General features: G+C 73.1%; 105 protein-coding genes and 1 pseudogene (1 of these 106 only partly in view). 53 read left to right on the top strand and 53 right to left on the bottom strand.

Annotated features, from left to right (window positions below):
* Positions 1-1,488, bottom strand: partial view of an amidohydrolase gene (locus IE294_RS19125; protein WP_189887639.1) — the 5' portion only. Its footprint begins 99 nt before the window's first position; the window shows 1,488 of its 1,587 coding nt (coding positions 1-1,488); its start codon is at positions 1,486-1,488; its stop codon lies beyond the left edge, outside the window.
* Between the two features lie 17 nt (positions 1,489-1,505).
* Positions 1,506-2,975, bottom strand: a complete 1,470-nt coding sequence (locus tag IE294_RS19120) for an APC family permease (protein ID WP_189887637.1) — start codon at positions 2,973-2,975, stop codon at positions 1,506-1,508.
* A 268-nt stretch (positions 2,976-3,243) separates the two neighbouring features.
* On the opposite strand from IE294_RS19120, the gene IE294_RS19115 reads away from it, so the two are divergent.
* From IE294_RS19115 to IE294_RS19105, 3 genes are all read left to right on the top strand, one after another.
* The gene (locus IE294_RS19115; protein WP_189887635.1) at positions 3,244-3,864 is read left to right on the top strand and encodes a TetR/AcrR family transcriptional regulator; all 621 of its coding nucleotides are present in this window, start codon (positions 3,244-3,246) and stop codon (positions 3,862-3,864) included.
* Between the two features lie 316 nt (positions 3,865-4,180).
* A complete protein-coding gene (locus tag IE294_RS19110; RefSeq protein ID WP_014676820.1) occupies positions 4,181-4,363 on the top strand; it encodes a hypothetical protein in 183 nt (60 codons plus the stop codon).
* 79 nt (positions 4,364-4,442) lie between these two features.
* The gene (locus IE294_RS19105; protein WP_189887633.1) at positions 4,443-5,333 is read left to right on the top strand and encodes an SDR family oxidoreductase; all 891 of its coding nucleotides are present in this window, start codon (positions 4,443-4,445) and stop codon (positions 5,331-5,333) included.
* 24 nt (positions 5,334-5,357) lie between these two features.
* Here IE294_RS19105 and IE294_RS19100 read toward each other — a convergent pair whose 3' ends face one another.
* From IE294_RS19100 to IE294_RS19060, 9 genes are all read right to left on the bottom strand, one after another.
* Entirely contained in the window at positions 5,358-6,407 is a 1,050-nt protein-coding gene (locus tag IE294_RS19100; protein WP_189887631.1) for an aminoglycoside phosphotransferase family protein, read from the bottom strand.
* Between the two features lie 142 nt (positions 6,408-6,549).
* Positions 6,550-7,149, bottom strand: coding sequence for a 2'-5' RNA ligase family protein (locus tag IE294_RS19095; RefSeq protein WP_189887629.1), 600 nt, complete (start codon positions 7,147-7,149; stop codon positions 6,550-6,552).
* Entirely contained in the window at positions 7,146-8,429 is a 1,284-nt protein-coding gene (locus IE294_RS19090) for a SpoIIE family protein phosphatase (RefSeq protein ID WP_373315832.1), read from the bottom strand. The genes IE294_RS19095 and IE294_RS19090 overlap by 4 nt, the downstream gene beginning before the upstream one ends.
* A complete protein-coding gene (locus tag IE294_RS19085; protein ID WP_189887627.1) occupies positions 8,429-9,232 on the bottom strand; it encodes an alpha/beta fold hydrolase in 804 nt (267 codons plus the stop codon). The genes IE294_RS19090 and IE294_RS19085 overlap by 1 nt, the downstream gene beginning before the upstream one ends.
* Before the next feature lie 121 nt (positions 9,233-9,353).
* Positions 9,354-9,632: a hypothetical protein gene (locus IE294_RS19080; RefSeq protein WP_189887865.1), complete on the bottom strand. Its 279-nt coding sequence runs from the start codon at positions 9,630-9,632 to the stop codon at positions 9,354-9,356.
* A 168-nt stretch (positions 9,633-9,800) separates the two neighbouring features.
* A complete protein-coding gene (locus IE294_RS19075) occupies positions 9,801-10,649 on the bottom strand; it encodes a carbohydrate ABC transporter permease (protein WP_189887625.1) in 849 nt (282 codons plus the stop codon).
* A complete protein-coding gene (locus IE294_RS19070) occupies positions 10,646-11,587 on the bottom strand; it encodes a carbohydrate ABC transporter permease (RefSeq protein WP_189887623.1) in 942 nt (313 codons plus the stop codon). Before IE294_RS19070 ends, IE294_RS19075 begins: the two co-directional genes overlap by 4 nt.
* A gap of 47 nt (positions 11,588-11,634) precedes the next feature.
* A complete protein-coding gene (locus IE294_RS19065) occupies positions 11,635-12,936 on the bottom strand; it encodes an extracellular solute-binding protein (RefSeq protein WP_189887621.1) in 1,302 nt (433 codons plus the stop codon).
* A gap of 209 nt (positions 12,937-13,145) precedes the next feature.
* Complete coding sequence (locus IE294_RS19060; protein WP_189887619.1) at positions 13,146-13,919, bottom strand: polysaccharide deacetylase family protein; 774 nt, start codon at positions 13,917-13,919, stop codon at positions 13,146-13,148.
* A gap of 226 nt (positions 13,920-14,145) precedes the next feature.
* Between IE294_RS19060 and pip the strand changes: the two genes are divergently transcribed.
* Positions 14,146-15,138, top strand: a complete 993-nt coding sequence (gene pip, locus IE294_RS19055; protein WP_189887617.1) for a prolyl aminopeptidase — start codon at positions 14,146-14,148, stop codon at positions 15,136-15,138.
* 163 nt (positions 15,139-15,301) lie between these two features.
* Here pip and IE294_RS19050 read toward each other — a convergent pair whose 3' ends face one another.
* Positions 15,302-15,457, bottom strand: a complete 156-nt coding sequence (locus tag IE294_RS19050; RefSeq protein WP_189817976.1) for a DUF6131 family protein — start codon at positions 15,455-15,457, stop codon at positions 15,302-15,304.
* Positions 15,458-15,880: 423 nt separating this feature from the next.
* Here IE294_RS19050 and IE294_RS19045 point away from each other — a divergent pair, with 423 nt between their 5' ends.
* A complete protein-coding gene (locus IE294_RS19045; protein WP_189887615.1) occupies positions 15,881-16,759 on the top strand; it encodes an SGNH/GDSL hydrolase family protein in 879 nt (292 codons plus the stop codon).
* 27 nt (positions 16,760-16,786) lie between these two features.
* Here IE294_RS19045 and IE294_RS19040 read toward each other — a convergent pair whose 3' ends face one another.
* Both IE294_RS19040 and uppS read right to left on the bottom strand, forming a co-directional pair.
* Positions 16,787-18,259: an oxygenase MpaB family protein gene (locus IE294_RS19040; RefSeq protein WP_189887613.1), complete on the bottom strand. Its 1,473-nt coding sequence runs from the start codon at positions 18,257-18,259 to the stop codon at positions 16,787-16,789.
* The gene (gene uppS, locus IE294_RS19035) at positions 18,256-19,002 is read right to left on the bottom strand and encodes a polyprenyl diphosphate synthase (protein ID WP_268252798.1); all 747 of its coding nucleotides are present in this window, start codon (positions 19,000-19,002) and stop codon (positions 18,256-18,258) included. The genes IE294_RS19040 and uppS overlap by 4 nt, the downstream gene beginning before the upstream one ends.
* Positions 19,003-19,326: 324 nt before the next feature.
* Here uppS and IE294_RS19030 point away from each other — a divergent pair, with 324 nt between their 5' ends.
* The 3 genes from IE294_RS19030 to IE294_RS19020 all read left to right on the top strand — a co-directional run bounded on the left by IE294_RS19030 (position 19,327) and on the right by IE294_RS19020 (position 22,594).
* On the top strand, positions 19,327-20,472 hold the full coding sequence (locus IE294_RS19030; RefSeq protein WP_189887861.1) for a serine hydrolase domain-containing protein: 1,146 nt from the start codon (positions 19,327-19,329) through the stop codon (positions 20,470-20,472).
* Positions 20,469-22,028 carry an alpha/beta fold hydrolase gene (locus tag IE294_RS19025; RefSeq protein WP_189887611.1) on the top strand — a complete coding sequence of 520 codons (1,560 nt, stop codon included), beginning with the start codon at positions 20,469-20,471 and terminating at the stop codon, positions 22,026-22,028. The genes IE294_RS19030 and IE294_RS19025 overlap by 4 nt, the downstream gene beginning before the upstream one ends.
* A gap of 83 nt (positions 22,029-22,111) precedes the next feature.
* Positions 22,112-22,594: a carboxymuconolactone decarboxylase family protein gene (locus IE294_RS19020; protein WP_189887609.1), complete on the top strand. Its 483-nt coding sequence runs from the start codon at positions 22,112-22,114 to the stop codon at positions 22,592-22,594.
* A 246-nt stretch (positions 22,595-22,840) separates the two neighbouring features.
* Here IE294_RS19020 and IE294_RS19015 read toward each other — a convergent pair whose 3' ends face one another.
* The 8 genes from IE294_RS19015 to IE294_RS18980 form a co-directional block, all read right to left on the bottom strand.
* Positions 22,841-23,722, bottom strand: a complete 882-nt coding sequence (locus IE294_RS19015) for a DMT family transporter (protein WP_189887607.1) — start codon at positions 23,720-23,722, stop codon at positions 22,841-22,843.
* Positions 23,723-23,919: 197 nt separating this feature from the next.
* Positions 23,920-24,462 (bottom strand): hypothetical protein, encoded by a 543-nt coding sequence (locus tag IE294_RS19010; protein ID WP_189887605.1) that lies wholly within the window; start codon positions 24,460-24,462, stop codon positions 23,920-23,922.
* Positions 24,459-25,214, bottom strand: a complete 756-nt coding sequence (locus IE294_RS19005; RefSeq protein ID WP_189887859.1) for a YqjF family protein — start codon at positions 25,212-25,214, stop codon at positions 24,459-24,461. The genes IE294_RS19010 and IE294_RS19005 overlap by 4 nt, the downstream gene beginning before the upstream one ends.
* A gap of 97 nt (positions 25,215-25,311) precedes the next feature.
* Complete coding sequence (locus IE294_RS19000) at positions 25,312-25,593, bottom strand: hypothetical protein (protein WP_189887603.1); 282 nt, start codon at positions 25,591-25,593, stop codon at positions 25,312-25,314.
* Between the two features lie 60 nt (positions 25,594-25,653).
* Entirely contained in the window at positions 25,654-26,469 is an 816-nt protein-coding gene (locus IE294_RS18995; RefSeq protein WP_189887601.1) for an ABC transporter permease, read from the bottom strand.
* Positions 26,470-26,510: 41 nt separating this feature from the next.
* Positions 26,511-27,404: an ABC transporter permease gene (locus IE294_RS18990; protein WP_059262431.1), complete on the bottom strand. Its 894-nt coding sequence runs from the start codon at positions 27,402-27,404 to the stop codon at positions 26,511-26,513.
* Between the two features lie 3 nt (positions 27,405-27,407).
* On the bottom strand, positions 27,408-28,607 hold the full coding sequence (locus tag IE294_RS18985; RefSeq protein ID WP_189887599.1) for an ABC transporter substrate-binding protein: 1,200 nt from the start codon (positions 28,605-28,607) through the stop codon (positions 27,408-27,410).
* Between the two features lie 28 nt (positions 28,608-28,635).
* A complete protein-coding gene (locus IE294_RS18980; protein ID WP_189887597.1) occupies positions 28,636-29,667 on the bottom strand; it encodes an ABC transporter ATP-binding protein in 1,032 nt (343 codons plus the stop codon).
* Between the two features lie 110 nt (positions 29,668-29,777).
* Between IE294_RS18980 and IE294_RS18975 the strand changes: the two genes are divergently transcribed.
* Positions 29,778-30,518 (top strand): FadR/GntR family transcriptional regulator, encoded by a 741-nt coding sequence (locus IE294_RS18975; RefSeq protein WP_373315831.1) that lies wholly within the window; start codon positions 29,778-29,780, stop codon positions 30,516-30,518.
* A gap of 38 nt (positions 30,519-30,556) precedes the next feature.
* Complete coding sequence (locus IE294_RS18970; RefSeq protein ID WP_189887593.1) at positions 30,557-31,318, top strand: cache domain-containing protein; 762 nt, start codon at positions 30,557-30,559, stop codon at positions 31,316-31,318.
* Positions 31,319-31,397: 79 nt separating this feature from the next.
* Here the strand turns inward: IE294_RS18970 and IE294_RS18965 are convergent, their stop codons facing one another.
* A complete protein-coding gene (locus tag IE294_RS18965) occupies positions 31,398-32,048 on the bottom strand; it encodes an FMN-dependent NADH-azoreductase (protein WP_189887591.1) in 651 nt (216 codons plus the stop codon).
* Positions 32,049-32,178: 130 nt separating this feature from the next.
* Here IE294_RS18965 and IE294_RS18960 point away from each other — a divergent pair, with 130 nt between their 5' ends.
* Positions 32,179-32,571, top strand: a complete 393-nt coding sequence (locus IE294_RS18960) for a winged helix-turn-helix transcriptional regulator (RefSeq protein ID WP_189887589.1) — start codon at positions 32,179-32,181, stop codon at positions 32,569-32,571.
* A 120-nt stretch (positions 32,572-32,691) separates the two neighbouring features.
* A complete protein-coding gene (locus tag IE294_RS18955) occupies positions 32,692-34,089 on the top strand; it encodes a S41 family peptidase (protein ID WP_189887588.1) in 1,398 nt (465 codons plus the stop codon).
* Between the two features lie 49 nt (positions 34,090-34,138).
* On the opposite strand, the gene IE294_RS18950 is transcribed toward IE294_RS18955, so the two are convergent.
* Together IE294_RS18950 and IE294_RS18945 are read right to left on the bottom strand one after the other, a co-directional pair.
* Complete coding sequence (locus IE294_RS18950) at positions 34,139-35,617, bottom strand: glutamate-cysteine ligase family protein (protein WP_189887585.1); 1,479 nt, start codon at positions 35,615-35,617, stop codon at positions 34,139-34,141.
* A gap of 422 nt (positions 35,618-36,039) precedes the next feature.
* Complete coding sequence (locus tag IE294_RS18945) at positions 36,040-36,837, bottom strand: SAM-dependent methyltransferase (RefSeq protein ID WP_189887583.1); 798 nt, start codon at positions 36,835-36,837, stop codon at positions 36,040-36,042.
* A 588-nt stretch (positions 36,838-37,425) separates the two neighbouring features.
* Here IE294_RS18945 and IE294_RS18940 point away from each other — a divergent pair.
* Positions 37,426-38,130: an SDR family oxidoreductase gene (locus IE294_RS18940; protein WP_189887581.1), complete on the top strand. Its 705-nt coding sequence runs from the start codon at positions 37,426-37,428 to the stop codon at positions 38,128-38,130.
* A gap of 212 nt (positions 38,131-38,342) precedes the next feature.
* Entirely contained in the window at positions 38,343-39,812 is a 1,470-nt protein-coding gene (locus IE294_RS18935; protein WP_229917220.1) for a WGR domain-containing protein, read from the top strand.
* Positions 39,813-39,819: 7 nt separating this feature from the next.
* Here IE294_RS18935 and IE294_RS18930 read toward each other — a convergent pair whose 3' ends face one another.
* From IE294_RS18930 to IE294_RS18920, 3 genes are all read right to left on the bottom strand, one after another.
* Positions 39,820-40,596, bottom strand: coding sequence for a Type 1 glutamine amidotransferase-like domain-containing protein (locus tag IE294_RS18930; RefSeq protein WP_189887579.1), 777 nt, complete (start codon positions 40,594-40,596; stop codon positions 39,820-39,822).
* Between the two features lie 156 nt (positions 40,597-40,752).
* The gene (locus tag IE294_RS18925; protein ID WP_189887577.1) at positions 40,753-42,333 is read right to left on the bottom strand and encodes a glycerol-3-phosphate dehydrogenase/oxidase; all 1,581 of its coding nucleotides are present in this window, start codon (positions 42,331-42,333) and stop codon (positions 40,753-40,755) included.
* Positions 42,330-42,941 (bottom strand): TetR/AcrR family transcriptional regulator, encoded by a 612-nt coding sequence (locus tag IE294_RS18920; RefSeq protein WP_189887575.1) that lies wholly within the window; start codon positions 42,939-42,941, stop codon positions 42,330-42,332. The genes IE294_RS18925 and IE294_RS18920 overlap by 4 nt, the downstream gene beginning before the upstream one ends.
* A 116-nt stretch (positions 42,942-43,057) precedes the next feature.
* On the opposite strand from IE294_RS18920, the gene IE294_RS18915 reads away from it, so the two are divergent.
* From IE294_RS18915 to IE294_RS18900, 4 genes are all read left to right on the top strand, one after another.
* The gene (locus tag IE294_RS18915; RefSeq protein ID WP_189887574.1) at positions 43,058-44,650 is read left to right on the top strand and encodes an FAD-binding oxidoreductase; all 1,593 of its coding nucleotides are present in this window, start codon (positions 43,058-43,060) and stop codon (positions 44,648-44,650) included.
* Between the two features lie 39 nt (positions 44,651-44,689).
* Positions 44,690-45,571 (top strand): diacylglycerol kinase family protein, encoded by an 882-nt coding sequence (locus IE294_RS18910; protein ID WP_189887572.1) that lies wholly within the window; start codon positions 44,690-44,692, stop codon positions 45,569-45,571.
* 62 nt (positions 45,572-45,633) lie between these two features.
* The gene (locus IE294_RS18905; protein ID WP_189887569.1) at positions 45,634-46,008 is read left to right on the top strand and encodes an NUDIX hydrolase; all 375 of its coding nucleotides are present in this window, start codon (positions 45,634-45,636) and stop codon (positions 46,006-46,008) included.
* Between the two features lie 185 nt (positions 46,009-46,193).
* A complete protein-coding gene (locus IE294_RS18900) occupies positions 46,194-48,707 on the top strand; it encodes an ATP-dependent Clp protease ATP-binding subunit (RefSeq protein WP_189887567.1) in 2,514 nt (837 codons plus the stop codon).
* 12 nt (positions 48,708-48,719) lie between these two features.
* Here the strand turns inward: IE294_RS18900 and IE294_RS18895 are convergent, their stop codons facing one another.
* Positions 48,720-49,115: an STAS domain-containing protein gene (locus IE294_RS18895; RefSeq protein ID WP_189887565.1), complete on the bottom strand. Its 396-nt coding sequence runs from the start codon at positions 49,113-49,115 to the stop codon at positions 48,720-48,722.
* 202 nt (positions 49,116-49,317) lie between these two features.
* Between IE294_RS18895 and IE294_RS18890 the strand changes: the two genes are divergently transcribed.
* The 4 genes from IE294_RS18890 to IE294_RS18875 all read left to right on the top strand — a co-directional run bounded on the left by IE294_RS18890 (position 49,318) and on the right by IE294_RS18875 (position 53,829).
* Positions 49,318-50,190, top strand: a complete 873-nt coding sequence (locus IE294_RS18890) for a trypsin-like serine protease (RefSeq protein WP_189887563.1) — start codon at positions 49,318-49,320, stop codon at positions 50,188-50,190.
* 224 nt (positions 50,191-50,414) lie between these two features.
* Complete coding sequence (locus tag IE294_RS18885; protein WP_189887561.1) at positions 50,415-51,461, top strand: class I SAM-dependent methyltransferase; 1,047 nt, start codon at positions 50,415-50,417, stop codon at positions 51,459-51,461.
* A 124-nt stretch (positions 51,462-51,585) separates the two neighbouring features.
* Entirely contained in the window at positions 51,586-51,957 is a 372-nt protein-coding gene (locus tag IE294_RS18880; RefSeq protein WP_189887559.1) for an ArsR/SmtB family transcription factor, read from the top strand.
* A gap of 159 nt (positions 51,958-52,116) precedes the next feature.
* Positions 52,117-53,829, top strand: a complete 1,713-nt coding sequence (locus IE294_RS18875; RefSeq protein WP_229917219.1) for an LCP family protein — start codon at positions 52,117-52,119, stop codon at positions 53,827-53,829.
* Positions 53,830-53,863: 34 nt separating this feature from the next.
* Here IE294_RS18875 and IE294_RS18870 read toward each other — a convergent pair whose 3' ends face one another.
* Positions 53,864-54,709, bottom strand: coding sequence for a DUF1206 domain-containing protein (locus tag IE294_RS18870; protein ID WP_229917218.1), 846 nt, complete (start codon positions 54,707-54,709; stop codon positions 53,864-53,866).
* 146 nt (positions 54,710-54,855) lie between these two features.
* Between IE294_RS18870 and IE294_RS18865 the strand changes: the two genes are divergently transcribed.
* Together IE294_RS18865 and IE294_RS18860 are read left to right on the top strand one after the other, a co-directional pair.
* Entirely contained in the window at positions 54,856-55,500 is a 645-nt protein-coding gene (locus IE294_RS18865) for a hypothetical protein (protein ID WP_189887557.1), read from the top strand.
* Between the two features lie 248 nt (positions 55,501-55,748).
* A complete protein-coding gene (locus IE294_RS18860; protein ID WP_189887555.1) occupies positions 55,749-56,366 on the top strand; it encodes a sigma-70 family RNA polymerase sigma factor in 618 nt (205 codons plus the stop codon).
* 80 nt (positions 56,367-56,446) lie between these two features.
* Here the strand turns inward: IE294_RS18860 and IE294_RS18855 are convergent, their stop codons facing one another.
* Entirely contained in the window at positions 56,447-57,718 is a 1,272-nt protein-coding gene (locus IE294_RS18855) for an MFS transporter (protein ID WP_306433457.1), read from the bottom strand.
* A 292-nt stretch (positions 57,719-58,010) separates the two neighbouring features.
* Between IE294_RS18855 and IE294_RS18850 the strand changes: the two genes are divergently transcribed.
* The gene (locus IE294_RS18850) at positions 58,011-58,667 is read left to right on the top strand and encodes a ScbR family autoregulator-binding transcription factor (RefSeq protein WP_189887551.1); all 657 of its coding nucleotides are present in this window, start codon (positions 58,011-58,013) and stop codon (positions 58,665-58,667) included.
* Positions 58,668-58,824: 157 nt separating this feature from the next.
* Here IE294_RS18850 and IE294_RS18845 read toward each other — a convergent pair whose 3' ends face one another.
* On the bottom strand, positions 58,825-59,277 hold the full coding sequence (locus IE294_RS18845; protein ID WP_189887549.1) for an SgcJ/EcaC family oxidoreductase: 453 nt from the start codon (positions 59,275-59,277) through the stop codon (positions 58,825-58,827).
* A gap of 90 nt (positions 59,278-59,367) precedes the next feature.
* Here IE294_RS18845 and IE294_RS18840 point away from each other — a divergent pair, with 90 nt between their 5' ends.
* The 3 genes from IE294_RS18840 (at position 59,368) to IE294_RS18830 (ending at position 63,272) form a co-directional block, all read left to right on the top strand.
* Positions 59,368-59,856 carry a MarR family winged helix-turn-helix transcriptional regulator gene (locus IE294_RS18840; RefSeq protein WP_189887547.1) on the top strand — a complete coding sequence of 163 codons (489 nt, stop codon included), beginning with the start codon at positions 59,368-59,370 and terminating at the stop codon, positions 59,854-59,856.
* 194 nt (positions 59,857-60,050) lie between these two features.
* Positions 60,051-60,917 (top strand): class I SAM-dependent methyltransferase, encoded by an 867-nt coding sequence (locus IE294_RS18835; RefSeq protein ID WP_189887545.1) that lies wholly within the window; start codon positions 60,051-60,053, stop codon positions 60,915-60,917.
* A gap of 174 nt (positions 60,918-61,091) precedes the next feature.
* Positions 61,092-63,272, top strand: coding sequence for an MMPL family transporter (locus tag IE294_RS18830; protein WP_189887543.1), 2,181 nt, complete (start codon positions 61,092-61,094; stop codon positions 63,270-63,272).
* Between the two features lie 177 nt (positions 63,273-63,449).
* On the opposite strand, the gene IE294_RS18825 is transcribed toward IE294_RS18830, so the two are convergent.
* Complete coding sequence (locus IE294_RS18825) at positions 63,450-64,373, bottom strand: SDR family oxidoreductase (protein ID WP_189887541.1); 924 nt, start codon at positions 64,371-64,373, stop codon at positions 63,450-63,452.
* An 84-nt stretch (positions 64,374-64,457) separates the two neighbouring features.
* Here IE294_RS18825 and IE294_RS18820 point away from each other — a divergent pair, with 84 nt between their 5' ends.
* Positions 64,458-65,024, top strand: coding sequence for a TetR/AcrR family transcriptional regulator (locus IE294_RS18820; RefSeq protein WP_189887539.1), 567 nt, complete (start codon positions 64,458-64,460; stop codon positions 65,022-65,024).
* 82 nt (positions 65,025-65,106) lie between these two features.
* Here IE294_RS18820 and IE294_RS18815 read toward each other — a convergent pair whose 3' ends face one another.
* The gene (locus tag IE294_RS18815) at positions 65,107-65,505 is read right to left on the bottom strand and encodes an ACT domain-containing protein (protein WP_189887537.1); all 399 of its coding nucleotides are present in this window, start codon (positions 65,503-65,505) and stop codon (positions 65,107-65,109) included.
* A 195-nt stretch (positions 65,506-65,700) separates the two neighbouring features.
* Here IE294_RS18815 and IE294_RS18810 point away from each other — a divergent pair, with 195 nt between their 5' ends.
* The 6 genes from IE294_RS18810 to IE294_RS18785 all read left to right on the top strand — a co-directional run bounded on the left by IE294_RS18810 (position 65,701) and on the right by IE294_RS18785 (position 69,648).
* The gene (locus IE294_RS18810; protein WP_189887535.1) at positions 65,701-66,423 is read left to right on the top strand and encodes an FAD binding domain-containing protein; all 723 of its coding nucleotides are present in this window, start codon (positions 65,701-65,703) and stop codon (positions 66,421-66,423) included.
* 98 nt (positions 66,424-66,521) lie between these two features.
* On the top strand, positions 66,522-66,983 hold the full coding sequence (locus tag IE294_RS18805) for an AAA family ATPase (RefSeq protein ID WP_189887533.1): 462 nt from the start codon (positions 66,522-66,524) through the stop codon (positions 66,981-66,983).
* Between the two features lie 30 nt (positions 66,984-67,013).
* Entirely contained in the window at positions 67,014-67,883 is an 870-nt protein-coding gene (locus tag IE294_RS18800; protein ID WP_189887531.1) for a 4Fe-4S domain-containing protein, read from the top strand.
* 113 nt (positions 67,884-67,996) lie between these two features.
* Positions 67,997-68,923, top strand: coding sequence for a glyoxalase (locus IE294_RS18795; RefSeq protein WP_189887529.1), 927 nt, complete (start codon positions 67,997-67,999; stop codon positions 68,921-68,923).
* An 11-nt stretch (positions 68,924-68,934) separates the two neighbouring features.
* On the top strand, positions 68,935-69,384 hold the full coding sequence (locus IE294_RS18790; RefSeq protein WP_058084195.1) for a DUF5709 domain-containing protein: 450 nt from the start codon (positions 68,935-68,937) through the stop codon (positions 69,382-69,384).
* A 33-nt stretch (positions 69,385-69,417) separates the two neighbouring features.
* Positions 69,418-69,648: a hypothetical protein gene (locus IE294_RS18785; protein ID WP_189887527.1), complete on the top strand. Its 231-nt coding sequence runs from the start codon at positions 69,418-69,420 to the stop codon at positions 69,646-69,648.
* 61 nt (positions 69,649-69,709) lie between these two features.
* Here the strand turns inward: IE294_RS18785 and IE294_RS18780 are convergent, their stop codons facing one another.
* The 13 genes from IE294_RS18780 to IE294_RS18720 all read right to left on the bottom strand — a co-directional run bounded on the left by IE294_RS18780 (position 69,710) and on the right by IE294_RS18720 (position 86,217).
* Complete coding sequence (locus IE294_RS18780; protein ID WP_189887525.1) at positions 69,710-70,525, bottom strand: carbohydrate ABC transporter permease; 816 nt, start codon at positions 70,523-70,525, stop codon at positions 69,710-69,712.
* Between the two features lie 11 nt (positions 70,526-70,536).
* Complete coding sequence (locus IE294_RS18775; RefSeq protein ID WP_229917217.1) at positions 70,537-71,481, bottom strand: carbohydrate ABC transporter permease; 945 nt, start codon at positions 71,479-71,481, stop codon at positions 70,537-70,539.
* A complete protein-coding gene (locus IE294_RS18770; RefSeq protein ID WP_189887523.1) occupies positions 71,453-72,703 on the bottom strand; it encodes a sugar ABC transporter substrate-binding protein in 1,251 nt (416 codons plus the stop codon). Before IE294_RS18770 ends, IE294_RS18775 begins: the two co-directional genes overlap by 29 nt.
* 132 nt (positions 72,704-72,835) lie before the next feature.
* Complete coding sequence (locus IE294_RS18765) at positions 72,836-73,567, bottom strand: alpha/beta hydrolase (protein ID WP_229917216.1); 732 nt, start codon at positions 73,565-73,567, stop codon at positions 72,836-72,838.
* Between the two features lie 94 nt (positions 73,568-73,661).
* On the bottom strand, positions 73,662-76,409 hold the full coding sequence (locus IE294_RS18760) for an ATP-binding protein (RefSeq protein WP_189887521.1): 2,748 nt from the start codon (positions 76,407-76,409) through the stop codon (positions 73,662-73,664).
* Positions 76,410-76,539: 130 nt separating this feature from the next.
* Positions 76,540-77,601, bottom strand: a complete 1,062-nt coding sequence (locus tag IE294_RS18755; RefSeq protein ID WP_229917215.1) for a helix-turn-helix domain-containing protein — start codon at positions 77,599-77,601, stop codon at positions 76,540-76,542.
* Positions 77,602-77,795: 194 nt separating this feature from the next.
* Positions 77,796-78,647, bottom strand: coding sequence for an NmrA/HSCARG family protein (locus IE294_RS18750; protein WP_189887519.1), 852 nt, complete (start codon positions 78,645-78,647; stop codon positions 77,796-77,798).
* A 90-nt stretch (positions 78,648-78,737) separates the two neighbouring features.
* Complete coding sequence (locus IE294_RS18745; protein WP_189887517.1) at positions 78,738-80,588, bottom strand: ATP-binding cassette domain-containing protein; 1,851 nt, start codon at positions 80,586-80,588, stop codon at positions 78,738-78,740.
* A complete protein-coding gene (locus tag IE294_RS18740; protein ID WP_189887515.1) occupies positions 80,585-82,339 on the bottom strand; it encodes an ABC transporter ATP-binding protein/permease in 1,755 nt (584 codons plus the stop codon). Before IE294_RS18740 ends, IE294_RS18745 begins: the two co-directional genes overlap by 4 nt.
* Positions 82,336-83,592, bottom strand: a complete 1,257-nt coding sequence (locus IE294_RS18735) for a cytochrome d ubiquinol oxidase subunit II (RefSeq protein WP_189887513.1) — start codon at positions 83,590-83,592, stop codon at positions 82,336-82,338. Before IE294_RS18735 ends, IE294_RS18740 begins: the two co-directional genes overlap by 4 nt.
* Positions 83,585-84,952: a cytochrome ubiquinol oxidase subunit I gene (locus IE294_RS18730; protein WP_189887511.1), complete on the bottom strand. Its 1,368-nt coding sequence runs from the start codon at positions 84,950-84,952 to the stop codon at positions 83,585-83,587. The genes IE294_RS18735 and IE294_RS18730 overlap by 8 nt, the downstream gene beginning before the upstream one ends.
* Positions 84,953-85,072: 120 nt before the next feature.
* On the bottom strand, positions 85,073-85,648 hold the full coding sequence (locus tag IE294_RS18725; protein WP_058083357.1) for a Dps family protein: 576 nt from the start codon (positions 85,646-85,648) through the stop codon (positions 85,073-85,075).
* Positions 85,649-85,773: 125 nt separating this feature from the next.
* On the bottom strand, positions 85,774-86,217 hold the full coding sequence (locus IE294_RS18720) for an SsgA family sporulation/cell division regulator (RefSeq protein WP_229917214.1): 444 nt from the start codon (positions 86,215-86,217) through the stop codon (positions 85,774-85,776).
* 266 nt (positions 86,218-86,483) lie between these two features.
* On the opposite strand from IE294_RS18720, the gene IE294_RS18715 reads away from it, so the two are divergent.
* The 8 genes from IE294_RS18715 to IE294_RS18680 all read left to right on the top strand — a co-directional run bounded on the left by IE294_RS18715 (position 86,484) and on the right by IE294_RS18680 (position 95,916).
* The gene (locus IE294_RS18715; RefSeq protein WP_189887509.1) at positions 86,484-87,473 is read left to right on the top strand and encodes a pirin family protein; all 990 of its coding nucleotides are present in this window, start codon (positions 86,484-86,486) and stop codon (positions 87,471-87,473) included.
* A gap of 20 nt (positions 87,474-87,493) precedes the next feature.
* Complete coding sequence (locus IE294_RS18710; protein WP_189887507.1) at positions 87,494-87,832, top strand: GNAT family N-acetyltransferase; 339 nt, start codon at positions 87,494-87,496, stop codon at positions 87,830-87,832.
* Between the two features lie 264 nt (positions 87,833-88,096).
* A complete protein-coding gene (locus IE294_RS18705; protein WP_189887505.1) occupies positions 88,097-90,373 on the top strand; it encodes a xanthine dehydrogenase family protein molybdopterin-binding subunit in 2,277 nt (758 codons plus the stop codon).
* Positions 90,370-91,302 carry an FAD binding domain-containing protein gene (locus IE294_RS18700; RefSeq protein WP_189887503.1) on the top strand — a complete coding sequence of 311 codons (933 nt, stop codon included), beginning with the start codon at positions 90,370-90,372 and terminating at the stop codon, positions 91,300-91,302. Before IE294_RS18705 ends, IE294_RS18700 begins: the two co-directional genes overlap by 4 nt.
* On the top strand, positions 91,299-91,781 hold the full coding sequence (locus tag IE294_RS18695) for a (2Fe-2S)-binding protein (RefSeq protein ID WP_189887501.1): 483 nt from the start codon (positions 91,299-91,301) through the stop codon (positions 91,779-91,781). The genes IE294_RS18700 and IE294_RS18695 overlap by 4 nt, the downstream gene beginning before the upstream one ends.
* A gap of 66 nt (positions 91,782-91,847) precedes the next feature.
* Positions 91,848-92,837, top strand: a complete 990-nt coding sequence (locus IE294_RS18690) for an amidohydrolase family protein (RefSeq protein ID WP_189887499.1) — start codon at positions 91,848-91,850, stop codon at positions 92,835-92,837.
* A gap of 20 nt (positions 92,838-92,857) precedes the next feature.
* Entirely contained in the window at positions 92,858-94,096 is a 1,239-nt protein-coding gene (locus tag IE294_RS18685; RefSeq protein ID WP_189887497.1) for an XdhC family protein, read from the top strand.
* Positions 94,097-94,173: 77 nt separating this feature from the next.
* Positions 94,174-95,916 carry a pyruvate dehydrogenase gene (locus tag IE294_RS18680; protein ID WP_189887495.1) on the top strand — a complete coding sequence of 581 codons (1,743 nt, stop codon included), beginning with the start codon at positions 94,174-94,176 and terminating at the stop codon, positions 95,914-95,916.
* A gap of 10 nt (positions 95,917-95,926) precedes the next feature.
* Here IE294_RS18680 and IE294_RS18675 read toward each other — a convergent pair whose 3' ends face one another.
* The gene (locus IE294_RS18675; RefSeq protein ID WP_189887493.1) at positions 95,927-97,579 is read right to left on the bottom strand and encodes an MFS transporter; all 1,653 of its coding nucleotides are present in this window, start codon (positions 97,577-97,579) and stop codon (positions 95,927-95,929) included.
* A 201-nt stretch (positions 97,580-97,780) separates the two neighbouring features.
* Between IE294_RS18675 and IE294_RS18670 the strand changes: the two genes are divergently transcribed.
* The gene (locus tag IE294_RS18670; protein WP_189887491.1) at positions 97,781-98,746 is read left to right on the top strand and encodes an AraC family transcriptional regulator; all 966 of its coding nucleotides are present in this window, start codon (positions 97,781-97,783) and stop codon (positions 98,744-98,746) included.
* Positions 98,747-98,774: 28 nt separating this feature from the next.
* Here IE294_RS18670 and IE294_RS18665 read toward each other — a convergent pair whose 3' ends face one another.
* From IE294_RS18665 to IE294_RS18650, 4 genes are all read right to left on the bottom strand, one after another.
* Complete coding sequence (locus IE294_RS18665; RefSeq protein ID WP_189887489.1) at positions 98,775-99,512, bottom strand: YoaK family protein; 738 nt, start codon at positions 99,510-99,512, stop codon at positions 98,775-98,777.
* A complete protein-coding gene (locus IE294_RS18660) occupies positions 99,493-100,017 on the bottom strand; it encodes a DoxX family protein (protein ID WP_189887487.1) in 525 nt (174 codons plus the stop codon). Before IE294_RS18660 ends, IE294_RS18665 begins: the two co-directional genes overlap by 20 nt.
* 53 nt (positions 100,018-100,070) lie before the next feature.
* Complete coding sequence (locus IE294_RS18655; RefSeq protein ID WP_189887485.1) at positions 100,071-100,733, bottom strand: hydrolase; 663 nt, start codon at positions 100,731-100,733, stop codon at positions 100,071-100,073.
* A 104-nt stretch (positions 100,734-100,837) separates the two neighbouring features.
* Positions 100,838-102,706 carry an amidohydrolase gene (locus tag IE294_RS18650; protein ID WP_229917229.1) on the bottom strand — a complete coding sequence of 623 codons (1,869 nt, stop codon included), beginning with the start codon at positions 102,704-102,706 and terminating at the stop codon, positions 100,838-100,840.
* A 432-nt stretch (positions 102,707-103,138) separates the two neighbouring features.
* Here IE294_RS18650 and IE294_RS18645 point away from each other — a divergent pair, with 432 nt between their 5' ends.
* From IE294_RS18645 to IE294_RS18610, 8 genes and pseudogenes are all read left to right on the top strand, one after another.
* Positions 103,139-104,110 (top strand): alpha/beta hydrolase, encoded by a 972-nt coding sequence (locus tag IE294_RS18645; protein ID WP_189887481.1) that lies wholly within the window; start codon positions 103,139-103,141, stop codon positions 104,108-104,110.
* Positions 104,111-104,130: 20 nt separating this feature from the next.
* Positions 104,131-104,847 carry an alpha/beta fold hydrolase gene (locus IE294_RS18640; protein WP_189887479.1) on the top strand — a complete coding sequence of 239 codons (717 nt, stop codon included), beginning with the start codon at positions 104,131-104,133 and terminating at the stop codon, positions 104,845-104,847.
* Between the two features lie 74 nt (positions 104,848-104,921).
* Positions 104,922-105,224: pseudogene (locus IE294_RS18635) on the top strand (4-hydroxy-2-oxovalerate aldolase family protein); the annotation flags it as partial.
* Positions 105,225-105,487: 263 nt separating this feature from the next.
* Entirely contained in the window at positions 105,488-106,426 is a 939-nt protein-coding gene (locus tag IE294_RS18630) for a chlorinating enzyme (protein ID WP_189887477.1), read from the top strand.
* Between the two features lie 14 nt (positions 106,427-106,440).
* Positions 106,441-108,084, top strand: coding sequence for an amino acid adenylation domain-containing protein (locus IE294_RS18625; RefSeq protein WP_189887475.1), 1,644 nt, complete (start codon positions 106,441-106,443; stop codon positions 108,082-108,084).
* Between the two features lie 31 nt (positions 108,085-108,115).
* Positions 108,116-108,391, top strand: a complete 276-nt coding sequence (locus IE294_RS18620) for a phosphopantetheine-binding protein (RefSeq protein ID WP_189818048.1) — start codon at positions 108,116-108,118, stop codon at positions 108,389-108,391.
* A gap of 4 nt (positions 108,392-108,395) precedes the next feature.
* On the top strand, positions 108,396-109,169 hold the full coding sequence (locus tag IE294_RS18615; RefSeq protein WP_189887473.1) for a thioesterase II family protein: 774 nt from the start codon (positions 108,396-108,398) through the stop codon (positions 109,167-109,169).
* Positions 109,166-110,356 carry an acyl-CoA dehydrogenase family protein gene (locus tag IE294_RS18610; protein ID WP_189887471.1) on the top strand — a complete coding sequence of 397 codons (1,191 nt, stop codon included), beginning with the start codon at positions 109,166-109,168 and terminating at the stop codon, positions 110,354-110,356. Before IE294_RS18615 ends, IE294_RS18610 begins: the two co-directional genes overlap by 4 nt.
* A gap of 24 nt (positions 110,357-110,380) precedes the next feature.
* Here the strand turns inward: IE294_RS18610 and IE294_RS18605 are convergent, their stop codons facing one another.
* Positions 110,381-111,559 carry an aromatic ring-hydroxylating oxygenase subunit alpha gene (locus tag IE294_RS18605; protein ID WP_189887469.1) on the bottom strand — a complete coding sequence of 393 codons (1,179 nt, stop codon included), beginning with the start codon at positions 111,557-111,559 and terminating at the stop codon, positions 110,381-110,383.
* A gap of 288 nt (positions 111,560-111,847) precedes the next feature.
* Here IE294_RS18605 and IE294_RS18600 point away from each other — a divergent pair, with 288 nt between their 5' ends.
* Complete coding sequence (locus IE294_RS18600; RefSeq protein ID WP_189887467.1) at positions 111,848-113,356, top strand: peptide ligase PGM1-related protein; 1,509 nt, start codon at positions 111,848-111,850, stop codon at positions 113,354-113,356.
* The last annotated feature ends 59 nt before the right edge of the window (positions 113,357-113,415 follow it).

Here is a 113,415-nt window from a genome sequence, read left to right as displayed (position 1 = left end):
GGGGTCCACGGACAGCGCGGTGAGGTCGGCGCGGCGGCCGGGCGCGATCCGGCCCGCGACATCGGCCTCGCCGACGGCGGTGGCCGCATGGCTGGTGCAGCCCTCCAGTGCCTGCACCGCCGTGAGGCCCGGCCGGTGCGCGGCCATGCCCTTGGGCCGGCGGGCCGTCGCCAGTACGGCCCGCACGTCGTAGTGCGCGATGGGCCAGTCCGAGCCGAGGGCCACCGTGGCCCCGGCCTCCCGCAGGTCCCGCAGCCGCCAGGCACGGGCCGCCCGGTCACCGCCCAGCCGGCGCGACCACTCGTCGGTGGCGTCGTCACGGGTGTAGCCGGTGTGCGGCGGTTGCAGGGAGGCCGCGACCCCCAACTCGGCGAACCTGGGCAGGAGTTCGTCGGGTGCCGTTTCGATGTGCTCGATCCGGTGCGCGCCGTGCCCGCTCGGGCCCAGCGAGGCCACGGTGTCCAGGACGTGCCGGACGGCGGCGTCCCCGATGGCGTGCGTGGCCGTGCGGACACCGGCCGCGTGCAGGGTGCGCACCGCCTCGGCGTACGCGTGCGGGTCCGGCCAGAACGCGTCGGTGCCCTGGCCGTGGCAGTCCGGGTGCTCCAGCCAGGCGGTGCCGCCCTCCACGGTGCCGTCCATGAAGAACTTCACCCCGCCGACCACCCAGTGCCGGCCGCCCCTGCCCTGCGCCTCGACCAGCTCCCGCAGGGCATCGGCGTCCGCGCCCGGCATGCACCAGGGCGCGAACCGCAGCCGCACCGGCAGCACCGTCTCCCGCGCCACCGCCGCCACCAGGTCCAGGTCGCCGCCGTCCATCACATGTGCGCCGGTCAGCCCGGTCGCGGCCATGGCGGACAGCAACTCCACCAGCCGGGCCCGCCGTTCGGCGTACGAGGGCCGGGGGACGACGTCCGCCACCAGGTCCATCGCCGCGTGCTCCACCAGATGCCCGGTGGGCCGGCCGGACGCGTCGCACACCACCTGGGCCCGCTGGTCGAAGGCGCGCGGACCGGTCACCCCGGCGGCGGCCAGCGCCGCCTCGTCGGCGAGGGCGGAGTGGCCGTCGTACAGGCGCAGGAAGGCGGGGGCGCCGTCCAGGACGTCCGCCACCAGTTCGTGGTGGACCGGGCGGCCCTCGAAGGCGTTGTGGTCCAGGCCGTAGCCCACCACCCAGCCGTCCACCCGCTCGGCCCCGGCGAGTGCCGCGCGCAGTCCGGCCAGGTCCGTCACCCCCGACAGGTCGGTGCCGGTCGCCATGTCGAGCCCCCACACGGGGTGGCTGTGGGCGTCGACGAGGCCCGGCACCAGGTGCGCGCCGTGCAGGTCGACGACCTCCGTGCCGGGGCCGCGCCAGTCCCGTACGTCGTCCGCCGTCCCCACCGCGGTGATCACTCCGTCGTGCAGGGCGACGGCCGTGGCGGTGGGGCGGGCCGGGTCGAGCGTGCGCACCTGGGCACCGGCGAGAATCAGATCGGCAGCGGGCATGCCAGGAACTCCCTTGTTCACGAGGACTGTTCGGTGGTCTCGGTGCCGAACGTCGCGTAGACGTCCGGGCGGCTGCGGCGCAGCCACCACGCCAGCGGCAGGCCGAGGGCGAAGACGGCGGGGGCCACGGCGACGAGCAGCACGTTCACGGCCGGGGACGCGGCGGTGAACAGGTCGATGTGGCTCACCACCAGCGCGATCGCGGTCGCCAGCAGGACGGTGGCGAGGACCGGCGCCACCACCGTGCGCACGACGCCCTCCGTGTGGCGGATCCGCCGGAACCAGCAGGGCACGGCGATCGCGGCGAGCAGTTGGAGCAGCAACAGGCCGATCATCCCCGGGGTGTTCACCCACAGCAGCAACTGCTGGTACGGGTCGGCTCCGGCGGCCCGGAACGCGAGGACGACCAGCGCGCCGAGAACGGTCTGGGCGACGCCGGCGACGTACGGGGAGCGGTGCCGCGGGTGGATGCGGCCGAGCCGGCGGGGCAACACGCCCTCCTCGGCCAGGGCGAGGGCGTAGCGGTTGATCGCGTTGTGGAAGGCGAGCAGGGACGCGATGACGCTGGTGACGATGAAGACGTGCATCAGATCGGCGGCCCAGCCGCCCACATAGGTGGTGATCGCGGTGAAGAAGAGTCCCGCCGGGTCCTTGCCCGCCGCCTGTACGACCTGCGCGTCGCCGAACGCCTGGACGGCGACCCAGACGACGAACGCATAGAACAGGCCCAGGAATCCGACGGCCGCGTACGTGGCACGCGGGATCGTGCGCTCGGGGTCGCGGGCCTCGCGGCGGTAGATGACCGTCGACTCGAACCCGGTGAACGCCGCGAAGGCGAAGGCGAGGACGGCGGCCGTGCCGGGCACGAACACGTGCGCCGGGGCCAGCGAGGCGAGGGACAGCCCGTGGGCGCCGCCCTTCAGCAGGACCCCGCCGGCGAGCAGGACGAGTATGCCGGTCTCGGCGACGAGCAGCACGCCCAGCACCTTGGCACCGAAGTCGATCGAACGGAAACCGCCGTAGCCGATCAGCAGCAGGCCGGCCAGCGACACCGGCAGCCAGGGCACGTCGGAGCCGAACAGGGAGTGCACGGTGTCGCGGGTGGTGGTGGCGAGGAGGCCGTAGACGCCGATCTCCATGCCGTTGTAGCCGACCAGGGCCAGCAGGGCGGCGCCGATGCCGACCGGCCGGCCGAGGCCCCGGGTGATGTAGGCGTAGAAGGCGCCGCCGTCGGTGACATGGCGGCTCATGGTGGTGAAGCCCACGGCGAAGACGGCGAGGGTCAGCCCGGCCAGCAGATAGCCGACGGGCGCGCCGATGCCGCCCAGCAGGATGGCGAGCGGGGCGACCCCGGCCATGACCGTCAGGGGGGCGGCGGCGGAGACGACGAAGAAGGCGATGTCGGAGGTGCCGAGGGAGCCGGACCGGAGGCCGGGCGCGCCGGACGACGCGTCCTCCTCCGGGAGTTCGGCGGTGGTCACGGACATACGGGCGGGCCCTTCTGGCGGCGGAGGGGGAGGGGATCGGCGGTGGTGGGGCAGCCGGGTGCGCGGGCACCGGCGGGCGGGGCCGGGGGTGGGCCGTCCGGACGGGTGTGTTCCGGGAGCACGAGGGGGTGGCGGGCACCCGGAGCGGGAGCCCGGAGGGATGGCGGGCACCCGGAGCCGTAAACCTAAAGGCTTTCGGTTTCGGCAATGTAACCTGCCGTTGGGCATCCGGGAAGACCTCGAAACGACATCAGGGGGATCGCTGACCATGGGACGGCCGCGCACACCGCTCCTCGACCGCGAGCGCATCACCACCACGGCGCTCCGGCTGATCGACGAGACCGGTGACTTCAGCGTCCCGGGGATCGCCCGCCGGCTCGGCGCGCAGACCGGATCGGTGTACCACCACGTGGACGGCCGGGACGGCATCGTGGAACTGCTGCGCGAACGCGTCTGCGCGGCGATCGACCCGGCCACGCTGGAGCTGACCCCGTGGGACGCTGCCGTCGAGGCCTGGGCGCGGTCCTACCGGGCCGCGTTCGCCGCCCACCCCCGGGCGATCCCGCTGCTGATGACCTCGCCCGTCCGTGCGCCCAGGGTCCTGGAGCAGTACGAGCGCGCGGTGGGCGTGCTGCTCGCCGCCGGCTTCGAGCAGGCGGAGATCATGCCGCTGGTCATCGCCCTGGAGAACCTGGTGCTGGGCTCGGCCCTCGACATGGCCGCCCCCGAGACGATGTGGGAGCTGACGGACCGCGTGCCGACGCCTCGCCTCGCGGAGGCGCTCGCGGCGGTCGGCGACGGCCGCGCCGACCGGGCCTTCGAGGTGGGCCTCACCGCGTTCCTGAACCACGCGCGGGCGCTTCGCGCGGAGCGGGGGCGGGGGCGGTAGGGGCGGCTTCGGGCTCCGTGCCCGGGTGCGTCGTGGTCGTGGTCACCAGCGCGGCCACTGCCACCCGGCAGGATGTGGCGCCGGTGCGCGCGGTACGCAGCCGAGCGGGGCCGGCCGTTCTGTGAGGGGAGCGGCTGCACCGGCGTACCGGGCCGCCTGGGGCAACGAGGAAGCGGAACTTCGGCTTCGGCCCGCCGGGGTGAGAGGGCGCGGCGCGAGTTTCCCAGTACCGGCAGTAACATGATCACCTTGTTCCGGGTGTACCAGTCAGTCAACTCGGTGCCGTCCCCGCGACGCGCCCTGCCCGGAGAAGTCCATGTCTTCTGTCAACGACGCGTTGGAAGACGCGCGCCTCACCTACGAGCAGCACATGCGGACCTGCCGCCAGTGCCACGCCGACGCCGCGCCCTGTGCCGTGGCGAAGCACCTCCTGCGGATGTACAACCTCGCCCGCAGGGACCGGATGCGCGCCGGCGGGCCGGACACGTCCACGGCCTGACCTGCGCGGAACGCTTTTCACCCGGCGCCAGGAGGGAACCCGGTGGCCTGTCCCGTCCCCCGAGGCACAGGAGGCCACCGTGACGGACCAGCAGGGTGATCGTCCGAACCCGGTCACACAGCACGCCCGCCCCGACTTCCCCTCCCAGGACCAGCCGCACCCGGGCTGGACCGGCCCGATGGACCCGCCGCCCGACCACGGCGAGGAGTCCTACCACGGCGCCGGCCGTCTCGACGGCCGCAAGACCGTGATCACGGGAGGGGACTCCGGTATCGGCCGGGCGGTCGCGATCGCCTTCGCCCGCGAGGGCGCCGACGTGCTCTTCACCTACCTCGCCGACGAGGAGGAGGACGCCCGCGAGACGTCCCGGCTGGTGGAGGACGCGGGACGCAAGGCGGTCGCCGTGTCCTGCGACATCCGCGACGAGGACAACTGCCGGTCGCTGATCGACCGGGCGGTCGCCGAGTTCGGTCGTATCGACGTCCTCGTGAACAACGCCGCCTACCAGATGTCCCAGCCCGAGGGCATCGAGTCGATCAGCACCGAGCAGTTCGACCGGGTGATGCGGACGAACCTCTACGGGATGTTCTGGCTGACCAAGTTCGCCCTGCCGCACATCCCGGCCGGCGGCTGCGTCATCAACTCCACGTCGGTCCAGGCGTACAAGCCCAGCCCGCACCTGCTGGACTACGCGATGACCAAGGGCGCGATCGTCACCTTCACCCAGGGGCTGGCCCAGATGCTCGCCGAACGCGGCATCCGCGTCAACGCCGTCGCGCCGGGACCCGTGTGGACCCCGCTCATCCCGGCGACCATGCCCGACACGGCGGAGTTCGGCAAGCAGAGCCCGCTCGGCCGCCCGGCCCAGCCCGCCGAACTGGCCCCCGCCTACGTGTATCTCGCCTCGCCCCAGGCGAGCTTCATCACCGCCGAGATCCTCAACGCGACCGGCGGCACCCCGCTGCGCTGACCCGCCCCCCGCCGCGAAGAGCGTTCAGCAGGCCCTGAACGGCGGCTCGGCCAGGAGCTCCAGCAGCCACGCGGCGCTCTCCGCGGCCCCCGGCTCGGGGCCGCCGGCGGTACCGGGGAACATGCGGCCCCAGGAGGCGGCCCGGCCCAGCGCACTCAGCCGCCAGGCGAGTTCCGCCGCGCGCCGCAGCTCCGCCGCCGTGCGGCCGGCGCCCGTCCACTGCTCCAGATAGGCGTCGAGCAGCCGGGGCAGCACCTGCGGCCCGTAGCGGTCGCAGGCCCGCTCGACGGGGACGCGCAGGCTGCAAAACGGGTGGGAGACGGCCGCGTCGCCCCAGTCGAAGAAGGTGAACCGGCCCGGTGCCGGCCGGAACAGCTGGCCGTCGTGCAGGTCGGCGTGGTCAAGCGTGTCCGCGATGCCGACGGAGGCGAGTTCGGCACACCAGTGCGCGACCCGGGGCCGCAGGCGCTCCAGCCGGGCCCGCTCGTCCGGGGCCAGCGCGGAGTTCACGGCCAGCAGCCTGTCGAACACCTCGGGCAGGCCGGGGGTCCGGGCGGCGGGCACACCGAGCCGCTCGATCGCGGACGCGTGCGGGACCAGGGCGTGCTGCATGCGCGCGTACTGGCGCAGCAGGGCTTCCCAGTCGCGCGGCCCGACCGGCTCCCGGTCCAGCACGGTCCGGAACAGATCACCGCCGTCGGGGAGCAGTGTCCAGCCGCGCTCGGCGTCGACGGCCAGCGGGCGCAGCACATGGTACGGCACCCAGCGGGCCAGCGCGTCGGCCAGCGGCCCCTCGAACGCGCTGGCCCGCGGATTCGCCTTGAACCAGACGGCGGCCTGCCCGGCGCGGGCCGCCGGCTCCCCTGCGTCCCGCCGCCCACCGACCGGCACCCGGACCAGCACCGACCACGGACGCAGCCGTACCCCCAGGGCGCCCTCGGCGCGCAGGCCGTGGGCGGTGAGGTGACCGGCCACCCAGTCGAGGGCCGCGGCACGCCAGGCCCCCTGCTCCCACGGCGTCACCGCGTCCGGGTAGCGCCCCCGGTCCACCACCGTCGCGTCGTTCGCTCGCATCGCCCCATCCCAGCATCGTGCCGGACGGTCCGGCCAGCGGATTTCCGCCCTCGCCGTCGCCCCTCGGGATGCTCCGGAGGACCAGCCGAGGGTGATCAGGTCGCCACCGGCTGGGGCGGCTGCCAGGGCCTGTTCCGGTCCCTCAGTACTCCTGCGTCCGGTGCACCTCGCCCGTGCCCAGGGTGATCACGGCGCGGGGGCGCATGGGACCGTCGTCGCGCCGGGAGAGAAGGACGACCTCCTCGACCACCGCCGTCAGCGTGCCGAGTCGCACGGCACACTCGGCGGCGAGGCGGTTCGGGTCCCGGGTGCGGCCGAGGGACAGATGCGGGGTGAAACGCTCGCCGCGTCCCTGACACAGCGGGAACCCCAGCCGCAGTTCCCGGTGCAGACGGGCCCAGGGCGCCGGGTCGACCGCGGCCGGGTCGAGCCACACCGTGGCGTAGTGCCGGTGCCGGAAGGCGCGCACCCCGGCCAGGCGCGCCCCGAACGCCGTACTCCGTGCCGCACCGGCGGAGAGCAGCGGCAGGGCCCGCTCGAACTCCTCCTCCGGTACGAAGCCGAACAGCAGGTTCACGTGCGGCGGCCACCGCCGCACCTGCGGATCGTGCTCCCAGCGGATCTCCTGGATCGCCGGCCAGAGCTCCGGCGGCGGCAGCCACGCCACCGCGGTCCGCGGCGTCGGCGCCACCCTGAGCGCGTCCGCCGGCTCGGCCCCGCCGGAAGCCGCGTACCCGTTCACCTGGTCAGGGTCCCGGACTGGGCGGTGCCGGAGTGACGCGGGCGCCCGAGGGCGAGGAGGGCCGTGTCGTCGTCCAGTCCGTCGCCGAAGCTGACGAGCAGGCGGATGAGGGCGTCGATCACGGTGCGCGGGTCCGCGGGGGCGAGCTCGGTGGCGAACGACTGAAGCGCGTCGTAGCCGTACAGGCCGCTCTTCTCTCCCGTGCGCGCCTCGGTGAGGCCGTCGGTGTAGAGCAACAGCGTGTCGCCGCGGTGGAGAGCGGTGCGGATCGTCGTGAAGGAGGCGTCGGGGAAGGCCCCGACCAGCAGTCCGCCAGGCGTCGGCAGGTACTCGGCCCGGCCGTCCGCCCGCAGCAGCAGCGCGGGCGGGTGGCCGCCGGAGGCCAGGAGGACGCGGACGCTCCGCCCTGTGGATTCCAGGGTGCCGAAGACGGCGGTGCAGTAGCGGGGGTCCCCGCCGCCGTAGCGTTCGAGCAGTGCCGAGTTGAGGGTGGACAGGACGGCTTCGGGACCGAGCCCGTGCAAGGCCGCGGTGCGCAGGGTGTAGCGGACGAGGGAGGTCGCCGCCGCGGCCTTCGGTCCCTTTCCGCAGATGTCCCCGAGGAAGAACGCGAAGCGGTCGTCGCCGAGGGGGAACAGGTCGTAGAAGTCGCCGCCCAGCTGGATCGGGGAGGCCATGTGGTAGTAGGCGGCGGTCTGCACGCCGGGCACCACCGGAAGACCGGCCGGGAGCAGGCTCTGCTGGAGTACGGCCAGTGCCTCGCGCAGCTGCTCGCGGTCGGCCTCCGCCTGGTGGCGGGCCTCCTCGGCCGCGCGGCGGGCGCGCAGCAGCTCGGTCTCGTAGGCACGCCGGTCGGTGGCGTCGAAGACGGTCGTGCGGATCAGCAGGGGACGGCCGTCGGTGCCGCGCTTCACGGCCGATGTGATCAGCACCGGAAGCCGGGACCCGTCTGCGACCTTCATCTCCAGCGCTATGCCGCCCACATGACCCTGCATGCCCAGGAGCGGTGCGTAGTGGGTCTCGTGGTACAGCTTGCCGCCCACGGTCAGCAGGTCGGCGAAGTGCCGGCGGTACACGACCTCCTCCCGGGAGAGGCCGAGCCAGCCCAGCAGCGTCTTGTTGACCTTGACGATCGTGCCGTCCATCAGGGTCGACAGGTAACCGCAGGGGGCGGATTCGTACAGCTCCTCCGTGCTGTCCTCCAGCAGGGCGGTGACGTCCGTGCCGATGCGCGGCCACGCCTCCCCGGGGGGTGGAGGAGCCGGGCCGGAGCCGGACATCAGTCCAGCTCTTCCACGAAGGCGGTGATCGCCCGGGTGGTGGCTTCGGGAGCGCTCAGTTGCGGGCAGTGGCCGGTGGCGGCCAGCGTGATCAGGCGGCTGCCGGCAACGGCGGCGTGGACGTAGGCTCCGACCTCCCTGGGCGCGATGACGTCCTGCTCGCATTCGAGGACCAGGGTGGGGACGGTCACCGTCTTCAGGTCCTGCCGGCTGTCGGACAGGAACGTGGTGCGTGCGAAGACGCGCGCGATGTCCGGGTCGGTGGCGCAGAAGCTGTGGGTCAGCTCCGCACTCAGTTCCGGCCGGTCGGGGTTGCCCATGATCACCGGGGCCATGGCCGCGGACCAGCCGAGGTAGTTGGCTTCCAGCGAGTCCAGCAGTTCGTGGATGTCCGCCGCGGTGAAGCCGCCGCGGTAGTCCTCCTCGTCGATGTAGGAGGGGGAGGGGCACACCATGACCAAGGAGCCGATCCGGTCCGGTACCGCCGCGGCGGCCAGGACGCCGACCATGGCGCTGACCGAGTGGCCCACGAACACGGCGTCCCGCAGGTCCAGCTCCGCGCAGACGTCCACCACGTCCTGGGCGTAACCGTCCAGGGTCGCGTAGCGCTCCTCCTGCCAGGCGGCCAGGTCGGAGCGGCCGGAGCCGACGTAGTCGAACAGCACCAGGCGGAAGTGCCGCGCCAGGCCGGGAGTCACAAGGCGCCACAGGTTCTGGTCGCAGCCGAAGCCGTGCGCGAGGATCATGGTCCGACCGGACTCCTGCCCGATGATCCGGACGTTGTTCCTGCGGAGGATGCCCATGTCCCCATCCTCCCACGTCAGCGGTCGGACGGGCCGCCTCCGCGTTGATCGGCGCCCCCGCCGTCGCGTGAGCACGCGGGGACAGCGCCGCCCCGCCGAGGCGACGCTGTCGTCGACGCGTTCAGCCGGCCCTCTGCCGTTCGCGGAGCTCGTGCACGTTGTTCGCGGTGAGGGTGCCGTCCTGCTGTTCGTAGTGGGAGAGGGCGAGACCCAGGCCGAAGAAGGTGGGTGCCCATTCGCCGACGAAGATGCCCCAGCGGTCGGCGCGGTCCAGGCCGGTGCCGGGTTCCATCTTCAGAGAGCCTATCCACGCGGCCAGCGTGAGGCCGATGGAGGCCATGCCGGCCAGGTAGGCGTGCTCACTGCGGATGCCCAACTCGTGCATCTTCTTGATGATCATGGCGTGCTCCAGGTCCATGCCGGTGGTGCGGATGAGTGCGGTGGCTTCGACACCAACCCGATTGCCCGATTTGCCAGGAGGCATGTCCACTAAATGGTGTTTTGTGCTGTTTCTTGATTGCCGTTTCAACATGCCTGTGAGGAAGGGCGGGGAAGGGCTCGGAGCAGGTCAGTCCTTCACCGCTCCGCCCAGCCCGGAGACCAGCCGCCGCTGCACGAGGACGAAGAACACCAGTACCGGAACGGTCATCACCGTGGACGCCGCCATGACCCCGCCCCAGTCCGGCTCGTCGGGCTTGTAGAAGACCAGCAGGGCCATCGGCAGGGTCGACTGCGAGGTGTCGCTGATGATGAACGACTTGGCGAACAGGAAGTCGTTCCAGGCGGAGATGAAGGAGAACACGCTCGTGGCCACCAGGCCCGGCAGGACCAGCGGGAGGAGGATCCGCCACAGGAAGCGCGCGCGGCTCGCCCCGTCGAGGTACGCGGCCTCCTCCAGGGACTCCGGAACGGCCTTCACGAACCCGCGCAGCATCCAGATCGCGAACGGCAGCGAGAAGGCGATGTGCGGCAGGATCAGCGAACCCAGCGTGTTCAGCTGGCCGAGGTCCCGCATGAGGAAGAACAACGGGATGGTGAGCGCCTCCACCGGCACCATCTGGGCCACCAGGAACATGATGAGCAGGGTGGTCCGGAAGCGGAACCGGAACCGCGTCACGGCGGTCGCGGCGAGGAAGGCGATCAGCGCGGAGGCGATGACGACACTCACCGCGACGACAAGGCTGTTGACGAAGTACCGGCCGAATTCCTGCTGTTCGAACACGCGCCGGAAGGAGTCCAGCGAAGGCGAAGCCGTCCAGGGCCTCGGCTCGGTGGACTCGATCTCCCCGGCCGGTTTGAGCGCGCCGAGCAGCATCCAGTAGAGGGGGAAGGCGACGACGGCGGCGACCAGGAGCGCGGTCGCCTCGGCGGCGAGCCGCCAGGGCCGCCGTACCGCCCGGCCGCGTACGGCGCTCACAGCTCCTCCCCTTGGCGGCGCAGCAGCCGCAGGTATCCGAGCGTGATCGCGAGCAGGATCAGCAGCATCACGACGCCGATCGCGGACCCGAGGCTGTACTGCGAGGAAGCGAAGGCCTTCTGGTAGGCGTAGACGTTCAGGACCAGGTTCTGCCCGGCGATGCCGCCGCCGCCCGTCATTACGTAGATCTGGGTGAAGACCTTGAAGTCCCAGATCACCGACTGGACGGTGACGATGACCAGGATCGGTCGCAGGACCGGCGCCAGTACCGAGCGCCAGATCCGCCACTGCGAGGCGCCGTCCAGGGCGGCGGCCTCCAGGATCTCGGCCGGCACCGCGCGGATGCCGGCGTAGACGGTGACCATCACGAACGGGAAGGAGCACCAGACCACTTCGAACAGGACCAGGAGGAAGGCGCTGTAACGGTCGTAGGTCCAGGAGAAGTCGCCGATGCCCAGGAGGCGGTCGACCGGGCCGAAGTCGGGGTCGAAGAGGAACAGCCAGACCGTCGAGCCGGTGATGGTCGGGGTGGCCCACGCCCCGAGCGCGGCCAGCAGGAGAGCGAGCCGCGGGACCGCGCGGACCCGGGTGAGCAGGACGGCGAGCGCGCAGCCCACCGCGAGTGTGCAGACCACACAGGCCGCCGCGAAGCCGACCGTCGCCAGCAGCACCTGCCAGAACTGGTCGTCGGCGAAGAGTTCGGTGTAGTTGGCCAGGCCCAGGAAGCGGGTGGGTTCCCCGCCGCTGACCTGGGCCTGGGTGTACTCCAGGAACGAGATCAGGCCGAGCTGGTAGACGGGGTAGGCCAGCAGGCCGCCCAGAACGAGCAGTGCGGGTGCCAGGTAGAACCAGGGGGTCCACCCACCCGAGGGGCGCGGGGCCCTGTCCGGTGTGCGGCTGCCGCCGCGTGGGCGCGACGGGCCGTGGACCACCCGCACCCGCCGAGGCTCCGCACGTTCCGCCCCGGAAGGCGCCGTCAGCCGGCTCACCTGGCGGCTCCGAACGCGTCGTCCATCTTCTTCGCCGCGTCGGCGGAAGCCGCCGCGACGTCCTTCCTGCCGCTGACGATCTCCTGGAACATGGTGGGCAGCACCAGCGAGGAGTCGATCTGGGCCCAGGCGGGCGAGGCGGGTACGAACCGGGTACCGGCGGCGAGGGTCCGGACGAACGGCTTCACGTACGGCTTCTCGGCCGCGGCCTGCTGCCGTACGTCGGTGAAGGTCGGCAGGAAGCCCATCGCGTCGAAGAGCTCCCCCTGTGTCTTCTTCGAGGCGAGCCGCTTCATCAGGTCCACGGCGAGCGTGCGGTGCGACGTGCTCTTCAGGAGGCCGATGTTGTTGCCGCCCGCGAACGCCGGCGCGATCGAGCCGGGCTCGACGCCCGGCAGCGGCACCACCGCGTACTTCCCCTTGACCTTCCCGGCCTCCACGGCGGCGTGGCTGAAGTCGCCGCCGATCGCCATGGCCGCCTTCCCGGAGGCGAACGCGGTCACGGTGTCGTTGCCGCCCATGCCCGCGCACTTGGCGGCGGGACAGTTGTCGTCGCCGAAGAGGGAGGTGTACGCCTCGATGCCCTTCCGGGCGGCCGGGCTGTCGATGGCGGAGGCGTACGCACCCCCCTTGTCCGTGGCCAGATCACCGCCATCGGCCCAGATGAACGGCATCGCGCCGTAGGTGTAGGCGCCGCCGACGGCCAGGCCGTACAGGCCGGGTTTCGCGGCCCGGATCCTCTTCGCGGTGGAGATCAGCTCGGCCTGCGACCTCGGTGCGCGGAGGCCGAGTTCGCGGAAGACGTCGGTGCGGTAGTACAGCGCGCGGACGCCGACGAAGTACGGTGCCCCGTAGACCTTGCCGTCCACGGTGACCGACTGCCGGGCTGTCGGATCGGTGTCCTTCGCCTCACTCCAGGCGTTGAACTCCCGTGTGACGTCCGCGAGTCCGCCGTCCCGTACATAACCGGCGGTGTTGGTGTTGCCGTACTCGATCACGTCGGGCGCGGACTCTGGGTCGTTGAAGGCGGCCTTGACGCGCTGGGCGCGGGTCTCCACGGGGATGTACTCGACGGTGACGTCGGTGCCGCGGTGCGCCGCCTCGAAGCCGGCGGTCACCGCGTCGACGACGCGCTGCTTGGGCTGGTTGTCGACCTCCTGGAAGAGCCAGACGCGCAGGGTGCCGGTCTTCTCGTCCTTGCCGGAGGCGGAGGAGGTGCCGGAGGTCTGGGGCGCGCAGGCGGCGACGAGGGCGGTGGCGAGCGCGGTGAGCCCAACAAGACGGACGGACAGCTTCATGCAGTGTTCCTCCGATGAGGCGTTGCAACATGCGCAATGGTGGTTTCGCTGTGCACAACACATCGGAGGCTAGGGACTGCATGAACACGCCACAAGAGGTCTCCACCACTCTGTGACCGCGGGACACACCCCGTGCAACGCGCGCCGCCCGCCGAGCGGTTCGGCGGGCAGCGCAGCGGGAGGAGCGGGTCAGCGCACCGGACGGCCGGTCAACGCACCGGGAAACCGAAGGCGTATCCCTGCTGCTTCAGCCGGGGCAGCAGGGTGTGCAGGGCCGTCACCGTCTGGGAGCGGTCGCCGCCCGCGTCGTGGAAGAGGATCGTGGGCCCGCCCGGCAGTTCCCGCTCGACGGTCGCGATGATCGCGTCGCTGCCCGGCCGCTCGAAGTCCTTGGAGTCGACGTTCCAGCCCAGCGGGCGCATCCCGTGCGAGGCCGCCAGCTTCCGGCTGTACGGGGTGAACGCGCCACCGGGGGCCCGGTAGTACATCGGCCGTACCCCGCCCGACGCCTTGGTGATCTGCCGCTCGGCGTCCTCGATCTGCTGCGCCTGGTAGGCCTGGGACTTGGTGTCCATGGTGGTGTCGTGCGACACCGTGTGGTCGCACAGCCGGTGCCCGGCGGCCACCACCTGCCGGACCAGTTCCGGATGCGCCTCGGCCTGGGTGCCGACCATGCAGAACGTCGCCTTCACGCCGTTGTCACGCAGCACTTGGAGCACCTGCGGGGTCCAGACCGGGTCCGGGCCGTCGTCGATGGTGATGTTCACCGCGTGCTCGCCCCGGTCGGAGGCGTGGGCGATGGTCACGGACACGGGCTGTGCCTCGGGCGCGGCGGCCCGGGCGGAGGCTCCCGGGCCGGCCGGCCCGCCGCCGGTCTGGCCGGCCTGCGCCGTCCACACCGACGTGGCGGCGGCCACCGCCGTGACCCCGAGCGCCGCCGCGACCACCCTGCCGTACCATCCCCGTCCACCATGCCGCGCCATGTCCGTCCGCCCCCTGCCGTGCCGATGCCTGTGCTGTGCCGGTGCGTTGCCGTGCCGAAGCTCTGCGCACCCGGTGCACATGGCAGGACGGCCCGGACCGGGCGCGGGATCCGTCTGTTACGGATCACGGACAGTTCCGAGGCGCGGCCGGGACACTCGCCCGCCGCCGGGACCGGAAATCGCCGGTCGTGGTCCGCGACCCGGGCCCGGACGCTACGGTGCCCGGATGCCCCTCTACCCGGAGACCGAGCCGTACGCCCACGGCATGCTCGCCGTGGGCGACGGCAACCACGTCCACTGGGAGACCTGCGGCAACCCCGAGGGCAAACCCGCGCTCGTCCTGCACGGCGGACCGGGCTCCGGCCGCACCCCGTACGCGCGCCGCCTGTTCGACCCGGCCGCCTACCGGATCGTCCTGCTCGACCAGCGCGGCAGCGGCCGGTCCACCCCGCACGCGAGCCGCCACGACACCGACATGAGCGTCAACACGACGAGCCACCTCCTGGCCGACCTGGAGCTGCTGCGCCGGCACCTGGGCATCCAACGGTGGCTGGTGTGGGGCGTGTCGTGGGGCTCCGTCCTCGCGCTGCGCTACGCCCAGACCCACCCCGGTGCCGTCACCGAACTGGTCCTGACGGGGGTCGCCACCGGATCCGACGCCGAGGTGGAACTGCTGACCCGCGGGCTGGGCAGACTGTTCCCGGCGGCCTTCGACGCCTTCCTGGCGGGCCTGCCTGCCGAGGACCGGGACGGCAACCTCGCCGCCGCCTACAACCGGCTCCTCGAATCCGCCGACCCCGAGGTCCGGGAGCGGGCGGCGCGGGCCTGGACCGACTGGGAGACGGCCACGATCCCGGCGCCCCCACGCTCCGTCGGCCGGTTCGAGGACCCCGTCTTCCGCCAGGGCTTCGCCCGCACCGTCACGCACTACTGGGGCAACGGCCACTTCCTCGGCGACGGTGGCGGCGGCAACGGTGGGAACGCGGCCGAGCGCGACGGCGTGGTGCTCCGTGATGCCCACCGGCTCAAGGGCATTCCCGGCACCCTGGTCCAGGGCAGCCTCGACTTCGGCAACCTTCTCGGCATCGTCTGGCGGCTGCACCACGCCTGGCCGGGCAGCGAACTGGTGATCGTGGACGACGTCGGCCACACCGTCGGCGCCCCGGGCATGGCGGACGCGCTGGTCGCAGCGACGGACGCGTACGCGCCCCGCCGGTGACCGGCGGCCCGCTCCTGACGGGCCGTGACATCCGGCGGGGCGTCGTCGAGTCGTGCGGGCCCTGGTCGCCCCGGGCGCCGAGGACCGCACGCGCCGCCCGGCGGGCGCTGAGCGCGCGTCCGCCGGGCGGGTTCATTGGTGGCCGCTCGTCCGGAGCGGCCGGTCACCAGTAGTGACGGCGGCCGGCGACCGCGTGTCCCATGGACCCCATGATCCACAGGACGGCTCCCACCACCAGCAGGATGACGCCGATGGTCCACAGGATCGAGATGCCGGTGAGGAAACCGATGATGAGCAGGATGATGCCGAGGGCGATCATGACGTGCCTCCAGCCGATGACGGGGCTCCTGTCCTTCGAGTGCCCCCGAAACGCCCGCCCTATCAGTGCGCTCCGACTTTCAAGAAGTTCTGTCGGCCATGTTGACTCGGCGCTGCGGCGGCCTCACATTACCTAGCGGTAGCACCCCGCGGTAACCCCCCGCCGCCACCCCACGCCCGCAACACGCGGTCGCCCCGGCACGCCCGTTGCGTCGTCCCGCACGCCCAGCCCTCCGGTCGTCCCCGCACGCCCAGCCCTCTGGTCGGCCCCCCCGCACGCCCTCGGTTTGACCGAGCCGCCCCGTTCTCGTGCTCCGCCAGGTCCCCCACACCCCACACCCCACCACGCCGACGGCACCGCCATGCCCACGGCACCGCCCTGCCCGTCCGCCCTGTGTCCTGTCCCGAGAGGGGAGAGCACCGCATGCCCATACCCACCCTGCGTCGCGTCCTCACCGCGGCCTGCGCGGCCGTCGGCGCACTGGTCCTCGGCCTCGGCCTCGGCACGGCCCCTGCACGGGCCACCACGCCCCTGAACTACGCCGCTCTCGGGGACAGTTACAGTGCCGCCTCCGGTGTCCTCCCCGTCGACCTCACCAGCCCGCTCTGCCTGCGCTCCACGGCCAACTACCCCCACGTCATCGCCGCCCGGACCGCGGCCCGGCTGACGGACGTGACCTGTGGCGCCGCCCAGACCAAGGACTTCACCGAGGCCCAGTACCCCGGCGTCGCCCCCCAGGCCGACGCGGTCACCGCCGGCACCGACCTGGTGACCCTCACCATCGGCGGCAACGACAACGGCACCTTCATCAACGCCATCACCGCCTGCGGCACCGCCGGCATCCTCAGCGGCGGCCAGGGCAGTCCCTGCGAGGACCGGTACGGCACGTCCTTCGACGACGAGATCGACGCCCACACCTATCCCGCGCTGAAGTCAGCCCTGCGCGGCATCCGGGCCAAGGCTCCCCAGGCCCGGGTGGCGGTGCTCGGCTACCCGTGGATCACGCCCGCCACCGCCGACCCGTCCTGCTTCGCCAGGCTGCCGGTCGCCACCGGCGACGTGCCCTACCTGCACGCCCTCCAGGCGCACCTCAACGCCGTGGTCCGGCGCGCCGCCGAGGAGACGGGGGCCGTCTACGTGGACTTCGCCGAGGTCTCGGCCGGGCACGACGCCTGCCAGGCCGTCGGCACCCGGTGGATCGAGCCGCTGCTGTTCGGGCAGAACGTCGTGCCCGTCCACCCCAACGCCCTCGGCGAGCGGCGCATGGCCGAGCACACCCTGAGCGCCCTCGGCCTCGGCTGACGGAGGCCGCCGCACCGGGGCCGCCGGTCAGGCGTCGGCGAGCGGCGGGTCGTACGGCGTGGAGCGCTCCCGGCCCGACATGAAGGCCAGGAAGTCCCGCACGAAGGCGCCCCGCGTGTACGTGCCGTCCGTGCCGGCCGTGTCCCGCCGGAACCCGGTGCGGAACAGCGCCCGGTACTCGTCCGCGTCGACGTGTTGGTCGCCGTCCGCGTCGGTGACGTCGAAGAGGACCTCGGCGACCCTGATCAGGGCGGGACCGGCGAGCGAGGGCACGGCCGCCGCGTACTCCCGGGCGCTGACGCGGCCGTCGCCGTCGGTGTCGAGTGCCGCCTGGAGTTCCCGCCACCAGTCGGCGAAGGCGTCGTAGAGCCGCGTCTCCTCCGGCTCGTCCAGGTCGAGTCGGCCGGCGAGTTCCCGGGCCATGGCGGCGAGGTCGGGCCAGTCCAGATAGCCGTCCCCGGTCTGGTCCAGCACCGCCGCGAAGAACTCCTCCGCGCTCCGCCGCGCCACGCTTCCCGCGTCGGGGTCCGGCTCCTGTGACGGCAGGGGGGTGATCAGCCGGACCAGGGCCCCGGCCCGCTTCATCCGGTCCCGCAGCGCGCTGATCGTCCGGGCCCGGGGGTCGTCGCTGCCGGGGGAGAGGGAGAGCAGGTCGACGACGGCATCGGTCCGGAGCAGGCCGTCGGGGAGGAACCGCGCGAGGCCGACGGCCAGGTAGGCGCTCTGCATCAGGGTCTGGGCGCCGGGCAGTTCGGGGAGGCCCGCGCGCCTGCGGAAGGGCTCCGGCAGGGACGCCACGGTGATCACACCGATGAGCGGGCCGACGAGCGCGCGGCCGGCCGCCCACAGCGTGGGCAGACCGTGCAGCAGCGGCGGCGCGGGCAGATGGTCGAAGAGCCGGTAGAGGATGACGCGCATCGCCTCCGTGTTCTCCAGCCGCTCCTCGACCACCCGGTCGTAGTACGGCCAGAACTCCCGGACGGTGGGCGGAAGATGACGGGCGTCACCGTCCAGCACGGCGAGGTAGGCCCGGAACTCGGCGTACAGCCGCTCGATGGCGTCCTGCTCCAGGGGCTGCCCGCTGAGGCGGCACATCGTGACGCTGCTCTCGAAGAGCGTCGCGACCACCCAGGCCCGCACCTCGGGATCCATCGCGTCGTACGGCCGGTCGTGCGCGTCGGTGCCGCGCAGCCGGGCGTGCAGCCGGTTGAGCCGGGTCGCCTCCCTGCGCCGTACCTCGTCGTCGGGCCCGAACATGCGCTGAAGACTCACGAGCGTGTTGCGCAGCCGTCGCCACGGGTGCGTCACGAACGTGGAGTTGTCGATCAGGGCTCCGCCGACCTGCGGGTGCGCCGCCTCCAGTACGGTCCCCCGGATGATGGCCAGCGCCCAGCGCGGATCGTTGAAGAACGCGTGGAACTGACTGCCCTCGCCGAAGAGTTCGCCGACACCGGCCTCGGTGCCGGTGTTCCCGGGGCCGTTGCTGCGCGTGTCCGTCACGGTCGTCGCTCTCCGTTCGCGTCGGGCGCCACGCCGCCGAAGCGGCGGTCGCGCTGCTGGTAGGCGCGCAGGCACTCCACGAAGTGCGGCGCGCGGAAGTCGGGCCAGAGCACCGGCGGGAACATCCATTCCGCGTAGGCGACCTGCCAGAGCATGAAGTTGGAGATGCGCTGTTCCCCGGAGGTCCGGATGACGAGGTCCACATCGGGCGTGTCGGGAAAGGGCAGATGAGCGGCGAAGCTCCGCTCGTCCACGGCCTCGGCCGGCACTCCGGTGCGGATCAGGGACCGTGCCGCCGCCACGATGTCCCGGCGCCCGCCGTGGTCGAAGGCGACGGTCAGCGTCATGCCCCGGTTCTCCCCGGTCAGGGTCATCAGATCGGCGAAGTCCCGGGCCAGTGCCGGGGGGATACGGGGATCCGCCACCCCGAGGAACCGGCAGCGGATCCCGCGCGCGTGCAGCAGCGCGGCGTGTTTGCGCACCACGCGGCGGACCAGCCGCATCAGGAAGTCGACCTCGGTGCTCGGGCGCTGCCAGTTCTCGGTGGAGAACGCGTACAGGCTCAGCCACTCCACGCCGGCCGTACGCGCCGCCTCGATGACGTCGATCACCGTCGTTTCCGCCGCCAGGTGACCCGACGTACGCGGCAGTGAACGCCGCGCCGCCCAGCGGCCGTTGCCGTCCATCACGCAGGCCACGTGCCGCGGTGTCCTGCGGGCGGAGCCGCTGCCCTCAACCGTCACGCCTGCCCCCCCCCCCGCAGCGATGAGCGGACCCCCTCGTCCCGTCCAGGGTGTCAGCCCCGGGTTCCGGATACGGCACAACGCCCGCCGTTCACCCTTGGTGCAACTGTTCGAGAGGTGTGCGGCGCGTACGGGGGCCCGCCTCCGGGCGCGCGCTGGTGCTGCCCCCCGCCCCGAATCGCCTGCCAGCCGGAGTGAGCGCGGCCCGGGCGGTGCCTAGCGTCAGGGGACATGTCGATCTCCTTACCGAGCTCCGTGTCCCGTCCACCGGGTTCCGCATGGCGTCGGCGCACCGGTTTCGCCGCCCTGGCCACGGCCTGCCTGGTGGCCGTCGCCACGGCCGTGGCCCCGGTCGCCGCCGCGCAGCCGTCCCGGGACGCGCCCCGCGCCTGCGGCCCGCACCCGGCGCTGAGCCGGTCCGTGCACCACCTCGTGGCGCACGACCGGATCGCCGGCGCCGCGGTCCTGGTCACCGGCGCCGACCCGGACGCCCCCTGCGCACGCTGGACGGCGACCGACGGCGTGGCCGAGCTGCGCACCGGCCGCCCCATGAACACCACCGACCGGCTGCGCGTCGGCAGCGTCACCAAGACGTTCACCGCGACGGTCGTCCTGCAACTCGCCGCCGAGCGGCGGCTGTCCCTGGACGCCCCCGTCGAGCGCTACCTGCCGGGCCTGATCCGCGGCGGCGCGTACGACGGCCGCCGGATCACCGTGCGGCAGCTCCTCCAGCACACCAGCGGACTGCCCGACTACCTCGACGCACCCGAGTGGCAGCACATCGAACGACTGCGGTACCGCCACTTCGAGCCGCGCCGGCTCATCGCTCGCGCCCTGCGGCTGCCGCGCCCGGAGCACACCTGGCACTACGCGACCACGAACTACCTCGTCGCCGGGCTGATCGTGCGCGAGGTCACCGGCCACAGCCCGGAGACGGAGATCAGCCGCCGGATCATCGCGCCCCTGGGACTGCGCGGCACGTACTGGCCCGGTGACGAGACCCGCGTCCGGGGCCCGCACTCGCACAGCTACTTCACCGGGGACGACGGCCGCCGGGTGGACGGCACCGCCTGGAACACGACCTTCGGCGGGGTCGGCGGGGCCCTGGTGTCCACGCCGGCCGACCTGACCCGGTTCGCCCGCGCGCTGCTCACCGGCCGGCTGCTGCCCGCGCCGCAACGCGCCGAGATGCGGCGCACGGTGGCCGCCGACCCCGACCGGCTCTGGCCCGGCGCCCGCTACGGGCTCGGCCTGATCTCCTCACCGCTGTCCTGCGGCGGCAGCTGGTGGGGACACGCCGGGACCGTGCCCGGCGGCCACCGGGCGCTGGTCGCGACCGGCCCGGACGGCCGTGCCGTCGCCGTCGCCCTGAACGAGGTGCCCGCCACGCTCCAGGCCGAACAGGACTTCCTCGACATCGTCGACCAGGCCCTCTGCGAGAGCCCGTCCGCCGAAAGGACCCCCGCATGATCCGCGCCGCCTTCCCACGCCGCCTCCTGTCCCGGGCCCCGGCGGCCGTCGCCCTCTCCCTCGCGGGCGCACTGGCCCTGGGCACCGCGCCCGCGTCGGCCGCCGCGGCCCGGCCGGACGCCGACCCCCTCGCCCGCTACCACCACCAGCACCTGCACTGGAAGAGCTGCCGGCTCGGCCCCGACGACGCCACCGGAAAGGAACTCGACCGGGCCGGCGCCCAGTGCGCCGACGTCACCGTGCCGTTGGACTACGCCCGCCCCGACGGCCGTACGATCACCGTTGCGATATCCCGGATCAGGGGCACCGACACCGCCCACCGCGTCGGCGCGCTGCTGCTCAACAGCGGCGGCCCCGGCGGGCAGACGCTCGGCGATCCGCCGTGGGTGCGGGCGGCCATGAAGGACGTGGCCGCACGCTACGACGTGGTCGGCGTGGACCCCCGCTTCGTGGGCCGGAGCACCACCCTGGACTGCCACTGGCCCACCGGCAGCATGATCCGCGGTGCCGGCACCGGCCGCGCCGCCTTCGACCGCGTGGTCGCCCTCTCCGCGGACCTCGCCCGCCGCTGCCGTACCCACGCCGGTGACCTGCTGCCGTACGCCACCACCCGGAACACCGCGCGCGACATGGACGTGATCCGGGCGGCGCTGGGCGAGCGCAGGATCTCCTACCTGGGCTACTCCTACGGCACCTACCTCGGCCAGGTCTACGCGACGATGTTCCCCCGGCGCACCGACCGGGTCGTCCTGGACGGCGTGGCCGACCCCGCCCGTTACGGTCCGCGGCTGCTGCGGGGCACGGAGGAGGCCAACCGGCACGCCCTGCGCGACTGGGCCGACTGGACGGCCGCCCACCACGCGGCCTACGGGCTGGGCCGCACCGGGAGCGCCGTGCTGGCCGCCGTGGAGGCGGTCCGGTCGGCCTCCGCCCGCACGCCCCTGCGCGTCGGCGGGTACCGGGTGGACGACCATGTCCTGCCCGTCGTCGTCTTCAACGGCCTCTCGCAGGACAACCCCACGGCGTACGGCGACTTCGCCCGGGGTGTCCGGGACCTGCGGCGGGCCGCCGAGGGCCGGCGGGTCACCCCCTCGCCGTGGCTGGCCTCGGCGCTGGAGTTCACGCTGACCGGGCACGAGTCCGCCTACGGCAGCGCGCAGACCTCCATCCTCTGCGGGGACGTGGCCGCGCCGCGTGACCCGGAGACGTACTGGCGCGATCTGCGGCGCGCCGGGAGCCGGGACACGCTGTTCGCGCCCGTCACGTACAACATCAACGCGTGCGCGTTCTGGCAGCCGCCGCGCGAACGCCCGACGACGGTCCGCGACGACCTGCCGGCCCTGCTCGTCAACGCCACGGGCGACCCGCGCACCGTCTACCCCATGGCGGAGGCGGTGCGCCGGAACTGGCCCAGTTCCCGCCTGGTGACCCTGCGCGGAGCGGACCAGCACGCGGTGTACGGCGTCTTCGGCAGCCGGTGCGTGGACGGCGCGGTCAACAGCTACCTCGCGACCGGCCACCTCCCGCCTGGCGACCTGACCTGCTCCACCGGCTGACCGGGCCCCGCTACACTCCGCACCTCCGGGCCAGTCATGATAGTTTCACGTTCAACAAATTCTGTCACCCGGAGGAGCCCAGGTTGACCAGTCCCGTCCCGGCCGGCGCCGACCGGCGGATCTACATCGACAAGCAGAGCCCCAAGGCGTACCACGCGCTGGTGCAGACGTCCGAGGCGGTGCGCGCGGTCGCCGCCGACGCGGGCCTGGACCGCGTGCTGGTGGAACTGGTCAACCTCCGTGTGTCCCAGCTGAACGGCTGCGCCTACTGCCTGCACCTGCACACCCGGGCGGCGCTGCGGGCGGGGGACACCCCGCAGCGCCTCGGCGTGCTCGCCGCCTGGCGCGACACCGAACTCTTCACGCCCGCCGAGCGAGCCGCCCTCGCCCTCGCCGAGGCGACCACGGCCCCGGCCGACACCGCCGCGCAGGACGCCGCCTACGCGGCGGCGCGGGATGCCCTCACCGACGACCAGATATCCGCTGTGATCTGGGTGGCCGTCACCATCAACGCCTTCAACCGGGTCTCCGTCATGAGCCGGCACCGGGTGCGGGCCGAACAGTGAGACCGCGCGGGCGTACCGGCTGTCGGACGCGCCGGCGCCGGCGCCGTTCACCGGAACAGACCGGTTACGCCCGTGCCGTGGTCGACGGGGACTGACGTGGTGGAGCGGGCCGAGCAGGGTCCGCGCACCCTCGGGGCCGCCCTGGCCGGGGCGGGGTACGCGTGCGCGCTGCGCTCCCGGACCGCGTCGGCTTCGAGCCCTGCCGGCGCGTGCCGCACCGCCGCTGACCGGGGGCCCCGAGCCGCCTCACGTCGCGGGGTGCCGCTCCCCGGCCGGGATCGGCAGTATGACGATCCGCTGGACGGCCCGGCTGAGGACCAGCACGCCGGCCACGATCAGCAGGCCCCCGCACAGCTCCGGTACGAGCCACCAGCCCGTCCGGATCCGCTCCCCGAACAGGAAGACGCCCAGGGCCAGGCTCACCACCGCGTCACCGATGGTCAGCGCGGGCTGCGCGGCGGCCAGCGGGCCGGCCTGGAGCGCGTTCTCCAGCAGGACCACGGAGGCCGCCCCGGCCAGCGCGAAACCGTACGTCTGCCACGACCGCAGGAACGCCGCGAAGCCGTGGTCGGCGAACGTGCCGGAGGCCGACTTCAGCAGGGCGGCGGTCAGGGCGTTGCCGGTCGCGGACGCGGCCGCCAGCAGCGCGGCGCGCCGGGCCGGCGGACGCCCCCGGCCGGCCAGCAGGACGGTCCCGGCCATGACGCCGAGACACAGGCACAGGGCCGGGATCCAGCGGACGAGCGGCGCCTGGTCGGTGGCGCCGTGCGGGGCGGCGGCGACGAGCAGCAGCGCGAGCCCGGCCACGCAGCCGCCCACCCCCCACCAGCCCCAGGGCGGCAGCCGCCGGTGCATCAGCGGGGCGGCGACGAGCAGCGCGAAGGGCAGTTCCAGGATGAAGAGCGGCTGGACCAGCGCGAGCGGGCCGTTGACCAGGGCCAGGCTCTGGAACAGCGCGGCGCAGACCACCCCGGCCATGCCGATCAGCCAGGCTGGCCGCCGCGCCAGCTCCGCGACCAGCCGGATCCCGCTGCCCTGGGAGACGGACGCCACCTTGCGCTGGAAGGCGGTGCCCACGGCGTTGCTCGCCGCTCCCGCGACGGCGAACACCGCGGCCAGTTCGATCACGACCGTCTCCTGCCTGCGGGCCGGTCTCCCGGACGAGCTTCGGGCCTTGCCAGCCTACGGACCCGCACGGTCCCGCGCGGGTCGGCCGGAGTCTCCTCGCACCGCCTCGCACCGGGACCGGCCGGTCGGAGTGCGGGAGTGTGCGCGCGGGGGCGTGCCGACGGGTGCCCGGGGCCTGCCGGCCGGGACGCGGAGGGTCACGTGGTGGCGGGGCCGGCCGTGCGCAGGGCCGTGTCCGCCTGGCGCCGGCGCCACTCCTCCACGGTGTCCTGCTGGCGCCGGGCCCGTTCCAGGAGGCTGTCGAGCCGGCCGGGGTCCAGGCGCTTGTCGGTCGTGGCGAGCCGGCGCAGGGTGAGCCACCCCGCGGCCTTGCCCTCGACCGCCAGCCGCATCGCCTCCAGCTCCAGGACGGTGCTGAGCGGAGAACGCCGTACCAGACGCCCGTTCAGCTTCATGCGTGCCACCTTCTCGGCCGCCCAGCCCGCGCAGACCTTGGTGCGCCGCACCGGCACGTCCAGGTCCCGCATGATGTCCAGCAGTGCCGCGCGGTCCTCGCTGATCTCCGCGGCGACCGGCCGGAGGGCTCTGCCGAGCGCGGAACCCCGGGCAGACCGCACCAGGTGGCCGATCCGCTGGGTGCCCGCCGTGGCGCCGGCGAGGTGGTCGTTGAGGTAGATGCCGAGCAGCTTCATGTCAGCGCCGCCCGTGTTCCGGGGGACGGGGGTGGCGGGGCGGTTCATCTGGCGCCTCCTTCGTGGGTGCCGTGGGGTCGTGGACGCGGTGCGTCCGGCGGGCCGTCGCCCGCACCCCGGCCGCGCGCCGGCCGTACGGGGTGCGAGATGCCCAGGCGTACCTTGTGCAGGCCGTCCGAGTAGTGCACGAGCGGTGCGGTCGTGGGCGGCGGCAGCCCCGCCGCCCGGGTGAGGGTCTCCTCGACGGTGTCGAGCCGTGCCTCGCGCACCGGCCAGGGCGCGTGCTCGACGGGCGTCTCCCACAGCGCGCCGAGCCGCCGGGTGAAGGCCCGCCACCGCGAGGTCAGCCACACGTCCCGGGCGCCGGGCCGGACCGGCTCGCCGGGGCGGACGGCCACCTCGTACGAGGGCCCGCCGCTGTGCCGGGCGCCGGTGTAGACCACGGTGTCCCCGCGGCGCGCCACCTCCAGGCGGCCGACGTGGTACGGCACCCCGACCGCGCGGGCGGCCAGCATCACCGGGGAGGACACCTCGATGGACAGGAACCAGAGCCCGTCCCGGCCGTTCCGGTCGCGCACATAGGTCCGCAGATTGGTCTCGGGGAACGAGGGCAGCGCGAGCGGGAGCCCGGGCGGGCGCACGTCGGCCATGACGAACGGGGTGAGGCTCACCCACGCGGCGCCGTCGAACGTGTCCACCACCAGACCGTCGGGCAGCAGGCGCTGGACCTGTTCGGGCGGGTACGCCCAGTGCACGAAGGTCTGGGTCAGCCAGCCGGCCCACAGCGCGGGCAGGTACACGCGCTGCTCCGCTCCGTACGAGACCACGCGCACCGAATCCCCCGGGGGCCCGCGCCGAAACCCGGGAAGCGGGCCGGCCTGCCCGGGGCGCGCCGGCTCAGGTGGCCCGGGTGCCGCCCCCGCGGCGGATCCGGCCGAGCAGGTCCCGGTGGTAGGACGCGAGCTGACCGGCGGGCACGGGGGCGGGGCTGCCGGTGAGCGTGTACCAGGTGTCGCCGCCGGAGTGCTGGACGACGACGCGCACGCTGTGGCCGTCGGAGCTCAGGATGGTCGCGACGGTGAGGTCGCCGGTGATGACGCCGACCTCGTCGGTCATCGCGCCGCCCGGGCCGGCGGTGACCCGGTCGACGTAACGGGTGATGGCGGGAGGGTTCTTCATGCGCGCAGGTTCGCACCAGCCCGGATCCCGGGGCCCGCACCGCGCGGGTGTCGCCGCCGTTCACACCCGGCTGGACGTCGCCGTGTCCGCCGACAGCCGCTGGGCGAGGTAGATGGGGATCACCGACAGCAGGACCAGGACGGCGGCCACGACGTTCACCACCGGAGCCTGCTGCGGCCGGGTCATGTTGTCGAAGATCCAGATGGGCAGGGTCTCGATGCCCGGCCCCGCGGTGAACGTGGTGACCACGATCTCGTCGAAGGACAGGGCGAAGGCGAGCAGGCCGCCCGCCAGCAGCGCGGAGCGGACCAGCGGGAAGGTGATGTCCACGAAGGCGCGGAAGCTGGTCGCGCCGAGGTCCATGGCCGCCTCCTCGTACGAGCCGGCCGTACGGCGCAGTCGGGCCACCACGTTGTTGAAGACCACGACGATGCAGAAGGTGGCGTGCCCGACGATCACGGTGAACAGCCCGAGCCCCACGCCGAGCGGCTCCAGCACCGTGCCGAAGGCCGAGTTGAGGGCGATGCCCGTGACGATGCCGGGCAGCGCGATCGGCAGTACCACGATGAAGGACACCGTGTCCCGGCCGAAGAAGCGGTGCCGGGCCACGGCGAACGCGATCAGCGTGCCGAGGACCAGCGCGACGGCGGTCGCCCCCAGCCCCGCCTTCACCGACACCCACAGGGCTTCGCGGGCACCGGAGTTGTGCGCGGCCACCGACCACCAGCGCACGGTGAGGCCCGGCGGCGGCCAGCTCGCGCTGCGGTCCGGGTTCAGGGAGTTGACCAGGACGAGCAGCAGCGGGACGTAGATCACCGCGAAGCCGAGCCCGGCGCCGATGCGCAGGGCGGTGCGCGCGGTGCGGCTGAGGTGCATGGCGCTCTTCTCCTCCAGCTTCCGACGGGTGTGCGGGCGCACTACAGGCTGTTCAGGGCGCCGGTGCGGCGGATCGCCAGCAGGTACAGGACGATCACCACCACGGGCACGGTGCCGAGGGCGGCGGCCATGGGCAGGTTGAGTTCGATGTTGGAGTAGACGAGGTTGCCGATCAGCTGGGTCTTGCCGCCGACGATCTGCACGGTGATGTAGTCGCCGAGGCTGAGCGAGAAGGTGAACACCGAGCCGGCGGCGACCGAGGGCAGCACCATGGGCAGGACGACCGAACGGAAGGTCCGTCCCGGCCGTGCCCCGAGGTCGGCGGAGGCGTCCAGCAGACTGGCCGGGAGCTGTTCCAGCGCCGTGTGGATCGGCAGGATCATGTACGGCAGCCAGAGGTACGTCAGGGTGAGGACCGTGGCGGGCAGGCCGTAGCCGGGGCCGCTCAGTCCGAACGGCGCGAGCATCCAGTCGGCGAGGCCGCCTTCGGAGAGGATCAGCCGCCAGGCGTACACCTTGACCAGGTAACTCGCCCACAGCGGGGTGAGGATGGCCACGACGAGCAGCGGACGCCACTTCGGCCGGGCCACGCGGGCGGTGTAGAAGGCGACCGGGAAGGCGATCACCGCGCACAGCGCGGTCACCGCGAGGGCCACCCCGACGCTGCGCAGGACGACCTGACGGAAGACCGGTGTCGTGAACAGTGCGTGGAAGTTGTCCGTCGACCAGACCTTCACCACCTGGGAGGTGAAGGAGTCCGTCGTCCAGAAGGCGGAGACGAACAGCACCGCGAGCGAGCCGAGGTAGAGGACGGCGAGCCACAGCAGCGGGGCGGTGAGCAGGAGGGCCAGCCGCAGCCGGGGTCTGCGGTGGAGGGCTCCGGCGAGCCGCCGGACGGTGCCCCGGCCGGCGGCGGTCGGCAGATCGGTCGTCACGGCTCAGCCCTTGATCTCGGTCCAGGCCTGCACCCACTTGGCGTACGGGACGCAACGGACGTCTGTGCGGCCGTCGAGGCACTGCTCGATGGGCGTGTTCCAGAAGGCGATCTTCTTCCAGTAGTTCTCGTCGGCGGCGTGGTAGACCGTGCAGAAGTTCTTGTCGCTGGTCTCGGCGCACGCCTTGGAGTTGGCGGGAGCCTCGCCGAAGTACTCGGCGACCTGCGCGTTGACCTTGGGGGAGACGATCCAGTCCAGCCACTTGTAGGCGCAGTTGGGGTGCTTGGCCTTGGCGGAGACCATCCAGGTGTCCGACCAGCCGGTCGAACCCTCCTTCGGGACCAGCGCCTTGACCTTCGCGCCCTCGGAGGCGGCGAGGTTGGCGATGACCTGCCAGGTCGTGCCGACGACCGAGTCCCCGCTCTTGAAGGCGGAGACCTCCTTCAAGTAGTCGCCCCAGTACTCGCCGACGTTCGCGTTCTGCTGTTTCAGCAGCGCCACGGCCGCGTCGAACTGCTTCTGGTCGAGCGCGTACGGGTCCTTGATCTTCAACTCCGGCTTGGCGGCCTTGAGGTACAGGGCGGCGTCGGCGATGTAGATCGGCGAGTCGTACGCGGTGACGTGCCCCTTGTACCGCGCGGCGTCGTCGAAGACGGCGGACCAGGAGGTGGGCGCGGGCTTGACCTTCGCGGCGTTGTACATCAGCAGGTTGGCGCCCCGGCCGTGCGGGATGCCGTACATCTGCCCCTTGACGGAGTTCCAGGCACCGTTCTTCAACCCGCTGAAGATGTCCTTGTAATGGGGGACCAGGCCGGTGTTGACGGGGGCCGCGTCACCGGAGGCGATCAGGCGCAGCGAGGCGTCGCCGGAGGCGGAGACGGCGTCGTACTCGCCGGTCTTCATCAGCTTGACCATCTCGTCCGAGCTGGCGGCCACCTTCGAGTGGACCTGGCACCCCGTCTGCTTCTCGAAGCCGGAGACCCAGTCCACTTCGGGGTCGTTGGAGCCGTCCTCCACGTAGCCGGCCCAGGCGATGAGGTTGACCTGGTCCTCCGTCTTGCCGAGCTTCGTGGGGGCCTTGAGGTCGGGCGGGTTGAGGCCGGTGGCGGAGGTACCGCCGGCACCGGAGGAGTCGCAGGCGGCGGCGAGCAGCAGCGTGGCGGCGCACACGGCCGAGGCGCGCAGGGTACGGGTGAGACGCACGGCGTTCTCCAGGGGGAGGGGGACGGTGTCAGGAGGGGAGCCGGACGGCGTGCCGGCGGTGCCACTGGAGGCGGACCCGGGTGCCGCGGTAGGCGGCGACGTCCGCCGAGGAGGTCTCCAGGTTCTGCTGGAGCGCGGTGAGCCGGCCGCCGCCGTCCAGGTCGACCAGGAAGCGGGTGGCGTCGCCGAGGTAGACGACCTCGGCGACGGTGCCGGTGGCCGTGGCGTGCTCGGGCTCGTCGGCCTCGGCGGACTCCTTCAGGACGCGGATCTTCTCCGGACGGATGTTGTAGGTGCCCGCGGAGCCGGTGATCCGGTGGGCCGCCTCGCCTTCGAGCAGGTTGGAGGTGCCGACGAAGGAGGCGACGAAGGGCGTCGCGGGGCGTTCGTAGATCTCGGCGGGGGTGCCGACCTGGGCGATGCGGCCCTGGTCGAAGACGGCGATCCGGTCGCTCGTCGTCAGGGCCTCCTCCTGGTCGTGGGTGACGAAGACGAAGGTGATGCCCACCTCCCGCTGGATGGCCTTGAGTTCGACCTGCATCTGCTCGCGCAGCTTCAGGTCCAGCGCGCCGAGCGGCTCGTCCAGGAGCAGGACACGGGGGCGGCCGACGAGCGCGCGGGCGAGCGCGACGCGCTGGCGCTGCCCGCCGGAGAGCTGGGCGGGCCGCCGCTGGCCGTAGCCGTCGAGGCGGACCTCGGCCAGCGCCTTGCGGGCGCGGACCAGGCGTTCCGCCTTGGGTATCCGGCGGATCCGCAACCCGTAGGCGACGTTCTGCTCGACCGTCATGTGCGGGAACAGGGCGTAGTCCTGGAAGACGGTGTGCACGTCCCGTTCGAACGGGGCGAGGCCGGTGACCTCCTGTCCGGCGAGTTCGATCCGGCCCTCGTCGGGGGTCTCGAAGCCGGCGACGAGCCGCAGCACCGTCGTCTTCCCGGAGCCGGACGGGCCGAGCATCGAGAAGAACTCGCCGTCCCGGATCTCCAGGTCGACCCCGTCGACGGCGGTGGTCCCGCCGAACGACTTCCGCAGACCCTGGAGCCGGATGGCCATCCCCTCCATACGGGAACCTTTCTGGCGCGCTGAACGTTGACCGTAAACATATGAAGTCATAGGTCATAGCTCAAGGTCCCCTTAAGGTAAAGCTTGAGTCAACGCACGAGGTGATGGCCGTGAGGCAGCACGAGATCGACGGAGGCGCCCGCAAGGCGGTCTTCAGCCCCGTGGACAGCCGGGCCCGTGTGGACGCCGTCGTCCGCCGCCTCGGTGACGCCATAGAGCTCGGCCTCCTCGCCGACGGCGAGCAGCTCCCCGGCGAGAGCGAACTGGCCGGACAGCTCGGTGTCTCCACGGTCACCCTGCGCGAGGCGCTCATGGCGCTGCGGCAGCAGGGCCTGGTCACCACCCGCCGGGGCCGCGGCGGTGGCAGCTTCGTCTCCCTGCCCGAGGTCCCCGCCGACGACCGGCTCCGGGCAGGGCTGCGCGGCTGGAGCACCGAGGAACTGCGCGACCTCGGCGACCACTGGGCCGCCCTGTCCGGCGCCGCCGCCCGGCTCGCCGCCCACCGCACCGAACCCGCGGACCTCCAGCCCCTGCGCCGTACGGTCGAGGAACTGGCGCACGCCGAGGACGCGGCGGCGCGCAGCCGGCTGTACGGCCGCTTCCACGTCGAACTCGCCGCCGCCGCGCAGTCCGCCCGGCTCACCCGCGAACAGGTCGCCCTCCAGAGCGAGGTGGGCGCCCTGCTCTGTCTCGTCCTGGCCGACGACGCATATCGTGAAGAAGTTGCGGACCGTCATCGCGCTGTCGTCTCCGCCGTGCAGGATGGGGCGCACGAAACGGCCGGCACGCTGGCCGAGCGGTGCGTCAGGGAGTCGACGGCGCGGCTCGTCGCCGTACGCCTCACCCTCTGACCGCGCCGCGTCCGGTTCTTCGTCCGCTGGAGGACACCATGGGCGTCAGCGCCGGGCTCGCCACTGTCGCGACGGACGCGGAGGCCCGGGTGGCCGCGCGGGTGTGCGACGCGCTGGAGGCCGTCTTCGCGTCGGTCGCCGCCACCCGTGCCGAGACCGCGGCCCTGCTGGAGCGGGTGGCCGCCGAGGGGCGCCGGCCCGCCAGCCGCGACCTCGCCGCGCTGCGCCCCGGCCTGCACCGGCGGCTGAACCACGAGGAGCTGGTCTCCGGCGTCGGCTTCGTCGCGGCCCCCGGCCTGCTGGCCGACGTGCCGGCCTGGCTGGAGTGGTGGCAGGCGGGCGCCGACGGCGCCGTACGCCCGCTCCTGCTCGATCTCGACCCCGGACGGTCGGCCTACTCCGACTACACCCACTGGGACTGGTTCACGCTGCCCCGTGACACCGGGCGCCGGGCCGTCGCCGGACCGTACGTGGACTATCTCTGCTCCGACGAGTACAGCCTCACCCTGTCCGAACCGGTGCGGATCCAGGGGCGGTTCGCCGGAGTGGCCGCGGCCGACGTGTACCTGCGGCACTTCGAGGCGGCCGTGCTCCCGCTGCTGCGGTGCCTGTCCCGGCCGGCCCGACTGGTGAACGCCCGCGGCCGGGTCGCCGCCTCCGCCGACCCCGCCCACCTGGCGGGTTCCCTCACCAAGGGCCCGGACTTCGGTGAACTCCTCACCGCCGGACGGCCCGGTGGGTACGACGGTCTGCGGCTGGTGCCGTGCCCGGGCGTGCCGCTGGTGCTGGTCCTGGCCTGAGCGCGCTCCGGCCGGCCGCGCGCACGCGCGCGACCCCGGGCCGCCCGTGCCCGGGGTCTGTCGTGCGGTACGGGGAGCGTCAGGCCGCGAGGCGCTCCGCGAGCTGCTTGGCCTTGCCGGCCGCGGCCACGAGGGCCTGGTCCCGGGAGGCCTCGTACAGCGGGATCAGCTCGGCCATCGCCGGGTTCTGCGGGGCCATGGTCAGCTCCGGGACGATGAAGTCCAGGTCCATGCCCAGGGCGTCGGCGAGGACGGCCGTGAGGTAGTTCTGGACGTACTCGTACCCCTCGCGCGGGGTGCCCGGCGCGTAGGAGCCGCCGCGGCTGGCGACGACGGTCACCGGGGTGCCCTTGGCGGACGGGGTCTCGCCCGCGGTGCGGCCGAACAGGATCACGTTGTCCAGCCAGGCCTTGAGGGTCGACGGGATCGTGTAGTTGTACATCGGGGCGCCGATCAGCACCGCGTCGGCCCGCTCCAGCTCCTCGATCAGCTTGACGCGCTCCGCGAAGACGGCGGCCTGCTCGGGCGAGTGCGCGGACGGGGGGACGAAGCCGGCGACGTGCGCCTGCGCCGAGAGGTGCGGCACGGGTTCCGCGGCCAGGTCCCGGTAGATGACCGTGCCGTCGGGGTGCTGCTCCTCCCAGTGCTTGCGGAAGGCCTCCGTCACGGCGCGGGAAGCCGACGCCTCGGTGGAGAACACGGACGAGTCGATGTGCAGCAGGGTGGGCATGGGGATTTCTCCAGAAATGGGCAGGACGACCGGGCGCCGATGACGCCGGCTCACGTTTCGTTCAGAACTATGTTTAACACACTCACTTACTTTTCTTCAGCCCCCTACGGCGGGGTAGTAAGCTAGGGGCATGGCGGCGGAGCAGAACCACGACAGCGCGGCGTGCAAACGGGTGGACGACGGCATCACCCGTGTCTTTCAGTTGCTCGGGAAACGCTGGAGCGGCCCGATCGTGGCCGTCCTCGTCGAACAGCCCGCGTACTTCGCCGACCTGCGGCGGGCCATCCCCGGCATCAGCGAGCGCATGCTCTCCGACCGGCTCGCCGAGCTCGGCGCGGCCGGCCTCGTCCTGCGCGAGGTCGACGAGGGTCCCCCGCTGCGTGTGTCCTACCGGCTGACCGAGTCCGGCGCCGCCCTGGAGCCCGCCCTGCGCACACTGGCGGAGTGGGCCAAGGCCTATCTGCCGGACGTGCCGGGATGCCCCGGGGCGAACCTGGAACGGCCGGCCGGGGCCCGGAACTAGGGGCGGGCGCCCGGGGGTCGTCCCCCCGGTCGGTTCACCGGTTCACCGGATGACGGGGGGACCCGGACCTCGGACACGGTGGTGTTCCGCGGACCGCCCGCCCCGGAAGGGCCCCTCTTCGTGCGCATCGTCACAGCCGCCGTGGCCGCCCTGACCCTCGCCGCCACCGCCTTGCCCGCGGCTTCCGCCGCGTCCGCCGCGCCACAGGACCCGCCGTCGGCCACCGACGGCGTGTGGCGCATGGACGGCCACGGCACCCTGCTCGTCCTCGGCGGGGGAGCCCTGCGCGAATACCAGACCACGGCCGTCAGCTGCATGGAGGGCGACTCCGCACGGCAGACCGGCCCCGGCACCTACACCACCCCGGACGGCACCGCCCTCACCGTGCGGACCACCCCCGACCGCGCGCACGCCCGGCTCGCCGCGGACCGCTCGGCCGGACACCGGCGGCTGACCCGGACCCGGGCCCTGCCCGCCGCCTGCACGCGGCCGCCCGCCACGGACCCGCGCGCCGACTTCGACGTGCTCTGGCAGACCTTCGAGGAGAACTACCCCTTCTTCGCGCAGAAGGGCGTCGACTGGCACGCCGTCCGCGACCGGTACCGTCCGCAGGTCCACCGGAACACCACCAGGGCCGGACTCTTCGACATCTTCAGCCGCATGCTCCGCCCCCTGCACGACGCCCATGTCGCGGTCAGGGACGGCGACCGCGTCTTCGCCGGGGTACGGCCCGGCACCGAGCCGCCCGGCAAGGAACTGGACGCCAGGGTCAAGGAGTTCATCCTGGCCCGCGACCTGAAGGACGCCACCGGCCTCCAGGACCTCGCCGCCGGGCGCATCACCTACGCCGGCCTGCGCGGCGACCTCGGCTACCTGCGGATCTCCGGTTTCGGCGGCTACGCCGGCGCCGACGCGCCCTACACCGCGGAACGGGCGGAACTCGACCGGGCGCTCGACACCGTCCTCACCCCGGGCCGCACCCGGCACCTCAAGGGCCTGATCAACGACCTGCGCGTCAACGGTGGCGGCTCCGACGCCCTGGGCCTGCGCATCGCCGCACGGCTGACGGACACGCCCTGCACCGCCTACGCCAAACGCGTCCGCGATGATCCGGCCGACCCCACCCGGCACACCCGCCCCGAACCCGTGCCCGTCGTCCCCGCCGCCGCGACCCGGTACACAGGCCCGGTCGCCGTCCTCACCGGCGGATCGACCGTCAGCGCCGGCGAGACCTTCACCCAGGCCCTGCTCGACCGGCCCGGCCGCACCGTGCGGATCGGCCGGCCCACCCAGGGCGTCTTCTCGGACGTGATGACGCGGTACCTGGCCGACGGCATGCTCTTCGTCCTCCCGAACGAGGAGTACCCGACCCGCACCGGCCGCACCTTCGACGGCACCGGCATCCCGCCCCGGCTTTCCGAACCGGTCTTCACCGAGGAGGAGTTCGCGCACGACCGCGACTCGGCGTTCGACAGGGCCGTCAGCGTCCTCGCACCGCGATCACCGTCCTCCGGCTGACCGGTCCGCGCGGCCGGTGACCACCCGGCGACCGGACGGCCGCCCCGCATCAGTCGACCGGCCAGGTGTGCACCGGCGCGTTGAGGTGCATGTAGTCGATGTACACCTGGGTCATCCGGCGCAGCGCCTCGTGCCGGCCGGCGTGCGTGGTGCCGGCGAGGTGATGGAACATCTCCTTCTGCCACACCGCTCCGTTGCGTGCCGTCACACAGCGCTGCTCGATGACGCCGAGCAGCGGCTCCCGCCACGCCGCGTCCATGCCCGAGTGCTCCAGCCCGCGGTGCGCGAGCGGCAGCAGCCGGCGCAGCACCAGCTCCGGCACCGGCACCTCGCCCATCCCGGGCCAGTACAGCAGCGCGTCGATGCCGTGCCGGGCGGCGGCGTGCAGGTTGTCCTCGGCGGCCGAGAAGGACATCCGCGACCACACCGGCCGGTCCTCCTCCACCAGGGCACGGGTGAGGCCGTAGTAGAAGGCGCCGTTGGCGAGGGTGTCGGCCACGGTCGGTCCGGCGGGCAGCACCCGGTTCTCCACCCGGATGTGCGGCAGGTCGTTCGCGACGGCGTAGACCGGCCGGTTCCAGCGGTAGATCGTGCCGTTGTGCAAGGTCAGTTCGGGCAACTCGGGGATGTCGCCGCGGTCCAGCGTCTCCGCCGGGTCCTGCTCGTCGCACAGGGGCAGGAGGGCCGGGAAGTACCGCAGGTTCTCCTCGAACAGATCGAAGACGCTGGTGATCCACCGCTCCCCGAACCACACCCGGGGCCGTACCCCCTGCACCTTGATCTCCTCCGGGCGGGTGTCGGTGGCCTGCTCGAACAGCGGGATCCGCGTCTCGTGCCACAGCTCCTTGCCGAACAGGAACGGGGAGTTGGCCGCGAGCGCCACCTGCACCCCGGCGATCGCCTGCGCCGCGTTCCAGTAGCCGGCGAACTCCTCCGGGGACACCTGGAGATGGAACTGCGTGCTCGTGCACGCGGCCTCCGGGGTGATCGTGTCCGCGTACGTGCGCAGCCGGTCCGCCGCGTCGATCTCGATGCGCAGGTCCTCGCCGCGGGCCGCGAAGACCTGGTCGTTGAGCAGGCGGTAGCGGGGATTCTCCGACAGGGTGTCCTCGCCGATGTCCTCCTGCCGCAGCGTGGGCAGGATGCCGATCATGAGCAGGCGGGTACCGACCGAGCGGGCCCGCCGGTCGGCGTGGTTCAGCGCGGACCGGATCTCCGACTCCCAGGCGTCCGGACCGCCGGCCGTCAGCCGCCGGGGCGGCACGTTGATCTCCAGATTGAACCGGCCCAGCTCGGTGGACCAGGCCGGGTCGGAGATCGCCTCCAGCACATCGCTGTTCCGCATCGCCGGCTCGGCGTCGTCGTCGACCAGGTTCAGCTCGATCTCCAGGCCGACCTGTGGTCGCTCCGACTCGAACCGTGCCTCGCGCAGCATCAGCGCGAAGGCGTCCAGGCACTCCTGCATCTTGATCCGGTACCGGCGGCGGTCCTCGCGGGTGAAGACGAGCGCCGGGACATCACGACCCATCGACCCTCCAGCGTCCCTCATCGGACACCTCTCCCCCCAGCGTGGCACCAGCGGCGGATGCCCACCAAGCGGACGGGGGGGGCGGGAAGCGGGGCGTACGGAGCATGCGGTCCGGGGACGTGCAGCGGCGGATCCGGCCCCGTGGCGGGGCGTACGGCGTGGCGGGCTCCCGCCCGGTGGGATCCGGCCGGGTCGGGGCCCGTACTCGCGAGCGCGCCGAGGCCGAGAGGATCGCCGGCGAACCGGGTGGGCCCGCCGGACCGCCCCGCCCGCTCAGCAGCCGCCCCCGCCCAGGGCGAGGCCAGGGAGCCGGCCACCGCCGTGCCGTCGGGTCGCGCGCCGCGAGGATCGTGCGCGGGGGGAGCCGGTCATCGTCGTGCCGTCGGGCCGCGCGCCGCGCGGATCGGGCGCGGGCCCGTCGGTCAGGCGGTCTTGCGGGCCACGCCGCCGTAGAAGCCGATCTCCGCCGAGTGCTGCGGCGGCGGGGCGTCCGGGCGCCAGAAGGGCACCTGGGCCAGACCCGGTTCGACGAGGTCGAAGCCCTCGAAGAACCGCTCCACCTCCGCGCGGGTGCGCAGGTTCAGGGAGGCGGTCGCGTCCGAGTACACGGCCTGCGCGGCACTGCGGTCGGCGAAGTCGCCGGTGGCGTGCGAGAGCACCAGGAAACTGCCCGCGGGCAACGCGTCGCGCAGCGTGGCGACGATCTCGGCGGGCCGGTCCGCCTCGGTGAGGAAGTGCAGGATGGCGACGAGGAGCAGGGCCACCGGCTGGTCGAAGTCGATGAGCTGGCGGACGTCGGGGTGGTCCAGGACCGACCGCGGGTCCCGCAGGTCGCCCAGGACGATGCGGGTCGTACCGGACCGGCTGAGCAGGGCGTTGCCGTGCGCGGCCACGATCGGGTCGTTGTCGACGTAGGCCACGCGGACGTCCGCAGCCACCGACTGCGCGACCTCGTGCACGTTCGGAGAGGTGGGCAGCCCGGTGCCGATGTCCAGGATCTGGCGGACACCGCTGCCGACGACGTACCGGACGGCGCGCTGGAGGAAGGCCCGGTTGGCCCGTACACCGATCCGCGCCTCGGGTGCCGCGGCGGCGAGTCGGTCACCGGCCTGCTGGTCCACCTCGTAGTTGTCCTTGCCGCCCAGCAGGTAGTCGTAGATCCGCGCGGGGTGCGGTTTGCTGGTGTCGATGTTCACGGCCTCGACGCCGTCCTGTGTCACGCTGAGCTCCTCTCGACGGCCGTCACGGCCTCGGTCCGCACACGGCCGGGCACAGCTTCCCACATCACCATGCAACTTCCGTCGCCGCGTCGGGAGTTCCCGCAGGTCGCCGACGTCGTGTGGTGAGAGGGCCGCGCGTGCCGAATCCGCGCCGCCCGTCCCGAGGCCGTGCCGCCCGTGCATCGCCTCACCCGGCCGGACCCTTCCGGCTGGCCCGCACGGGCCCGGCGCCGCAGGGTCGGAAGCAGGATCGGGATCCGGACACCTCCGCCGAGGACGGATCCCACGGACCGGCACGTCACCTGGCCGCGTGGCGGTGGCGGGCCGACCGGCGGGAGCGGGGAACGGCGAATCCATGCGCTCGGGCCGTTCCCCGCCCCGCCGGACACCGCCCGCTCGCACCGCCCGCTCGCACCGCCCGCTCGCACCGCCCGCTCACGGCCGCCCGCTCACGCCGTACCGGCAGCGGGGCGTCTCCGCCCGCCGTCCTTGTCGATCGCACCCCAGCGCACCCCGGCGGGCTTGCCACGGGAAACCGATCGGTTTACGGTGAGGGGAAACAGATCGGTTTCCGAATGGGAGATGGGCATGACGTCGATCAAGAACTCTGTCGCACTGGTCACCGGCGGCAGCCGCGGTCTGGGCAAGGCGCTGGTGGAGGAGCTGTACGCCCGGGGCGCCGCCAAGGTGTACGCCACGGCCCGCGACCCGCGCAGCGTCACGCACCCCGACGCCGTACCCCTCGCGCTGGAGGTCACCGACCCCGCGTCCGTCGCCGCCGCGGCGGCACAGGCCCAGGACGTCACCGTCCTGGTCAACAACGCCGGCATCTCGGTCGGCGCGCACTCCTTCCTGGACGCCGCGGTGGAGGACGTACGCCGGGAGTTCGAGACCAACTTCTACGGACCGCTGCTCGTCACCCGTGCCTTCGTGCCAATCGTCGAGCGCAACGGCGGCGGGCACCTCCTCAACGTCCACTCCGTCCTGTCCTGGATCGGTGTCGCCGGCTCGTACAGCGCCACCAAGGCGGCCCTGTGGCAGCAGACCAACTCGCTCCGCCTGGAGCTGGGTGCCCGCGGCATCGGGGTCACGGGCCTGCACGTCGGCTACGTCGACACCGACATGGCGGCGCACGTGGACGGGCCCAAGTCCGCCCCCCGGGACGTCGCCGCGCTCGCCCTCGACGGCGTGGAGGCCGGGGCGTACGAGGTGCTGGCGGACGACATCAGCCGCCAGGTCAAGGCGGGCCTCTCCGGAGACCTGGCCGCGCTGTACCCGCAGCTGTCGGCCTAGCTAGTCCCCGGCCGTCGGTCCGGTGCCGTCTCCCCCAACGGTCCGGGCCGGCCGCCGGCGCCGTCACCCGCACGGGGCCGGCCGGCCCGCATCCCGGCGTGGTCGTGGCCCGCCCCGGGGCCCGGGGTCGTTGTCAGTGGGTGCCCTTACGGTGAGAAACAGTTGAGGACCTGCTGGAACGGCCGCGGGTCCGTCTGGGGGAGGGGTGTGCCATGTCCACGGCGTCCACGGCGTCCATGGCGTCCACGGTGTCGACGACGTACCTGGAGCTGTCGCAGGAGGGCGACGGTGCCCACAAGTTCTACGAAGTCACCGTCGACGGACAGGTGGTGACGGTGCGGTACGGCAGGATCGGCGCGGCCGGACAGACGCAGACGACGACGTTCCCGACCGCGGAGAAGGCGCGGGCCGCCGCCGCGCGGAAGGTGGGGGAGAAGGTCCGCAAGGGATACGCCCCGGCGGTCCGGGGGCAGCGCCCGCCCCGCGCGGTGACCCGCCGCCAGGTGAGCTCCGCGCCGTCCACCGCCCGTGCCGTGGCCCCGGTGCTGTGGCGCTTCCGCACCGGCTCCGCCGCGTTCGGCATCCATGTCGACGACGACCACTGCTGGGTGGGCAACCAGGCGGGTGACGTCTACACCCTGGACCACCAGGGCTCCGTCCTGGCCCGGTTCAGCCTGCCCGACGGGGTGAAGTGCCTGGTCGCGGACGACTTCTGGATCTACGCCGGCTGCGACGACGGAAAGGTCTACGACCTGTCCTCCAAACTCCCCTTCGCCGCCTACGACATCGCCGCCGACGTCGACATCTTCTGGCTGGACATCCACGAGGGCGTCCTGGACGTCTCCGACCGGGACGGCCGGCTCACCGTCATCGACCACGAGGACGAACACCAGTGGTCCCGCCGCAGCCAGGGCGAACACGCCTGGATGGTCCGCGCCGACGACCGGGCCGTCTACCACGGCCACCACCGGGGCGTCACCGCCTACGCCCCGGACGGCGGCGGCGAGCTGTGGCACACGCCCACGAAGGGCGGCGTGCTCTTCGGCTGGCAGGAACAGGACGCGGTGTACGCGGGCACCGCGCACCGCGTGGTCCAGCGGCTGTCGAAGGACACCGGTGCCATCCAGGCGACGTACGCGTGTGACAGCGCGGTGTACTCGTGCGCCACCTCGCCCGGTGGCCGGTTCGTGTTCGCCGGGGACGCGGCCTCGTCCGTCTACTGCTTCGACCAGGACGGCACACGCCTGTGGAAGCTCGGCACGGGCAGCGGCTCGGCGCTGTCGATGCAGTACCGCGACGGACGGCTGTACCTGGTCACCACCGACGGTTCCCTGGTGTGCGTCGACGCGAGCGAGGCGGCCGTCTCGGCGGCGCAGCAGGGCACGGTGCCGGTGGTGCGGGACGTCAAGCTCGCCGCCGCCACGCCGACGTACGCCCCGGCCACGGCGGTCGCCGCGGTGGCCACGGTCGCCCAGGCGCCCGCGGGCTCGGTGGTGGTCGAGTGCGTCCAGGAGAGCGGCCGACTGCGTGTGCACGTGGTCTCCGGCGGCTACGACTCCTCCTGGAACGTCCAGTTCCCGCGCGCGATACGCGAACCCGGCGCACGGTACGTCGTGGACGCCCTGCACCCGGCCGCGGGCGGCTTCTACCGCGTCCGCGGCGACATCCGCCGCCTGCTCTGACACCGGGTCACGGCGCCGTGCCGAGCGGGCGACAGGGCACCGGCTGCTCGTCGACGCCTCCCGGCTCACCCGGCGTTCCCGGCTTCCCCGGCACCCCTGGTCGCACCGGCTCACCCGGCGCCGCCGGCTCCACCCGGTAGAGCCGTGCCCCCGGCCTCCGGGTCACCGCCTCCGTCAGGCGCCCGTCCGTGAACAGGGCTGCCACGCCGTCCTCCAGCGCCCAGCCGCCGGGCAGCGTTCCCTCGGCGACGGCTCGCCGGTAGGAGGGGCGGCGGCCCGGTTCGCCGTCGTAGTGCGGGCACACGGAACCCGGCAGCAGGCCCAGCCCGTCCCGCAGGGAGGCGAGCGGACCGAAGGAGTCCGTGTGCGAGGCGTCCGCCCAGCAGTTGGCGCCGGCGCTGATCCCGCACAGCAGGGTCCCCCGGTCGCAGGCCTCCCGCAGCAGCCGGTCCACCCCGTGCACGCGCCAGACGGCCAGCATGTTCGCGGTGTTGCCGCCGCCGACGTAGACCACGTCCTGGGCGAGCAGGAACGCGCGCAGCGCGTCGTCGTCCAGCTCGCGCCGGAACAGCGGCAGCACGGCGGGCACGCACGCACGGGAGCGGAACGCGCTGAGGAACCGGTCGACGTACCCGGGCGCGTCGCCGCTCGCCGTGGGCAGGAAGCAGACCCGGGGGCGGGGGTTTCCCGCACGGGTGAGCAGCCAGTCGTCCAGCAGCCCGTCCTCGTCCGTGGAGAAGCCCCCGCCGAGGAGCACCACACGACGACCGGGAACGAGCGCCATGGGACGGCCCCCTGCGAAGGACTGGCGGAACGGGACGTGCCGAACGATGCCGGAGCGGGGGGCCCGGCGCAATCGAATACCGGGCGGGCGGGTGTCCGCCGGGCGCCCAGGTCAGGGGCGCGCCGGCGCCGCCCTGCTGTCCGCCGGGCGCCCAGGTCAGGGGCGCGCCGGCGCCGCCCTGCCGAGGACGTCCCGGGCCGTGGGGAGCGCCTGGACGCGGTCCTGCGGAACCACGCCGATGCGGGTGCGGCGGTCCAGGAGGTCGGACTCGTCCAGGGCGCCCTCGTGCCGCACCGCCCAGAGCAGTTCGGCGCGGGTGACGGGATGGCCGGGGAGCACCGGCTCGGCCAGGGTGGGGTCCTGGGCGGCGAGGGCGTGGACCGCCACGGCCTCGGTGCCGTAGCGGCGGACCAGGCGGCGCGGTGCGGGCAGCGCGCGCAGGCGTTCGGGGGCGGCGGCGCCGACCAGGGGCAGCGCGGCCGTGGGGGAGGGGGCGGCGCGCAGGCCCCGGGCCCCGGCCGCCGCGTCCACGGCGTCCTGCGCCATCCGCCGGTAGGTGGTGAGCTTGCCGCCGACGACCGTGGTGACACCGTCGGGCGAGGTCAGCACCGCGTGCCGGCGGGAGATGTCGGACGTACGGGGTGCCCCCGCGGGGTCCTCGGGGGCGGAGGTGTCCAGCAGCGGGCGCAGTCCGGCGAAGGCACCGACGACCTCGTCCCGGGACACGGGGGTGTCGAGGGCCGAGCCGAGCACGTCCAGGAGGAACCCGATGTCGGTCTCGGGGACCTCCGGCACGTCCGGGACGGCGCCGTCGACCGGTTCGTCGGTGAGGCCGACGTAGACCCGGCCGTCCCCCTGGGGCAGGACCAGCACGAAGCGGTTGGTCTCCCCGGGGATCGGGATGTGCAGTCCGGCCGGCAGGGCGCCGAGCCGCTCCGAGCGCAGGACGAGGTGGGTGCCGCGGGAGGGCCGTATCCGGATGCCGTCGGTGAGGGCGCCCGCCCACACCCCGGTGGCGTTGATCACGGCGCGGGCCTTGATCTCGCCCTCCTCGCCGGTGAGTTCGTCCCGGATCCGGGCGCCCGTCCCGGTCAGCTCCAGGGCCCGCACCCGGGTCAGCACCCGGGCGCCGTGCGCGGCGGCCGTCCGGGCCAGGGCGGTCACCAGCCGGGCGTCGTCGGTCACCTTGCCGTCCCAGGACAGCAGCCCGCCGCGCAGCCCGGCCGCGCGGACCGAGGGGGCGAGGTGCCGGGCCTCCGTCGCCGAGAGCCGGCGGGGCGCGGGCAGCACCTGGCGCGGGGTCCGGGCGGCCAGCCGCAGCACGTCCCCGGCCCGGAGCCCGGCCCAGGCCAGCGAGGCCTGGGCCCGGGACACCAGCGGGGTCAGCGGCAGCACGAACGGCTGGGCCGCCACCAGGTGCGGGGCCGTACGGGTCATCAGCACCCCGCGCTCGACCGCGCTCTCGTGGGCGACGTCGAACTGCGCGGAGGCCAGGTAGCGCAACCCGCCGTGGATGAGCTTGGAACTCCAGCGGGAGGTGCCGAAGGCCAGGTCATGGGCGTCCACCGCGACGACGTCCAGCCCGCGGGCCGCCGCGTCCAGCGCGGCCCCGGTGCCCGTGGCGCCCAGCCCGACGACCAGGACGTCGGCCGTCCGGCCGTCCGCGGCCTCGGCCAGTTCCCGGCCGCGCCGGTGTGCGCTCAGGGACGAGCCGGGCGCGGCCTCGGTGTGACTCATGGCGTCAGGGTCCTCTCCAGAAGGGTGCGCAGCTCACCGAGGAGGGCGGCGGAGTCCAGCTCCGGATCGTCCTCGTCGGTCATCGTGCGCAGGGACAGGGCGAAGGACTGCACGGTCAACAGCAGGACGCGCGCCTGCCGTTCGGTGTGGCCGGGCCGTACGGACCCGTCCGCGTGGCCCTCGCGCAGCGCGTCGGCCAGCAGGGCCAGCAGCGCCTCCTGGCTCGCGCCGCGCCGGTCGAGCACGTACGGCAGGAGCAGTTCCGGATCGACGTCGACGATCTTGCGGAAGAGGGGGTGCGCGCGGAACGCCTCGACCCCGGCCACCAGTCCGTCCACGATCCGGGTGCGCGTGGCCGTCCCGGGCGCGGGCTCCGGTATGGCCCGGGTGGCCACGTCGATCCACTCCCGGGTCATCAGATCGCCCACCAGGCCGCGCAGGTCCGGCCAGCGCCGGTACAGCGTCATCCGGGAGACACCGGCGCGGCGGGCCACATCGGCGAGCGTGGTGCGCCGTACGCCGACGGCCAGCACGCAGTCGCGTACCGCGTCGAGGACGTGATCGTTGTCCGAGCCGCTGCCCGAACCGTTGTGACGAATGGGCGTCATGTGTCACAGTGTAACGCCCCGGGGCCCGGACGGAAGCGGCCAGGCCCCGCGGACGGCCCCGAGCCGCGCGGACCGAGCCCCCGACCAGCACACCCACCTGTGAGGACGACCGTTCAATGGACATGCTGTGGAACGGCTGGGGCGACCCGGCCCAGGCGGCGCCGCTGCCCGACTCGGTGACCGGACTGCTGCGCGACCTGCTCGGCGTCAAGCCGCGCAGCACGCCCGCGCTCGGCCTGGAGGACATCCGCCTGCCCGCCCCCACCCTGGGCCCCGCCGCCCTGAAGGCGCTCGCCGCGGCCGTCGGCGGCGAGGAACACGTGCGCACGGACACGGAGAGCCGCATCCGGCACACCCGCGGCAAGTCCACCCCGGACCTGCTGCGCATCCGCGAGGGCGACGTCGCCGACGTCCCGCAGGCCGTCGTCCTGCCCGCCGGCCACGACCAGGTGCTCGCGGTCCTGCGCGCCTGCGCCGCGCACGGCCTGGCCGTCGTGCCCTTCGGCGGCGGCACCTCGGTGGTGGGCGGACTCGCCCCCCAGCGCAGCGCGTTCGTCGCCCTGGACCTGCGCCGTATGAACGGCCTGCTCGACCTGGACCCCGTCTCCCGCACCGCCGTCCTCCAGCCCGGCCTGCGCGCCCCGGAGGCCGAGGCCCTGCTCGCCGGGCACGGCTTCACCCTCGGCCACTTCCCGCAGTCCTTCGAATGGGCCACCATCGGCGGCTTCGCGGCGGCCCGCTCCAGCGGGCAGGCGTCCGCCGGATACGGCCGCTTCGACGAGATGGTGCTCGGTCTCACCCTCGCCACCCCCGAGGGCACCATCGAGACCGGCCGCGCCCCCCGCTCCGCCGCCGGACCGGACCTGCGCCAGCTCATCCTCGGCTCCGAGGGCGCCTTCGGCGTCATCACCTCCGTCACCGTACGGATCCGCCCCCTGCCCGAGACGCGGCTGTACGAGGGCTGGCGGTTCGGCTCCTTCGAGGAGGGCGCCACCGCACTGCGCCGGCTCGCCCAGGACGGACCCCGGCCGACCGTGCTGCGCCTGTCCGACGAGACCGAGACGCTCATCGGCCTCGCCCAGCCCGACGCCATCGGCGCCGGTTCGACACCGGGCGACGCCGGATGCCTGGCGATCACCGGATACGAGGGGACGGCCGAGGACACCGCACACCGCCGCGACCAGGCGGCGGCCGTGCTGACGGACTGCGGTGGCACCCCGGCCGGCGCCGAACCCGGCGAACGCTGGGCGCACGGCCGCTACTCCGCGCCCTACCTGCGCGACGCCCTGCTCGACGTCGGCGCCTTCGCCGAGACGCTGGAGACCGCGGCCTTCTGGTCCCGCGTCCCCGGCCTCTACACGGCCGTCCGCACGGCGCTCACCGACACCCTCACCCAGGCCGGCACCCCGCCCCTGGTGATGTGTCACATCTCCCACGTCTACGAGAACGGCGCCTCGCTGTACTTCACCGTCGTCAGCGCCCAGGGCGAGGACCCGGTGGCCCACTGGACGCCCGCCAAGCACGCGGCCAACGAAGCCGTGCTCGCCGCCGGCGGCACCATCTCCCACCACCACGGGGTCGGCACCGACCACCGTGACTGGTACGTCCGCGAGGCCGGCCCGCTCGGCGTGTCGGCCCTGCGCGCCGTCAAGCGCCGCCTGGACCCCGAGGGGCTCCTCAACCCCGGCGTCCTGCTGCCCACCGACTGACCCGACCCGATCCGACCGCCTGCCTCGAAAGGCCCACCGATGCGCCAGTTCACCGCTGTCGTCAACCCCACCGCGGGCGGCTCCACCGGGGCGGCGACCCTGCTCCGGCTGGCCCGGCTGCTCCGCGAGGCCGGGGCCGGACTCCGGACGGAGTACAGCCACAGCCTCGCCCACGCCCAGGACATCGCCCGCGGGGCCGGTGAGCGCGGGCGCATCGTCCTGGCCGTGGGCGGCGACGGTATCGCGGGCGGCATCGGCGGCGCGCTCAGCGGCACCGGAACCGTCCTGGGCCTCGTACCCGCCGGACGCGGCAACGACTTCGCCCGCGCGCTCGGCCTGCCCGCCGACCCGGCCGCGCTCGCCGGCATCCTGCTGCACGCCGAGCCCCGGCCCGTCGACACGATCGAGGTGGAATCGGCCGTCCACCCGCGCACGGTGGTCCTGGGCAGCGTGTACGCCGGTGTCGACGCGGAGGCCAACCGGCACGCCAACAACGCCCGGCTGCTGCGCGGCGCCGCCTCCTACTACGCGGGCGGCCTGCGCGCCGTCACCACCTGGCGACCGGCCGAGTACCGCGTCACCGTCGACGGCGAGGAACACGCCCACCGCGGCTACACCGTCGTCGCGGCCAACTCCCCCTACTACGGCTCCGGCCGGCTCATCGCGCCCGGCGCGCGCGTCGACGACGGCCTGCTGGACGTCGTGCTGATCCGGCAGGCCCCGCGCCGGCTGTTCTTCGCCCTGATGAACGAGCTGAAGGACGGCGCCCACGTCCGCCGCCCCGAAGTACGCGTCCTGCGCGGCCGTGAACTGCGCATCGAGGCCACCCGGCCCGTCCCCTACGGCGCCGACGGCGAGGTCGAGGCCACCCTGCCGGTCACGCTGCGGGTACGGCCCGGGGACCTGCCGGTGCTTTACTGACCGCCCCGGCGCATCACCCGCGCACCCCTGGGTAGGCAACGAGTGCCTGGGGAGGGAGCCATATGTCGCTGGAGCAGGCCGAGGGCGTGGTGCGGGCGGTCGTCGTGTACGACGGGCGGTTGCTGCTGGTGCCGGAGGGAGACGGAGACGGCTGGACACTGCCCTCGGGCACCCCGGAACCGGCCGAGACCGCCCAGGCGACGGCGGCGCGGATCGTCTACGAACTCACCGGTTACCTGGTCGACGGCACCGAGCCGCTGGAGCCGCGGGACACGGCGGGGGAGACGGCCGTGGTCTGCCAGTTGCTGAGCGAGTCACCGTCGGACGGGGGCCGCTTCGCACCGGAGCAGGTGTGCTGGGCACCGATGGAGGAGACCGCCGGCACACCGTTGCCGGCGAGCGTGCGCACGTATCTGCGGGGGCACACGCCCGTGTGAGCCCCCGCGGTCACTCAGGGTGTCGCGGGCCCGTCACGCGGTGTGCCCTCGGCTCGGGGTGCGTACGGGCAAGCCGATTTCCCTCCATTCCTTTGCGGTTGCGGGGTCATCCCCACGGGGGTTCAGTGGGTAGGGGCCATGGGGCCTTTTCCGCTTGCTGCTCGCCTGCCGTACCAGGAGCTGCCATGTCGATGTCGTTCGGTGCGCCGTTCGGTTCGTCGGATGCGTTCAATGAGCTGCTGAATCGTTTCTTCGGAATGTCACCGGCGTCATCGCCCCCCGCCGTACAGCGCGTACCCATCGGACGGCTGCTGACGGAATCGTCGCGGCAACTGCTGAACCTGGCCGCGCAACGGGCCGCCACCGACGGCACCTCCGACCTGGACACCGAACACCTGCTCTGGGCGGCCACCCAGGTCGACCCCGCACGCCGGCTGCTCTCCCAGGCGGGCGTGGACCCCGACACGGTCGCCGCCGAACTGGCCAAGATCCTGCCGCGCGAGTCCGCCGAACCCTCCGCGCAGCCGGGCCTCACCCCGGCGGCCAAACGCACCCTCGGCGCCGCCTACGCCCGGTCCCAGGCGGCCGGCGTCTCCTACATCGGTCCCGAGCACATCCTCGGCGCCCTGCTCGGCGACAGCGACACGGGAGCGGCCCGGATGCTGCGCGCCGAGGGCCTGGACACCCAGCGCGTCGCGGGCCTGACCGAACAGCCGGCGGCGCGCGCCGAGTCAGCCCCCGCCGAACGGAAGAAGCCGGCCACGACCCTGGACGAATACGGCCGCGACCTGACGGAGGAGGCCAGGGCCGGCAGGCTCGACCCGGTGGTGGGGCGGGCCGAGGAGATCGAGCAGACCGTCGAGATCCTCTCCCGGCGCTCCAAGAACAACCCGGTGCTCATCGGCGAACCCGGAGTCGGCAAGACCGCCATCGTGGAGGGCCTCGCCCAGCGCATCGTGGCGGGCGAGGTCCCCGACGTCCTGAAGGACAGGCGCGTCGTCTCGCTGGACCTGTCGGGCATGGTGGCGGGCGCGCAGTACCGGGGACAGTTCGAGGAACGGCTCAAGAAGGTCATCGAGGACGTCCAGGCGGCGCGCGGCGACGTCATCCTCTTCATCGACGAACTGCACACGGTCGTCGGCGCCGGCGCCACCGGCGAGGGTTCCATGGACGCGGGCAACATGCTCAAGCCCGCTCTCGCGCGCGGTGAACTCCACGTCGTGGGCGCCACGACCATCGACGAGTACCGCAAGTACGTCGAGAAGGACGCCGCCCTGGAGCGCCGGTTCCAGCCGGTGATGGTGCCCGAGCCCACGGTCGAGGAGACGGTGCAGATCCTCGAAGGGCTCCGCGACTCCTACGAGGCGCACCACCAGGTCCGCTTCGACGACGCAGCCCTCGTGGCCGCCGCCGAACTGTCCGACCGGTACATCAGCGACCGCTTCCTGCCGGACAAGGCCATCGACGTGATGGACCAGGCCGGTGCCCGGGTGCGGCTGCGCGGTGCCGGACGCTCCACCGAGGTCGTCAGCCGCGAGGACCGCATCGCCAAGCTGCGCCGTGAACTCGAACAGGCCGTCTCCGCCGAGGACTTCGAGAAGGCCTCGGAGCTCAAGCGGGACATCGCCGAGGCGGAGGGGGAACTCGCCGGCATCGAGGAGCGCCGCGAGGGCGTCGTCTCCGTCACGGCCTCCGACATCGCCGACGTCGTCTCCCGCCGCACCGGCATCCCCGTCTCCCAGCTCACCGCCGGCGAGAAGGAGAAGCTGCTCCGGCTCGAAGAGGAGATGCACGCGCGGATCGTCGGCCAGGACGAGGCGGTCACCGCGGTGTCCCAGGCCGTACGCCGCAACCGCGCCGGCATGGGCGACCCCCGCCGCCCCGTCGGCTCCTTCCTCTTCCTCGGCCCGACCGGCGTCGGCAAGACCGAACTCGCCAAGACCCTCGCCGCCCTGCTGTTCGGCGAGGAGGACCGGATGATCCGGTTCGACATGAGCGAGTTCCAGGAGAAGCACACCGTCGCCCGGCTGGTCGGCGCGCCACCCGGATACGTCGGCTACGAGGAGGCGGGCCAGCTCACCGAGAAGGTCCGCCGCCGGCCGTACAGCGTGGTGCTCTTCGACGAGGTGGAGAAGGCCCACCCCGACGTCTTCAACACCCTGTTGCAGATCCTGGACGACGGACGGCTGACCGACGCGCAGGGCCGCACCGTCGACTTCCGGCACTGCGTCGTCATCATGACGTCCAACATCGGCGCGCGCCGCATCCTGGACCACAAGGGCGACGTCTCCGCGCTCAAGGACGAGTTGACGGAGGAGCTGCGCACGCGGTTCCTGCCGGAGTTCCTCAACCGGATCGACGACATCATCATCTTCCACGCCCTGACCGAGGACGACCTCGGGCAGATCGTGGACCACCTGCTGGACCAGAGCAGGCGCAAGGTGCGCGCGCAGGGCCTGGACCTGGAGGTCACGGAACCGGCCAAGAAGCTCCTCATCGCCCACGGCCACCAGCCGGAGTTCGGCGCGCGCCCGCTGCGCCGCACGATCCAGGCGGAACTCGACAACCGCATCGCCAGCTTGCTGCTCGGCGGCGAGGCCGACCCGGGCGACACGATCGTCGCCGAGGTCCGCGACGACTCGCTGCACTGCACGGTACGCAGAGGCGACTCCGGCGCACCGCCGTCACGGGAAGGCTGAGAGCAGGAGTCCTCAGCCCCGCAGGGCGTCCTGCACGCTGGGGTAGCAGGCGAGGAGGGGGATGAGGCCGACTATCTCCAGGGTGCGCAGGACGGGTCGCCGTACGCCTGCCAGACGGAGCCAGCCCCCCGGAGCGTGCGCCTGATGGGCGGCGATGAGGACGTTGATGCCGCTGGAGTCCATGAACGGCACACCGCTGAGGTCCGCGACGGTGCGCGCCCCGTCGGGGTCCGCGGGGGCGAGGGCCCGGCGGAGGGCGCCGGAGGTGTGGTGGTCGACCTCCCCGGTCACCGTGACGACGGTGACACCGTCCGCGTCGGTCCGGGTGACCGACAGCGGCTCCGGCCCCGCCTGCTCGTTCGTGTCTGCCACGCGTCCCTCGTCCACGCTCACCCGATCCTTGCCCATAGCTTCCGTCTCCGACAGGCTGCCCAGGATCGCCCGGAGGATGCAGGCCGACCCCGGAGCGCTCCGGCGCGCACCCGGTGACCGCCGGCGGAGCGGGGTTGCCGCTGCCGGCCGTCTTGTCCCGCACCGCCCGGCCCACTTCAATGCTCTTCACCCCCGCAGGAGAACACCTGGCCCACATCACCCAGTGAAGGGGTTCTTCTTGAGAGCCGTACGCGTGACAGCCGTCACCGCCGCAGCCTGCGCCACCGTGCTCGCCGCCGCGCTGCCCTCCTGCGCCATCAACTCGTACAACGCCACGCCGGCGCCCGAGCGCACCGAGGTCGGAGCACTCGTGGCCGCCTGGGACCACGACGGCGACCCGGCCACCCCGGACCGCGTCGACTGGGTGTGCTCCGGCACGATGGTCGACGCCGGCACCTTCCTGACCGCCGCCCACTGCACCAGCGACTGGCCGGCCGGTGTCCGCTTCTTCGTCTCGCTCGACCAGGACGTCCAGGCCGGACTCGACGCCGCCGCGAAGGAGCACCCGGGAGACCCGGCCGCCCAGGCGGACGCCGTCGCCGTCCAGGGCACCGCGCACACCCACCCGGACTACCCGGGCCCCGCCTCCGACCCGCACGACATCGCGGTCGTCGAACTGCCCGCCGCGAAGGTCGCCGCCCGCTGGTCCTTCACCCCGGCCGCCCTGCCGACCGCGAACCAGCTCGGCGCCCTCGGCCCGCAGGGGCTGAACGCCACCGACTGGTTCGTCGCCGGGTACGGCACGCAGGAGGCCGCCAACGGACCGGGCGGCCAGACCCACCCCGGCGGCGGCGTCCGGATGAAGGCCCCGGTCACGTTCAACGCCCTGAACGACTCCTGGGCCCGGCTGGGCATGACGGCCCCGCAGGGCAACGGCGGTGCCTGCTACGGCGACTCCGGCGGGCCCGACTTCGCCGTCATCGGCGGCAGGAACGTCCTCGCCGCCACGACCATCACCGGCGACACGCCCTGCTACGCCACGAACGTCACCTACCGCCTGGACACGCCCGGAGCCCGCGCCTTCCTGGCACCGTTCGTGAAACTGCCCTAGGCCCGCGAACCGGACACCGGGGGCACCGGGCCTTGTTCGGAGGGATCGGTGCCCGCCTCTGCCCGCGCGCGAGGACCGCGGGGCTCCGCGCCGCGCGGCCCGGGAGGGCGTGGGGCCGGTGGCGGACATAGGCTGATGTGGCCAGGAGTACCACGGAGGACAGCCGACCCTGAGCCTTTCCTGATGTGACGGCCCGAGCCGGCCGACGGGAAGGGAGTACCGGGATGGATCAGGAGAGGATCAACACGTTCCTGGACCACTTCGTCACCGACCTCGCGTCGACCGGGGCCGCCGGCTCCATCGCGCTGGGCCACCGGCTCGGCCTCTACCGGGCACTCGCGAAGGGCCCGGCGACACCCGAGGAGTTCGCGGAACGCACGCACTGTCATCCGCGGTACCTCACCGAGTGGCTGCGCGGCCAGGCCGCCGGCGGATACGCCGAGTACGACGCGGCGACCGGCCGGTTCTCACTGGCCGAGGAGCAGGCGTTCTGCCTGGCCGACCCGAACGGTCCCGACGTCGCCGCGGCCTTCCGCTTCGCCCTGGGAATGCTGCGCGCCGAGCCCCGTATCGCCGAGGCGTTCCGCACCGGCGAGGGCGTTGCCTGGCACGAGCACGATGACGAGGTGTTCGTCGGAGTCGACGCCTTCTTCCGCCCCAATTACGAGGCCGAGCTGGTCCCGAACTGGATCCCGGCGCTGGACGGCGCGGACGCGAAGCTGAGCGCCGGGGCGCGGGTCGCCGACGTGGGGTGCGGTCTCGGCTCGTCGTCGATCCTGCTGGCCCAGGCGTATCCGCGGACGGAGGTCGTGGGTTCCGACTACCACGGCGAGTCGATCGCGCTGGCGCGCGAGAGGGCTGCCGAGGCCGGGGTCGCCGGACGCGTCACCTTCCAGGTGGCCACCGCGCAGACCTTCGAGGGCGCGGACTACGACCTGGTGGCCATGTTCGACTGCCTGCACGACATGGGCGACCCGTTGGGGGCCGCCCGACGGGTGCGCGAGGCGCTCGCCGCCGACGGCACGTGGCTTCTCGCGGAACCGCTCGCCTCCGACCGGACCGAGGAGAACTTCCATCCGGTGGGCCGGCTCTACTACAGCGCCTCCACGTTTCTGTGCGTGCCCAACGCCCTGTCCCAGCACGGCGGTTACGCTCTGGGCGCGCAGGCCGGCGAGGCGGCGGTCCGCGAGATGGTCACCGAGGCGGGCTTCACCCGGTTCCGCCGGGCCGCGCAGACTCCCTTCAACGCGGTCTACGAGATCCGGCCGTAGAACGCGGGGGGCCGGGGTCCTGGCCCCCGGCCCCGGCGAGAGCGTGCGCGGGTGGCCGCGCCGGGTACCTACACTGGGTGGTCGGGTGAGCGTCGACGGTGACCAGGGTGGGGCGGGAGCGGCTGTGACGGAGAAGGCCGGGGGATTCGAGGACCCGCCCGCCGAGGTGCTCGCCGCGGCAGCCGCCGCGTTCGGGCTGCTCGCCGCCCCGGCCCGGCTGCGTCTGATGTGGGCCCTGGCGCAGGGCGAGTGCGATGTCACGCACCTCGCCGACCGCGTGGGCGGTGCGCTGCCCGCCGTCAGCCAGCACCTGGCGAAGCTGAAGCTCGCCGGACTGGTCCGCTCCCGCCGTGAGGGGCGGCGGCAGATCTACTCCATCGGCGACCCGGACGTCGTGGCCCTGATCCATGCCGTGGTCGGCAAGTTGACCGCGCGGTCGAACCCCGCCCCCATCCCGGCGCAGGATTCACGCCGGACGCTTACCAAGGGCACGTAGACTCCGGCTGCCGCGCCGCCGTGGGGGCGGACGGCCCCGCGATGAGATGCCTCGCCTGTGAATCGGCTGTGGATCCGCGCTGTTCCGGCAACGTGTTTGCTAGATTGCGCAATCACGCAACCGATGTGCCGCAGGCCCGACCGTTCAGGGGAGTGGGAGATGAGCGACCCGTGGGACGGGCCGGCCGGCCGAGGCACACGCAGCCGTGGCGCGCGGGTGCCCGGGCAGCGCGGGGCGGAACCGGGCGACGTGCGTCCGCCGGGCGGCCGGGCCGCGGCCCGGGCGGCCTCGCGGGCGGGCGGCGGCAGGCGGTCCCGCCGGGCCCGGCCGGTGCGGCGCGGCCGGCGGGTGCTGAAGATCCTCGGGATCGGCCTGTCCGTCCTGATCGTGCTCACCGCCGGCGCGGGCTGGTGGTTCTACGAGCACCTGAACGGCAACATCCACAGCGTCTCCCTGGACGGCAAGGGCGGCACGGAGAAGGCCGACGCCTTCGGCCGTACCCCCATCAACATCCTGGTCATGGGCTCCGACGGCCGGACCAGCGCGACGGACTGCAAGCTCGGCGGCGGCTGCGCGAGGACCGGGGTGCAGACCGGCAGCAACGCCGACGTGGAGATGGTGCTGCACATATCCGCCGACCGCTCGAACGCCACCGTGATGAGCATCCCCCGTGACACCATGACCAGGGTCCCGGCCTGCGAGGACAGTGAGTCGGGGCAGTCCACGAACGGCTACTACGGCCAGATCAACAGCGCGCTCCAGTACGGCCCCGCCTGCCAGGTGGCCACCGTCCACCAGCTCACCGGGATAACCATCGACCACTTCGTCAAACTCGACTTCTCCGGCGTCGTCAAGATGTCCGACGCGGTCGGCGGCGTCTCGGTGTGCGTCAGCGACGACGTCTACGACACCTACTCCCACCTGAAGCTGTCCAAGGGCACCCACACCCTCAAGGGCGTCGCTGCCCTGGAGTTCGTCCGCTCGCGGCACGGCTTCGGCGACGGCAGCGACCTCGGCCGCACGGTCTCGCAGCACATCTTCCTCAGCGCGATGATCCGCAAGTTCAAGAGCGCGGGCACGCTCACCGACCCCACCGCGGTCTACCACCTCGCCGACGCCGCCACCAAGGCGCTGACCGTGGACGACGGCCTCGGCACCGTGAAGAAGCTGATCTCGCTCGCCGACGACGTGAACAAGGTGCCCACCAAGCGGATCACCTTCACCACCATGCAGACGGCCCCCGATCCCGGCGACAACGACCGGGTGGTGGTGGGCCCGGGCGCGAAGAGCCTGTTCGCCACCATCGCGAACGACCAGGCCCTGACCACCGGCTCCGGCAAGAAGTCCGCGGCGGCCTCCACGACCGCCAAGGCGAAGGCCACCGCCTCCGCCGTGCCCGCGGCCGAGATCGCGGTGACGGTCGAGAACGGCACCGGCATCACCGGCCGCGCCTCCGCCCTCGCGACCGCCCTCACCGGCCAGGGCTTCAGCACCGCCACGACCACGGCCAACGCCCCCAGCCCCGCCGCCGGCAGCACCCTCACCTACGGCACCGGCGAGCAGGCAGCGGCCCAGACGGTGGCCAAGGCGCTCGGCCTGCCCCCGTCCCACCTGAAGCAGGGCACGGGCAGCGGCCTGACCCTGGTGATCGGCAGCGACTGGCCCAGCGGCACCAGCTACCCGGGCGGCTCGTCCTCGCCCGCGCCCGCCGACACCAAGGCCGCCGTCGGAGGCGCCCACGCCTCCACCGCCGACCAGGCCAAGACCTGCGCCAAGGTGAGCCCCTACCGGACGGTCACGTACGAGGGGGTCTCCATGACACCGTCCCAGGCCTACGCCGCGGCGCGGAGCAAGCCCGACTCCGACGCCTGACCGGTACCCGGGGGCCGGCCGTGGGGCCGCCGGGTCAGAGCTTGCGCCAGCGCGCGTTGCACCAGGAGAAGACACCGAACGCGGCCAGGCCGAGCGCGACCAGGGCGAGCAGCCAGGGCCCGGCCGGCAGGTCCCGGAACGCGCGCAGGGTGTCGTCCATGCCCTTGGCCTTCCCCGGCTGGTGCTGGACGGCGGCGACGAGCGCGAACACACCGGCCGCGGCGAAGACGACGCCGCGGGCCGTGCCGCCCGTCACCCCGAGGCCCTCCACGACCGGCCGGACCCGGGCCGACATGGCGCTCGTCCGCAGCTTGTCGCGGAACTTGCGGCGCACGGCCCGCACCGAGATCCACCCTCCGGCGATCACCACGGCGGCCCCCGCGATCCCGAGGAGCCACTGGCCGCCGGGCCAGTCCAGCACCCGCGCGGTGACGTCGTCGGTGTGCCGGTCGGAGGAGCCGCTGCCGCTGCCCCGGTCCCCGGCCGCGTAGGAGAGCACCGAGTAGGACACGAAACAGTAGAAGACGAAACGGAACAGGGCCGCCGCCCGCCGGGAGAGCTTCGACCCGTCGGGGCCGTAGCCGCCGAACACCGCCTCGGACAGCCGCCACAGCGCCATCCCGGCGAGGGCGACGCCCACGATCCACAGCATCGCCGACCCGAACGGCTGCCCGGCCAGCTCACCGAGGGCACCGCCGCGGTCGGCCTGCTGCCCGCCGCCGTCACCGCCGAAGGCGATCTGCACGGCGATGACGCCCACGAGTACGTAGATCAGCCCACGCGCCGCGAAGCCGGCCCGGCCCGCCGCGTCCACGGCCGGGCTGTCCGCCACCCGCCGCGCCCGGGACCGTCCCCGCAGTGTCCATGTCTGTGCATCCATGTACCGCCGGATGCCCCCGGGTACGGCTCCGACACCTTCTCCCGCGGACCCGGCCCGCGGGATCCGGACGGCCCGTTGAGTACCGGGCCGGGCGGTTTCCGTACCTCCCCCTGACGAACGGGTCCGGGATGCGAGGATGGGGGGTCATGACGGCGGGGTGGGGTGTGCGCACGGTGCGTACCGCGGTGTTCGCGGCCGTCTGCGTCGTACTCGCCGCCCTCGGACACGTCCTGATGTCCGGCCGTGACGTGCCCGCGTGGGCGCTGGCCGCCGGCCTCGCCGCCACCGGCGGCGCGGGCTGGTGCCTGACCGGCCGTGAGCGGGGTCCGGCGCTGATCGTCCCGCTCGTCGGCGCCGTCCAGGCGGCCCTGCACTCGGCGTTCTCCCTCGCCCAGACCGCTTCCCCGGGCACCGCACCGCCGCCGGCCGCCATGTCCCCCCTGCCGATGGACATGGGCGCCGCGCCGATGGACGCCATGCACATGGCGCACATGGCGCACTCCACGGACGGGTCCGGATGGCCGGCGTCCGGGATGCTCGCCGCGCACCTGCTCGCCGCGCTCCTCACCGGACTGTGGCTGGCGTACGGCGAGCGGGCCGCCTTCCGCATCCTGCGGGCCGTGGCCGGACGGCTGGCCGCGCCGCTGCGCCTGCTGCTGGCCCTGCCCGTCGCCGCCGACCGCCCCGGCCCGCGGCTGCGCCGGCCCCGCTCGGACCGGGCGCCGAGCCTCGACCTGCTCATCCACGCGATCACCTCGCGCGGGCCGCCGAGGGGGACCGCTGTCGTCTGAAGACAGCCGGTACACCGGGGCCGCCCCTGAGCGCCCCGGTCCACGGCCGTACGCCCGCGCACGCGCCCGCGGCGCGGTAGCCGCTCACGCCACTCGCCGGGTGTCGTCACACCCCGGCACGCCCGTGTCGGCGTGCCGTTGCCCGCTGCCCGTGCGCGCGTCGTAGGGCCGTCCTCCCCCTCCGCACCGGACCGGCCGCGCCCAGGTGTGCCGCGGTCCGGTCACGGTCGACCCGAGAAGGACACCAGGTGACCACTCCTGTCCTGCCCCCGGCACGGACCGCGTACGACCGGACGGCAGCCGCCGACGGGTCGGCGACCGCGTGGGCGCTGGCCGCCCGTCGTGGTGACGCCGACGCGGTCGAGCACTTCGTCCGCGCCCTGCACCGCGACGTCCAACGGTACGTCGCCCACCTCTGCGCCGATCCCCAGGCCGTCGACGACCTCGCCCAGGACACCTTCCTGCGCGCCCTCGGCAGCCTGCACCGCTTCGAGGGCCGCTCCTCGGCGCGCGCCTGGCTGCTGTCCATCGCCCGCCGGGCGGTGACCGACAGCCACCGCCGCGCCGCCGTGCGGCCCCGGCTGTCCGACGCGGCGGACTGGCAACGGGCGGTCGAGTCGGCCCAGCCGCGCGGCCTGCCCGGATTCGATGACGGCATCGCACTGCTGGACCTGCTCGCAGGGCTGCCGGCCGAGCGCCGGGAGGCGTTCGTCCTCACCCAGCTGCTCGGCCTGCCCTACGCCGAGGCGGCCGAGGTCAGCGACTGCCCCGTCGGCACGGTGCGCTCCCGCGTGGCCCGCGCCAGGGCGACCCTGATCGGCCAGCTCGACGCGGCGGAGCGGCCCGCCGCCCCTCCGGCCGCCTGAACGGTCGGCCAGGGTGGGGCCGGCACGCGGCCGGCCCCACCAGGGTCACCGGGAACCAGGAGGCGGACGGAGGACGCGGATCAGCGCGCCTCCGCGCCCGCGTCTGCCTTCGCGTTGGTGCTCGCGTCTGTTTCCGCGTCGGCGTCTGTCTTCGCGTCGGCGTCTGTCTTCGCGTCGGCCTTCGCGTGCGCGTCGGCCTTCGCGTGCGCGTCCGCCTCCACGTCCGCGTCCGCCTCCGTCTCCGTGCCCCGCGACAGACGTCCGCCGATCAGCAGTGCCGCGCACGCCCCGGCCGTCAGCAGTCCGCCGGCGAGGAAGGCCCCCCGCGCACCGGCGAGCGGCAGGATCAGACCTCCGAGCGCGGCGCCCGCCGCGATGCCGGCGTTGTACGCACCGGAGTTCGCCGCGAGGGCGAGGTCCGTGCGGCCCGGCGCCCAGTGCAGCATCGCGTTCTGGGCGGTCATGAACACCGGTCCGAGCGCACCGCCCATCAGCACCAGGCACACCACCGCCATGACCTGACGGCCGCCCGCCGCGTACAGACCGAGCATGCCGAGCGCCTGGGTGGCCACGGCCGTGGGCAGCGCGGCACGCGGGAAGCGGTCCAGCAGCGCCGCGGTGACGCTCACCCCGGCCAGGCACGCGGTACCGAAGGCCGCGAGCAGCACGCCGACCGTGCCGGGAGCGAACCCGCTCACGCCGCCCAGGAACGCCACCAGGTACGTGTATCCCGCGAACGCACCGGTGGCGGAGAGGAATCCCGCCGCCAGTACGGTCCCGAACCGGCGGACGTCGGGGCTGCTGCCGTAGGCGGCGGGCTCGTCGTCCGGACGCGAGGTCGGCAGCAGGACGGCGATCGTCACGAGGCAGACCAGCCCTGGAACGGCCAGGGAGGCGACCGGCACCGGCCAGCCGCGCTGCCGGCCCAGCCAGGTCCCCGCGGGGACACCGAGCACCAGGGCGAGCGAGCCGGCCACGGACAGCGCCCCGACCACACGTCCGCGCACCTCGGGGGCGAACAGGCCCACCGCGACCGGTCCCATCACCGCCCAGAACAGCGCCTGGGCGAGGGCGGTCAGCAGCCGTGCCCCGAGGAGCAGCCAGTACGAGCCGGCCACGGCCCCGACCAGACTGGACACGACCAGCGCGGCCAGCAGTCCCGTGAGTACATGACGCCGGGGCACCGCCCGCAGGGCGTGGGCGAGCGGCAGGGAGGCGACGGCCACCGTCACGCCGTAGCCGGTGACCAGCAGCCCGACCGCCGACAGCGACACCCCGAGGCCGTCGGACATGAGGTCCAGGAGGCCGATGGGCAGGTTCTCCGCGGTGTTGAAGGTGAAGGCGGCCAGCATGAGGGCCGCGAGCACCGCCGGGCCGCGCCGTGCGGCCGGTCGTGCCGAGCCCCCACGGTCCCGTCCCGGCCTCGCCCACCGCGCTGGTTGTGTGACCCCGCCCATGCGATCAGCTCACCGGCCGCACCGGTCCCACCGCAACCGAATTCCGGGCTCGCCGGCGCGGCCGGAGGGTCCTGTGTCAGGCGCATGTGCCAAGTCCGCGCGAACCGCCCTTGCCCGCCCTTCCGTTCAAACGGCGTGCGGTAGGGTACGAGCTGTTTGGTTTAATTTTCAGCTTGGGGGAGGGTCCATGGCTCAGCAGGAGCGAGCTGTACGGACCCGACGTGCTGTTCTGGAGGCCGCCGCCGCCGTCTTCGCGGAGCGCGGATACGCGGCCGCCACCATCGCCGAGATCCTGAACCGGGCCGGCGTCACCAAGGGCGCCCTGTACTTCCACTTCGACTCCAAGGCGGCCCTCGCCCGGGGCGTGCTCCAGGAGCAGACGGGGACCGAGTACCACCTGCCCCGGGAGCTGAAGTTGCAGGAGTGGGTGGACGCGGGCATGACCCTCGCCAAGCGGCTGCCGCAGGAGCCCGTACTGCTCGCCGGCGTCCGGCTCTCGGCCGACCTCCAGGGTCGCGAGGTGCTCGGCAGCGCCTGGCCCGCCTGGGCCCGGATGACCTCGTGCTTCCTGACGGAGGCGAAGGAACGCGGTGAGGTGCTGCCGCACGTGGACCCCGAGGAGACCGCCCAGGTCTTCCTCGGTGCCTGGATCGGCGTGCAGTTCGTCTCGCAGGCCGTGGCCGGCTGGGCCGACCTGGACGACCGCATGTCGGCGCTGTACGGGCACATCCTCCCCGCCATCGCGGCCCCGGCCGTCCTCGTCCGGCTGGACACCGCTCCGGACCGGGGCGCCCGCGTGATCGCCGAGGTCCGGCAGAAGTCACAGGCACTCGCCGGCGTCTGAGCCTGACACCGGTCGCCGCGCCGGACTGTCGTTCGCGGCCGGTCTCTCGGCCGGTGCGGGCGGCGCGGGAGGCACGCGTTCAGGGCATGTACCAAACCGCTGAGTCGGTTTGTGACGGACCTTGCCCGAGCCCCGCGGCCGGGGACCCGGCACCCGGTCACGCCCGGCCGGCCGCGGGGACGAGACCGGGGGCGAACCGGAACGAGACCGCCTCCATCAGCGGCTTGCGCCTGGTGTTGTGGAAGGCGGCGATCCGCCATGTGTCGTCCGCCTCCCGCACCAGCGTGTACGTCTGCACCTTGCCGAGCCGGCGGGGCCGCCTGCCCTTGTAGGTGTCGCCGCGCCCGCTGACGACGGCCGTGTCCGGCCCGGGGAAGCGGATGCCGACGACCTCGTCCGCGAGCCGGGTGTCCTTGAGGAAGCTCGTGAACAGCACGCGGTGGCTCTCGGTGATGTCCCGGCGCCCCTGGTAGAGCGTGCCGACATAGGTGGTGTAGGTGGCGTCCTCGGTGAACAGGCGGCCGTAGGCGTCGGCGTCGTGCTCGTTCCAAGCGGCGACCAGTGCGTCCAGGACGGCGGTGACGGCGGCGGTCTCGTGCGATGCGGGCATGACGGAGGTCTCCCCTCGTGGTTAGACTGGCGCAGTATCTTACTGAAGACAGTATCTGCATACGTGCAGAGATTTGGGAAGGGGGCCACCGTGTCGAATCCCGGGAGCGGCAGGGACGGCGAGCACGTGATCTTCCGTCAGTACCTGGACGCCGTGGGCCTCCAGGGCCTGGCCGGCGCGGAGGCCGCGGGCCTGCACACCTCGGAGTGGTACGCGCTCAGCCTGCTCGGCCGGGAGGGCAGCCTGACCCCGGGCGAACTCGCCACCCGCACCGGGCTGACCACCGGGGCCACCACCCGGCTGATCGACCGCCTGGAGCGCGCCGGATACGCGCGCCGGACGCCCGACCCCACCGACCGCCGGCGGGTGCACGTCGAACCCGTCCCGGACGCGCTCGACCGCGTGGAGGAGGTCGTGGGCCCGGCCCGCCGCCGTCTCGCCGAGGTCCTGGCCCACTACACACCCGACCAACGCGCCCTGATCTTCGACTACTTCGCCCGCGCTGCCCCCGCGTTCCGCGCCGCGACCGAGGAGATCCGGGCGACGGCCCCGCCCGGTCGGGCCAGGAAGTCCGGCTGACCCGAGCGGACCGGCGCCCCGGGCAGCCGCGCGTACGACGGGCGGTCCCGGGCGTACGACGGGCGCTCCCGCGCGTACGACGGGCCTTCCCGGGCGTACGACGGGCGCTCCCGCGCGTACGACGGGCCTTCCCGGGCGTGACATCATCACCGTCGTCCGTACGACCGCTCCCCACCGGAAGGGCACGGGTCACGATGACCGACTGGGAGTGGGACGAGACCCTCTTCGCGGGCGCCACCCCCTACTACCAGCGGGGCCGGCTGCCCTACGCCCCCGGGCTGGTCCCGCGGCTCGCCGAGGTGCTCGCGGCCGACGGCACCGGACGCCTCCTCGACGTGGGCTGCGGACCGGGCACCGTCACCCTCCCGCTGGCCCCCCTGTTCCGCGAGGCCGTCGGCGTGGACCCGGACACCGGGATGATCGCCGAGGCCACGCGCCGGGCCGCCACCGCGGGACTGGCCGCCAGGACCCGCTGGCCACGGCTGCGCGCCGAGCATCTCCCGGCCGGTCTCGGCACGTTCGACGTGGCGGTCTTCGCCCAGTCCTTCCACTGGACCGACCGCGAGCGGGTGGCGCGGACCGTCCACGGCATGCTCCGGCCCGGCGGAGCACTGGTGCACCTGGCCGACCTGAAGACCGAGCGCCGTACGACCGCGGGCCTGCCGTACCCGGCCGTGCCCTACGCCGGTATCGCCGCCCTGGTCCGGCGCTACCTCGGCCCCGTCCGCCGCGCCGGCCGGAGCCTGCTGCCGCAGGGCACCCCGGGAGGTGAGGCGGCGGTGCTCTCCGGGGCCGGATTCGCGGGCCCCGAGCGGCATGTCGTACCCGGCGGACAGGCGCTGGTGCGCACCACGGACGACGTCGTCGCCTGGACGTTCTCGATGTCCTTCTCCGCCCCGCACCTGTTCGGCCCGGACCGCGCGTCCTTCGAGGCGGACCTGCGCCGGCTGCTCGGCGGCGCCTCCCCGGCGGACCGGTTCGCCGAACGGGTCCCGAGCACCGAGGTGTTCGTCTGGCGCCGGCCCCGGCGGGCTCGGTCACGGACCGGCGGGACCGGCTGACGGCGGCTCAGCCGGCGCCGGGGTATCCGATGGAGGATGTATGTCCACGGTCACTAGGATGTGAGGCCAAGACAACCATGCGACCGGCCGCTCGTTGCGGGCCGGTCGGGGTCGCCGATGCCAGGGACCGCTCCCCGGGCTGCGGTGATCTTCCTTCCCAGGAGGACCCTCCGCATGTTCCGACGAATAGGCAACGCCGTCGTCCGTCATCCCGTTTGGACGATCGTGGCGTGGCTGATCGCCGCGGTGGCCATCGTCGCCACCGCTCCGAGCCTGCCCTCGAACAGTGACGAGAGCAGCTTTCTGCCCAAGAGTTACGAGTCCATCCAAGCGGCGCAGCTCCAGGAGAAGGCGTTCCCCAGCGCCTTCACGCCGTCAGCGATCGTGCTCTACCAGCGCACCGACGGCGGCAAGCTCACCGCCGCCGACCTGCGCGATGTCGCCCGGATCAGTTCCGAGCTGGGTGAGAAGCACATCGACCAGGTACAGAAGGTCGTCCCCGGCCGGCCGTCCAAGGACGGCAGGTATGACCTGACCCTCGTCCAGATGGACAGCAAGACCGCCGGTCAGCCCAAACAGGCCGACGCCGCGAAGGAGTTGCGTGACGAGGCCAAGAAGCTGGCCAAGGGCACGGACCTCGAAGCCAGGCTCGGCGGTTCCGCCGCGCAGGCGCTCGACCAGCAGGACTCGTCCAAGCGGGGCGATGCGCTGATCGGTCTCGGCACCTTCGGGATCATCCTGATCACCCTGCTGATCATCTTCCGGGCGCCGATCCTCGCCGTACTGCCCCTGGTGCTGATCGGTCTGGTGTCCGCCGTCGCCAACGGGCTGATCGCCTACGCCACCAAGCTGTTCGGGCTGGAGGCCAACAGTTCGATCTCGTCCATCCTGATCGTCGTGCTCTTCGGCGTGGGCACGGACTACTTCCTGTTCCTGATATTCCGTTACCGCGAGAGTCTGCGGGCCGGCGACGAGCCCAAGGAGGCCATGGTCAACGCGGTCGGCCGGGTCGGCGAGGCCATCGCCTCGGCGGCCGGAGCGGTCATCATCGCGTTCCTGGCCCTGGTGCTGTCCACGTTGGGCTTCCTCAAGCAGATGGGCCCGGCGCTCGCCATCGCGGTCGGCGCCACGCTGGTCGCGGGTCTGACCCTGATCCCGGCCGTGGTCTCGCTCATCGGGCCGAAGGTCTTCTGGCCCTCCAAATCCTGGAAGACGGAACCCGAGAACGCCCGCTTCGCCGTCCTCGGCCGGGGTGTCCAGCGCCGCCCGGCGCTGACCGCCGTCGTCTCCGGTCTCGTCCTGCTCGTCCTGTCGCTCGGCACCCTCGGCTACAAGGCCACCTTCGACCTGGCGTCGGGCTCCATGCCCAAGACCAAGGAGTCCATGGTCGTCCAGGACGAGATCCAGAAGGCGTACTCGGCGGGCGCCGCCGCCCCCACCGACGTCTACCTGTCCAGCACCGACGGCAAGCCGCTCGACAAGTCCGCCTTCGACGCGTACGCCACGAAGCTCGGCGCCGTGGACGGCGTCGCGAGCGCCCGCCTGAACCAGGTGAACAAGGCGGGCACCACCGCGGACTTCACCGTCACGCTCAAGTACGAGGCGTCGACGGACAAGGCGATCGACGCGGTGGGCAGGGTCCGCGACGTCGCGCACTCCTCGGCGCCCGAGGGCACCAAGGCGCTCGTCGGCGGCATGTCCTCGATCTACAAGGACATCAACGCGGCGGTCAACCACGACTACCGGACGGTCTTCCCCGTCGCCGCAGTCCTGATCATGGTCATCCTGGGGCTGCTGCTGCGCAGTGTGGTCGCGCCCTGGTACCTCATCGCCTCCGTGGGCCTCGGCTTCGGCGCCACCCTCGGTGCCACCGTGTGGATCTTCCAGGACGCGCAGGGGCACTCGGGTCTGATGTTCATGCTGCCGGTGATCATGTACCTCTTCGTGGTCGCGATCGGCACCGACTACAACATCCTCATGATCGCCCGGTTGCGTGAGGAGGCGCGTGAGGGCCGGGAGCCGCGCGAGGCCGCCGGCATGGCGCTCCGGCACGCCGGGCCGACCGTGGCCGCGGCGGGCTTCATCCTGGCGGCGACCTTCGCCACGATGATGCTGGCCGGCAACTCGCTGCTCTCGGAGATGGGCTTCGCGGTCTCCTTCGGCATCGCGGTGGCCGCGTTCGTCATGGCGATGTTCTTCACCCCCAGCCTCACGGCCCTGATCGGCCACGCGGCCTGGTGGCCGGGCCACGCCGACCGGGCGGAGGTGCCGGCCGCCGGCACCGGCGCCGGAACGGTCGGCTCCGGGCCGGTCCGGGGCGAGGAGGACCGGGATCCGGCCGGGCGCCGCGGTTAGCGGAGGCCGGTGGGACCGCTGCGTTCCGCCGGGGGTCGTGACGGGCGGCGGCCGGTGACACCGGTCGGCTTCGCCGGGCGTCGCGACGGACGGCGGTCGGTCTGATCGACGAGTCCTGCCGGGCCATGCGGCCCGGCAGGACTTTTTCGTGCCCGGCGCGAGGACCGGCCGGTTCCGTCAGCCCGTGGCGGCGGGGCCGTGGAAGTAGTGGCCCTTGTCCAGATCCGCGAGGAGGCCGGGCTGGACCGGTTCCCAGCCCAGCAGTTCGCGGGTCAGGGCGTTCGACGCGACGGTGTCGAAGCCGAGCGGGCCGCTCAGCCAGCCGAAGTGCTCGGCAGCGGCCTCGGGCGCCACGGAGGTCACCGGCACCTCCAGATGACGGCCGATCACTTCCGCGATGTCCCGGAGCGCGACACCCTCCTCCGCCGAACCGTGCAGCACCGAGCCGGCGGGCGCCTTCTCGGCCGCCAGCCGGAACAGCCGTGCGGCGTCGAGGCGGTGCACGGCCGGCCAGCGGGTGGTGCCGTCGCCGGGGTGGCCGGAGACGCCCTTGGCGCGGGCGACGGCGACCAGGCCCGCGACGAAACCGTTGTCCCCCTCGCCGTGGCAGGTGGGGGAGAGCCGCACCACGGAGGAGCGGACACCGCGTTCGGCGAGGGCCAGCGCCGCCTCCGCGGTGGTCTGCCGGATCGCGAAGTGGGAGCCGTGGAGCGCGGGCCTGTCCCGTTCGGTGGCGAGCCGCCCGGGTGCGACCCCGAGCAGCCCGGAGGCCAGGACGAAGGGCCGTCCGGTGCCGGCGAGAGCGTCGCCGAAGGCGTCCACGGCACGGCGATCGGCCTCGGCCGCCTCCTGGAACCCGCCGCTGAAGGCCAGGTCGTGCTTGAAGGCGAGGTGGATCACCCCGTCCGAGGCGGCGGCAGCGTCCCGCAGCACGGCGAGGTCGTCGACGGTGCCGCGGACGACCTCGGCCCCGGCCGCGGTGAGCGCGGCGGCGGAGGTGTCGGAGCGGGCCAGCCCGACGACCTGGTGTCCCGCCTCGGTCAGGTCGGGCACGAGGGCGGAACCGATCCAGCCGGACGCCCCGGTCACGAAGAAACGCATGGGAGAACCCCAGACTCTTGATGTCAGTGACTGTCATGGACCCTAGCATTCGATGTCAGTGACTGTCATCGCTAGGATCTGGGCATGGGCAGATGGGAGCCGAACGCGCGCGAGCGCCTGGCGGAAGCGGCGTTGGAGCTCTACGGCGAACGCGGGTACGAACAGACGACCGTGGCGGAGATCGCCAAGCGCGCCGGGCTGACCGAGCGCACCTTCTTCCGCCACTACGCCGACAAGCGCGAGGTGCTGTTCGGCGGCTCGGGAGAGCTGGAGGGGCTGTTCGTGCGGGCGGTCGCCGGCACGCCCGCGGACGCCGCGCCGATCGAGGCGCTGGCCGCCGGGCTCGACGCGGCCTCGGAGATCTTCGCCGACCGCCGCCCGTACGCGCGCGCCCGGCACGCCGTGATCACGGCGAACGCGGAACTCAAGGAGCGCGAGCTGATCAAACTCGCCTCCCTGTCGACCGCGCTCGCCGGCACCCTGCGCGGGCGGGGCGTCCCGGAGCCGGCCGCGAGCCTCGCCGCCGAGGCCGGGGTGGCCGTCTTCAAGGTCGGCTACGAACGCTGGCTGGAGGCGTCCGAGGACCGCGACCTGGTGCACCTGGTGCGGGAAGCGCTGACCGGGCTCAAGGCGGTGGCCGCCGGCGGCTGAGCCGTGGTGGCGGACCGCCCGCTCGTACCCGGCGCCCGGCCGTGTGCTCGTGCGCCGGGGCGTGGGCCGGTGCCGGTACGACTCAGCGGGTGGCGTCGGCCAGTCGCCGGAGGATCTCCACCGCCCGCTCGGCCTGATCATGGGGCACGAAGAGGTGGTCGCGGTGGAAGCCCGCCACGACGTTGCAGCTCAGGCCCTCGTCGGCGAGCGCCCGCGCGACCGCGGCGGTCAGCCCGATCGCGTCCAGCGCGGAGTGGACGCGCAGGGTGATCCACCCGGCCACGTAGTCGTACGCCATCCCGGCCGCGTCCGCGTCCGCCTGCGGCAGCACGAGGGTGAGACCCTCCGGCTCGGCGACCGTGACCACCGGGGAGCAGCCGGACGGTACTCCGCCCTCGGCCATGGTGAAGACATAGCGGCCCGGGTTCAGCTCCGGCCGCATGCCGCCGAGCAGGGTGCGCAGATCGGTCTCGCCCGTCACAGTCCCACCCTACGGGCCGTGCGGAGGATCGGCCGCTGGGCCGGGTGACCTGGCGGCGACGGGACCGGGCGCGCGGCGCGTGCTCGTGTGAGCCCTGTACGCGCCCCCGTTTGCGCGACAAGACTGCGCTTCGGCGGGCAGCGGCCGGGCGCCGCCCGCGCATCGTCCGAGCCCGGGGAAGGCAGGTCGGCCGCTGTGCTGTTGCGTCTGCCCACGTCCCTGGCGGAAGCCCGGGAATGCCTCGCCGAGGGGGCCGTGCCGATAGGCGGGGCGACTCTCGTGTGGGCGACCTGGCAACGGGACGGGTTCCCCCGACTGGCCATGTCCCTGCGGGAGGTGCCGGAGGCCAACGTCCTGGGCCGCCAGACCGTGGGCGGCGCCGTGATCCTGCACCGGATCGACGAACGGGTGCCGGACGTCCTGCGGCTGGCCGCCGCCACGATCGGCACCGGCGCCGTACGGCGGACGGCGACGGTCGGCGGCAACATCGTCGGCAGCACGCTGCGCTGCCTGCTGCCCGCCGCGCTCGTCCTGGACGCCCGGGCGACGGTCCTGGAAACCGACGGCGTCCGCGAGGCCGACCTGGCCGAGGTGGTCGCCAAGCGGCCGGTGCTGCTCGGCCTGCGCTGGCGCACGCCGACCGCCTCGGCGTACCGCAAACTGCCCGGCGAGGCGGGCGGCGCGCCACCCCTCGTCGTCGCCTCGGCCCTGCACGCCGGGCAGGACGCGCCCGACCGCGTGCGGGTCGCCGTACGGGACGGTTACGAGGTGCTCGCCGGCACCGCCCCCGGTGACGCCGATGCCGACGAGACCCTCGACGCACTGCGCGGCACCGCCCTCGGTGAGCTGCCGGCCGCCGCCTGGGACGTCGTACGCCCTCAGGTCACCGGCCTGCTGGAGAGCCGCGGCACGGACTGAGCGGATGGTTGGCCCCCGCGGTCGTTCGCGGTCTTCGCGCGGGCATTGGCCGACGGCCGCGCAGCCACGAGCGTCGGTGGCGTGCCATCGTGGCGGGTATGGCGACGGAACCGGACGTGGCGGTGCTGGTCGGGCTCCAGGCTGCCGGCAAGACCACCTTCTGCGCGCGGTGCCTGGCCGGCCGGTACGCGCTGGTCGGCAAGGACCTGTTCCCGCGCGGTGCCCGGAACAAGCAGGGCCGGCAGATGCGGCTGGTGGCCGAGCACCTGGCCGCCGGACGGGCCGTGGCCGTGGACAACACCAACCCGTCACCACAGGAGTGGGGCCCGCTGGTGGAGGCGGCCCACGCCCACGGGGCGACCGCGACGGCCTACTGGTTCCCGCCGGACCTGACGGGCTCCCTGCGGCGCAACGCCGCGCGCGAGGGCCGCGACCGGGTCCCCGACGTCGGCGTCCTGGCCACGTCGAAGCGGCTGCGCAGACCGTCGACGCGGGACGGCTTCGACGCGGTGCGCGAGGTCCGGTTCGACGGGCGGGGCGGCTTCCGGGTACGGGACTGAACCGACAACACGAGGTCAAGGAGTCCAGCCGTGGACGAATGGTACGTGGACGACCGCTGCGTCAACTGCGATGTGGCCCGGCAGTTCGCGCCCGAGCTGATCGGCGAGGCCGACGGGAAGTCGCGCATCCTGCGCCCGCCGTCCGACGACGCGGAGAACCGGCGGCTGCACGCCGCCGTCTTCGCCTGCCCCACCCGCTCGATCCGGCCGGTGACCGGCCGCGCCGACCCGGCGCTGGACCCGTTCCCGCTGGCCCTCGACGACGGGGTGCTGATCTGCGGCCACAACTCGGCGCGGACCGCGGGCGCCAACGCCTACCTGCTCCGGCGTCCGTCCGGCACCGGCATGATGGTCGACACGCCCCGCTGGAGCCGGGAACTGGCCAGGCGGTACACGGCGTACGGCCCCGTCACCGATGTGCTGCTCACCCACCGCGACCATGCCGCGCACGGCCGCCGCTACGCCGACCACTTCGGTGCCCGGCTCTGGATCCACGAGGGCGATCTGGACGCCGCACCGGACGCCGACCAGGTGATCCGCGGACTCGAACCGCTGGAGATCGCCGCGGGCGTCACCGTCCACCCGCTCCCCGGCCACACCCGCGGCAGCGTCCTGTACCTCGCCGACGACCGGTACTGCTTCAGCGGCGACAGCTTCTACTGGTCGCGGACGACCGGTGATCTGGAGGTCGTCGAGAGCGTGACCTGGTACTCCATCGAGGTCCTGGCCGACTCCCTGGCCAGGACGGCGGGGCGGCTGCGGTTCGAGTGGGTCCTGCCGGGCCACGGAGACCGGCGCCGGCTGCCGGCCGAGGAGATGTCCCGGCGGCTGCACGGCCTGACGGAACGCACGCGCCTGCTGCGGCCCCGCCCGGTCGACTTCACGGGCGTCCGCTGGTGACGGGACGCCGCACTGTTCCCTGACAGGCAACACCCCGGGCGCTGTCGGGATCACCGCCCCCGCGCCGGGCACCTACCTTTTCGGTGCACAGGGTCCGACCGAAGGGGACAGGAATGAAGCGCAAGGCGACGGCATGGGTGCTGCCCGCGTTACTGGTGGCGCTCAGCGTGGTGGGCTCCGGGGCTCCGTCCTCGGCGCAGAACGAGAACCGGGCCGCGGCCACGTCGACCACGGCGGTCGGACCGCAGTACGACACCACGCACGTCTACGTCACCCCCGGCTCCACGGACGCGTTCGTCGCCAGCTGGGAGGCGACCTTCGGCGGGACGCACACGGCCAAGGTCGTCACGACCGTCACCCCGACGCCCAGCAGCACCGAGTCCGAGCTGGTCTTCTCGCCGGTCGGCACCCTGTCCGTCTTCGACTTCAAGACACCCGTGCCCTATCCGTTCGGCAGCGAACGGACGGGCTGGCTCATGAGCGACTTCGACACCGGCGTCCGCCTGGCCCGCAAGAGCGGGGCCCAGGTCGTCGTCGCGCCCTTCGACGACCCCATCGGCCGCGACGCGGTCGTCCAGTTCCCGGGCGGGATCAACGCCCAGCTGTACTGGCACACCAAGGTTCCGTCGTACGCGCCGCTGGAGACCGTGCCGGACAACCGCATCTATCTGACGCCGGACTCGGTGGACGCGTTCCTCCGCTCCTACCTGCGCTTCACCGGCGGCCGGATCGTCGCCGACCGGCGGGCGGCGGACGGCGGTGACCTCGGCCGGCCCGGGGAGACGTACCGCCGCATCGCCCTGCGCTCCCCGTTCGGCAACACGGTCGTCAGCGTCACCGACGGCCACCTTCCCTACCCGTTCGGCCGGGAGACCACCGGCTACGCGGTGAAGGACCTGCCGGCGACGCTGCGCAAGGCCGGGGCCTCGGGCGCGAAGGTGCTGTGGGGGCCGTACGCTTCGGGGGGCCGGTCCTCCGCGATGGTGGAGTTTCCCGGCGGCTATGTGGCCGAACTGCATGAAGGAGGGGAGCGCGGGTGACCGACGCGACGATGGGCGATGACGTGTACCAGCCGGACGGGTCGGAGGTGCAGGACGACGCCGGCTTGCTGGACGCGTCCGACACCCTGGACTACCGGAGCGGCGAAGAGGCCCTGGACGAGGGGTACTCACCCCCGGAGCGCCCCTGGGGCGTGGAGCACACCGGCGTCACGGCGGCGGAGCGGTGGCGGGGGGAGAGCCTGGACGAGCGCCTCGCCGAGGAGGTGCCGGACATCGGCGTCCCGGAGGGCGACGGCATCGGCGACACCTGGGGCACGGACGGAGAACTCCTCGACGACGAGGTCGGCGACGAGCGCGCCGGACGGCTCGTCGCGCCGGACGAGGGCACCCACGAGAACACCGAGTCCGACCTGTTCGCCTCCGACCGGGGCCTGGACGGCGCCGGGGCCTCGGCGGAAGAGGCCGCGATGCATGTGATCCCCGGCTCCGAGAGCTACTGACGCCCACCGCGGCCCGATACGGAGGACCACCGAATGAGCACTGCTGCACCGGGGCCGGACGCCGGCCACCACCACCTGCGGCACCTCAGGGAACGGGTGGCCGAGCACCACCGTCGTGCCCGGGCCGAGCAGGAGGAGTCCGCGCTGGAGAACGCGATCGGCGGGGCGGCCTTCGACCTGGCCGCCGACATCGCCCACCCCACCGCCGGTGGGCCGGAGCCCGGCTACGACGTCGACACGGACCTCGGCGTCGACCGGCGGTAGCGGCACCCCGCGCTCCGCACGTGGACACCGCCGGCCGGCCTCGCTCCGAGGCCGGCCGGTCTCACTTCAGGGCTCCGCCGGTGATCCCGGCGGCCAGGTGGCGCTGGGCGGCGACGAGCAGCGCCGCCGCCGGGACGGACGCCAGGACGGCGGTGGCCATGACGGCGTTCCACTGGTTCGTGTGGGCGCCGAGGTACTCGTAGATGCCGACGGTGACCGGCCGCACCGACTCCGTGGTGTTCAGGGTGAGCGCGAAGAGGAAGTCGCCCCAGGCGAACAGGAAGGTGAAGAGTCCGGCGGTGATCAGCGCGTTGCGGCTCAGCGGGAGCACCACGGACCACAGGACGCGGAGCCGGCCGGCGCCGTCCACACGGGCGGCGTCGATGATCTCCCCGGGGATGCTCCGCATGAAGGCGCGCAGGACGAGGATCGCGAACGGCACGCCCGTGGTGGAGTCGGCGAGGATCAGCCCGCCGTAGGAGTTCAGGAGTCCCAGGTCGGCGTAGGCGCCGTACAGCGCGTTGGCCACGACGATGCCCGGCACCGTCTGCGTGACCAGGATGCCGAACAGCACGACCGTGGTGCCCCGCAGGCGGAGCCGGGCCAGCGCGTAGGCCGCCGGTATGGCGAGCCCGAGGCTCAGCGCCACACTGCCGAGGGCCACGACGAGGCTGGTGACCAGGTTGCGCCCCTGGTCGCGCAGGGCGGTGGCGTAGCCGCCGAAGTCCGGGTGGCGGGGGAACCAGCCTGACGGCAGGACGCTGCCCGCCGGTTGCAGGGAGGCGTTCACCATCCAGTACACCGGGAACAGCATCAGCGCGAGCAGGACGATGCCCACGACCGTGGACAGGGGGCCGCGTGCGGGTCTGCGCTTCACCGGCGGGCCCCTCAGGTGTTCCGGGCGCGCCGGTCGGCGCGCAGGTGGACGAGGGCGAAGGCGAGCGAGACGAGGACGAGCACATTGCCCATGGCGGCGCCGCGCCCGAACTCGAACTGCTGGAAGGACAGCTCGTACGACCGGGTGGCCAGGGTCTGCGTCGCGCCGGCCGGTCCGCCGCCCGTCACCACCAGGATGATGTCGAGCACCTTCACCGTGTAGACGACGCCCAGCACCAGCACCACGCCGGCCACGGGCCGCAGCAACGGCCAGGTGACATGGCGGAACGACGCCAGCCGGCCGGCGCCGTCGAGCTTCGCCGCCTCGTAGTACCGGGCCGGGATGTCCTGGAGACCGCCGTACAGCAGCGCGGTGTTGAAGGGGACGCCCACCCAGATGTTGACCAGGATCACCGACACGAGCGCCTCGGAGGTGCCGGTCAGCCAGGGGATGCCCGAGGACAGCAGGTGCAGGTCGCGCAGCGCCTCGTTGACGACCCCGCTGTCCGTGTCGAGCATCCACCTCCACGTCGTCCCGGAGACCACCAGGGGCAGCAGCCACGGCAGCAGCAGCAGCGACCGCAGCAGGCCGCCGAGCGGGAACCTCCGCTGGAAGAACAGGGCGAGGGCCAGCCCGAGCACGAACTGTCCGACGATCGAACCGACGGTGAACAGGACCGTGGTGAGCAGGGCCTGCCAGAACACGTCCGTCGACAGGACGGTCGTGTAGTTCCGCAGGCCCAGGAAGGGCGCGGCACCGGTGTAGAACGTCGCCACCGAGTACTCCTGGAAGCTCATCACGACGTTCTTGACGACGGGGTAGCCGAAGAACAGCGACAGGTAGACCAGGGCGGGCAGCAGGAACAGCCACCGGGAGACCCGCGCCCACAGCCGGGCCCGGGACACCGCCCGGACCCGCGCGGCCCCGTCAGGAACCGGTGGCGATCCGCTGCGCATGCCTGAGTGCTTCCTGGGGAGTCTGCTCGCCCGTCAGCGCCGCCTGCACGGCGGTGTAGATCCCGGTCGCCGCCCGCGGCCACTCGACGCCGAGCTTGCCGGTACGGGACCGGGCCCCCTGCACGCTCTTGACGAAGGCGGCCATCGACGGGGCCTGCTCGGCGTACCGGGCCGCCACCGAGGAGCGGGAGGGCACCGTGTGGTACTGCTCGGCCAGGGCGAGCATGTTCGCGGAGTCGTTCAGACAGGCCACGACCCGGGCGGCCTTCTGCTGCCGGGCCTCGGAGGAGTTCTGCGGGACCGTCCACACCTCACCGCCGAGCGGGGTGACCAGGGTCTGACCCGGCCGGCGGACGGGGAGGGGCGCCACGCCCCAGTGCAGGTTCTTCGTCTTGTCCATCGCGGACATCCGCCACGGGCCGTTGACCATCATGGCCGTCTTGCCGGCGACGAACTGGTCGTGGACATCGGCCTGCGTCCAGTTCAGCACCGACTTCGACATGGACCCGCTCCTGACCAGGTCCACCCAGAGCTGGAGGGCCTGGGCGGCCTGCGGGGTGTCCAGCCGTGTCTCGTCCCCGCCGTTGGACCACAGGAAGGGCAGGAACTGCCAGGTGCCCTCGAAGGTGGCGTTGGCGTCCACGGCCATGCCGTAGCGGCCGGGCCGGGTGAGCTGGGCCGCGGCCGTCTTCAGCTCGTCCCAGGTCTTCGGCACGGCGACACCGGCCTCGGCGAGCATGTCCTTGTTGTAGAAGAGGGCGACCGTGCTGACCGTGGGCGCGAGCCCGTACACCTTCCCCCGGTACGTGCCGGCCGACCGGATGCCCTCGGTGTAACCGGCGGCGTCGATGCCGTACCGGTCCAGCGGGGTCAGCGCGCCGGTCCGCGCTATCTGCTGGAGGTCGGGGTTGTCGAGCATCAGCAGATCGGGCAGGGTCCGCGACGACGCCTGCCGCAGCACCTGCGGGACCAGCGACGTTCCCGGCACGCTCCTGTGCTCGACGGTGACACCGGCGGCCTTGCCGCAGGCGGTGAGCCGCTCGCCCCACTGCGCGTGCTCGGTCGCGTCGGTGTAGTAGTCGAGGGTGGTGATGGACGTCACCCTGCCGCCGGCGGATCCGGAGCCGGTTCCCGCACCGCACCCGGCGGTGGCCACTGCCAGGGCAACGGTTCCGAAGAGGGCGGTGATCCGCCGTGCCGACGGTCTGGCCGCTGAGTTCATGGGGTGGTGCCCTCCGCTGCTGGTACCGGACCGACCCGGGTTCGGATGAGGTGGTCCATACCGGCATGTTCCGGTCCGAGCAGGGATAGTACCGGAAACAAACGATCGGAAGATCAGCGGATCATCCGGACGTCAGTACAGGGCTCCGTGGTCACCGCACTGGCCCGCCGCTTCCCGGATCATCGCCGCCACGGCGTCCGGCCGTGACATGACCACGGCGTGCGAACCGTCCACGACGCGTTCGGTGGCCGCCATGCGCTGGGCCATGAAGCGCTGGGCGGTGGGGCTGAGCATCCGGTCGGCGGCGGCGATGGCGTACCAGGACCGCTTGCGGGCCCAGGCGGGCGGTCCCGACCTCGCGGTCAGCGCGCCCCGCGCGATCGGGCGCTGCGTCACGGACAGCACCCTGCCGACCCGGGGTGCCAGATCGGTGGCGTACACGTCGAGGAAGCGTTCGCGCCGGATGTACAGCTCGCTGTCCGGGTCCCCGGGAGACCGCGCGGGAAGCCCGGCGGCGACGGTCGGATCCGGCCCCGGCATGGGGGAGAAGCGGCTCGTGACGTCCAGCAGGGACTCGCCGGCGTCCAGCCCGAACCCCGCGACGTAGCACAGCGCCACGACGTTGTCGGCGTCGGCGTCGGTGATGACCGCGCCCCCGTAGCCGTGGCCGGCCAGCACGACCGGGGTGCCGATCTGGCCCACCACGCTCCTGAGGTAGGCGGCGTCGTGCGCGAGACCGCGCAGCGGGTTCGCCGGCGCGTACACCGTCAGCCCGGTGGCGTGCAGATGCCGGATGACCCCCGCCCACGACGAGGCGTCGGCGAACGCCCCGTGCACGAGCACGACGGTCGGCGGTAAGGGCATGCGTCCGGACACCTCGGTGACCTCCGGTGAGTGGGGATCTCCAGCCAAGCCCATCCAGGTCGCGCCGGCATCGCGCGAACGTACCAGGAACCGCTCACTCGTCGGGCAGGGCCATGACCAGGTTGGCCAGCTGGACCCGGGAGTTGACCGCCAGCTTGCGGAAGGCGGACGTCAGGTGCGTGTTGACGGTGTGCGGGGAGACGACCAGCAGCTCGGCGGCCGTACGGTTGCTGTGTCCCTCGGCGATCAGCCGCGCGACCTTCTTCTCCGAGACGGTCAGGGCCTCCCAGCCCTGGACGGGGCGCTGCCCGGCCGCCGTCCGCCGTCCGCCGGCCCCGGCACGCCGCAGATCGCGCTGGACGTGGGCCGCCGCGGCGTGCGCGCCCGACGCGGCGAACGCGGCCTGGGCGTCGGTCAACGCCGCCACCGCCTCGGTCCGCCGGCCCGTCGCCAGGAGCGCCCGTCCGAGGTCGGCGGACGCCGCCGCCCGGACCAGCGGGCGCGGGCTGTGCCTGAGCAGGGCGACGGAACGTTCCAGCAGGACCGGGTCGTCGCGCACCAGCCCGCGGGCGCGCGCCGCCAGACCCGTGGCGGTGGGCACCGCCGGATTGCGCGCGGCGTGGGCCTCGGCCTGGGCGGCCAGGTCCTCGGCGAGTGCGCGGTCCGCGCCGCGCAGGGCCACGCGGATCGCGGTGCCGACCCATGTGCGCAGCAGCCGCCAGCGCAGGAAGGGCCCCTCCCGCTGCACCTGCCGGACCCGGTCGACGGCGCGTCCGGCGTCCCCGTCGACCTCGGCATGGACCGCTTCCAGGAAGCGCACCGCGGCCGTGTTGCCCGGGTTCGGCTTGACCGCCAGCCGCTTCCGCGCCTCGGCCAGGTGCTGCCGCGCGGCCTCCCGGTCGCCGCGCAGCAGGGCGATCCGGGAGCGGATCACCCGGCCGTTCACCTGCTGGACGTGCACCTGTACCTCGTCCTCCAGGCGCTCCATCGTCACGAAGTCGGCCTCCGCGTCGTCCAGCCGGCCCAGCTCCAGGTGCTGCCGTCCCTGTGCCCACAGCAGCATCGCCTCACGGATCCCGCCGGACTTGTCCGCCGCCTTCGCCAGCAGCCGCTCGCTGGTGACGAAGTCGTCCATGTGCTGGTACGCGACGATCTCCTCGGGGAAGAAGGTGGGGTCGACGGCGCTGAGCGCGGTGAAGCGTTCCAGCGCGAGTGCGTTCTTCCCCGCGTTGAGCGCGATCTCCCCGAGCGCGAACAGGGCCTGCACATGGGCCTCCCGGTCGCCGGTCGCGACGGCGGCGCGCAGCGCGTCCTCGCCGGCCTGCCGCGCCGGTGCCAGGTCCTGCGCCCGGGACAGCGCCAGCGCGCGCAGGCCGGCCAGCCGCGCCTCCACCTCCGGCGCCGCGCCGCCGACCGCGAGGGCCGCCTCGGCCCGGCGGCGCAGCTCGTCGGCGAGGTCCAGGTTCCACAGCGTGCCGCCGAGGGCGGCATGGAGCCGGCCGAACGTCTCTATCGGCGGCCGGTGGGCCAGCAGCCGGTCCCCGGTCGCGAGCGCCTCCCGGTTCCGGCCGGCCCGGGTCAGGGACACGATCGCCTGCTCACCCACGGCGAACCACAACGGGCGTGCCACCGGCACCAGGGCCAGCGCGCGCGTCATCAGGTCGCCGGCGAGGCCCGGCGTGACCGGCAGCACGTCGGCGGCGGCGCGCCTGAGCAGCGCCACCGCCTCCTCGTCTCCCGGCTGGGCGCCCCTGAGGATGTGCGACACCACGTCGATCGGCTGGTGGCCCGCGGCGACGAGCCGGCCCGCGGCCTCCCGGTGCAGCACCTTCCGGGCCGAGGGCGGGATGTCCACGTAGACCGCCTGGCGCAGCAGGTCGTGCCGGAAGACGAGCTGGTCGCCGTCGTCGTCCAGGAGCCCCGCGCGCACGGCCTCCTCCAGCGCCGGGAGCAGCGCGACGGACGACCGACCGCAGAGCGCGGCGGCGTCCTGGAAGCCGAAACGGCGGCCCAGCACCGATCCCATCCGAAGGAAGCGCAGTGTGTCGGGGTGCAGCGAGCCGAGCCTGCCGCGGACGCCCACCACCAGCCCCGGGGGCACGGGCTCACCGGAGGCGTCGGTGGTCCGCAGCCCCGCCAGCATCTCGACGGCCAGGAACGGGTTCCCGCCCGCTCCGGCGAGCAGCTCGCGCACCCGCTCGTCGACGGCCGCCCCCAGGGTGTCACCGGCCAGCTGGCCGATGGCCGCGCCGGACAGCGGGCCCAGGGACAGGGTGCGCGCCGGGAGCTCGTCCGCCACGGCCGCGACGACCTCCTCCGCCGGGCCGCCGACGCCCTGCCGCTCGGTCAGCAGCCACAGCACGGGTGAGGTCCGCAGACGGCTGGGCAACTGCTTCAGGGCGAACCTGCTGAGCGGGTCGGCCCACTGGACGTCGTCCAGGGCGATCAGCACCGGCGCGCCGCCGGCCCGCTCCTCGATCGCCTCCGCGAGACGCTCCACCAGCCAGATCCGCTGGTCGTGCCGGCGGGCGAGGTCGACCAGCGCGTCGCCGGACAGCAGCGGCCGGTCACCGTGCAGGACGCAGGTCGCCAGCGACGACAGCGGCACGAGGTGGTGCAACTCGTCGGCCTTGCCGAGACCGACGGAGAACCCCGCCGCCTCCGCGCTGGTGACGACTTCGGTGAGGAGCGTGGTCTTGCCGATGCCCGGTTCCCCGCGGAGCACGGCGAGCGCGCCGCTGCCCGTGCGGGCCACCGCGTCGATCAGCGTCCGCAGCACCTCCAGTTCGGCCTCCCGGCCGCGCAGACCGCTGCGCGACAGCGGTCCGCCTGACCCCGCCACCTAGGCCCCTCCTGTCCGCACGCGCCGGTCAGGCCGGCGCCCCGGGGGCCACTATGGCAAAAACGGCAGCTCAGTGCATTGTCAGGAACGCGATGCGTGACCCGGCTCATGCCGACGCGGCCGGTCCGGCTCATGCCGACGCGACGCGTCCGAGCGGCAGCGAAGCGGGGATCGCGGCCGTTCCGCCCCGGAACGACGCGGACCACTCACGCCGGGCGGAGGCGCGCCACGCGGCGGGGGAGGTCCCGTAGGCGGCCCGGAACACCCGGCTGAAGTGGGAGGCGCTGGTGAACCCCCAGCGGTGCGCCACCGCGGCGACGGTCAGGTCCGCGGACTCCCGGCGGGCCAGGTCGCGACGGCAGTGCTCCAGCCGGCGTTGCTGGATCCACCGGCTGACGGTGATGTCCTCCAGCTCGAACAGCTTGTGCAGATAGCGCACGGAGATGTGGTGGGCCCGGGCGATGGAGTCCGGCGACAGGTCCGGGTGCGCGAGGTGCCGGTCGATGTACGCCCGGATCCGCACCAGCGACATCCGGGCCCCGCTCGCCGAGTCATCGGCTCCCCTCCCGAGCCGCTCCTCGGCCAGGGTCTGCACCAGGTCCACCACATTGCGGGCGATCAGCTCGCCCGTCCGCTGCGGATACGTCGCCGCACTGTCCACGAGCCGGGACAGGAGCGGCGTCAGCAGGCCGCCGACCGCCGACTCGGAGCCGAGCGGAGCCGCCGTGATCTGCCGCAGCTCCGACTCGCTCAGCCCCAGCACCTCCCGGGGCAGCACGAGGGACTTCGTCAGGAAGCGCTCGGGGAAGGTCAGCTGGACGGGCCGCGCCATGTCGTAGACGAAGAGCTGCCCCGGCCGCACGGAGGCCGCACGGCCGTCCTGATCGATGTGGGCGGCGCCTTCGCAGAGCAGCATCACCACCACGTAGTCGTCGTCGCCCCCCGCGATGAGCTGTCGGGTGCGCCGAGCCCGCTGCGGATCGCCTTCCACGGCCACCGTCTGCATCGGGCCCAGCGGCGACGTACGGATCGTGCCGCGGGCGACCTCGTCGGGGACGCCCAGGTCCACGGCGCCGAACGTCCGGGACAGGGCCTCGCGCCAGTACGCTCGCCGCCGGTGCGCGGGAACCGTCTTCGTGCAGTAGAGGGCGCCTGAGGTCCCGGGGTCCGGTGTCGATGGATCCGACGACATGATCTCCGCCCTTCGGCCGTTGCGCTTTCGAAAACGCAGCGTGCCAGGGCGGCCGGGTGACCACATCACGTGAACACGTGAGACCAGTGGTACGGGACGGGGGACCGAGCGGTTCCGCCCCAGGTCGGCCGGGGCGGAACCGCCCGGGATCGGCCGGAGCGGTTCCGCCCCGGACCGTTCTCAGGACGGCCGGTTCAGCGGGCGCCCGCCCAGGTGCGCCGCGCCCACTCCGCGAAGGGGGTCCAGCGGATCTGCGGGTGGGCGGCGTGCAGGGCGGGGATGTCGACGCGGTAGCCCGGTCCGTTCAGGAACGCCCACATCGCGTGCATGTCCGGATTGCCGATCGCCGCCAGCGGGACCTGCTCGTGCCGGACCTCCCGCCCGAGCGCCGCGCCGAGCGCCGCCGCCATCTGGGCGGGAGTGGGCGCGTCACCGGCCAGCTCGATGCGCCGCCCGGTGTAGGGAGCGGGGTCGAGCAGCACCTCCGCCGCGAACGCGCCGAGGTCCGGACGGGCGAGCTGCTGCAACGGCCGGTCGGGCGGCAGCGGCAGATCGAGGACGCCCTCCAGGACGCGCTCCGCTCCGCCCAGCGCGTTGTCGAAGAAGTAGGTCGGCCCCAGGATCGTGTACGGCACGTCGCCGGCGGTGAGCTCCGCCTCGATGCGCGCCTTGCTCTCGAAATGCGGCACCCCGCTGTCCTGGTCGGCCCCCGCCACGGAGCTGAACACCAGATGCGGAACGCGCTTGTCCCGCGCGGCGGCGAGGATGGCCCGCCCCTGCTCCACCTCCGCGTCGACTCCGGCCTCGAAGGGAGTGGTGAACGCGAAGACAGCCGCGACCCCGCTCATCGCCGAGGCCATCGACTCACGGTCGCTCAGCGATCCCGCCACCACCTCGACGCCCCGCGCGGACAGTTCCCGGGCGGATCTCCGGCCCGGGTCACGCACCAGCGCACGGACCCGCGCCCGGCGGCCCAGTAGCGCGTCGGTCACCGCCCCGCCCTGCCCGCCGGTCGCCGCGAGCACCAGAACCGGTTGGTCGGTCATCGAAGATCTCCTTCTCTCGTATGCGGTGATGGGCGCCGCCCGGAATGCGTCGCCCCTCGTAACCTTCCACCTCGGCCGTCGTACCCGGCGTCATGGCGCGCGGGTGGCCGCGGCCGGCATCGACGGCGCCACGGCGGCGAGGTCGTCCCCGAGGCGGACGACCTCGGTAGGTGGTCGTTCCAGCAGGTCGACGTCCTGGTCCTGGAGTGCGATCACCAGCGCGGTGTCGGGCAGCGCCCGGGGCAGCCCGGCCAGCAGTGCCTGGGCGGTGGGGCGGTCCAGACCGGCGACGGGTTCGTCCAGGAGCAGGACCGGGGGACGTCTCAGCACGGCCCGCGCGATGGCGAGGCGCCTGCGCTGCCCCTGGGACAGCAGGCGCCCGCCGGGGCCCACCGGGGCGTCGAGCGGCAGGGCCGACAGGCCGACCACGTCCAGTACGGCCTCCAGGGCGGTGGGGTCGGCCGAGGGGGCCGCCTGCCGCAGATTGGCCGCCACCGTGTCGTCGGCCAGCCAGTCGTCGGCCTCCACGAGGGTGACGGTCCCGGCGACGGTTCCGGCCGGCAGCCGGTGCACCGGGGTGCCGTCGAGGAGCACCGTGCCGCCGGGGGCCGGCAGCCGCCCGGCGAGCCGGCCGAGCAGCGTCGACTTGCCGCTGCCGTTGGGGCCGGTGATCAGCGTCAGGCCGGGGCCCGACAGGGTCGTGGTCAGGGTCGCGGAGGAGCCGAGCAGGGGCAGGCCGGACGCCTCCACGGAGCGGGCTCCGTCAGGGCCGGTGACACGCCGCGACCACCGGTCCCAGGTCTGGTCCACGGGCCGTTCCGCGGGCTGGTCCACGGGTCGCACCGCGCTTCGGTCCACGCGCTGCTCGGCGCTTCGGTCCACGGGCCGTTCCGCGCTCCCGTCCACGGGTCGCTCCGCGGGCTGGTCCACGGGTCGCTCCGCGTTCCGGTCCACGGGCCGTTCCGCGTTCCGGTCCACGGGTCGCTCGTCCGTCGCGAGCGGCGCGAGGCGGTCGGCGGCGTCTTCGGCCGCGGCCAGGTGCTGGAGCAGCCGGGGCAGTCGCTCCAGCAGTTCCCAGCCCGCGGCCAGCAGCAGCACCTCGCCCACCACGACGGCGACCGGCTGGGCCGGGGCCGCGCCCAGGGCGATCACCAGTACCGCCGCCTGTCCCACGGCGGCCAGGAGACGCAGGCTCAGCCGGCCGAGCCGTTCGGTCCGGGCGGCAGCCCACTCGGCGGACTCGACGGCCGCCACGGCGGTCGCCGCCGCCTGCCGTGCCTGGGGAACGGCATCCAGACAGCGCAGTTCGTCGAAGGCGGCCCGGCTGCCGAGCAGCACGGTACGCAGTGCCGCCCTGGCCTCGGCGGCGGTGGCAAGCTGGGCCCGCGCCCGCCGGTGGGCGCGCCGGGCGCACCAGAGACCGGCCGCCCAGACGACCAGTTCGGCCAGTCCCAGCCGGGGCATCGCCGCCAGCAGCAGGACCTCCACCAGGCACGCGGTGATGAGCGCCGCCCCCAGCGGCGCGCAGACGTTCGCGGGCAGGCCCGCCACCGTCTCCACGTCGGTGGTGAGCCGGGTGAGCAGCGTCCCGTCGCGCTGCGCGCGCAGCTCCCGCGCGGTGAGCCGGGCCGCACCCCGGGCCGACCGGGCGCGCAGGGCCACCTGGGCGGAGAGCAGGGCCCGGTGGCTGGCCAGGCGTTCCAGGTACCGCAGACCGGTACGGCCCAGGGCCAGCGCCCGCACGGCGCCGGACGGGTACATCCACGACCAGGTGGTGTCGGCCTGGAGCGTCACCACGGCGCAGGTCGTCAGGAACCACCCGGAGACACCCAGCAGCGCGGCACCGGCGAGTTCGCCCGCGCTCGCCAGCAGCATGCCGGTGACCAGGGCCCGGAGCGGGACGGCCGTCCGCAGCAGCCGCCAGGCACGGCTCGGCCTCATCGGGTTCCCCCGTGGTCGCCTCGCGGGACTTTCCCGTGGTCCAGCGTGATCACCTGGTCGGCGAGGGACAGCAGTGCGGGGCTGTGGGTGGCGAGCAGAACCGTCCGGTCGCGGGTCAGGGTGCGCAGCGCGAAGACGACGCGCCGCTCCGCCTCGGGGTCGAGGTGGGCGGTGGGCTCGTCCAGGCACAGCAGCGGGGCGTCCCGCACCAGCGCGCGGACGAGGGCGAGTTGCTGCGACTGCCCGGAGGACAGGCCGGTGCCCCGCTCGCCGACCGGTGTGTCCAGCCCCTGGGGCAGTGTGGCCAGGAGGTCGGTGAAGCCGAGCGAGTCGAAGGCGTCCAGCAGATCGTGGTCGCCGGCGGTGGGCCGGGCCAGCAGCAGGTTCTCGCGCACGGTGCCGGGCAGCAGGTGTGCCGGCTGGCCCACCCAGGCGACCCGGCCGGGATCGGCGGGCACGGGCCGGCCGTCGAGCACGTGCAGCGCGCGTCCGTCGTGCGGTGCGCGCAGCCCGGCCGCCACGGCCAGCAGGGTGGACTTGCCGGCCCCGCTGGGCCCGGTGACGGCGAGGCAGCGCCCGGGCGCGAGGTGCGCGCTCACACCGTCCAAGGCCGGTGTCTCCCGGCCCGGATGCCGGACCGTCACGGCGTCCAGGCGCAGCCCCGGCGCTGTCCCGGACGGCCGCGCCGGGGGCCCGGCCGGTGCCTCGGCCTCGCCGTGGGCGTCCAGGAGGGGGGCCAGCAGGTCGGCGGCGGCGGTCGCCCGGGCGCGGGCGTGGTAGCCGGCGGCCAGGTCCCGGGCGGGTGCGAAGTAGGCGGGCACCAGGACCAGGACGAACAGCGCGGCCGGCAGGCTCATGTGGTCCGGTACGAGGGGCAGCCGCAGGTAGTCGAGGAGGGCCAGCCCGCAGTAGGTGGCCACCACGGCGAGCGTGCCGGTGATCAGCAGTTCGACCCACGCGGTCGACAGGAAGGCGATCCGCAGCACCTTCTCGGTGCGACCGGCGACCTCCCGGTCGTGGCGGGCCAGCGCACCGGCCGCCTCCTCGTGCGCGCCGAGCCCGACCAGGGTGGGCAGCCCGCGCAGATGGTCCAGCAGCCGTGCCCGGTGGGTGCGGATGGCCGACAGCTGGGCGCGTACGGCGGTCTGCGTGCCCAGGCCGATGACCTTCAGGTTGGCGGGCAGCAGCGGTGTCGCCGCCAGCACGAGCAGGGCGACGAACCAGCTGCGCCAGGAGATGGCGGCCAGGGTGAGGCCGCTGCCGAGCAGCATGGCGGTCCGCGCGGGCACGTACTCGGTGAGCCAGTCGCTCAGCTCGTCGACCTCGCCGTCGACCGCCTCGGCCGGCTCCGTGTCGTCCACGTCGGTCCGGGCCGGGCCGTTCAGCGGCAGCGCCGACGCGACGAGCCGGACGCGCAGGGTCTCACGCACGGCCCGGGCACCCCGGGCGGCGGCGGCCTCGCCGGCGCAGAGCAGCGCGGCCCGCAGGGCCACCCCGGCCGCCGTCACCAGGGCGGGCGCCAGTACGGCGGACAGGGGCGCGGCGTGCAGCGCGTCCAGTCCGCGCTGGGCCGCCCACGCCAGACCGCCCGCCCAGACGACGGTGCCCGCCTGGGCCGCGCCGCGCAGGAGCCCCGCGCGGCGCAGCTCCGGCCGGCCGACGGACGCCCATTCCCGCAGTCGTTCGGTCGCCGGGGTGCCGGCGCGGTCCGTGGCCAGTTCGTCCAGCAGCACGGTGGTGGCGGTGCTCACGGGGTGCGCTCCGCCTCCGCGTCGAAGCAGCCGGACCGCAGGTCACGGCGGTCGGTGGCGATCCACGCGGCCAGTGCGGCCCCGGCGAGCACGGTGACACCGAGCGGGCCGATCCACTCGGCCACCCCGCCGAAGACGTCCTGCGACAGGGCCGTCGCCAGGATGCCGAGCACCACCAGCAGGGTCCGGCGCAGCACCGTCCGCACGGCGCCGGAGGGTGCGGCAGCAGCCACCGGCGGGCGCGGTACTGCCCGCAGCGGCGGAAGGACCTGCTCCACCGGATCGGTGTACTTGCCCCGGAAGCTGCGCCACGCGTACACGTTGTAGGCGAGGACGAACGGCATGCACAGTCCCACGCCCAGCACCAGGAAGAGCTGGGAGGAGTGCGGACTCGCCGCCTGGTGGACCGTCGACGCGGGCGGGACGACCACCGGGGCGGTGAGCGCCACCAGAGCGAGCAGACCCGCGGCCGTCAGGGTGGCCACGGCGGCGAACGGCCGCCAGTCCGGAGCGCGGCCGAAGCCCGACCACGCGACCGCTCCGGCGCCGACGGCCACCGCGACCGCGAGCCAGAACGGCGCCGCCCGCAGCGGCTCGTCCAGCCGGAGGTGCTGCGGGTCGGCGCCCGGCAGCAGCAGGCCGAGCACGACCGCCAGTGCCGCCGTGGCCGCGAGCAGCGCCCGTCCGGTGCGACGGGTCCGCGACCGGGACCAGCCCTCGGTCTTGTCCTGCAACCAGGCGGCCCCGGCCAGCAGGTAGACGACGACCAGACCGAGCGCGCACAGCAGGCTGTAGGGGCTGAGCCAGTCGAAGGCCCCGCCCGTGAAGCGCCCGCCCTCCTGCCGGGGGCCGGTGAGCACCGTACCGAGCACGAGACCCTGGCAGACGGCCGCCGCGAGGGACGCCCCGCCGAACAGCAGCGCCCAGCCGCGCCGGTAGCCGCCGGCCGCGCTGTGCATCTCCAGGCCGAGCCCGCGCAGGATGACGGCGATCAGCATGCCGACGAGCGGCAGGTAGACGGCGGGCAGTACGACGGCGTAGGCGCCCGGCAGACCGGCCCACAGGACGACCCCGGCCAGGATGATCCAGCTCTCGTTGGCGTCCCAGGCGGTCGCGACGATCTCGCCGTACTCCCGTCGGCGTTCGGGCCCCGCGGCCAGGCTGAGCATGCCCACCCCGAGGTCGTAGCCGTCGAGGACGACGTACATGCCGAGCGAGAAGAGGGCGAGGGCGTAGGCGGCGTACTCAAGCAACGAGGGCCTCCGGGACGTCGGGCGCGGCGGGCCCGGTGGGCAGTGGCTCGGGGCCGGCCTTGACCGTACGGACGATGTAGCGGACCCAGATGGCCAGCAGGGTGACGTAGAGCAGGACGAAACCGGCCAGGGTGGCGGCGACTTCGAACACGTTGAGGTGGGAGACCGCGTCGGCGGTGCGCAACTGGCCGTACACGACCCAGGGTTGGCGGCCGGTCTCGGCGACGATCCAGCCGCCGGTGATGGCGATGATCCCGGCCGGGGTCATCCACACCATCCAGCGCAGGAAGCGGGGGGAGTCGAACAGGCGCCGCCGCAGGCGCAGGACGACGCCGGCGAAGGCCGTGGCGAACATGAGCAGCGCGGTGAAGTACATCGCGCGGAAGCCGTAGAACGTGGTCCACATGTTGGGGCGTTCGTCGGGCGGGGTCTGGAGCAGTCCGGGCGTGTTCGTCTTCCCGCTGAGGTCCTGGGCGATGACCGAGCCGAGGTAGGGGACCTCGACGTGCAGCCGGTTCTCGCCCCGGTCGGTGTCGGGCACGACGAGCAGGTTGTAGCCGTTGTTGTCGCTCTTCCAGTTGCCCTCGAACGCCTCCAGCTTCGGTAGCTGGTGCTGACCCATGAAGACCGCGGTGCCGTCTCCGACGTAGAGCTGGATCGGCATCAGCACCCCGAGCACCCCGAGGGCGATGGACAGGCACCGGCGCGCCATGGGCTGCGCGGTGACCCGGTTCTTGACCAGGTACCAGGCGGAGATCCCGCCGACGAACCAGGCGGCGCTGATCAGCACGGCCAGCAGCATGTGCGGGAAGCGGTGGGCGAAGGCGGGGTTGAGCAGCACGCTCACCCAGTCCTCGGCGTGGAACTGGCCGTCCACCTTCCGGTAGCCGACCGGGTCCTGCATCCAGCTGTTGGCCGACAGGATCCAGGTGGTGGACAGCAGGGTGCCGAAGGCGACCATCCAGCAGGCCAGGGCCATGGTGCGGGGGCGGATCCGCCCGTCGCCGTAGAGCATCAGGCCGATGAAACCGGCCTCCAGGAAGAAGGCCGTGATCACTTCCATGCCGATGGTGACCCCGATGACCGGTCCGACCGCGTGGGCGTACGTCCCCCAGTTGAGGCCGAACTCGAAGGTCATGACCGTACCGGCGACGACGCCCAGGCCGAAGCCGACGGCGAAGATCTTCTTCCAGAACCGGAAGATCTGGAGGTACAGCGGGTTTCCCGTGCGGACGTACACCGTGTACACGACGGCGAGGAGCACGGACAGGCCGACGGTGAGCGCCGGGAAGGTCATGTGGAAGACCGCGGTGATCGCGAACTGCCAGCGGGACAGCTCGACGACGGCGGGCGAGGCCATGGGTACTCCGGGAGCGGGGCTGACGAGGGTGTGGGGCGGGCGGGGGCGCGCGACCAGCGGGGTCAGGTCCGTGCTGACGGACGCCCCCGCCCGTTCCGCCGTGGGCGGTCCCCGCCAGGCTCAGGAACGGACGAGCGGGGTGTCCACCAGGTGCTCGGCCAGGAACCAGGCCTGGAGTTCGCCGGTGCGGATGATCTGCGACACCAGCAGGTCGTTGGTGCCGTCGTCACCCAGCTCGACGGTGCGGGCAGCCGCGTCGTGGGCCTCGGTCAGGATGGTCTCGTGGGCCTCCAGCAGCCGCGAGAGCATCGCCGGGACCTCCTCGACACCGTCCGGCGGGCGCGGGATCGACGTGATCTCGGCGACGTGCCGGGGGTCGCCCACCGCGACGCCGCCCAGGGTCTGGACGCGCTCGGCGAGGGTGTCGACCAGTTCCAGCTGCTCGCCGGCGTGCTTGTCCAGGAGCAGGTGCAGCTGGTAGAAGGTCGCGCCCCGCATGATCCAGTGGTGCTTCTTGTAGAGGCCGTAGAGGATCTGGGTGTCGGCCAGCACCTTGTTCAGGCGCTGGCAGGAGTACATGCGCGCCTCGTAGGACAGGGCGATGGGGAACTGCTTGACGGTGCCGAACTCCTGGATGACCGCGCCCTTCTGGTGCAGCCAGGGCTGGCTGCTCGGGGGCTGGGTTCCGGTGGTCATGACGTGCCTCCTGCGGATGGCGTGCTTGCGTACGTGGTCGACGCTAGGTGCCGGACCGGGGGGCGCGTTGCCCGGGAGTGCACGCATTGGTGCTCGTCAGCGCACCGGGCGGTACATCGGGCGGGTCACTCGCTGCCGGCCGTGAGCTGTTCCACGACACGGTCGAGATCGATGTGGCGGTGCTCGGTGCCCGGCGGCACCAGTACCTCGGTACGGTGCAGGAAGGCCGTGACGGAGGCGCTCGCCAGGTCCAGGAGCGCCGATCCGGCGCGCGTCCTGAGCAGGACGCGGATCGAGCCGGGGCGGCCCTGGTGCCGCGGGTAGACCACCACGTCCCCGGACCCGCTGGGCCGGCGCAGCCCCTGGGCGAGGAGCGAGCGGGCGAAGACCCACTCGACGCAGAGCGCGGAGGGCGCGCCCAGGGCCAGGCACACGGCGTAGGGATCCGCCGCGGAGTACCTCAGTTCGGCCGGGACCGGTATCGGCAGTTCGTCGGCCACGGTGACGCGGACGCTGGTCTTGCATACGATCGGGCCCTCGTCCGCGGCCCCGGCAGGATCGTGTCTCATGCCGTCCCCCTGTCTGCGACGGTTCGGTGTGTCGGCCCGCGCCCTGACGGGCCGGGGTGCTGACGACGGTACGGCGGGTCCGGGGGAGTGGCTTGCCGACGAGCGCACGGGTTGTTGTCCGAAGAAGAAGCGCCCCGGCGCGGCCTGTGTGTCCGGCGCGCGGACGGTTCGCGGGGATCCTGGGGCCCTGTCCGCCTGGCGCTCGGGCCGGTCCGGCCGGATGATGGTTGAATGTAGAACAATTACTGGGTGGAGAGGTGATCCCGATGAGCAATGTCGAGACGGAGCCCGTCGAAGTACGCTGCGGCACCGAGGCGGACGACGGGCCGCCGGCCGGGACGCCACGGGTCGACGTGCTGACCCCGCGTGACGTGCCCCTGGGCGGCCCGCGCGCGATGACCGTGCGGCGCACACTGCCGCAGCGCGCCCGGACCCTGATCGGCGCCTGGTGCTTCGCCGACCACTACGGCCCCGACGACGTCGCCGAGACCGGCGGGATGGACGTCGCCCCGCACCCCCACACCGGGCTCCAGACCGTGAGCTGGCTCTTCAGCGGGGAGATCGAGCACCGCGACAGCCTGGGCAGCCACGCCCTCGTACGGCCCGGCGAACTGAACCTCATGACCGGCGGGTACGGCATCAGCCACTCCGAGGTCTCCACCCCGCGCACCACCGTCCTGCACGGCGTCCAGCTCTGGGTGGCGCTGCCCGAGGAGCACCGTGCCACCGCCCGGGACTTCCGGCACCACGTCCCCGAGCCCGTACGGACCGACGGCGCCGAGATCCGGGTCTTCCTCGGCTCCCTCGCCGGCAGCACCTCCCCGGTGCCGGCCTTCACGCCCCTGCTCGGCGCCGAGATCGTCCTTGAGCCGCACGCGTCGGTCACGCTCGCCGTGGACCCCGGCTTCGAGCACGGTCTCCTGGTCGACCAGGGCGCCGTCCGCCTCGCCGACGTCCTGCTGAAGCCGGCCGAGCTGGGCTACGTCCACCCGGGCCCCGGCACGCTGACCCTGACCAACGAGTCGGACGACATCGCGCGGACGGTCCTCCTCGGCGGAACTCCCTTCGAGGAGGAGATCGTCATGTGGTGGAATTTCATCGGCCGGAGTCACGAGGATATTGTCAGGGCCCGCGAGGAATGGCAGAACTCCTCGGATCGCTTCGGCGCCGTCGAAGGATATCCGGGAGACCGTCTTCCCGCCCCCGTCCTGCCGAATGCCACCATCACTCCGCGCAGGAATCCGCCGCGTCACTGACGCCATCCGAAAGGCACCCCATGAGCCAGCCTTCCGCCACTCCGGTCGTCGAGCGTGTGGACGCCAGGAATCGCTACGAGATACTCGTCGACGGCAAGCGCGCCGGGCTGACCGCCTACCGCGACCGCGACGCGCAGCGCGTCTTCTACCACACCGAGGTCGACGAGGCCTTCGCCGGACAGGGGCTGGCCTCGCAGCTCGTCCAGGAGGCACTCACCGACGTACGGGAATCCGGGAAGCGGATCGTGCCCGTCTGCCCGTACGTGGCGAAGTTCCTCAAGCGGCACGAGGAGTTCGCCGACCTCGTCGACCCCGTGACGCCCGACGTCCTGCGGTGGCTGGAGACCGAACTGGGCTGACCGCAACCCTCCGGCCGCCGGCCCTCCAGGGCCGGCGGCCGGCTGTCCGCGCAGCGCACCACCTCTGGCCCCACAGCGCACACTGCCCGTGTTCCCCTCGCCCCGCGACGCCTCCGCGGTTAGTGTCCGAGTAGTCGAATTCCACCGGCGTGGTGTTCCCCGTGAAACGCCACGCAGCGACGGGCCGAATATCCCGCACGCGTTCGCTGCCGGGTCAGGCCGTCGCCTGGTCAATTCCCGCCCCCACACGAACGAGGTGTTGTTGTGGAGCGATGGACAAGGCGCGAGGACGAACGGCTGCTCACCGGCAAGGGCCGGTACGTCGCCGATATTCACGTGCCGGGATGCCTGGACGCCGCATTTGTGAGAAGCAAGGTCGCCCACGGCTCGCTGCGGAGCGTGGACTGTGCCGCGGCGCGTGACGTGCCCGGTGTCGTGGGCGCCTGGTCGGCCGCGGACCTGCCGGACCTGCCACCGGTTCCGTACACCCTGCTCGCCCGGCTGTCGACGGAGGAAGCGGTCGCAGGCCGGGAGTGGCCGGCGCTGGTCAAGGACCGGGTGCGCTATCCGGGCGAGGCGCTGGCGGTCGTCCTCGGCGAGGACCGCTACCGGGCCGAGGACGGGGCCGCCGAGGTCACCGCCGTGGTCGACCCGCTGCCCGCCGTGGTCACACCGTCCGCGGCCCTGGACGACTCCGTCCGCCTGTTCGACGGCCTCAGCAACACCGCCCTGCGGGGCGAGGCCGGCGCGCCCATCGACCCGGCCGTCTGGCAGGACGCCGCCGCCGTGGTCGAGGCCACCTACCGGCAGCAACTGCTCATGCCCAGCCCCATGGAGTGCCGCACGATCCTCGCCGTACCCGAGGGGGACCGGCTGACCGTGTGGTCGGGGCACCAGATGCCGCACCGGCTGCGCCGCGAACTCGCCGCGCTGCTCGGCTGGTCCGCCGACCGCATCCGGGTCGTCGTCCCGGACACCGGAGGCGCCTTCGGCTCCAAGAGCGCCGCCTTCCCCGAGTTCGTGGTCGTCGCCTACCTGGCCGTCACGCTCGGCCGGCCGGTGCGCTGGATCGAGGACCGCCTGGAGTCCATGCTCGTCGCCACCCGCGGCCGGGGCCAGGACCAGACCGTCCGGCTCGCCGCCGACGCCGAAGGGCGCCTGCTCGCCTACGAGTTGACGATCAACGCGGACGTCGGCGCCTATCCGCACCTCGGCGTGGGACTGCCCATGCAGACGGCCTGGATGGCGCCCGGCGCGTACACCACCCCGCACGTCCACGCGACCCTGCGCTCGGTGCTCACCAACACCATGGTGACCTACCCCTACCGCGGCGCCGGACGCCCCGAGGCCGCCATCGCCATCGAACGCACCATGGACCTGCTCGCCCGGCGGCTCGGCATCGACCCGATCGAGCTGCGGCGGCGCAACTTCATCCCGCCCGACGCCTTCCCGTACGACACCCCCACCGGCCGCCGCTACGACAGCGGGAACTACGCCGCCGCACTGGACCTCGCGCTGGAGACGGTCGGCTACGAGGAGTGGCGCACGGAACAGGCCCGCCGCCGCAGCGACCCGGACGCGCTGCCGCTCGGCATCGGCGTCTCCTGCTACGTGGAACGCTCGGGCGGCGAACCCGGCGGACTGCACGAGTTCGGCAGCCTGGAGGTCCACGAGGACGGCACCGTCACCGCCCGCTGCGGCGCCGCCCCCAGCGGCCAGGGGCACGAGACGGTCTTCCCGGCGCTCGTCGCCAAGACCCTCGGCATCCCCGAGGCGCAGGTCCGTCTCGTCGAGGGCGACACGGACGAACAGCCCGAAGGACTGGGCTCCTTCGCCAGCCGGTCGGCACAGGTCGACGGCGCGATGTTCCAGCAGACGGCCGGCCTCCTCGTCGAGCAGGCCCGCGAGCGGGCGGCGCGGCTGTGGGACCTGCCGGTTGACAAGGTCGCGTGGGCCGACGGCTCCGTCCACACGACCTCCGGCGATTCGGCCGTCCTGGGCCTGGCCGAACTCGTCAAGGCGACCGGGCCGCTCCGCGTCGAGAGCCGCTACGAGGCCGGCATGGCCTTCCCCTTCGGCGCGCACGTCGCCGTGACCGAGGTGGACCCCGACCTCGGCACCGTGAACGTCCTGCGGCTCGTCGCCGTGGACGACTGCGGAGTCGTCCTCAACCCCACCGTGGTGCACGGACAGGCCTACGGATCCGCCGTCCAGGGCATCGGCCAGGCCCTCTACGAAGGCATGACGTTCGACGCGGACGGCGTGCCGCACCTGGCGAGCGGATTCCTGGACTACCTGCTGCCCACGTACACGGAGATCCCGCCCATCGAGATCAAGGACACCTGCACCCCCAGCCCCAGCACCCCGCTGGGCGCCAAGGGAGCGGGGGAGTCGGGCTGCATCGGCACCCCGGCCGCCATCGTCAACGCCGTGGCCGACGCCCTGCGGATCGCCGATCCCGACCTGCTCCAGATGCCGCTCACGCCGGACAGCGTCTGGCGGGCGGCCCGCGCCCTGAAGCACGAGGAAGGTGTCCGGTGAAACCCGCGTCCTTCGACTACGTCGTCCCGAGCACGGTCGCCGAGGCCGTCCAGGCGCTCGGCGGCACCGACCGCACGGCCCAGGTGCTCGCCGGCGGGCAGAGCCTGATCCTGGAGATGCACCTGCAACGCATCCGGCCCCAGCTCGTCGTCGACATCAACCGCATCCCGGAACTCGACGGCATGCGCGTCGACGGTGACGAACTGCGCGTCGGCGCCCTCGTCCGGCACGCGACCTTCGAGTCGGCCGACGCCGTCCCCGGTCCGCTCGGCACCCTGCTGTCCCGGGCCGTCGTCAACATCGCCCACCCGCCCATCCGTTCCCGGGGCACCATGGCCGGCAGCTTCGGCTGGGCCCACCCCGCCTCGGAGTGGTGCGCCATCGGCGTCGCCCTCGACGCCACCGTCGAGGTCACCGGTCCCGACGGCGCCCGCTCCCTCCCGGCGCGGGACTACTTCCTCGGGCCGTACCGCACCGCGCGCCGGCCGCAGGAGCTGATCACCGCCGTACGCCTGCCGCTGCTCGGCGAGAACACCGGCGTCGGCTTCGTCGAACACCGCCGCACGCACTTCTGCTTCGCCCAGGTCGCGGTCGCGGCGGCCCTCACCGTGACCGACGGCGTGATCAGCGACGCCCGCATCGGACTGGTCAACTCCGCCGACCGCCCCCTGCGGGCCCGCGCCGCCGAACAGGTCCTGATCGGCGCCGACTTCGCACCGCTCCCCGAGGGACCCCGGCTCCCCGACGGCCATCCGTTCGCCCGCGCCGGCCGGGCCGCCGCCCAGGAGGACGCCACGCCGATCGCCGAACCGTACGCCGACGCGGAGTACAAGCGGCAGGCCATCGCCGTCCTGGTCGGCAGGACACTCACCGAGGCGGCGACCGACCTGCGCTCGCGTCTCGCCCCACGACAGGGAGGCCCCCGATGAAGATCACGCTCACCGTGAACGGCACCGCACACGACCTCGACGTCGAACCCCGCCGCCTGCTCGCCGACGTCCTCCGCGACGACCTGGGCCTCACGGGCACCCACCTGGGCTGCGAGCACGGCATCTGCGGGGCGTGCAGCGTGCTCATGGACGGCCAGGCGGTCCGCGCCTGTCTGGTGCTGGCCGTACAGTGCGACGGCCGCTCGATCCGCACGGTCGAGGGCCTCGCCGGGCCCGACGGCGAACCCCACCCGCTGCAACGGGCGTTCTCCGCCGAGCACGCGCTCCAGTGCGGATTCTGCACCCCCGGCTTCCTCATGGTGGCCGCCGGAGCGCTCGACGCCGACCCCGACCTCGCCGACAAGCCCGACGCCATCGAAGGCGTCGTCGGCTCCAACATCTGCCGGTGCACCGGCTACGAACCCATCCGGCGCGCCATCGCCCGCGCGGCCCGGGAAAAGCGGGAGACCACCGCCTGACACGCGCCGACCCCGCACGGACCGCCCCTCACACGGGGCGGTCCCGGACCGACCGAGGAGACACACATGAACGGTGACATCCGCGCCGGAGTGATCGACGTGCACGCCCACTGGCTGCCCCGCGATCTGCTCCCCCTGCCGCCCGGGAACCCGCTCGGCGGCATGAACGACCGCGACGGCGAACTCTTCCTGGGCGACGTCCCGCTGTCGTTCCCGACCACCGCGATGACCGACATCGACACCATCGTCGCCGACACCCTGAAGGCCGGACTCGGCGCGCGCGTCATCTCCGCACCCCCCTTCGCCTTCCCCGTGCACGCCCCCGCCGAGGCCGACGACTACATCGCCGCCTACAACGAACAGCTCGCCCACGCCGTCTCCCGCACGGAGGGCACCCTCGTCGGACTCGGACTGGTCCGGCTGGACGACGCCGACGCCGCCCGCAGGGAACTGACCCGGCTCGCCGCCGCCGAAGGCATCGCGGGCATCGCGGTCCCGCCCGTGGTCGACGGCCGCTCCTACGACCGGGGCGTCCCCCGGCAGATCCTCGGCATCGCCGCCGAACTGGGCCTGTCCGTCCTCGTCCACCCGATGCAACTGCCGCGCGCCGAATGGGACCACCACTACCTGGTCAACCTCATCGGCAACCCGGTGGAGAGCACGACCGCCGTGGCCGGGGTCCTGCTCGGCGGCGTCCTGGAGGAGTTCCCCGGCCTGCGGATCTGCTTCGTCCACGGCGGCGGCTGCGCGCCCGCGCTGCTGGGCCGGTGGGGACACGGCTGGCGCACCCGCGACGACGTGCGCCGCGGCAGCAGCCGCCCCCCGGCGGAGTCCTTCGGCCTGCTCTACTTCGACACGATCACCCACGACCCCGGGGCCCTCGCGCTGCTGCGGGCCCACGCCTCGCCCGACCGGATCGTGTGCGGCAGCGACTACCCCTTCGACATGGCACAGCCCGACCCGGTCGGCTTCCCGCTGGCGCACGGCATCGACGCCGCGACGCTCGAAGCGAACGGCCGCCGGTTCCTCGGGCTGACCACGGCGAACCACGGCTGACGGCAGATCGGAGAGATCCCATGCGAGACCTGGCGCCCCGCCTGCTGGAGTGGCAGGCCGCCGGAGCCCGCTGCGCCCTCGCGAGCGTCGTCGCCGTCCGGGGCAGCGCACCGCTGCGCCCCGGAGCGGCGCTGTGCGTCCACGAGGACGGCACAGCCCTCGGCAGTGTGTCGGGAGGCTGTGTCGAAGGCTCCGTCTACGACCTGGCCCGTGAGGTGCTGGACTCGGGCGAGGCACGGTGCGTGTCCTTCGGGTACGCCGACGACGACGCGTTCGCGGTGGGGCTGATGTGCGGAGGCGAGATCGACGTCTTCGTCCAGGCCGTCGACGACGCCACGGCACGGGTCCTCGGCGCCGCCGCACTGGCCGCGGCGGCCCGGCGCCCGGTCGTCGTCGCGCGCGTACTGCCGGGACCCGACGCGGGCGCCGGCTGCGTCGCCGTGTGGCGGGACGGCCACCTGGGCAGCACCGGCGACCCCGCCCTGGACCTCGCCGTCCTCGCCGACGCCCGCCGCATGCTCGACCGGGACGGCACCGCCGTACGGACGTACCAGGCCGGTGCGTCACGGACGTACGACGCCGGCGTGTCCCGTTCCCACGAGGCCGGCGTGCCGAGCGGGTCGCGGGCCCCGCGCGTGCTGTTCGAGGCCTGGGCCCCCTCGCCCCGGCTGCTGGTGTTCGGCGCCAACGCCCACGCCGCCGCGGTGAGCCGGATCGGTTCCCTCCTCGGCTACCACGTCACGGTCTGCGACGCCCGGGCCACCTTCACCACACCCGAGCGCTTCCCGGACGCCGACGAGGTCGTGGTCGACTGGCCCCACCGGTACCTGGCGGCCACGGAGACCGACCACCGGACCGTGGTGTGCGTGATGACGCACGACCCGAAGTTCGACGTCCCCGTCCTCGCCGAAGCCCTCGGCCGCCCCCTGGCCTACGTCGGAGCGCTCGGCTCCCGTCGCGTCCAGGCACGCAGGCGGGAGGACCTCGTCGCGGCCGGCGTGTCCCCCGACGCCCTCGCGCGGCTGCACGCGCCCCTCGGTCTCGACCTGGGCGCGTCGACGCCCGAGGAGACCGCCGTGTCCTTCGCCGCGGAACTCATCGCCGTCCGCTCCGGCCGCACGGCCCACCCGCTCTCCCTGCTGGACGGGCCCATCCACCCGACAGCCACCAAAGAGCGCCCCGGCGCCGCCGAGGCCCGGTGCGCTGCCGGAACCGATCCGGTGCGCGGACGGACAACCGCGGCGCTCCGCGCTCACTAGCGTGGGCCGGGCGCGAGGCAGGCCCTCCGTGCCCCGCCCGGAGGGTCGTGCCGCAAGGCCCGAACCCGAGGAGTCCCATGGCCAAGCAGACCATCGCCGAACAGTACGTCGACCTCATGGCGCGCGCCGGTGTGCGCCGGATGTACGGCGTGGTCGGAGACAGCCTGAATCCCGTCGTCGACGCGGTCCGGCGGCACGCCGACGTCGAGTGGATCCAGGTCCGCCACGAGGAGGTCGCGGCGTTCGCCGCCGGTGCGGAGGCCCAGCTCACCGGCCGGCTCGCCGCGTGCGCGGGATCGTGCGGCCCGGGCAACCTCCACCTGATCAACGGCCTGTACGACGCCCACCGCTCGATGGCGCCCGTGCTCGCGCTGGCCGCCCACATACCCAGCGGCGAGATCGGCACCGGCTACTTCCAGGAGACCCACCCCGACCGGCTGTTCGCCGAGTGCAGCCACTACTCCGAGCTGATCTCCTCACCGCGCCAGATGCCCCGCGTGGTGCAGACGGCCATCCAGCACGCCGTCGGCCGGCGCGGGGTCTCGGTCGTGGCCCTGTCCGGTGACACCGCCGCCGAGGACTCCCCGGACGCGGCACCCGAACTCGCCATGCCCCTGGACCTGCCGGCCATCCGCCCCAGCGACCAGGAGATCGCCCGGCTCACCGAGCTGGTGGACGGCGCCGAACGCGTCATGGTGTTCTGCGGCCGGGGCGTCGCCGGAGCCCACGCCGAGGTGATGGAGTTCGCCGGGAAGGTCAAGGCCCCGGTCGGCCACGCCCTGCGCGGCAAGGAGCACATCCAGTACGACAACCCGTACGACGTCGGCATGTCCGGACTGCTCGGCTACGGCGCCGCGTACGAGGCCATGCACGAGTGCGACCTGCTCATCCTCCTCGGCACCGACTTCCCGTACACCGACTTCCTGCCCCGCCACGTGCGCACCGTGCAGGTCGACGTGCAGCCCGAGCGGCTCGGCCGGCGCACCCAACTCGACTTCGCCGTCTGGGGAGACGTACGCGAGACCCTGCGCTGCCTGACGCCCGCGGTGCGGGAGAAGCAGTCGCGGCGGTTCCTCGACCGGATGCTGGAGCGGCACGCGCACGCCCTCGAAGGCGCCGTCAGCGCCTACACGCGCGACGTCGAGCGGCACACCCCCATCCACCCCGAGTACGTGGCCTCGGTGCTCGACGAGGAGGCCGCCGACGACGCCGTGTTCACCGTCGACACCGGCATGTGCTGCGTGTGGGCGGCGCGTTACCTCACGCCCAACGGCCGCCGCCGCATCCTCGGCTCCTTCGTGCACGGCTCCATGGCCAACGCGCTGCCCCAGGCCATCGGCGCCCAGTTCCTCGACCGTGGCCGGCAGGTCGTCTCGCTCTCCGGCGACGGCGGGTTCTCCATGCTCATGGGCGACTTCCTCACCCTCGTCCAGTACGACCTGCCGGTCAAGGTGGTCGTCTTCAACAACTCCTCCCTCGGCATGGTCGACCTGGAGATGATGGTCGACGGCCTGCCCCCGCACGGCACGACCTACCCGCACGCCGACTACGCCGCCATCGCCACGGCCGCCGGAGCGCGCGGCATCCGGGTGGAGCAGCCCGGTCAGGTCCGGGAAGCGCTGCGCGAGGCGTTCGCCCACGACGGTCCCGCGCTGGTGGACGTCGTCACCGACCCCGCCGCGCTGGCCGTGCCCCCGAAGATCACCACCGAGCAGCTCACCGGCTTCGCCCTGTCCGCGAGCCGGACCGTCCTGAGCGGAGGCGTCGGCCGCATGCTCCACCTGGCCCGGACCAACCTCCGCAACATTCCCCGCCCCTGACCCGGCGCCCCTACCGGGCGGACGCGGGGCCGGACCCGGCCGGTACGACCGGCCCCGCCACGGTGTCGAAGGCATGGGTCACCTCGGGCCCCGTCCCCGGCGCGAGCAGCTCACGGGCCTGCTCCTCGCGCCGGCGGTCGGTGTCCGTCCACCGGACGTGGTGCTGGGCGCGGTGCTCCGCCCAGGTACTGACCAGGTAGTTCTCGACGAAGCGCGCCGGGTCGTTGCCGTCCTGGTAGAGACCCCAGGACAGGGCCCCCGTACGGCGCCGGGAGCGGGCGACCTGGCGCATGCGGACCGTGAACGCGGCCCGGTTCTCGGCGGGGACGCGGTAGACGACGGAGACCAGGACCGGGCCGTCGGCCTGGCCGGGCTCGAACACCAGGGGCGGAGCCGGCCAGTGGTCGGACGGCGTGGGGTTGATGCCCTCGGCGTCGTACAGCGGCCACCGGCGCACACTGGCCGCGCTGAGCAGCATCACCGCACCGGCGATCAGCAGGCACGCGCTGAGCCCGACCCAGTCGGCGACCGCGCCCCACAGCGGTGCCGCGAGCGCCTGACCGCCCTGGAACACCAGCAGGTACACCGCGAGGCCACGCGCCCTGACCCAGCCGGGCAGCCGCGTCTGCACGGCCGCGTTGAGCGTGGACAGCACCCCGATCCAGGCGAGTCCCGCCGGCAGCAGGGCGACCGCGACCACCCAGGGTGTGCGGACCGTCGCCAGCACGGCGAGCACGCCGGCGAACACCACGGCCCCGGCGGCGAGCGTGCCGTTGATACCCAGCAGGGCGCGGACGCGCGGCAGCGCGAACGCCCCCGCCACGGCCCCCACGCCGACCGCCGCCAGCAGGACCCCGTACCCGGCCGAGCCGAGGCCGAGGGAACTGCTCGCGGTCAGCGGCAGCAGCGCCCACAGCGCGGCACCGCCGGGGATGAACAGGACCGTGCGCAGCAGCACCCGGCGGACGCCGGGCGCGTTCCACACATAGCGGCGGCCGGCGTACAGGGCCGCCAGCAGCCCGTCGTTCCCGGGGAGGGTCGCGGTCGCCGGCTCCGGGCGCCGCCACGCCATGAGGACGGCCGCGATGCCCAGGTAGGAGGCCGCGTTGAAGGCGAAGACCCAGCCCGCGCCGGCCGCCGCGACCACCGCCCCGCCGAGCGCCGGGCCGACGGCACGGGCCAGGTTCACGTTCACCGCGCCCAGCGCCGCCGCCTGACCGAGCCGCCGGCGCTCCACCAGTTCCGGCTGGATCGCCTGCCACGCCGGGCCCATCAGCGCGGTGCCGCAGCCCAGCAGGAACGTGAGCACGAGCAGCATCGCCGGCGTCAGGGCGTCCAGGAACGCCAGCACGGCCAGCACGCCGGACACGGCGAGCATCGCGAACTGCGCGGCCAGCAGCACCGAGCGCCGGTCGAAGCGGTCGGCGACCACCCCGGCGGGCAGGGCCAGCAGGACCACGGGAAGGCCGGCGGCGGTCTGCACGAGCGTCACCAGCGCGGCACCGTGCCCGACCAGCAGCCACTGCGCGCCCACGGTCTGCATCCAGCTGCCGACGTTCGAGACCAGCTGGGCGATCCACAGGGCGCGGAAGACGCGCGCCGCGAGCGGCGCCCAGGGGGAGTCGGTCGCGGCGGGTGCGGGGGCTGAAGGGGGGCTGCTCATGCCCGCGACAGTAGGGGCCGCCGTCCTCCGGCTCTTGACCATGAGCGCATGGGCTGTGATCCGGCAGCGCAGCCCCGGTCACTGTCTTGTCACTTATTTCGCACATCCACCGGCCTACGCTCCGGGCGACGCGGAGCCGACTACGGATTCCCCGGTACGGCCGCTTCAAACACGTCAACGGTTCGGAGGCAAGGGCGGTTCATGTCCCGCACAGGCACGTCCCTCACCGGCAGGCGCACGGCCGGCCCATCCACGGCCGGCACCTCACCGGGCAGCAGGATGCGGCGGATGCCCATGGGCCTGGACATCGTGATCAGGGACGCGGTACCCGCAGGCCTGCCCCGGGAGAGGCCGCCGGGCGCGCCGCCGGTTCCCGCGGCAGGTCCCCGGCGGCTGATCGCCCGGGAGGGCGGCGAGTACCTCTTCGTGGGGCTGCGCGGCGCCGGCGGCGCCTTACTCGGGCGGCAGCCCGCCACGGACACGGCCCTCGGCCCCGGCGACATCTGCTTCTACGACGTGCACCAGCCCCCGGTGCTGGACTTCCCCCGGCACGCCCGCCTGAAGGTCTTCCTGCTCTCGCGGCACCTGCTCGGGCTGGCCCGGTCGGACGTGCCCCGCCTCACGCACGCCCCGGTCACCCCGACGTCCCGGCTGGGCGCCCTGCTCTCGCCGTTCCTGTCCGACTTCGCCGACACGGCGGCGGTGGCCCGGTCCGCGGTCGGCGACATGCTCGCCTGGAACGCCGTGAGCCTGCTGTCCACCCTGGCCGGCGAGCATCTGGCCGACCAGGCGCGGGGGCGGGAGCCGGACACCCGGGCGCCGCTGATGTCGGACATCCTGGACTTCATCGACCTGCGGCTCAGCGACACCGGCCTGTCCCCGAAGGCGATCGCCCGCGCGCACCACATCTCCGTCCGCTACCTGCACAAGCTGTTCCGGGAGGAGGGCACGACGGTCGGCCGGCTCATCCAGCGCCGGCGGCTGGCCGAGTGCCGGCGCGTCCTCACCCTGCGTTCCGCGGAGAACCTGACCATCGCGGCTGTCGCGCACCGCTGGGGCTTCGCGAGCCCCACCCACTTCAGCCGTGTGTTCCGCGCCACCTATGGCATGTCGCCCAGTGAATGGCGGGAGTTGGCCGTGCGGGGCGACCGGGAGGCCGGGGGATGACCCGGCCTCCCGGTCCGTGACTCCTCCGTCAGGACGTCGGCCGGGTCCAGTCGGCACCGTCGGTGGACAGACGGTGGGTCATCACGGAGGTCACCGCCAGGAGCAGCAGGCACAGGACCAGGGTGAACACGAGGTGCCCGTGCAGGACGAGTTCCGCGCCGACGAGGGCGCCGAGCAGCATGGCCACCACGGACAGGATCCGCCGGCCGGGCCTCGGCGCCGCACCGCCCGCCGGCGGCGAGTCCGCGGCCAGACCCGTGAGGGTCAGCGTCAGTACGGTCGTGGTGAGGTCCGGCACGCCGAGGCGCCGGGCGACCGCGTTCTGCAACCCCATGGCGAGCCCGAGGCACACGATGAGCGTGTACTCGACGCCGGTGGTGACCCGGCCGTCGGCGACCGCCGTGACGACGACGGTGACGGCGACCAGCACCGTCTGCGCGGCGGTGGCCGTCTTCAGCAGGTTCCCGCGGTGTCCCGCGAACCGGGTCCCCAGCCGGCCGCCGGTCAGCGCGCCGGTGAGGAAGGCCACCAGCGCGACGACGGAGGCGAGCACGGACAGGGTCTGGGCCCCTGCCAGGGCGAAGCCGAGGAACACCACGTTGCCCGTCATGTTGGCGACGAAGACGTGGCCCAGAGCCAGATAGCTCACCGCGTCGACCAGACCGGTGACCACGGTCAGGGTGAGCATCAGGGGAGGCAGCGGGCCGTGCCGGTCACCCTTGGGCGGGACGAGCGTGTGGGCCGCGTCAGTCAGCAGGCTGCGCATAGGTCTTTCCTTCCGGTACCAGGGGCGGGCGGTGCAGCACGAGCCGGGTCAGCAGCCCGCTCGCCGGACCGATCACGATCGCGGCGACCGCGACCCACACCCTCCATGGTGTGATGCCCAGCGCGTGGTCGAGGGACCACGCGCCGGGCCCCGTGAGGGCCAGCGCCGCGGAGACGACCACGAGGACCAGCGGGTACTCGTAGCCGTCGTTCTGCACCCACAGGCCCTTGGGCCGCTTGACGGTGCCCGCGACCGTCATCACACCCATGGCGGCCATCGCCGCCATGGGCGTGAGCAGACCGGCGGTCAGGAACAGGCCGGCCCCGATCTGGCTGACGCCCGCGACGACCGCGGTCAGCCGGCCCCCACGGAACCCGTCGTGCCGGAACTCCTCGGTTCCGCCCGCCAAGCCGTGGCCCCCGAGCCGGAAGCTCACCTTCTGCACCCCGTGGCCGGTGATGAGGAGTCCCGCCACCACCCGGAGGACCAGCAGTCCCGCGTCCATCTCTTCCTGCCTGTTCCTGACTCGGTCCTTGATCGCTGTGCTGGGAGAGGGGCTCAGCCGGCCGCGTGGCCGCCGATGAAGGTCTGCGCGTACACCAGGCCGAGGCCGTAGGCGCCGCCGTGCTCCTTCACGACCTCCGTCACCGGCACGTACGTCTCGCCGCGGGCCCAGTCACGCTGGAGCTCCAGCAGCACCTGCACCCAGGTGACCGGCACGGCGCCGCCCTGGATCATGCGCTGGACCGCGTGCTCGTGGGCCTGCGGGCTGACACCGCCGGACGCGTCGGTGACGACGTACACCTCGTAGCCCTGGGCGATGGCGGAGAGCACCGGCAGCACGACGCAGACCTCGGTCCACAGACCGGCGATGACGAGCTTCTTGCGGCCGGTCGCCTTGACGGCCTCGACGAACGCGGTGTCCTCCCAGGCGTTCATCGTGGTGCGGTCGACGATCTCCTGGTCCGGGAACACGTCCGCGAGCTGCGGCAGGATCGGACCGGAGAAGGACTCGGCGGCCACGGTGCTCAGCACGACGGGCACGTCGAACACCTTGGCGGCCTTGGCCAGACCCAGGGTGGAGTTGATGATCGCGGTGCGGTCGCCGCTGCCGGTGCCGAAGAACATCTGCGGCTGGTGGTCCACGAACAGGACCGCGCAGTTGTCCGGGGTCAGCAGGTCGGGGCTGGGGGACGCCGTGACCTGGGCGATGTCGACCATGAAAGTGCCTTTCCATACATGAGTAACGGCGCGGACGGGCGTCCGCGTCGGACAATGACCGTCCCTGGGACGGAGTCTGTGGGTGCGAACGAGACGCGGATCGCTCAGAGGGCGAAGCAGGGATCGAACGGCATGTCGGCGGCGCCGGGGGCCAGACCGCGCCGTGCGCGCCACGCGCGGTGCTGCTCCGACTCCGCGACGGCCTCGCCGAGGGCCTCCGCCTGGCGCGCACCGGCCGGCCCGGACGCCTGGTAGCCGCCGAAGTGCGCCACCGGGCTCCATGCGGGGGTGACGGGCGGCAGCTCCTCGTCCAGGCCCTCGTACTCGCGGGCGGCGTAGACGATCCGGCCGCCGGTGACCGTGAGCAGCGACTCGATGTGTGCGATCTCCGGCTCCGGCACGGTGAAGTAGTCGTCGGACAGCACCGCGAGGTCCGCGTAACACCCCGGCCGCAGCACGCCCTTGACCTGCTCCTCGCCGGTCAGTTCGGCGCCGGCGACGGTGAACATCCGCAGTGCGGTCTCCCGGTCGACGCGGTTGCCGGGGGAGCGGAGCACCAGGTCGCCGATGTCCCGTCCGCTCACCAGCCAGTGCAGGGCGACCCACGGGTTGTAGGTGGACACCCGGGTGGCGTCGGTGCCGGCGGCCACGGTCAGTCCGCGGTCCAGCATGGCCCGGATGGGCGGGGCGTCCGCGGCGGCACCGGGACCGTAACGGCGCAGGAACGCCTCGCCCTGGAAGTACAGCCGGTTCTGGACGGACATGGCACCGCCGAGCGCGGCGACACGGTCGAGGCTCTCCACGGACACGGTCTCCGCGTGGTCGAACAACCACCGGTTCCCCGCCGGGAAGAGTCCCTCGGCGGCCAGCTTCTCGAAGACCGCGAGATCCCGGCGGATCGTCTCGTCGTACGTGGCGTGCAGCCGGAATCCCCAGCCGTTCTCCATGAGGAGACGCACGGCCTTCTCGAACTCGCCCTCGTAGTCGCTGAGTTCGGGGCGCGGCTGGCCGAAGTTCTCGAAGTCCGCCGCCGCCCAGGTCAGGTTCTCGCCCGCGCCGTTGAGACGCAGCCACGCGTCCCCGTCCTCCGGGCGGGCCATCTCGATCCAGCGGGTGAGGTCGGCCAGCTCCTGGCCCGCGGTCTGCGGGAAGAGGTGATAGGCGATGCGCAGCGACAACTGACCGGCTTTCGCCAGCTCGATGACGGTGCTGTAGTTCTCGGGGAAGTTCTGGAAACCGCCGGCGGCGTCGATCGCCGAGGTCAGGCCGAACCGGTTGAGTTCGCGCAGGAAGTGACGGGTCGACACCTTCCGGTCCTCGCCCTCCAGGACCGGCGCCTTGGCCAGCGTCGAGTAGAGGATGAGGGCGCTCGGCGCGGCCAGCAGCATGCCGGTCGGCTCCCCGTCCCGGCCGCGGACGATCTGTCCGCCCTTCGGGTCGGGCGTGTCCTTGGCGAACCCGGCGGCCCGCAGCGCCGCCCGGTTGAGGACGGCCGACTGGTACAGGTGCAGCACGAACACCGGGGTGTCGGGGGCGGCGGCGTTCAGCTCGGCCACCGTCGGCAGCCGCCGCTCGGCGAACTGGTCGGCCGACCAGCCACCGACCACCCGCACCCACTGGCCCTTCGGCGTGCGCGCGGCCTGTTCCCGCAGCATCGCCAGGGCCTGGCGGAGCGTCCGGACCCCGTCCCAGCGAAGCTCCAGGACGTAGTTGAGACCGCCCCGGATCACATGCAGATGGGCGTCGTTGAGCCCCGGGATCATCCGCCGGCCGAGGGCGTCCACCACCTTAGTGCCGGGCCCGACGTGCGGGGCGACGTCCTTGTCGTCGCCGACGACCGTGATGACACCGCCTCGCACCGCGAGCGCCTCGGCACGCGGGCGGCGCGGGTCCCCCGTATGGATGCTGGCGTTGCGGACGACCAGCTCCGCGGCGTCGTCGATGGCCTGGGGAACAAGCCCGCCGACCGGCATGACAGACACGTGTGCGAGACCTCCTGCGTGGTGGGCGTCCTGGATGTCCGCCGCGCCCGCGCTCGGCGGCCGGGAACAGCGACGAGCGGGGCGACGGGAAACGCGATCGAAGACGCGGGCGAGAACAGCGGCGATGGCGCGGGAGTCCGCCGTCGTATCCGATGGGCGAAGCGCGACCGCTGTGCCCTCACGCTAGGGCCGGGGAACACCGCCATGTATCCCGTCCGTGCACTGACCCGTACCTCACAGTGCACTCGGCGCGCGGCGGGCGGCGTTCGTGCACTTTGAGGACGCCACGCGTGCACGGACGGGCAATCGCCCCGCCGGCAGCGGCTCTACCGTTGCGCTCAGCGGCGCCGGAGTGCCCAGCACGTCGATCCGGCTCGTATGCCGGAACGACCGGTGCCCCCTCTGCATGTCCAGGAGATTCACATGTCTGATGCCCAGGCGCCGGTGACCCCGGTGCTGGAGCCCGCCGCGGCCGAGTTCGTGGCGGCGACCGCCAACCCGCCCTACCTCTTCGACCTGGCCCCCGCCGAGGGCCGCAAGGCCGTCGACGAGGTCCAGTCCGGCGAGATCGACAAGCCCGCCGTCGACGAGGAGTGGATCACCGTCCAGGGCGGCCCCACCGGCAGCGTCCGGGCACGGATCGTCAAGCCCGCCGGCGCCACCGGTACCCTCCCCGTCATCTTCTACATCCACGGCGCCGGCTGGGTCTTCGGCAACGCCCACACCCACGACCGCCTCGTGCGCGAACTCGCCGTCGGCGCCGACGCGGCCGTGGTCTTCCCCGAGTACGACCTCTCTCCCGAGGTCCGCTACCCGGTCGCCATCGAGCAGAACTTCACCGTCGCCAAGTGGGTCGTGGAGGAGGGTGCCTCCAAGGGCCTGGACGGCTCCCGCCTCGCCGTGGCCGGTGACTCCGTCGGCGGCAACATGACCGCCGCGCTGACCCTGATGGCCAAGGAGCGCGGCGGCATCCCGCTCGTGCAGCAGGTGCTGTTCTACCCGGTCACCGACGCGAACTTCGACACGGCGTCGTACCACCAGTTCGCCACCGGCTACTTCCTGCGCCGCGACGGCATGCAGTGGTTCTGGGACCAGTACACGACCGACGAGTCCGAGCGCGCCCAGATCACCGCCTCCCCGCTGCGCGCCACCACCGAGCAGCTCACCGGTCTGCCCCCGGCCCTGGTCATCACCGGCGAGGCCGACGTGCTGCGCGACGAGGGCGAGGCGTACGCCAACAAGCTCCGCGAGGCCGGTGTGCCCGTCACCGCGGTCCGCTTCCAGGGCATCATCCACGACTTCGTGATGCTCAACGCGCTGCGCGGCACGCACGCCGCCGAGGCCGCCATCACCATGGCGGTCCGCACGCTGCACGCGGCCCTGCACACCGCCTGACCGCGAGGAGACGCACGGACATGAGCACCACTCCCACCGTCGTCCTGGTGCACGGCGCCTTCGCCGACGCGGCGAGCTGGTCCGGGGTCATCGAGGAGCTCCAGAGCCACGGCGTTCCCGTGATCGCGCCGCCGAACCCGCTGCGCGGCCTCGCGTCCGACGCCGCGTACGTCGCCTCCGTCGCCTCCCAGATCGACGGTCCGGTCGTGCTGGTCGGCCACTCGTACGGCGGTGCGCTGATCACCGTGGCCGGCACCACCGAGAACGTCGTCGGCCTCGTCTACGTCGCCGCCTACGCCCTGGAAGAGGGCGAGAGCCTCGGCGAGCTCCAGGGCCGCTTCCCGCTCTCGCCGCTGGTGAGCAACCTCAAGCAGTGGACGTACCCCGTCCCGGGCGGCGAGCCCGCCGTCGAGGTCACCATCGCCGAGGACGCCTTCCCGTCGGTCTTCGCCGCCGACGTGCCCGTGGAGGTCACCAAGATCCTCGCGGCCGCGCAGCGTCCGCTGGCCGCCGCGGCCTTCGAGGAGAAGGCCCCCGCCGCCGCCTGGAAGACCAAGCCGTCCTGGGCCCTGGTGGCCGGCGCGGACAACGCCATCAACCCGGAGGTGGAGCGCTTCGGCGCGAAGCGGGCCGGGGCGACGATCGTCGAGATCGAGGGCGCCTCGCACGCCGTGGCCGTCTCCCAGCCGAAGGCCGTCGCCGAGCTGATCCGCGACGCGGTCCGCGCGACCGGCTGAGCCGGCTCCACGAACGACCGCGCGGACGCCTCCCCCGTATCGCGTCCGCGCGGTCTCGCGTGCCCGCGCCGCACATGGACGGCGTCCGCGATCGCGTCCGCGCCTACCGCGACGGCGTCACCCACGTAGACGCCTCGCGGGCCGGGCGGGGCGCCGGCGGGCAACTGCCCCTCCCCGAAGCCTTCATGGCGGTCGCCGCCCCGATGGGCTGGGAGCACGGCTGCGACCTGTTCCCGCTGACGGGCGCGGCCGACGACGTCGTACGGCCGTCACAGGACCGCGAGACCCTCGTCGAGGCCGGCCGGCGCCGACTGGTCGGCGGCCAGGAGGACGTGATCAGCGACGCACTCGACCTCGCACACCCGGCCGTCGGGTGAACACAGGTGAATGGGGCCCTGAATGGAAGCGGTATCGGGAATTCCAGAATTTCGGGGCCCGGCGAAAAGGTGCCCCTTGATGGCGCGTTAGCGACTAGGCGAAACAGCACGAGAGCCGTCTCGCAGGTCAAAGACGCGCGCACGACCGTGCCTTCCGGCCGACGCGCCCTTCACAAGCGGGCTCGCCGCTGTTTACAGTCGGCGAGAGCGGGCTCGGGTTTTCTTCCCCTGTGCAGAAGAGATGGCCGAAAGTCAGGTGACGCATGGTCGACTTCCAGCTCAGCCAGCAAGAGATCGAGCAGTTCCACCGCGACGGTTACATCGGTCCCTTCGACCTCTACGAGCCCGAGGAGATGGCGAAGGCCCTCCAGGCCCTGCGGCCCAGGCTCCTGAACACCAAGCGGGCGATCTACGGGCGGGGCAGGGGGATCTCGGGAGTCACCAATCTCGCCAACTACGACCGCCACCTGGACGTCGACTTCCTGGCCGAGCACATCACCCGCCCGGAGATCGTCCACCGGGTCTCCAGCCTGCTGGGCCCCGACGTCCTGTGCTGGCGCACCGAGTTCTTCCCGAAGTACCCGGGGGACGAGGGAACCGACTGGCACCAGGCCGACAACTTCTCCAATGTGGCCGGATCCAAGCACCCGCAGATCGTCTGGCCGGAGGACTCCGAGTTCGGCGGCACGATCACGGTCTGGTCCGCATTCACCGAGGCGAGCGTGGAGAGGGGCTGCCTCCAGTTCATTCCGGGCTCGCACAGGACCATGAACTACGACGAGTCCAAGGTCATGGAGTACAACGCCGATTCCATCGGAAAGGTGGAGAAGGACGGCGTTCGACGGGGGTTCTTCGGCTACGACTACCGCCAGCTGCAAAAGGATCCGGACTGGAGCCCCGACGAGTCCAAGGCGCAGTCCATGGTCATGCGCCAGGGCCAGTTCATCATCTTCTGGTCCACGCTCATGCACGCCTCGCACCCGCACGCGGGGCTCACCCAGGACATGCGCCTGGGCTACGCCGCGCGATACCTGCCGACCCAGGTGAGGGTCTACCCGTACTCCGACGCGCTCTCCGAGTTCGGCGGCGAGGCCAGCCTGGAGAAGTTCGGGTGTGTGCTGGTCTCCGGCAAGGACGAGTACCAGCACAACCGGTTCGTCGACCGGACGGTCAACGGCACGCCCTTCCAGGTCGCCGGCTGAGCGGGCGGGAGCCGATGCCCCCGTCGTCACGGCCGCCGGTCCCGCCGGGTGCCGCGCCGCCGGGCGGCACCCCGGAGACCGCCCGGCCCACCCGCATCACCGGATCCCCGGCCGCCCTGGCCGTCCACCGCGACGTGAACCGCACCGCCGTCGCCTACCCGCGTGAGCGCAGCGTCCCCGAGCTGTTCGAGGCCTGCGCCGCCCGGTGGCCCGACGCGACCGCGGTCGTCCACGGCGGGCTGACCCTGACCTACCGCGAACTGGACCGGCGGGCCAACGCGCTCGCCTGGCGTCTCGCGGAGCAGGGGGTGAAGCCCGGGGCCGTCGTCGGCGTCTGCGTGGCCCGCTCACCGGAGTTGATCGTCACGCTGCTGGCGGTGCTCAAGTGCGGGGGCGCCTACCTGCCCGTCGACGCCGCCTGGCCCGACGAGCGTCTGCACCAGCTGCTCACCGGCGCCGAGTGCGCCTGGATGGTGACCGACCGGGAGCCCGAGCTGGACCGCCGGCTGAGCGGCTGCCGCGTGGTGGCCGTGACCGGTGATGACCCGGCCGGCCGTGACACGGGGCCCGGAGCGGCCGTACCGGCCGACGCCCTCGCGTACGTCAACTTCACCTCGGGCTCCACCGGACGGCCCAAAGGCGTCGCCATCCGTCACCGCGGCATCGCCCGGCTGGTGTACGGAGCACGGTACGCGCCCCTCGACCACACCAGCCGGCTGCTGCAACTGGCCCCCGTCACGTTCGACGCGGCCACGTTCGAGATCTGGGGCGCCCTGCTGCACGGCGGCACCTGTGTGCTGTACCCGCACGACTTCGTGCGCCTGTCGCGGCTCGGACAGGAGCTGCGCCGGCACCGGGTGACCGTCCTCTTCCTCACGACGGCGCTGTTCAACACCGTGCTGGACGAGGCGCCCGACGCGCTGGCCGAGGTGGGCACCCTCCTCACCGGTGGCGAACCGCACTCCGTACGTCATCTCGCCGCCGCGCTGGCCCGCTTCGGCCCCGGCCGGCTGGTGCACGTCTACGGCCCCACCGAAGCCACCACGTTCGCCACCTACCACCGCGTCGACAGCATCAGCGAGGACTCCGCGGTGGTGCCGATCGGCCGGCCGATCCAGAACACCCGGCTGTACGTCGTCGCCGGCGGCGAACTGTGCGCACCGGGCGCCGTCGGCGAGATCTGCCTCGCGGGTGACGGCCTGGCCGCCGGCTACCTCGGCATGCCGGAGCCGACCGCCGAGAAGTTCGTCGACGCGGTGGTGGACTCCGTTCCCGAACGGCTCTACCGCACCGGCGACTTCGGCTACCTCCTGGCCGACGGACGTCTGGTCTTCCACGGCCGGGAGGACGACCAGGTCAAGATCAACGGGTTCCGCATCGAACTGGGCGAGATCACGCACCAGCTCGACCGGCACCCGGCGGTGCGACGGAGCTACGTCACCGTGACCACCCGCGGCGAGAAGGCGCTGGTCGCCTTCGTCGTCCCGGACGCCCCCGTCACGGAGGCGGAACTGCGCGCCCATCTGCGGGCCCGGCTGCCCGGCTACATGGTGCCCCACCGCATCCACACCCGCGACCGACTGCCCCTGACCCCCACGGGCAAGACCGACCGTCACGCGCTGCTCGCCACGCACGAAGCGGCGCCACGGCCGTGCTGACGCCGCACCACGACACTCCCAGGAGAGCACGATGACGTCCCAGGAACCCACCGCCCCGGAGCCCGGCGCCCCGGCGCTCACCAGCACGGAGAAGGCGCTCGCCGACATCTGGCGCAGTCTGTTCGGCATCGACGAGGTGAGCGCGGACGACAACTTCTTCGCCCTCGGCGGCAACTCCCTGACGGCCATACGGTTCCTCGCGCGGGTCGAGGAACAGTTCGCGGAAGACGTCCTGCCGCCCGAGACCCTGTACGAGGATCCCCGCCTCGCGAGCCTCGCCCAGGCCATCGACACGGCGATGGCCTAGGACGGTGCACCTGTTCGCACCGTTCGGCGGCGCCACCGCGGTCAGCCGGGACGGCCGTGGCGGGACGGGCGCCGCCGACGTGCGGCTGTACTGCTTCCCGTACGCCGGAGGCGGCACCCAGGTCTTCCGCGGCTGGCAGTCCCGGCTCACCTCGCGCGTCCCGGTCGTCGGAGTACGGCTGCCGGGCCGCGAACAGCGTTTCCGTGAACCGGCCCACACCTCGTGGGACACGGCGCTGGCGGAACTGACCGCCGCCTTCGCACCGCTGAGCGATCAGGGGCCGTACGCGTTCTTCGGACACAGCCTCGGCGCCCGACTGGCGTACGAACTGGCGCACCGGCTGGTCGACGACGGCCGCCGCCCTCCCGAACTGCTCGTCGTCTCCGCCTGCCGGGGGCCCGGCAGACCCCCGCGCCACCCGGACATGCACTCCCTGGACGGCCCGGCACTGCGGGCCCGGCTGCGCGCGATGAACGGGGTGCCGCCCGAGGTCCTGGACAACCAGCCGCTCATGGAGCTGCTCGAACCGATGCTCCGCTCCGACCTGCGGCTGGCCGAGACCTGGCGGCCCACCCCCGGCCGCCTCCCGGTCCCGGTCCTCGCCCTGTGCGGCGACCACGACGACGTCGACCCGTACGAGGACATGCTCGACTGGCAGCACCACACCTGGAAGGGGTTCGCCATCCACTCGTTCCCTGCCGGCCACTTCTTCCTGCGGGAGCAGGAACCCGCCGTCGTCGAGGTCATAGCCGAGCGGCTGCGGGGAGGCACCGGATGACCACGCAGGCGGCGCCGTCGCCCGTCCGGTCCCCGTACCTCACCCCCGAACACGACGCGTTCCGGCACTCCGTGCGCGCCTTCCTCCAGCAGCGGATCGCCCCCCACGCGGCGGAGTGGGAACGCGGGCGGACCATGCCGCGCTCGGCCTGGCGCGCCCTCGGGGCGGAAGGACTCCTCGGCCTGAACCACCCCGTGTCGGCGGGCGGTTCCGGCAAGGACATCTTCCACTCGGTGGTCTTCCTGGAGGAGCTGGGCCGGCTGGGCTTCGGCGGGGTGCGGTTCGCCGTCGCCCTCCACTCCTACATGGGCACGAGCTACCTGGCCGCCGACGGCTCGGCCGAACTGCGGGAACGGTTCCTGCGCCCGGCCGTGGCCGGCGAGCTGGTCGCCGCCCTGGCGATCACCGAACCGCAGGCGGGCTCCGACCTGGCACGGCTGGCCTCGACCGCGCGCGAGGAAGGCGACGACCTCGTGGTCGACGGCGAGAAGCGCTTCGTCGTCAACGGCGGGTTCGCCGACTTCTTCGTGACCGCGGTGCGGACCGGATCACCCACCGCCGGCCGGTCCGCCCACCAGGACCTGAGCCTGCTGGTCGTCGAACGGGACCGCGCGGGAGTGACCGTGCGCCCCAACGACTGCGCGGCCTGGCGGGCCTCGGCCGTGGCGGACGTCGGCCTCCGCGGCGTACGCGTCCCCCGCACCCACCTCATCGGCCGGCGCAACAGCGGCTTCATACAGATCATGAAGAACATGCAGCTGGAGCGCCTCGCCGCGGGCATCACGGCCGTCGGCGCCGCGGAGGAATGCCTGGAAGCCACCTGGCGGCACCTCAAGGGGCGCGAGGCCTTCGAGTCGACCCTCAGCGGCAAGCAGGCGGTCCGGCACCGGATGGCCGACCTGCTGACCGAGCTGGAGGCGACCCGTCAGCTCGTGCACCACGCGGCCTGGAGCTACGCCCGGGACCCGCTGTCGATAACCGCGTGCTCGATGGCGAAGCTCAAGGCGACCGAGCTGTCCCGGACCGTCGCCGAGGAGTGCCAGCGTCTGTACGGGGCGGAGGGCTTCTGCGAGGACGCGGCCGTCGCCCGCGCCGTGCAGGACGCGCGCGCCGCCACCGTCGCCGCAGGGGCGAGCGAGGTCATGCGCGACATCATCGCGCAGGCGGGATACGACGAGCGGGGCTGAGCCCGGCGCGCACGCGGGACCTCCTCAACAGCCCGGCGGCTCCCCGGGCGCCCCGGGCTCTCCCGGGCCGAGGAGGTACCTCTCGATCGTGTCGTTGTACGTGCGCAGAGCGAACTCCTGCGTGCCGAAACAGTGTTCCTCGTTGGCTCCGGACGCCAGGCCCCGCTGGATCTCGCGGTAGATCTCCAGGTCCTCGTACTGCACCTGGTACGTCAGCTTCCGGTTGTCCTCCCAGCGCTCGGCCTCCTCTCCGGCCGCCGAACCGGGAGGCACCAGAAGGCGGAGTTTCACCAGGGTCCGGGTCGGACCGAGCGGGTGCGAGGTGATCCAGAGGAAATGGTCCGACTGGTGCAGGACCGTCTCGTTCGGGAATACGGTGTGGATGACATTGGCCACCGACAGCAGCCGTCGCTCACCGCGTTCCGTCTCGGCGATGAAGTTGATGGAACGTTTCGGGAGGATGGACCGCAGGTGGGGCCCGAAGGAGTCGAAGAAGAAGGTGTGGGGCTCGAAGAGCGGATTGGCGCTCTTGGTGTGGAGGAAGGGGAAATGGTATCCCTCCAGCGTGCCCTCGACGACCAGCTTCCAGTTGATGTCCCACTCGTGACTCTCGGCCCCGTACACGTCGAAGTCCGCCAGATTCAGGTCCTCGATGTCGCGTCGGAAATCCCCGAGGAATGCGTCGAGATCCTTGGGCTCCGACCTGCCCTCCGGCATCAGCCACACGAACCCGTACGCCTCGACCGAGGGACACTCCCGCAGATTCCTCGTGCCCGGCTCGACCCCGGGGAAGCAGTGCGGGCTCGGGATGGCGCTCAGGGTGCCGTCCAGCTCGTAGCGCCAGGCGTGGTACCCGCAGGTGAAGTGGCGGCGCTGCCCGGACGGGTCCGGTTCCACCCGCGCACCGCGGTGGCGGCAGGCGTTGAGGAGGACCCGGGCCGTCCCGTCGTGGTCGCGGGTGACGATCAACGGCCGCCCGAAGTGCTCGAACGTGACGAAGCTGCCCGGCTCCGGGATCTCGGAGGTGTGGACGAGCATCGAGGGAAGACGGGTGAAGACGCGTTCGATCTCCGCCCGGTACCAGTCGGGCGACCGATAACGCTCCACGCCGACCCGGGTGTCGTTGTCGGTGAGTTGCTTGCGCTTGTCGCGGAGGTGCTCCAAGGCCCGGTCCAGCAGGCGGAGTTCTTCCTTGCGATCCATGCGGCGGGCTCCCTCGAAGCGATGCTCACCTCAACTGGGCATGATGATGCGCAGCCGGCCCTGATGGACGGGAAACAAGACTGACAGACCGGTGAAGTCCGTGGCAGAGGGAATTTCGGCCAGACATCAGTGGATCTCGGCTTGTTCCGGGAGGCCGGTCGACGGGGCGGAGGACTCGGCTTCGGCAACGCCCGTACACGTCGGTGGCCGACTTGAGGTGCCTCAGGATTGGGTCGCGAGAACAGCGGGCAATGCTGACGTCGTACTCCACCGGGAAAGGCAGATTTCGTGGCGGGTAACGCAGACCTGAACACCGATTTCGACAGGCTCCAGAAGAACCTGGTCTCTCCCCTCGACGGCACGGGACGGCCGCGGGTCGTCGTGGTGCTCCCCAGCTTCACCCTGGACCAGGCGGGGATGACCAAGATCCCGGGCATCATGTACTACGAGGAGCGGTTGCTGTCCTTCCTGCATCTGCTGCGCCACCCCGACCGGCACCTCGTCTACGTCACCAGCGTGCCGATGCCGGACCACGTGGTGGACTACGCGCTCGGCCTGGTGCGCTCGCTGCCGGCCGAGGACGCCCGCCGCCGGCTCACCCTGGTGGACTGCGCGGACCCCGGCCCCGAGCCGCTGACGCGGAAGATCCTGCGACGCCCTGAGGTGATCGAGCGGTTGCGGCGGTCCCTCAGCGGCCCCGAGGACGCCTGCCTCCTCGCCTTCAACGGAACGCCGTTCGAGCGGGAGCTCGCCGTCCGGCTCGGCGTGCCCCTGTTCGCCTGCGACCCGGAACTGGCCCCCCTCGGCTCCAAGAGCGGGGCCCGGCGCGTGTTCGCGGAGGCGGGCGTGCCGACGCCGGCCGGCGTGGAGGATCTCCGGGACGAGGACGACCTCGTCCAGGCCCTGGCCCGGCTGCACGCCACCCGGCCCGCCTCCGGGCGCGCCGTCATCAAGCTCAACGAGAGCTTCGGAGCCGGCGGCAACGCTCTCTTCGACTTCCGGGGGGCGCCGGGGCCGGGAGGCGTCGAGGCGTGGATCCGGCGGGTGCTGCCCGACCGCGTCGAGTTCGCCACCCCGCCCGACACGTGGGACCACTACGCGGCCAAGTTCGCCGAGATGGGCGGGGTCGTGGAGGAGTTCGTCACGGGCGCCGAGGTCAGGTCGCCGTCGGCCCAGGTGGGAGTCTCCCCCTCGGGTGACGTCCGGGTGCTGTCCACCCAGGACCAGTTCTTCGTGGGCGCCGCGGGGCAGACCTACGCCGGCGCCACCGCCCCCGCCCTGGAGGACTACCGGCTCGAACTGCACGCCCTCGCGTCGCGGACGGGACGCGCGCTGGCCGCCAAGGGCGTGGTCGGCATCGCGAGCGTCGACTTCGTCTCGGCCCGTGCGGAGGGCGGCGGCTGGCGGCACCACGCCCTGGAGATCAACCTCCGGATGGGCGGCGGAACGGCGCCGCTCAACTTCCTGGAGGGCGTCGCGCAGGCGCGGCTCGACCCCGCCACCGGCAGCTACCTCACCCCGGACGACGTACCGCTGTGCTACGTCGCCACCGACCGGCTCCAGCACGAGCGGTACCGGACCCTGACGGCGCAGCGGGTCCTCGGCATCGCGTCCCGGGAAGGTCTCCTCTACCGCGACCGGGACCGTCGCGGCGCCGTCTTCTCCATGCTGGGCGCCCTGCCGGAGTTCGGGAAGATGGGCGCCGTGGTCATCGACCGCAGCCACGGCGCCGCCCGGGAGCGGTACCGCGCGGTGGTGGCCGCGCTCGACGCGGCGTGCGGAGCGGAGCGCGGCTAGGGTCTGTTGCGAAAGTGGATCTTGTTCGTTGATGATCACGTCCTGTGGGACGTGGGGAT

The organism is Streptomyces canarius, from assembly GCF_014650735.1.
GTDB classification, from domain to species: Bacteria; Actinomycetota; Actinomycetes; order Streptomycetales; family Streptomycetaceae; genus Streptomyces; species Streptomyces olivaceoviridis.
The sequence above is the reverse complement of the archived record's forward strand: the minus strand, read 5'-3'. Positions and strand labels throughout refer to the sequence as shown.

Coding starts and splice junctions, on each gene's coding strand:
- IE294_RS19120 (WP_189887637.1), bottom strand. CDS start 2,975: ATGTCCGTGACCACCGCCGAACTCCCGGAGGAGGACGCGTCGTCCGGC.
- IE294_RS19115 (WP_189887635.1), top strand. CDS start 3,244: ATGGGACGGCCGCGCACACCGCTCCTCGACCGCGAGCGCATCACCACC.
- IE294_RS19110 (WP_014676820.1), top strand. CDS start 4,181: ATGTCTTCTGTCAACGACGCGTTGGAAGACGCGCGCCTCACCTACGAG.
- IE294_RS19100 (WP_189887631.1), bottom strand. CDS start 6,407: ATGCGAGCGAACGACGCGACGGTGGTGGACCGGGGGCGCTACCCGGAC.
- IE294_RS19090 (WP_373315832.1), bottom strand. CDS start 8,429: ATGTCCGGCTCCGGCCCGGCTCCTCCACCCCCCGGGGAGGCGTGGCCG.
- IE294_RS19085 (WP_189887627.1), bottom strand. CDS start 9,232: ATGGGCATCCTCCGCAGGAACAACGTCCGGATCATCGGGCAGGAGTCC.
- IE294_RS19080 (WP_189887865.1), bottom strand. CDS start 9,632: ATGATCATCAAGAAGATGCACGAGTTGGGCATCCGCAGTGAGCACGCC.
- IE294_RS19065 (WP_189887621.1), bottom strand. CDS start 12,936: ATGAAGCTGTCCGTCCGTCTTGTTGGGCTCACCGCGCTCGCCACCGCC.
- IE294_RS19060 (WP_189887619.1), bottom strand. CDS start 13,919: ATGGCGCGGCATGGTGGACGGGGATGGTACGGCAGGGTGGTCGCGGCG.
- pip (WP_189887617.1), top strand. CDS start 14,146: ATGCCCCTCTACCCGGAGACCGAGCCGTACGCCCACGGCATGCTCGCC.
- IE294_RS19050 (WP_189817976.1), bottom strand. CDS start 15,457: ATGATCGCCCTCGGCATCATCCTGCTCATCATCGGTTTCCTCACCGGC.
- IE294_RS19045 (WP_189887615.1), top strand. CDS start 15,881: ATGCCCATACCCACCCTGCGTCGCGTCCTCACCGCGGCCTGCGCGGCC.
- IE294_RS19025 (WP_189887611.1), top strand. CDS start 20,469: ATGATCCGCGCCGCCTTCCCACGCCGCCTCCTGTCCCGGGCCCCGGCG.
- IE294_RS19010 (WP_189887605.1), bottom strand. CDS start 24,462: ATGAACCGCCCCGCCACCCCCGTCCCCCGGAACACGGGCGGCGCTGAC.
- IE294_RS19000 (WP_189887603.1), bottom strand. CDS start 25,593: ATGAAGAACCCTCCCGCCATCACCCGTTACGTCGACCGGGTCACCGCC.
- IE294_RS18995 (WP_189887601.1), bottom strand. CDS start 26,469: ATGCACCTCAGCCGCACCGCGCGCACCGCCCTGCGCATCGGCGCCGGG.
- IE294_RS18980 (WP_189887597.1), bottom strand. CDS start 29,667: ATGGAGGGGATGGCCATCCGGCTCCAGGGTCTGCGGAAGTCGTTCGGC.
- IE294_RS18970 (WP_189887593.1), top strand. CDS start 30,557: ATGGGCGTCAGCGCCGGGCTCGCCACTGTCGCGACGGACGCGGAGGCC.
- IE294_RS18965 (WP_189887591.1), bottom strand. CDS start 32,048: ATGCCCACCCTGCTGCACATCGACTCGTCCGTGTTCTCCACCGAGGCG.
- IE294_RS18960 (WP_189887589.1), top strand. CDS start 32,179: ATGGCGGCGGAGCAGAACCACGACAGCGCGGCGTGCAAACGGGTGGAC.
- IE294_RS18950 (WP_189887585.1), bottom strand. CDS start 35,617: ATGGGTCGTGATGTCCCGGCGCTCGTCTTCACCCGCGAGGACCGCCGC.
- IE294_RS18940 (WP_189887581.1), top strand. CDS start 37,426: ATGACGTCGATCAAGAACTCTGTCGCACTGGTCACCGGCGGCAGCCGC.
- IE294_RS18935 (WP_229917220.1), top strand. CDS start 38,343: ATGTCCACGGCGTCCACGGCGTCCATGGCGTCCACGGTGTCGACGACG.
- IE294_RS18930 (WP_189887579.1), bottom strand. CDS start 40,596: ATGGCGCTCGTTCCCGGTCGTCGTGTGGTGCTCCTCGGCGGGGGCTTC.
- IE294_RS18925 (WP_189887577.1), bottom strand. CDS start 42,333: ATGAGTCACACCGAGGCCGCGCCCGGCTCGTCCCTGAGCGCACACCGG.
- IE294_RS18920 (WP_189887575.1), bottom strand. CDS start 42,941: ATGACGCCCATTCGTCACAACGGTTCGGGCAGCGGCTCGGACAACGAT.
- IE294_RS18915 (WP_189887574.1), top strand. CDS start 43,058: ATGGACATGCTGTGGAACGGCTGGGGCGACCCGGCCCAGGCGGCGCCG.
- IE294_RS18910 (WP_189887572.1), top strand. CDS start 44,690: ATGCGCCAGTTCACCGCTGTCGTCAACCCCACCGCGGGCGGCTCCACC.
- IE294_RS18905 (WP_189887569.1), top strand. CDS start 45,634: ATGTCGCTGGAGCAGGCCGAGGGCGTGGTGCGGGCGGTCGTCGTGTAC.
- IE294_RS18900 (WP_189887567.1), top strand. CDS start 46,194: ATGTCGATGTCGTTCGGTGCGCCGTTCGGTTCGTCGGATGCGTTCAAT.
- IE294_RS18895 (WP_189887565.1), bottom strand. CDS start 49,115: ATGGGCAAGGATCGGGTGAGCGTGGACGAGGGACGCGTGGCAGACACG.
- IE294_RS18885 (WP_189887561.1), top strand. CDS start 50,415: ATGGATCAGGAGAGGATCAACACGTTCCTGGACCACTTCGTCACCGAC.
- IE294_RS18875 (WP_229917219.1), top strand. CDS start 52,117: ATGAGCGACCCGTGGGACGGGCCGGCCGGCCGAGGCACACGCAGCCGT.
- IE294_RS18870 (WP_229917218.1), bottom strand. CDS start 54,709: ATGGATGCACAGACATGGACACTGCGGGGACGGTCCCGGGCGCGGCGG.
- IE294_RS18865 (WP_189887557.1), top strand. CDS start 54,856: ATGACGGCGGGGTGGGGTGTGCGCACGGTGCGTACCGCGGTGTTCGCG.
- IE294_RS18855 (WP_306433457.1), bottom strand. CDS start 57,718: ATGCTGGCCGCCTTCACCTTCAACACCGCGGAGAACCTGCCCATCGGC.
- IE294_RS18850 (WP_189887551.1), top strand. CDS start 58,011: ATGGCTCAGCAGGAGCGAGCTGTACGGACCCGACGTGCTGTTCTGGAG.
- IE294_RS18845 (WP_189887549.1), bottom strand. CDS start 59,277: ATGCCCGCATCGCACGAGACCGCCGCCGTCACCGCCGTCCTGGACGCA.
- IE294_RS18835 (WP_189887545.1), top strand. CDS start 60,051: ATGACCGACTGGGAGTGGGACGAGACCCTCTTCGCGGGCGCCACCCCC.
- IE294_RS18830 (WP_189887543.1), top strand. CDS start 61,092: ATGTTCCGACGAATAGGCAACGCCGTCGTCCGTCATCCCGTTTGGACG.
- IE294_RS18825 (WP_189887541.1), bottom strand. CDS start 64,373: ATGCGTTTCTTCGTGACCGGGGCGTCCGGCTGGATCGGTTCCGCCCTC.
- IE294_RS18820 (WP_189887539.1), top strand. CDS start 64,458: ATGGGCAGATGGGAGCCGAACGCGCGCGAGCGCCTGGCGGAAGCGGCG.
- IE294_RS18805 (WP_189887533.1), top strand. CDS start 66,522: ATGGCGACGGAACCGGACGTGGCGGTGCTGGTCGGGCTCCAGGCTGCC.
- IE294_RS18795 (WP_189887529.1), top strand. CDS start 67,997: ATGAAGCGCAAGGCGACGGCATGGGTGCTGCCCGCGTTACTGGTGGCG.
- IE294_RS18790 (WP_058084195.1), top strand. CDS start 68,935: ATGGGCGATGACGTGTACCAGCCGGACGGGTCGGAGGTGCAGGACGAC.
- IE294_RS18785 (WP_189887527.1), top strand. CDS start 69,418: ATGAGCACTGCTGCACCGGGGCCGGACGCCGGCCACCACCACCTGCGG.
- IE294_RS18775 (WP_229917217.1), bottom strand. CDS start 71,481: ATGCGCAGCGGATCGCCACCGGTTCCTGACGGGGCCGCGCGGGTCCGG.
- IE294_RS18770 (WP_189887523.1), bottom strand. CDS start 72,703: ATGAACTCAGCGGCCAGACCGTCGGCACGGCGGATCACCGCCCTCTTC.
- IE294_RS18765 (WP_229917216.1), bottom strand. CDS start 73,567: ATGCCCTTACCGCCGACCGTCGTGCTCGTGCACGGGGCGTTCGCCGAC.
- IE294_RS18755 (WP_229917215.1), bottom strand. CDS start 77,601: ATGTCGTCGGATCCATCGACACCGGACCCCGGGACCTCAGGCGCCCTC.
- IE294_RS18750 (WP_189887519.1), bottom strand. CDS start 78,647: ATGACCGACCAACCGGTTCTGGTGCTCGCGGCGACCGGCGGGCAGGGC.
- IE294_RS18745 (WP_189887517.1), bottom strand. CDS start 80,588: ATGAGGCCGAGCCGTGCCTGGCGGCTGCTGCGGACGGCCGTCCCGCTC.
- IE294_RS18730 (WP_189887511.1), bottom strand. CDS start 84,952: ATGGCCTCGCCCGCCGTCGTCGAGCTGTCCCGCTGGCAGTTCGCGATC.
- IE294_RS18725 (WP_058083357.1), bottom strand. CDS start 85,648: ATGACCACCGGAACCCAGCCCCCGAGCAGCCAGCCCTGGCTGCACCAG.
- IE294_RS18720 (WP_229917214.1), bottom strand. CDS start 86,217: ATGAGACACGATCCTGCCGGGGCCGCGGACGAGGGCCCGATCGTATGC.
- IE294_RS18715 (WP_189887509.1), top strand. CDS start 86,484: ATGAGCAATGTCGAGACGGAGCCCGTCGAAGTACGCTGCGGCACCGAG.
- IE294_RS18710 (WP_189887507.1), top strand. CDS start 87,494: ATGAGCCAGCCTTCCGCCACTCCGGTCGTCGAGCGTGTGGACGCCAGG.
- IE294_RS18695 (WP_189887501.1), top strand. CDS start 91,299: ATGAAGATCACGCTCACCGTGAACGGCACCGCACACGACCTCGACGTC.
- IE294_RS18690 (WP_189887499.1), top strand. CDS start 91,848: ATGAACGGTGACATCCGCGCCGGAGTGATCGACGTGCACGCCCACTGG.
- IE294_RS18685 (WP_189887497.1), top strand. CDS start 92,858: ATGCGAGACCTGGCGCCCCGCCTGCTGGAGTGGCAGGCCGCCGGAGCC.
- IE294_RS18680 (WP_189887495.1), top strand. CDS start 94,174: ATGGCCAAGCAGACCATCGCCGAACAGTACGTCGACCTCATGGCGCGC.
- IE294_RS18675 (WP_189887493.1), bottom strand. CDS start 97,579: ATGAGCAGCCCCCCTTCAGCCCCCGCACCCGCCGCGACCGACTCCCCC.
- IE294_RS18670 (WP_189887491.1), top strand. CDS start 97,781: ATGTCCCGCACAGGCACGTCCCTCACCGGCAGGCGCACGGCCGGCCCA.
- IE294_RS18665 (WP_189887489.1), bottom strand. CDS start 99,512: ATGCGCAGCCTGCTGACTGACGCGGCCCACACGCTCGTCCCGCCCAAG.
- IE294_RS18660 (WP_189887487.1), bottom strand. CDS start 100,017: ATGGACGCGGGACTGCTGGTCCTCCGGGTGGTGGCGGGACTCCTCATC.
- IE294_RS18655 (WP_189887485.1), bottom strand. CDS start 100,733: ATGGTCGACATCGCCCAGGTCACGGCGTCCCCCAGCCCCGACCTGCTG.
- IE294_RS18650 (WP_229917229.1), bottom strand. CDS start 102,706: ATGCCGGTCGGCGGGCTTGTTCCCCAGGCCATCGACGACGCCGCGGAG.
- IE294_RS18645 (WP_189887481.1), top strand. CDS start 103,139: ATGTCTGATGCCCAGGCGCCGGTGACCCCGGTGCTGGAGCCCGCCGCG.
- IE294_RS18640 (WP_189887479.1), top strand. CDS start 104,131: ATGAGCACCACTCCCACCGTCGTCCTGGTGCACGGCGCCTTCGCCGAC.
- IE294_RS18630 (WP_189887477.1), top strand. CDS start 105,488: ATGGTCGACTTCCAGCTCAGCCAGCAAGAGATCGAGCAGTTCCACCGC.
- IE294_RS18625 (WP_189887475.1), top strand. CDS start 106,441: ATGCCCCCGTCGTCACGGCCGCCGGTCCCGCCGGGTGCCGCGCCGCCG.
- IE294_RS18620 (WP_189818048.1), top strand. CDS start 108,116: ATGACGTCCCAGGAACCCACCGCCCCGGAGCCCGGCGCCCCGGCGCTC.
- IE294_RS18610 (WP_189887471.1), top strand. CDS start 109,166: ATGACCACGCAGGCGGCGCCGTCGCCCGTCCGGTCCCCGTACCTCACC.
- IE294_RS18605 (WP_189887469.1), bottom strand. CDS start 111,559: ATGGATCGCAAGGAAGAACTCCGCCTGCTGGACCGGGCCTTGGAGCAC.